This window comes from Ensifer adhaerens, assembly GCF_020035535.1.
GTDB lineage: Bacteria > Pseudomonadota > Alphaproteobacteria > Rhizobiales > Rhizobiaceae > Ensifer.
Map to the genome: position 1 here is coordinate 843,723 of NZ_CP083349.1, position 111,351 is coordinate 955,073.

Below are 111,351 nucleotides of genomic sequence, written 5' to 3' on the forward strand. Positions count from 1 at the left end.
GCGTTATGCCGACCGCATGCTGGCGCTGCCAGATTTCCTTTCGGCCGAAGCGCGAAGGGCTGCAGATCACGACAGTCTTGCCGCCGCCTTCCGCCTGACCGCCTTCTTCCTCAATCGCCATGTCTACGAGCCGCGCGGCCTCGATGTTTCCTCGGCGCGCGACGGCTTCGTCCATGCGGCGCTCAAGGCGCTGAAAACGCAGTCCTCCGCCGCCTGATTCCAATCCCCAGGAGTATCGAATGGTTCAAGAACTGTATCCCGGCATGTCCGTATCCGGTATCGGCGTCCTGTCGCTCGACCGCGTCGCCCGTGATGGCGGCCTCAAGGCGATGCAGGACCTGTTGAGCGGCGACCTGCCGGCCCCACCGATGTCGAAGACATTGAAGTTCGGGCTAAGCGAAGTGGAGGAGGGCCGGGTTGTCTTCAAGGGATTGCCGACCGAGGAGCATCTCAATCCGCTCGGCACGGTGCATGGTGGATGGACGGCGACGATCATGGATTCTGCCCTCGGCTGCGCGGTTTTCACCACGGTGAAACCGGGCGAAGCCTATACGACCGTCGAGTTCAAGGTGAACCTCGTGCGGCCGTTGCTTCCGGGCACGGGCGAAGTCTTCTGCGAGGGGCGTATCGTCCATCGCGGTCGCACGATCGCGACGTCCGAAGCCTGGCTGCGCGACGTCAACGGCAAACTGCTGGCCCATGGCACCGAGACTTGCGCGATCTTTCCGATCGACAATCTGCGGCGCTAAAACCAGAAAAGAAGACGCCGCGCGATGCGATGCGCGCGGCGCTGCTCTCATTGATCGCGGCTCTTGTCAGCCGATCCGTCCGCCGCCCTTTTTGGTGACGGCGACGACCGCCGGGCGAACCGGCATGTCGTCCCTAAAGTCCGGCCAGCGTGTGGCCGGCGTCTCGTAAGTTGCAAGGCCAGCGTCGCCCGGGTGCTGGACGGCGAGGAAGAAGGTGTCCGAGGTCGGGTTGAAGCAGGGGCCGCACATTTCGGCGCCAACAGGAACGCGGAAAAAGAGCTTCGACGTGCCGCGGGCGGCGCCATCCGTGTCGATCGCCCAGATGCCGTCGGCGCGGCCGGTGTCCTTCTCATTGTTGCCATCGGTCGAAACCCAGAGGCGGCCGTCGGTGTCGATCGCGCAGTTGTCGGGCATGCCGAACCAGCCGTTCTTGGTGGTCGCGGTCGAGAACGAGGCGCCGACCTCGGCAACAGCAGGGTCGCCGCACTTCAGGAGCACGTCCCAGCGGCTCTTCAGCGAGGCAAAGTCGCCATCGGTTTCGGTGATCTCGACGATGTGGCCGAAGGCGTTCTTGGCGCGCGGGTTGGCGGCGTCGACTTCTTCTGCCTTGCGCTTCGTGTTGTTGGTCAGCATCACGTAGACCTTGCCCGTCTTGGGGTTCGGCTGGACGTCTTCCGGACGGTCCATCTTGGTGGCACCAAGCGCGTCGGAGACAAGGCGGGTGTTGATCAGCACGTCGGCCTGCGAGGCAAATCCGTTGGCTTCGGTCAGCGGGCCCTCGCCGTGCGTCAGCGGCATCCAGGTGACGGTACCGTCTTCGTCGAACTTGGCGACATAGAGCGTGCCCTCGTCGAAGAGGTCCATGTTGGCGGCGCGGTCGTCAGGGTTGAAGGTGCCCTTGGTTACGAACTTGTAGACATAGTCGTAGCGCTCGTCGTCACCGGAATAGAGCACGACGCGACCGTCCTTGTTGACGATTGATTCGCAGCCTTCGTGCTTGAAGCGGCCTAGGGCGGTGCGCTTCTTTGGCACGGACGTCGGATCCAGCGCGTCGACTTCGACGATCCAGCCGAAACGATTGGCTTCGTTCGGCTCCTTGGAAACGTCGAACCGGTCGTAGAAGGACGCCCATTCGTACTGGCCGCCCGGTGCGCCCAGGCGCTTCAGCTGCTTGTATTCCGGATGGTCCTCGGCGATCTCGCCGCCGAAATAGCCGTTGAAGTTTTCTTCGGCCATCATGTAGGTGCCCCAGGCGGTGACGCCGCCGGCGCAGTTGTTGAGCGTGCCGAACACCTTCTTTCCGGTCGGGTCGGACGGCGTCTTCAGGCGGTCGTGACCGGCGGCCGGGCCGGTGATCTGCATCGCGGTGTTGACGGTGATGCGACGGTTGTTCTTGCCGTCGAGTACCGGCTGCCACTTACCGTCGACCTTGCGGATCTCGATGATCGTGCCTCCGTGTGCCGCCATCTCGATGTCGACCAGTTCCTTGGTATACTCGCCGAGAACGACCTTCTCTTCTTCGACCTCCTTGCCGTCCTTGGTTACCTTTTCCTTCACCACGCTGGCGAAGGCCGGGAACATCAGCTCGGCATTGGTATATTCGTGGTTGACGACCAGGAGGCCGTGGTCGGCGCTACCCTCGAGCGGGATGAAGCCGACATAGTCGTTGTTGTAGCCGAAGAGTTTTTCCTGGGCGGCGGCCGTCTGGTTCTTCGGGTCGAACTCCGGGCTGTCGGCGAAGATCTTGTCGCCCCAGCGCAAAAGGATATCCGCGTCATACCCTTCGGCGACATGGTGCTTCTCGTCGACGCCGGCTTCGATCTCGGTGAAGTCGAAGCGCGAGCCTTCCTCGGCGCGTGCTTCGTCAGCAGTCAGGAGAGCGAGCGGGCTGACCGTCGTCGAGATCGCGGCGACTGCGAGCGAGCCGCCGATGAAGGAGCGGCGCGAGAAGCGGCGATGGATGATGTCGCCCATCGTCGGGTTGGTGGAACAGTTGTGGCCGATGTCTTCCAGCTCTTCCCTGCGTTCCGTCAGCGTCTTGAATTCGGTCTCTTCCGTCTGGGCGAGATGCTTGTCCATGATCGGGTCTCCTGTTGAACGATGGAAACCACCGCGCGAGACAGCGGTGTTCATCCGCCTGTACCAGCTGCCCGGTGACAGTTCTGCGACATTTCCGTGAAGAGATTACAGCGCTCGGACGTCTATGGATTTGGTGACCGCGCAAAAGTTTGTATGGTTGCGCCGAGCACGCCAGTGCGACCGTCAGGGGAATACATGTTCGAACTCTTTGCCTTTGTTGCCTTTATCCTCGCTCTTTCCGCCTTCGCCGGCGGTCGCAAGACGGCCGAGCGACTGGGGGCCGAAATCGCCGCGCTGAAGGCGGAGGTCGCAAGGCTGAAGGCCTCTTCGGGCGAAGGCATTCATGGCGAATCAACGAGCGAAGAGCTGGCAGCCGCGCCCGAATTGCCGGTGGAACCGGAGACGGTCGAGGATACCGGCGGCGACCTAGCGGCCAGCGCGGCCGAGGGCGCCCGCATCTTCGGTGGCGAGGAGAAGGCGGCGGATATCGAAGTCGAAGAGACGATTGTTGCCAGCACGGAAGCGCCACAGCCGGTTCCGGCGGCGCCCCGTCAGACCGAAAGCCTGGAAAGCCGTCTCGGCGCGCGTTGGGCCGTCTGGGTCGGTGGCATCGCGCTCGCGCTCGGCGGCGTCTTCATGGTCAAATATTCGATCGATGCCGGTCTCTTGAGCCCCGCGGTTCGCCTGACGCTCGCTGCCCTTTTCGGCCTCTTGCTGATGGCGGCAGGCGAGGTCATCCGCAGGCGCGCGGTGCCCGTGATCGCCAATGAATTCCAGAATGCGATGATCCCCGGCATCCTGACTGCCGCCGGTGCCGTCACTCTCTTCGGGGTCGCCTATGCGGCCTACGGCATCTACGGCTATATCGGCACAGGTACGGCATTCGTGCTGCTGGCCGCGATTTCGCTGGCGACCGTTGGCCTGTCGCTGCTGCACGGGCAGGCGCTCGCCGGCCTCGGCCTGCTTGCCTCGCTCGCAACGCCGGCGCTGGTCTCGAGCGGCGAGCCGCGCCCCTGGGTGCTTTTCGGCTTTCTCTCGGTCGTCTGGCTGGCGACGCTTTCTGCCTCGCGGCTGCGCAGCTGGACCGTGGTTCCGACTTTGGCCAATATCGGCATCGGGCTGTGGGGGCTGGCTTACATCGCCGCGACCTCGCCATTCGAGCCGTTGCCGGTCGCGTTCGCACTGCTGGTGATGATCGTTGGTACCGGCCTCATCTGGCCCGGTGCCACGGCGCCGGCGCCGGCGCCCGAAGTGCCCGAAGGAGCGGAGCGACGCGGTGCCGTTGCCGGACCATGGGAGCGGCTCTTTATCCCGGCGCATGCGGCGATCTCCATTTCCGCGGCGATCACCGCAACGGTGCTTGCGCTCCTCCTCATCAGCCCGGCGGTGGCCGCGGTCAAATATCCGGTGGCGGAATTTGCCGTCGTCATTGCGGCGCTGGCAGCCCTTGGGGCATGGCGGCCGACGGCGGTCTACCCCGCCGCGCTTTCGGCGGTCGGCGCTGTCGCCGGCGTCTGGAGCCTGACGGCGCTGAGCGGCGTGCTCGCCTATCTCGATCCCTCACTGGCCGACGCCCTGCCGACGATCGTGCTGCCCGGGCGGACGGCCATGATCACGGCAATGCTGCTTGCGGCGCTGTTCGTCGTGCTCGGCGGCTTCGTGCTGTCGCGCCGTCTCGTCACTCATCCGCAATATTCGACGCTCTGGGCAGGAATTGCCGCGATCGTCCCGATCGCGCTTACCGCCATGTCGTTCGTGATGACCGGCAATTATGCCTTCGACCTGCCGCACGGCCTGTTCTCGCTCGTCGCCGGGGCCGCGCTGCTTGGGCTGGCGGATTGGCTCTACCGCCGCGACGGCGAGGTGGAGGCGCGCGAAACGGCGGCCGGACTGCTGGTGGCCGGCTCGTTCGCGTTCTTCGTCCTCACGCTTCATGCTTGGACGGACGGGCTCGTGACGACGCTTGCGATTGCGGTGCTCGGAACGGCCTATGCGCTCGCGACCCGCATCCGCACCTGGCCGATCCTGCCTTGGATGACCGGTGCGGCGGCCGTTGTCGTTCTCGGGCGCATCGCTTGGGAACCGACGATCGTTGGCGCAGGCAATCTCGGCACCACGCCCGTCTTCAACGCACTCTTGCCGGGCTACGGCATACCTGCGGTGCTGCTTGCGGGCTCCGCCTACTTCCTGAGATCCTGGCCTGGCACGCGGGTGCGCAACCTTTTACAGGCGCTTGCCAGCCTCTTCGTGCTGTTGACGCTCGCGATCCTGGTGCGTCATGCGATGAACGGCGGCGTGCTCGACAGCGCGGTGCCGACACTCGGCGAGCAGTCGATCTACACGCTGCTGGCAATCGGTGCCTCGGCCATTTTCATGAGCCTCGATTTGAAGTCGCCGAGCCCGGTTTTCCGCTATGGCGGCATGGGCCTCGGCGTGCTCTCGATGCTGTCGGTGCTTTCTGCGCATCTTCTTGGCCTCAACCCCTATTTCAGCGGGGAACTTCTCGGCCATATCCCATTCTTCGATCTGCTCTTGATCGGCTATTTGCTGCCAGGGCTCGGCTATGCGGGGCTCGCCTGGTATGCGCGCGACAAGCGGCCCTTGCCCTATGTCATGGCGCTTGCGGTCAGCGGCGCGGTTCTCGCCTTCGCCTGGGCAAGTCTCACGGTCCGCCGTGTCTGGCAGGGGGAAAACATCGCGGACTGGAAGGGCTTCCTGCAGGGCGAGACCTACACCTATTCGGTCGTCTGGCTGCTGCTCGGCGTGCTGTTGCTCGTGCTCGGCTCGCGCTTCCACGCCAAGAGCATCCGCATTGCCTCGGCCGTTCTCGTCTTCGTCGCCGTGCTGAAGGTGTTCCTGATCGACATGTCCAACCTCGAAGGTTTCCTGCGGGCCCTGTCCTTCATCGGACTTGGCGGGGTATTGATCGGGATAGGACTCTTCTATCAGAAGATTCTTTCCGGTGTCGGCGTCGCATCAACGGTGCCGACAAGTTCTGCCGAGCAGCAATAGGACACCATGACTCGCATTTCGAAACTGGCGGCCGCCTTCGCGCCGCATGAGGATCTCGCCGCGGTGCTGTTGCCGCATGCCTTTGCCGCCGATGACGGATCGCACGATGCCGCGCATCTGATCCGCGTCTGGAAGAATGCTGCGCGCATCCAGGCGGAAGAGGGCGGCGATCCGCGTTCGCTCGCCGCTGCGGTGCTGCTGCATGATTGCGTCTCGGTGGAAAAGAATTCTCCATTGCGCACTGAGGCGTCGCGGTTGGCGGCGGAAAAGGCGACCGGCATTCTGCGGGAGCTTGGCTGGGATGCGGAAGAAACAGCCGCGGTGGCGCATGCCATCCTGACGCACAGTTTCTCGGCAAATATCGAGCCGGAGACGTTGGAGGCGCGGATCCTTCAGGATGCCGATCGGCTGGATGCGATCGGCATGGTCGGCGCCGCCCGCTGCTTCTATATCGCCGGGCGCATGGGGAGCGGCCTCTATGACCCGCTCGATCCGTTGGCGGAAGCGCGGGCGCTCGATGACAAGGCTTTTGCCATCGATCATTTCGAGACCAAGCTCTTCCGGCTGGCCGATGGCTTCAAGACCGAGGCTGGCCGCCGGCTGGCGACGGAGCGCGAGCAGCGGTTGCGCGATGTGCTTGCCATGATGCTCGACGAAATCTAATCCTTTCAACGGATTATGGCGGCGCTGTGAATCGGACCGTCAGGCGCTTGAATCAATTTTTGAAGATGAAGGAATTGCCATGAAGGTGACTGGCCTCAACATTCATCCGCTGAAGAGCGGCCGTGCCATCGCCCGGGACGCGATCTCCGTCAATTTCGATGGTGTCGAGGGTGACCGGCGCTTCATGCTGATCGAACCGGACGGGCGCTTCATCACGCAACGCGAATTGCAGGCACTGGCGCAGGTCGAGGCGAGCCACATCGATGGCGGTGTGCATCTGAGGATGGGCGAGAAGGAGATCTCTGTCCGCTTCGATCCCGACCGCCGGCTGAACGTGGTCGTTTGGGGCAGCGAGGTAGACGCCGCCGTTTCGGACGACGCATCAGACGGGGTTCTGTCCGCATGGTTTGGCCGCCCGGTCAGGCTCGCCCACATGGATGCTTCGGCCGAACGGCTCGTCGGCGCCGAATGGGCGGGCACTGCGGCGCCCGTCGGCTTTGCGGATGGCTTCCCGATCCTGATCACCACGACCGGATCGCTTGCCGACCTCAACCGGACGCTGGCCGAAAAGGGTCAGCAACCGGTCGGCATGGATCGCTTCCGGACGAATATCCTCGTCGATTGCGACGATGCCTGGGAAGAAGATTTCTGGGAGAACGTTGAGATCGGCGGCATCCGCTTCGATCTCGTGAAGCCCTGCGCCCGCTGCATCATGACCACGCAGGATCAGATCACCGGCGAGCGCATCGGCGGCAACCCGATCCAGGGGCTCGCGGAAAAGCGCATGTCCTCTGACCGGCGTGTGCCCGGCGTGCTCTTCGGTTGGAATGCGGTGCCGCGCAGCGAAGGCACCGTGAAGCTCGGTGACGAGGTCAAGGTCACCGGCCGACGCGGCGAGCGCTGGCCGATGAAGGTGCGGGCTTCGGCTTAGTTCAGAAGCAACTCCGGACGGAAAACCGTTTCGCACTTTTCCTGGATTTGCTTGGCTCTCACGCCCAGGGTGTGATGCCGAGAAGCTTGGCGCCGAGATCTGAGAGGCTGGCGGCGGAAGCGTTGTGCTTCTCCCATTCGCGCGGATCGCCGGGGAAGGCGTCGCGCTTCGGGTGATCGAGTTCGCGCCACAGCCGCACCCGCTCTTCGCGCTCGGCGACATTCTCCCATTCCGCCGGATGCATCGAGATGTATTGCGCCATGCGCACGCGGCCATCGGAGTGATTGGGCCGAACGCCGTGGGCAAGCAGGCTGTTGAAGATCATCAGGTCGCCGGCTTCCATCTCGATGTTGACGGTTGAGAGACCGGTCATGTCTGGGTGCATCGGGTCGCGATCGGCAGCTTGAGTCTTCTCCCAGCTTTCAAAGTTCTCGAACAGTTCCGGCACGCACTGGAAGCCGCCGACGTCGCCGTCCTGCTTTTTCAGGCTCAGTACCCCCTGGACGCCGATCGGCAGCGGCCGAATCGAGGTGTCGACGTCCCAATGAATGAAGCCGTTGGGATTGCCCTTGATCTTCTTCGGCGGATTGAGGTTGGCGCGGTCGATCGTCACCCAGAGGTCTTCGCGGTCCCAGATATCGACGAAGGCGCCGTAGATGCGCGGCTCCTGGCGATTGTCCCAGAGATACTGGTGATTGTAGATCTCCAGCATGCCGGTGTTGTTGAGTTCCTTCATCTTGTGTTCGCGCCGCTGCGGTGCATACCAGGTCGAAGGATCGCTCGGATCCTTCTCGTCGAAGTGCCAGAGCAGCTCGACGAGCCGCTCGACACTGGCCGCCGGCACCGCCTGGCGGACGATGACGTAGCCCTTGGTGACCCAGTGCTGCCAGTCCGCTTCCGAAAGCACGCGCAACGGCAGACGCTTCCGGATGTCCTTCAGTTGAATGTCGAGATGGGTCGCAGTCGGGTGGCTGTCTCTGAGTGGCTGCATGGGTATCTCCTCGCCTCAAGACGTTTGATTGGTGATGGAGAAAACTAACCCTTTCGCCGGTGCTACTGTTGCACGCAGCCTGCTAGAATTGATACTATTCTGGCCTCGAAGGGGAGAGCGGTGCAACATGAAGGCTGTTTTGCAGAAGATCTCGAGGCCGACCAATGCCTCATCGATCCTGCTCGACCGTCGGCTCGACGATGCCATCCCGTTCCAATGGCACCATCATCCCGAGTTCGAACTGACGCTGACGCTCAACTCGCGCGGCCAGCGCTTCATCGGCGACCATATCGGCGCCTATGACGACGGCGACCTCGTGCTGGTTGGTTCCAATCTCCCACACACCTGGCACTCCGCCGGCAAAGTCGACGAGGCCGAACCGCACGTGGCGCTGGTGCTCTGGTTCCATCCGGAATGGGTGGAGCGCCTGGAGGAGGGCTTCGTCGAACTCGCCGGCGTCAAGGCGATGTTCGAGCGTTCGGCCCCGGGGTTGCAGTTCACGCCGGACGTGGCAGTGCGCGTGCGCCCGCTGTTCGAAGGGTTGCGCCAGTTGGCGCCGGAGGAGCGCCTGCCGGACGTCCTGTCGATGCTGACGATCCTGGCGCGCGAGCAGGCGGTCACACCGCTGTCGACCCGGGTCGTCACACCGTCGGGCCGATCGGTCGACCGCGGCCGCCTCGACCGGGTGCTCGACCATATCCACCTGCACTACGCCGAAAACCCGTCGATGGACGAACTCGCTGATCTGGCCGCGCTCAGCCTTTCCGGCCTGCATCGCCTGTTCCTGCGCCACCTCAACATGCCCGTTTCGGAGTATCTGATGCGGCTGCGGATCGGCGAGGCTTGCGCGCTGCTCAGTGGTTCGGCGCGCTCCATCGCCCATATCGCCGATGCCGTCGGCTATCGTTCGCTTGCCAACTTCAATCGCCAGTTCAAGGCGGCCAAGGGCATGACGCCCCGAGCGTTTCGCGACCGGTTCCGCAGCGCCGCTTGATCAAGAGATCAATTCCGGTGATTGCGGCGTCAATTTAATTGGCTTTTATCTGTTTTAGCAGCCGCCTAGGATCGCGCTCCATCAATCGGAGAGATTCCATGTCCGCTGTTTCCGGAGCATCCGCGCCGTCCAGTGCCCGTCAGGAGATGCCCTGGCTGATCATTGCGGCCGGCTCGGTCGTCGCGATGCTCACCTTCGGCCCGCGCTCGGCGATGGGCTTTTTCCAGCTGCCGATGCTTGCCGACACGGGCTGGGACCGGACGACCTTCGGCCTTGCCATGGCGCTGCAGAACCTCTGCTGGGGCCTGAGCCAGCCCTTCTTCGGCGCGATCGCGGACAAGTTCGGTACCTGGCGGGTGTTGGCCATGTCGGGCCTTCTCTATGCTGCGGGCCTGTTCATCATGGCCTTTGCCAATGCGCCGATCTGGCTGCACATCGGCGGCGGCGTGCTCGTCGGCATGGCTGTTGGCTCCGGCTCCTTCGGCATCCTGCTCTCCGCCTTTGCCCGCAATGTCACGCCGCATCAGCGATCGCTCGCCTTCGGCATCTGCACGGCGGCGGGCTCGGCCGGCATGTTCCTGTTCGCGCCCCTGAGCCAGGGGCTCATCTCCGCCTATGGCTGGTCGGATAGCCTGGTCTATCTCGGCATCCTCATGCTGCTCGTACCGTTCTTTGCGATCCCGCTGCGCGGCAACGCTTCCTCCGGCCGCCAGAGTGAGGCGCAGTACAAGCAGTCGATCGGCGAGGCGCTGAAGGAGGCGCTTGGTCACAAGAGCTACCTGCTGCTCGTTTCCGGATTCTTCGTCTGTGGCTACCAGGTTGCCTTCATCACCGCGCACTTCCCGGCCTATATTGGAGATATCGGCATCGATGCGCGTTATGCGGTGATTGCGTTGGCGCTGATCGGTTTCTTCAACATCATCGGTTCTCTGTCGGCAGGCTTCATCGCCCAGCGCTACTCGAAGCCCTATTTCCTGGCGCTGATCTATATCGCGCGCTCGGTGGCGGTCACGGCCTTCCTGTTGCTGCCGCAGACTCCCACCTCGGTTGTCGTCTTTGCCATCGTCATGGGCCTGCTCTGGCTTTCTACGGTGCCGCCAACCAATGCGCTGGTCGCCATCATGTTCGGCACGCGGCACCTCGGTCTGCTCGGCGGTATCGTTTTCCTCTCGCACCAGGTCGGTTCGTTCCTGGGCGTCTGGATGGGTGGCTACCTCTACGACCACTTCGGTTCCTACGATCCGGTATGGTGGCTCGGCGTGGCGCTTGGCATCTTTGCGGCGATCGTCCACTGGCCGATCGCGGAGAAGGGCGTAGTGCGCCCGGCGATGGCCTGATCGCATGTGCAAACTGGGGCGCTGCGAAAAACAGCGCTCCATTCTTGAATTCTGTCACAAAACTTTCTAAATCAACCCATGCGGCTTTGCCGCTTTTGTTTTGGTTCAATTATGCTCAGATTGAGCATAATTGAAAAACCGCCCAGGAAGAGGGGCGGAGAGGAGATGTCGATGACGCGCCTTGATTCCCGCACTGCGGCCGTGGCCAACCCGGTTTTTGTCAGCGCCGCTGAGCGCTTCGGTATCATCGATAGACCCGAGCTTGCCTTCACGCCGGCGGTGGCACGCGAAACCGAGCATCTCTACGAGAGGGTCAAGGATTTCATCCCGGCGATCGAATGGCCGGTCTATGCGCCCTATGTTCACGCCATCAACCGGTTGAAGAAAGAGCGCAACGCGGTCATCCTCGCGCATAACTATCAGACGCCGGACATCTTCCACTGCGTCGCCGACATCGTCGGCGATTCGCTGCAGCTCGCGCGCGACGCCGCTAAGGTCGATGCCGAGATCATCATCCAGTGCGGCGTGCACTTCATGGCCGAAACCTCCAAGCTGTTGAGCCCGGAGAAGACCGTACTCATCCCCGACGCCAAGGCCGGCTGCTCGCTGTCGGAATCGATCACCGGCGCCGATGTGCGTCTGTTGAAGCAGCGCTACCCCGGCGTTCCCGTCGTCACCTACGTCAACACGTCCGCCGACGTGAAGGCCGAGACCGATATCTGCTGCACCTCGTCGAACGTGCTCGATGTCGTCGAGAGCCTGGAATCCGACACGGTGCTCTGCATTCCCGACGAATATCTGGCGATGAACGTGGCGCGGCAAACCAACAAGAAGATCCTGACCTGGAAGGGCCACTGCGAGGTGCACGAGCGCTTCACCGCTGCCGAGTTGCTGGCCTACAAGGAAGCCAATCCGGGCATCGAGATCATCGGTCATCCCGAATGCCACCCGGACGTGATCGCAGTCTGCGACTTCGCCGGCTCGACCTCCGGCATGATCAACTACGTCAAGGACAATCGTCCGTCGAAGGTGCTGCTCGTCACCGAATGCTCGATGGCGTCGAACATTCAGGCGGAGATCGAAGGTGTCGAGTTCGTCAAGCCTTGCAACCTCTGTCCGCACATGAAGCGCATCACGCTGCCGAAGATCCTCGACAGCCTGCTGACCATGACGGAGGAGGTTCGTGTCGACCCCGCGATTGCCGATCGCGCCCGCCTTGCGGTCGAACGCATGGTGAACCTCAAGCAGTAACAATTTCAGCCGGTCATACCGGATGCAGGCATGCGCATTGGAGGAGAATGAAACATGCTGACCGACCACTTTCGCCCGCAATCCTTCAACGGGATTGACGATATCGTCATCGTCGGTGGCGGCCTGGCCGGGCTCTTCTGTGCGTTGAAGCTGAGCCCAAGGCCGGTGACGATCCTTGCCGCCGCGCCAATCGGCCATGGTGCGTCCTCGGCATGGGCGCAAGGGGGCATCGCCGCCGCCATGAGCCCCGGTGACACCTTCGAAAAACATGTCGCCGACACGCTCGCTGCCGGTGCTGGCATCGTCGACGAGAAGATGACACGCATGATGGTGGCCGAAGGCCCGGCGCGTATCCACGATCTGCTCGAATACGGCGTGCCTTTCGATCGCGACCTCGAAGGCAAGCTGCTGCTATCGCGCGAAGCCGCGCATTCCGAGCGCCGCATCGTCCGCGTCAAGGGCGACATGGCCGGCAAGGCGATCATGGAAGCCCTGATTGCCGCCGTCCGCCGGACGCCGTCGATCCGCGTGATTGAAGGCTATGTGGTCGAGGAACTGGTTCGCGAAGGCCGATTCATCTCCGGCGTCATCGCACGTCCGGATGCCGGCCAATCGAAGAAGCGCGTGGCTTTCCCGGCCCGCGCGGTCGTGCTCTGCTCCGGCGGCGTCGGCCATCTCTATGCCGTCACCACCAATCCGTGGGAAGCCTGCGGTCAAGGCGTCGGCATGGCCGCCCGCGCTGGTGCGATCATCGCCGATCCGGAATTCGTTCAGTTCCACCCGACGGCGATCAACATCGGCAAGGACCCGGCGCCGCTCGCGACAGAGGCGCTCCGTGGCGACGGCGCTCATCTCCTTAACGCCGCCGGTCATCGCTTCATGCTCGACATTCACCCGGACGGTGAACTCGCACCCCGCGACATCGTTTCGCGTGGGGTTTTTGCCGAGGTGCAGGCGGGACGCGGCGCCTTCCTCGATTGCACCAAGGCGGTGGGCAAGCATTTCCCCGAAATGTTCCCGACGGTCTATGCCTCCTGCATCGCGGCCGGCATCGATCCGGTAACCCAGCTGATCCCGGTGGTGCCGGCGGTTCACTATCACATGGGTGGCGTGCTCACCGATGCCGAAGGCCGTACCTCGATCGATGGCCTCTGGGCGGCCGGCGAGGTGACCTCGACGGGCGTGCATGGCGCCAACCGGCTTGCCTCCAACTCGCTGCTCGAAGCAGTTGTCTTTGCCGCCCGCATTGCCGAAAACATCAAGGGCACGCTGCCGACGCCGCAGCTCACCGCATGGGGCGACAATGCCGGCGAGAACGACGACCCGGTGACGGTCGAAGACAGCCCGCAGCTCAAGGTTCTGCGTCAGGTCATGAGCGATTGCGTCGGCGTGATCCGTACGCGCGAGAGCCTGCTGAAGGCGATCCGCGAAATCGCGGTGCTCGAGCGCGAAAATGGCCGCATGCGCTTCACCAACATCATCACGACCGCCAAGCTGATAACCGTGGGCGCGCTGCGCCGCACGGAAAGCCGTGGCGGTCACTTCCGCGCCGATTGCCCGCAGGAGCGGCCGGAATGGCGCCGCCGCACCTATCTGACGCTCGCAGACGCCAACCGACTGGCACAGGAACTCGCAGAAACGGAAGCGGCGTGAGAATGGTCTATGACGGCCGTTTCGAATTGAACCTTTGAAATGAGTGATATGATGACTGTAGCCCTCCGCCCCGAATTGCCGGCACTGATGATCGAGGACCAGGTGCGCGCCGCACTCACCGAGGATCTCGGCCGCGCCGGCGACATCACGACGCTGTCGACGATCGGGCCGGAACTGACGGCAACGGCCGCGATGAATGCGCGCGACGCCGGCGTCGTTGCCGGGCTGGACCTGGCCCGGGAGGCTTTTCGCCTGGTCGATCCGTCGATCCATTTCGAAGCACTGGTAGCGGATGGGGATCGTGTGGCGCCGGGCGCGGCGATCGCTCGCATTTCCGGTCGCGCTCGCGGGGTGCTGTCGGCCGAACGCGTCGGCTTGAACTTCCTCATGCATCTCTCGGGCATCGCCACTTACACGGCGAAGTTCGCCGACGAGATCGCCCACACGCGCGCGAAAGTCTGCTGCACGCGCAAGACCATCCCGGGCCTGCGAGCGCTCGAAAAATATGCCGTTCGCCTCGGTGGCGGTTCCAACCACCGATACGGGCTCGATGATGCGGTGCTGATCAAGGATAACCACATCGCCGTGTCAGGAGGTATCGCGAGCGCGATCCACGCGGCGCGGGCCTATTGCGGTCATCTCGTCAAGATCGAGATCGAGGTAGACGGTCTCGATCAGATGCGCGAGGCGTTGACCGCTGCCCCTGATGTGATCCTGCTCGACAATATGGGACCGGACCTTCTGCGTGAAGCCGTCGCGGTCAATCGGGTTCATTGGCAACTCTCCGACGATGCCTATGCGCTCGATCCTCGCCGCACCCGCCTCGAGGCCTCGGGCAATGTCAAGATCGATACGGTGCGGGCGATTGCCGAGAGCGGCGTCGACTACATCTCGACCTCAAAGATCACCATGGCCGCGCCGACTCTGGATATTGGCCTCGATGTGGTGATTGAGCGGTAGCGAACCGAAGCAATTCCAGGAAAAGTGTGAAATGGTTTTCCGTCCGGAATTGCGTAAGACCGAAAGGCAATTCCAGGAAAAGTGTGAAATGGTTTTCCGTCCGGAATTGCGCAGCCTCAAGACTCATCGCTGCATAATGAACGGGCAGGCGAAGCGCTCGCCGACGGTGATCTGGGTGCCGCAATCATAGCGGCAGGTCTTGAACTGCCCGTTCGAATCCTGGCCATTGAGATTGCAAATGGTTGTCTGCGGCTGCGAGCCGCCAAGCTGGTTCTTGAAGTAGTCGGGCATCTTCGGCTTCTCGTCGATCCCCGATTGCGGGCTGCCGAGCAGCGACGTCAGGAGGGTCAGTGCGAGCAGCATGGGCTTACCTCGATCTTGAACGTCACGCCATTCTGGCGTGGGCATACGGGCGGCGTGTCTCCGCCCGCTGCATCAAACATATCACGATCCGGCAATGTGGGGCGCACCTCCGGACGTTTTTAGCCGCCGACCTGCTTTCAGGGCTTGGTGATGACCACTATCTCCCGCCAACCTTGAGGCCAGGGGCAGGGCGTTCGTCCAGAATCTGGCGACGGAAGCGGAAGAGGGCTGCCGGGCGGCCGCCGGTAGACGAAAGCGTCATGCCCGTTGGTTCAACCAGTTCTGCGCCTTCGACGAGGCGGCGAAAATTCTGCTTGTGCAGGTGGCGCCCGGAGATCGCCTCGACGGTCGCCTGCAGATCCGTCAGCGTGAATTCCGGCGGCATCAGCTCGAAGACAACAGGTCGATACTTGATCTTGCCACGCAGCCGCGCAATTGCGGTGGCCACGATCCGGCGGTGGTCATGGCGCATCGCCTGTCCGACGGTCAAGACATCGTGGCCATTGCCGTGGCCATCAAGCACGGCCTCCGGCACGAGCCCGGCCTCATAGAGCAGTTCGTAACGCTCAAGCACCCGCTCTTCGTCCCAGGGAAAATCGTCGAGGCCGAAGGCGAGGCGGATGCGGGCGCGACGTTGCGCGATCGGTGCCGCTCGCTCATCGCCGGTGGCGCCGGTTTCCCAGCGGGCAAGCCCCGGCAGGATTGCTTGATCGAGCATCGGCGGGCGACCCTGCCGCCAATCTTCCCAGGGAAGGAAGCCGTACCAGTCGCGCCAGTGCGCGCCGGCTTCGGCGAGCCTTTCGGTGTTTTCGGCATCCGTCCTTGTCAGCGCCAGATAGCCCACCGAGACCATGTGCTTGCCTTCTTCGCCCGGAAGCCGCTGGCGGCCGCGATCGCCGAAGGTGTAGAGCTGCTCGATATAGCCGAGCTTCAGTGCCGTGCGCTTTTCGACGCGATCGCGCAGGCTCGTCTCGAACGTCCGGTGGCGCGCCGGATCGAAGGGGCCGAACGGCAGGCTGTCGCGTGTATCGCCATCGGTTTCGCTGACGGCAAGGATGCGAGGACTGCGCTGGACAACGGCGACGATCGCCGCATTGAGACCGATTTCGACGGTCGTCGGTTGCTGCGTCTCAGTCGGCAACGGCTGCTCCCTCGGCGAGGAGCGGCAGGACGAAGGGTGCGTTGCCGTCGGCATCCGCTCCGCGACCGATCGCGCGCACGGCCGCAATGAGCCGCCCTTCGCGCTGAAGGACGGCATCGCCGATTTCGACCAGCCGGGTGTTCGGGGTAGCAAATGGCGAGGCGCGCCGCAGGCGCTGCACCAGCTCTGCGTCGTCCTGATCGGGTTCTGCCGCAAGGGCCGCGATCAACGCTGCTGCCGGCGAACGCGAAACGCCCATCCAGCAATGGACGAGCAGCGGCCGTGCGCGGTCCCATTCGCGCGCGAAGGCGACGATCTGCCGGACATGGTCTTCCTGCGGTGCGATCAGGTCGCCGGTGCCGGCAAAGGTGATGTCATTCATCCCAAGCGTCAGGTGTCGCGCCTTGGTGATGACCCCGGGACGGTGAAAGTCCTGGCCCTTGGCGACGAGGCTGATCATCTCGGTGCAGCGGTGGCGGACGGCCATTTCGGCAATGCGGGCGAGCGGCGATACGACGATTTCCGGCATGTCAGATTTCCGCGCGCGCTGGCAGTCGCTCGGCTTCCAGCGCGAGGAATCGATCGGTAAACAGCCGTTGCGCCTCGACCGCCGGTACCGGATCGATCAGTAGCATTTCACGGGTGATGCCGCGCGGCTGGCCGAAGAACTTGCGTGCCTCCTCGACCGAGAATCCGGCAAGCACCGTCGCTTCGAAATAGGCGGCGACGTGATCGGCCTTCTTGATGCGATCCTTCAATTCCTTGGAGCATTGCGCCGGCAGGCCGAAACGAAGATGGATGGCGCTTTCCAGCCGCTTTTCCACCGCCTTGTAGCCGCCGCCGACCACCGCCTTGAACGGCGAGATCATGTCGCCGATTACATATTCCGGCGCGTCATGCAACAGGGCGAGCAGGCAGTCGTCGGTGCTGCATTTGTTGCTGCGGCGAAAGATGTCCTCGACCATCAGGCTGTGCTGCGCCACCGAGAAGGCGTGATCGCCGGCGGTCTGACCGTTCCAGCGCGCAACACGCGCAAGCCCATGCGCAATGTCGCCGATTTCGACATCGAGCGGCGACGGGTCGAGAAGATCCAGCCGACGGCCGGAGAGCATGCGTTGCCAGGCACGGGTCGTCGTCACGCGCTTGCCTCGTCGGCGCTGGTCGGAAAGGTGAGCCCGGTCCATGCGGGCAGGACCATGGACACCGCCACGTCACCGGCAAGCAACGGAACGCCGTTCGCCATGGCTTCGCCGGCCTTGTCGATGCGCACGATCGCGAGCGCCGACTTACCTTGAACCGTGCCCAGCGTGCCGATGGCCTTGTCGTTCGCCGTGATCGTCGCTCCCGTCGGGGGAAGGGCGGTTTCGGCAGAAACGATCACGATCCGGCGGCGCGGCGTGCTGCGGTGCTGCATGCGCGACACTACTTCCTGCCCGACGTAGCAGCCCTTCTTGAACGAAAGGCCACCGTTCTTGTCCAGCAGAACATCATGCGGAAAAGCATCTTGCGCCGCATAGTCGGGGCCGGCATTCGCTACGCCCGCTGCGATGCGAAGCCGCTCCAGGTCTTCGATGCCAGCCGCGTCGCCGGCACCATCACCGTAGGCGCGGAAGAGTGCGATGCCGGCCTTCTCGAAGCGGTGATCCCGGTAGGCACCCTCAGGCGCAGCTACGTCGAATATCACGGTGACGGCGGACGCATCGATCGAAAGATCGACCGCCGAGCGTAGCTTGTACATCGTCAACCGCTTCAGCAGCGCTTCCGCCTGGTCGCGCGCCGTCTCAAGCCGGAGGCCGGCGTCGTCACGGGAAATGATGAAGTCGAACAGGATCTTGCCCTGCGGCGTCAAAAGCGCGCCCGGACGCGCTTCGTCGGGCGCCAGCGCGTCGAGGTCGGTGGTGATCAATCCCTGGAGAAGATCTTCCGCATCCTTGCCGGAGACGGCGACAATCGCGCGGTCGTCGAGGCGAACCCTGGGCATCGTTCGAATCCTGCTCCGCGGGGTAGAAGCCCCCGCTCTAACCTGGAGCATTTCCAGCACAAAGTGCCTAGCGGTTTTGCGGTCGGAAATGCCTAACAACAATCACCGATCACGCCGGCGATCCCGGTCGACTCGACCTAGTACCATCGTGATCTCATGGCGAAGAGGTAGGATGTTCGGAGAGGATCGGCAAGCTCGGTCGCCGGCGCTCAGTCGCCGGCGATGAAGAATTTCCACTTTCCGTCCGACATGATGCCGACGCGGTAGAAGTTGTAGCTGCCGAATTCTTCCATATCGGCAAAGTCGCCGGCCGTAACCAGGCGGAACAGGTCGACCTTTTCCGGCGCCGTCAGTGTGGAAAGCTTCTTTTCGGCGAAGTATGGCCAGACATAAGCTTCCTGCGGCGTGCCCTTATCCACCAGCACGAAGCCGGTCGAAAGCACGTCGAGCAGGATCGCGAGGATCTCGACGCCTTCCTGGTCTCCCGAAAGTCCCTTCAGGATTGCAACGGGGTCCTCGTCACCGGTGACGCCTGTGACCTGAGTTTGTGTCGGCCCCTTGCCGAGCAGCGAGCGCAGGCGTTCGATATCGCCGGAAGCGGCGGCTTCGATGATGAGTTCACGCATCCGGGCAACCGGGGCCGGTATCTTGGAAACGTCGGTCAGGACCTCGACGGGCCCGGTCGTCTCCGGCTCTTCGGCCGCAGGGGCATCGTCCTTGGTGGCCGTCGCTGACTTGTTGATCAGCGGATCGGGCATCGGGATTTCGAGCGGAAGCTTTTCTTCCTCGTCCGGTTCCTCCGCGACAGGCTCGGCCACGGGCGTCGTCGCCTTCTGCCCTTCGGCTGCCGGCTGTTGCGCAGGAGCAGGTTGCTGCTCTCCCTGCAGTTCACTAAGTGCAAAAGCGGGGGAGAACGTTGCTGGGGTGCTGAAGGCGGCACCGGCCAAAAGCAGCGTAACGAGGCGAACCGGAAGGGTCCGGTTTGCAAAATTCCGACTCATCGGCCAGTCCTGATATTACTGAAGCTTGCGCTGGGGCGAGAATTCGCCGGCAAGCACGCGCTCGCGAAGCGAGTTGAGCATTGCTTCGGCACCGTCTTCGCCGTGAAGCCGAACGGTCTCCCGCATGGCGAGGGCGATGGCCGCATCGGCGATGATTTCCGGCTCGATGCCATCAGCCATGCCGTCCGCCCAGGCTTCGCTCTGGTGTTCCAGCGCAGCCTGCATTTTCTCGTGGACGATCATGTCATCGATGTCGGTCAGGCTTGGTTCCATCATTCGTTCCATGCGACTTCCATTGTGCAAGCGGTTCATTCTATGGCCGTCCGGCTGAATTCCAACTGAACGACCGTGACGGACTCGCCACTTCTTACCACTCTCTTAACGAACTTAGCAGCCTTTTCCCGAAACGACACGGGGTCGTGAGAAAAGAGGTTAATTTATTGCTAATTTCCAAAGCGGGCGACGATTTCTGACGCAAGTGTTGCGCCTTCGGCACGATATCTCTGCTCCGCGACGATCGCCGGTCCGGTGCAGGTCGTGTAAACAGATGCAAATGTGCGATACCCACGGTTGAAAGCGGCGGTCATGCGCTCGCGGCGTTTGACCTCGTCTGCCGTCTCTTTGTCGATCAATTCCTGCATCGAACGGCGCCAGATATCCTCAGGTTCCTTGACGCAAAGGTTCCGGAGGTAATGCACAGAGCCCAAGATTTCGGAGAGTCTAATCAACCTCTGGTCGTAAGGCGTGGGCTTCTCCTCGACGACCGCAGGGGCAGGGGCTGCAGCCTCGGTCGTCGCCGGTTCTTTCGTTGGCGTTTTTTGCGCCGCCGCGCCAGTAGCGACTGTCAGCGCCAAGCCGGCCAGGGCGAGCCGCGCGAAGATCGGGGCAGTGATCATGGTTTCACCAAACCGGAATTGACGGCGGTTTCAAGGCCGGGGCCACATTCTGTTGTGACGTTGGTGAGCCTTTCCACGCATTCGCGCACGCTATCGGGGATCGGCAGCGCAAAGATTTCGACCGGCGTAAACCATCCAAGGCCGGCGGCGTCGTCGCTTGCGACCGCAACCGCGTCGGCACTCGCCTCGGCCCTGAAGACAGAAAGCAGGAAGTGGCGTCCTTCCGATTCCTTGCCGGGCAGGTCGTAGGTTTCGAACAGCACGGGATTGCGGGCTGCGATGCCCGTCTCTTCCAAAAGCTCCCGAAGCGCAGTTTCGGCCGGGGTCTCCCCAGGCTCCGCCCGTCCACCGGGAAAGGCATACATGTCGGCGGAAGGCGGGTTGGCCCGCCTTACAAGCAGGTAGCGGCCGTCGCGTTCGAGAATGACGGAGGAGGCGAGTTCAGGCTTGGTCGACATAGGGGAATCAAATTGCCTCAGTAGCGTTGACCCATCCTACGTGAAGTGCCACATCCGTGTCATGTGCGGACGTTTTGCGCTCACGGCGACGCCGGAAGAATTGATAGAGTTGTTCGGCCTGCTGGAAAGCGAAGACTTTCCGGCGCGCTTCAACATCGCACCGACACAGCCGATCATGGTCGTCGTCGCGGGCGACGGCGGGGCCCGGCAGCAACCTGCCGGAGCGCAAGGCCGTGCTCGTGCGGTGGGGGTTCATGCCCGGCTGGGTCAAGGACCCGCGCGATTTTCCACTGCTGATCAATGCCCGTGCCGAATCGGCGATCGAGAAGGCGTCGTTTCGCGCCGCCATGCGGCATCGCCGCGTGCTGGTGCCGGCCTCCGGCTTCTATGAATGGCGCAGACCGCCGAAGGGCAGCCGCGAGCCATCGCAGGCCTATTGGGTGCGGCCGCGAAAGGGCGGCATCGTCGCGTTCGCGGGTCTGATGGAAACGTGGTCGTCAGCCGACGGTTCCGAGGTCGATACGGCAGCGATCCTCACGACGGCCGCCAACGCGTCGATAAGGCAGATCCACGACCGCATGCCCGTCGTCATAGAGCCAGAGGACTTTACCCGCTGGATGGATTGCAAGACGCAAGAGCCGCGCGAAGTCGCGGATCTCTTCGCCCCCGTGGCGGAGGGCTATTTCGAGGCGATCCCTGTTGCCGACAAGGTCAACAAGGTTGCCAACACCGGCCCGGACATCCAGGATGCGGTGGCACCGAGGATTGTGCCGGATGCCCAGCCCAAGGGTAAAAGCAAACCCGATGGGCCCGATAGCGGTCAGATGTCGCTGTTCTGAAGGAACGATCCAGGGGGCAAGGCAGGCCGCTTGGTCATTTTGGTCGCGGGCTTTCCCTTTGCTTGCAGCGCAGCGGCGAGCACGGCCTTCAAGCCGAGCGGACGGTACTGTTCGACGAGATTGGTAGGCTTGGCGATTTCTTTGGTCTTTGCGGCTTTCACTTGCACTCACTCCTTGATGCTTTCCTGAACCGGATACATTCCGTTTTCGTCTTTTGGCGCGAAAACGATGCTCCTCCCTGTTCTCCGGAGACAGGAATCGTGATGCAGAACCGTCTACACCGCGAATCTGTTTTCCGCGTGGCGCTCCCAGATAAGCCTAATCATGACAAATCCATGGCCGCCGATTCTGTTTCGCTAACCGACTGTGCTTGCATGCGCCTGACCTCTTGACCGAAATTCGGTGACGCGCGATAAGTGGGCGCATGAAAACGGTTATCTGCATTATCTGCCGGAAGATTATTCGCTAGCGTCCCGCTGGCCTGGCCGTTTTCGTCTCCCGAAATCCAAGATGACAAACGCGCGGGCCTCCCGGGCGCCGTATTTTCGACGGTTGTATGCGTATTGGAGAATGGGAATGGGCGGAGCGCCGACACTGAAGCTGTACAACACGCTGACGCGGGAGAAGGTCGAGTTTCGGCCGATCGATCCCGACAATGTCCGCATGTATGTCTGCGGCCCGACGGTCTATGACTATGCCCATATCGGCAATGCCCGGCCCGTGATCGTCTTCGACGTGCTGTTCAGGCTTTTGCGCCATGTCTATGGCGCGCAACGCGTCACCTATGCCCGCAACATCACCGACGTCGACGACAAGATCAACGCGCGGGCGCTGCGCGATTATCCGACCCTGCCGCTCAACGACGCGATCCGGCGGGTAACGGAGAAGACCGAAACGCAGTTTCTCGACGATGCCAAGGCGCTCGGCTGCCTCGACCCCGATGTCCAGCCGCGTGCGACCGAGAACATCGCCGAGATGATCGAGATCATCGAAAAACTGCTCGCCAAGGGGCACGCCTATCAGGCGAGCGGAGAGGTGTTGTTCGACACCAAGTCGATGGCCGACTACGGTCAGCTTTCGAAGCGCAACCTCGATGAACAGCAGGCCGGTGCACGTGTCGCCGTGGAAGTGCACAAGAAGAACCCCGGCGACTTCGTGCTGTGGAAGCTTTCGGCCGACAACGAGCCGGGCTGGGATAGCCCGTGGGGCAGGGGCCGTCCGGGCTGGCATATCGAGTGCTCGGCCATGAGCAGCCGTTATCTCGGCGAGGTCTTCGACATTCACGGCGGCGGGCTCGATCTCATCTTCCCGCACCATGAGAACGAGATCGCCCAGTCGCGCTGCGCCCACGGCACGCAGGTGATGGCGAATGTCTGGATGCACAACGGCTTCCTGCAGGTCGAAGGCCGCAAGATGTCGAAGTCGGAAGGCAACTTCGTCACCATTTACGAATTGCTGCACACCGAGAAGTTCGCCGGCCGCCAGTGGCCGGGCGATGTGTTGAGGCTCGCCATGTTGATGACGCATTATCGCGAGCCGATCGATTTCTCGGTCAAGCGGCTGGAGGAAGCGGAACACCTGCTTTCCAAGTGGCCGGTACCGGGCGACGCGAAGGGTGAGGCCGATCCGACCGTGGTTGCCGCGCTTGCGGACGATCTCAACACCGTCGCGGCCATTCAGGCCCTCCATGCTCTGGCCCAGAAGGCGGCAGCCGATCCGAAGTTGCTCGGCACTTTCGCCGCCAGCGCTGCCCTGATCGGCGTGGTGCCCGAGGCTGTCGAACTCGACGAAGCCGTGGTGCACGACATCGACAGCCGCGTCCGTGCCCGCCTGGAACTGCTGAAGGCGAAAAACTTCGCCGAGGCCGACAAGATCCGCGACGATCTTCTCGCCCAGGGCGTCCAGCTCAAGGACGGCAAGGACCCGGAAACCGGCGAACGTGTGACGACCTGGGACATCAAACGGTGATCGCGAGCCCGGCGGCGCGTTTTGTCCGATCCCTTTGATCGGGATCGGACGGAGCCATCCGGAGCAGCGGTAACGCGAAGCGCATGCATGAGAGAGGAGTTCGTGCGATGATCGACCATACGGGCATTCCGGTCGCGGATTTCGACCGGGCACGGTCGTTCTACGACCGGGCCTTCGCTCCGCTCGGCGCCTCGCTGCTGATGATGGTGCCGGTGGAACATACCGGCGGCGTCAAGGTCGGTGGATATGGTCGCGAACGACCGGTCTTCTGGTTGCACGAGGTGTCGGCAACAGGCCCCGGTCGGCACTACGCGTTTTCGGCGCGCAGCCGTGCCGAGGTCGACGCCTTCTATGAAGCGGCGATGGCCGCCGGCGGGCGCGACAATGGCAAGCCGGGATTGAGGCCGCACTACCACCCCGACTATTACGGGGCCTTCGTGATCGATCCCGACGGCAACAACATCGAAGCCGTCTGCCACGCGCCCGGCTAAGGAGGAGTTGCGATGAGTCTCGACAACAGGCCCTACTATGCCGGCGGCTGCCAGTGCGGCGCGGTCCGTTTCCGCGTCGAAGGCAAGCTCGGTGATGCATCCGTCTGTCATTGCCGCATGTGCCAGAAGGCGAGCGGCAATTTCTATATGCCCTTGGTTTCGGTTCGCGGCGCGCATGTGACATGGACCCGCGGGGAGCCCAAGCGCTTCCAGTCGTCAAACGTTGCGCGCCGCGGCTTCTGCGCCGATTGTGGCACGCCGCTGACCTATGAGGCACCGGACGGCATGGCGCTGGCGATCGCTGCCTTCGACGAACCGCAAGGCATCGTGCCGACCATCCAATGGGGCGTCGAGGGCAAGCTGCCCTATGTCGATCACGTCGCCGATCTGCCTGGCGTTCATACGCTGGAAGATCCGGACGCGATTGAGTTCCTGACCAATCTCGTTTCCTACCAGCATCCCGACCACGACACCGAAACCTGGCCCCCGGAGGAAAGACGATGAGCAAAAATGTTCGAACAGGCGGATGCCAGTGCGGGGCGGTCCGTTTCCGCATCCGGGGGCAGCTCGGCCGCCCGTCGATCTGCCACTGCCGCATGTGCCAGAAGCAATTCGGCTCGTTCTTCTCCGCGCTGGTGACGGCGCCGAAGGACGGGGTCGAATGGGTGCGGGACGAACCGAGCTATTTCCAGTCCTCGGTCAACATCGACCGCGGCTTCTGCCCGAAATGCGGCACGCCGATGACCTATCGGCACCCGGGCGGCCTCGAGATCGCCATCGGCACCTTTGACGATCGCACCGATCTCGCGCCGAAGATCCAGGTCAACTACGCCGCGCGTCTGCCCTGGGTCGACACGATCTTCGAGCAGCCGGTGCTGGAGGATCCGGATTTCTACGCGCGGCAGGAGAGCATCATCTCCTTCCAGCATCCGGATCATGAAACCGAGCAATGGCATCCTTCGGGAGCATTCCGGTGACCATCGCCCGCATCTATACCGGTGGATGCCAGTGTGGTGCCGTCCGCTATCGTGCCGAGGGTACGCTTGCGGATCCACATATCTGTCATTGCCGGATGTGCCAGAAGGCGGCCGGAAACTACTTCATGCCGCTGGCGAACGTCGCGCGTGACAGTTTCGACATTACCCGCGGCCAGCCGTCGTGGTTCCGCTCGTCGCATCTGGTCCGCCGCGGCTTCTGCAGCCACTGCGGCACACCGCTCTTTTACGACATGCCGGATGCGGGTTTCATCAACATCACGCTCGGCTCGCTCGACGACCCGGATGATGTCTTGCCGGTCTACCAGGCCGGCGTCGAGTCCCGCGTCATCTGGTTCTCGCGGCTTGCCGGGCTGCCGGAAAAAGAGACGGATGATGGTAGCGAGGTGTCCGCCACCCGCCACCTGATCATACTTGAAACAAACCGCCAGCACCCGGACTACGACACCGTGCATTGGCCGCTGACGAAAGACTGAAAATGATGACTGTACTGCGTACGCTCTATCCGGAGATCGAACCCTATGCATCGGGCCACCTCGATGTCGGCGACGGCCACGTGATCTATTGGGAAAAGGTCGGCACGCCAGGCGCCAAGCCAGCCGTTTTCCTGCATGGCGGACCGGGTGGCACGATTTCCGCCAATCATCGCCGCCTGTTCGATCCGGCGCTCTATGACGTGACGCTCTTCGACCAGCGCGGATGCGGCAAGTCGACACCGCATGCAAAGATCGAAGCCAACACGACATGGCATCTCGTCGCCGATATCGAGCGGCTCCGTGAGCAGGCTGGAGTCGACAAGTGGCTGGTCTTCGGCGGCTCCTGGGGATCGACGCTGGCGCTTGCCTATGCTGAGAAACACCCGAGCCGGGTTTCGGAGCTCGTGCTGCGCGGCATCTACACGCTGACGAAGGCCGAGCTCGATTGGTACTATCAGTTCGGCGTCTCGGAAATGTTCCCGGACAAGTGGGAGCGGTTCATCGCGCCCATTCCGGAAGAAGAACGGCACGAGATGATGCACGCCTATCACCGCCGCCTGATGAGCGACGACAAGGCGACGCGCCTTGCCGCCGCGAAGGCCTGGAGCATATGGGAAGGCGAGACGATCACGCTGCTGCCGGAACTTGCGACGAGCGCGCCTTTCGCCGACGATGAATATGCCGACGCCTTTGCGCGCATCGAGAACCACTTCTTCGTCAATGCCGGCTGGATGGACGATGGCCAGTTGTTGCGGGATGCTCACCGGCTTCACGGCATCCCAGGTGTCATCATCCAGGGACGCTACGACATGCCGTGCCCGGCGAAGTACGCCTGGCAATTGCACAAGGCCTGGCCCGGATCCGACCTCCATCTGGTCGAAGGGGCGGGGCACGCCTATTCCGAACCGGGCATTCTCGACCGACTGATCCGTGCCACGGATCAATTCGCAGGCAAGACCGAGTAAGACGAGCAAGAACAGAGCATTTTGGACGATTAGCCATGACCAGCGAACGCATCTATCTCTTCGACACGACGCTACGGGACGGGCAGCAGACGCCCGGCATCGACTTTTCGGTCGAGGACAAGATTGCGATTGCGAGCCTGCTCGATGCGTTTGGCATGGACTACATCGAGGGCGGCTATCCCGGCGCAAACCCGACCGACACCGAGTTCTTCACGCGCAAGCGCACACAGAAGGCGTCCTTCGTCGCCTTCGGCATGACCAAGCGCGCCGGCGTTTCGGCATCCAACGATCCCGGACTCGCGGCATTGCTTGCGGCCAAAAGCGACGCCATCTGTCTGGTCGCCAAGAGCTGGGACTATCATGTCGAGGTGGCACTCGGCTGCACGAATGAGGAAAATCTCGACAACATCAGCGCCTCGGTCGACGCCGTTGTCGCCTCCGGTCGCGAGGCGATGGTCGATTGCGAGCACTTCTTCGACGGCTACAAGGCCAACCCGGCCTATGCGCTCGCCTGCGCCAAGGCCGCCTTCGATGCCGGCGCGCGCTGGGTGGTGCTCTGCGATACGAATGGCGGCACGCAGCCGCCGGAGGTGCGCGAAATCGTTGCCGCTGTGATTGCCGCCGGCGTGCCCGGCGCCAATCTCGGCATCCATGCCCATAACGACACAGGCCAGGCCGTCGCCAATTCGCTGGCGGCCGTCGAAGCCGGTGTACGCCAGATCCAGGGAACGCTGAACGGGATCGGCGAACGCTGCGGCAATGCCAATCTTGTCACGCTGATCCCGACGCTCGCGCTGAAGGAGACCTACTCCAGCCGTTTCGAGACGGCGATCGACGCCGATCGCCTGCAGGAACTGACGAAGCTCGCCCACTCCTTCGACGAACTTCTGAACCGCTCGCCCGACCAGCAGGCCCCTTACGTCGGCGCATCCGCCTTCGCCACCAAGGCCGGCATTCACGCTTCGGCGCTGCTCAAGGATCCGCGCACCTACGAGCATGTCGCGCCGGAAAGCATCGGCAACCTGCGCAAGGTCATGGTCTCCGATCAGGGCGGCAAGGCCAATTTCATCAACGCGCTGAAGCGCCGCGGCATCGTCGTCAGCAAAGACGACCCGAAGCTCGACAAGCTGATCGCGATCGTCAAGGAACGGGAAGCGACCGGGTATGCCTATGAGGGGGCGGATGCGAGCTTCGCGCTGCTCGCGAGCCGCATCCTCGGCACGGTGCCGGATTTCTTTCACGTCGAAAGCTTCCGCGTCATGGTCGAACGGCGTTTCGACGCCAACGGCCAGCTGAAGACGGTGTCGGAAGCGGTGGTGAAGGTGGTCGTCGACGGCGAGACGATGATGTCGGTCGCCGAGGGGCACGGACCGGTCAATGCCCTCGATCTCGCGCTGCGCAAGGATCTCGGCAAATACCAGTCGGAAATCGCCGACCTCGAACTGGCGGACTACAAGGTCCGTATCCTCAATGGCGGCACCGAGGCGATCACCCGCGTGCTGATCGAATCGACCGACGGCACCGGCGCGCGCTGGTGGACGGTGGGCGTGTCCGACAACATCATCGACGCATCGTTCCAGGCGCTGATGGACAGCATCATCTTCAAGCTGCTGAAGAACCGTGACCACCTGGGCCTGATCGCCGCCGAGTGACCTTGGCGATCCGCCAGCCCTAGCCTTCTATGAAGGGATGATGAGCAAAAGTCACCATCCCTTCACGGAAATGAATTGGTGCATAACCGGGCATTGGGGTAGGACCCGTTTATGGGAATTTGTGCCGGCCGGTAAGCCGTGCCTTCCCGTCCGACCGAAGAGCGGCCGTTGCCGCCAGGGCTCTCCGGAAAAAAGCACCAGGAAAAGATGATATGGCCGAGCCGAAAGCACCCGCCGAAAATACCGATTCCGCGAAAGGCTTTGCCTTCGCGCTTACCGCCTATCTGCTTTGGGGCTTCCTGCCCTTCTTCATGAAGGCGGTTGCCCACATCCCGGCGCCGGAAGTGGTGGCGCACCGGATCGTGTGGTCGGTGCCGCTCGCGGGTCTCGTGCTGCTCTGGCTCGGACGCACCGATGACATCAAGACGGCGTTGCGCTCGCCGCGCATGCTGTGCATGGCGGCGTTGACCGCCGTGCTCATCACCATCAACTGGGGCATCTATGTCTGGGCAATCGGTGCGGGGCGCGCCATCGAAACCGCGCTCGGCTACTACATCAATCCGCTCTTCTCGATCTTCCTCGGCGCGGTGCTTTTGAAGGAGAGGCCGAACCCGGCGCAGATGGTTGCAATCGCGCTCGCTGCCTCCGCCGTCGCCGTGCTCGCCTTCGATGCCGGCGGTCTGCCGTGGGTGTCGATCGGTCTCTGCCTGTCTTGGGGTTTCTACGCCTTCTTCCGCAAAACCTTGCCGGTTGGGCCCAATCAGGGCTTCTTCCTCGAAGTCCTGCTGCTGAGCGTGCCTGCCATCGGTTACATCATCTGGCTGGAGACAACGGGGCAGGGACATTTCGGTGACACCGGCATGGCCGACGTCCTGTGGCTGCTGTCCTGCGGCATCGTCACGGCCGTGCCGCTGATGATCTATGCCAACGGCGCCAAGCTCCTGCGCCTGTCGACCATCGGCATCATGCAGTACATCGCGCCGACGATGATCTTCGTGATCGCCGTCTTCGTCTTCCACGAGCCCTTCGGCACGGCAAAGCTCATCGCCTTCGGTCTGATCTGGGCGGCGCTGGTGATCTATACCGGCGCGATGCTGGCCGAAAGCAGGGCGCGCCGCGCCCTGCTTTCAAGCCCCGCCGAATAAGGTCGGTGGCGATAGAAACAAAAAGGCGCGCCGGGAGGCGCGCCTTTTTTTGTTAGCTGAACAGGTTCTTAAAGCTTGGAGATGATCTCGGCTTCGCCGTCACGGCCCTTGCCGCCATTGGCTGCCGCAAGGATGGCCGGAACGATGCCTTCGGCATCATCGACGACCAACGGCTGCACGAGATGCGCCGTATGGACGAAACCCTCGTCACGCATGTGCTGCAGCAGGTCCAGCATCGGTCGCCAGAATTTGTTGATGTTGCCGAAAACCATCGGTTTGCGGTGACGGCCAAGCTGCGCCCAGGTCATGATCTCGACGATCTCTTCCAGAGTGCCGATGCCGCCCGGCAGAGCGACGAAGGCGTCGGCCCGTTCGAACATCGTATGCTTGCGCTCGTGCATGTCGGCGGTGACGATCAACTCGTTCAGCTGACCGAGCGAATGACGGGTGGCTTCCTTGTCCATCAGGAATTCGGGGATGATGCCGGTAACTTCGCCGCCGTTCGAAAGGACGCCGCTGGCCACTGCTCCCATGATGCCGCGCGTGCCGCCGCCATAGACGAGGCGAAGGCCGTGATCGGCAATCGAACGGCCAAATGCGCGGCCGGATTCCATGTAGGCGTTGTCGCGTCCGGGCTGTGAACCACAATAGACGCAGATGGATCGAATCGTGCTGTTCTGGGTGCTCATGCCCCCAAAAAACATTGCAGCGCAGCATGGGTCAAGAAAAATGAGGGGAAACCGGGCTTTCTGCGGGTTGCCGCGCCTTCGGCAGCTTGTGCGCCGAATCGCGAATCGCTAGCAATTTCAGGGATTGATTGAACAAATCGGACGAGTTGCTTGCTGTTGCGCTATAATATCCGGCGCAAGCCCGCACCGCAGGCCGATGCGAGGGCATGCGCGGAGCGTTGCTCCGCTCCGTGTGGAGAGTGGCATGATCAAAAATAAGGCCGGCTGGGTGGCCATTACTGTGCTCGTGGCAGCGACAGCGTTGATGGTATTCGTGGTGCAACCGAATCTGCGTGGCGACGGCAAGAAGCCGGCGGACGAGCCGGTTGCAGGCGGCGCGACCCAATCGAACGACACCGCTTCGGCCTCCGGTGGCCCGCAGGCGACCGATGCGACGGCAAAGCCACAGGATGCAAAGGCTGCCGAAGCCGCGAAGTCCGGCGAGGCCGCCGGCACCGCGGCCGAACAGACAGCCAATGCTGCGCCGACGAACGCGCCCGCCGAAAATCCGGCCGTTCCCGGTTTCGACGTGCTGCGCGTCGAGCCTGATGGTTCGACCGTGATCGCCGGGCATGCGGAGCCGGGTTCGAAGCTCGAGATTTTGAGCGGTGACACCGTTGTCGGCACCGCCGATGTCGGTGCGACGGGCGACTTCGCCGCAGTCTTCGACAAGCCTCTGCCGGCTGGCGATTATCAGTTGACGCTGCGCAGCACCGGCGAGGACGGCACAGTGAAGAGTTCCGAAGAGGTTGCGACCGTTTCGGTTCCGAAGGATCCGTCCGGCCAACTTCTCGCCATGGTATCGAAGCCGGGTGAGGCAAGCCGGCTGATGACGACACCGGAGGCCGGCAAGACGGAAGCCGGGCAACCGGCTGAGGTCGCGTCGACTGCGACGCAGTCGCCGCTAGCGACCGGCGATGCATCCTCCGCCCCGGCAAAGGCAGTCGGCGTTCCCGGCTTGCAGGTGAGTGCCGTCGAGATCGAGGGCAGCAAGATGTTCGTCGCCGGCAGCGCCAAGCCGCGTGCGCTGGTGCGGGTCTATGCGGATGACAAGCTGCTCGGCGAAATGAAGGCCGACGATAAAGGCAATTTCGTCGTCGATGGCGAGATCGAGTTGACCGTGGGCAGCCACATCATCCGAGCCGACATGCTGAACGAGGATGGCAGCAAGGTTGCCATGCGTGCATCCGTTCCCTTTGATCGTCCCGCCGGTTCGCAGGTTGCCGCAGTGGCACCGTCAAGCACGCCTTCGGCGACCGCCGGTCTTGATGGCGTACGCGCTGAGGCTGGCAAGGCCCTGGCTCTGTTGAAGGGGCTCTACGCCAACGGCAAGGTGCCGACAGGCGAGCAACTCGCCGCTGCGCGTTCCGCCACGGAAATTGCTCTGAAGTCGCTGGCCGATTTCCGGCTCGCCGATAATTCCGATCAGGTACTGGCGGCAACAGCGGCGCGGGCGTCGAAGGCGGCAGCCGACGCCCTGGCAGCCTTGAAGGCCGCGCCGCAAGATGCGCCGAGCGTTGCTTCGGCGCTTGCCAAGGTCGACGCGTCCGTCGGCCCGGTTCTGGCCGAACGCGGCAGCGCGACGCCGGCGTCGGACGAACAGGCCCTGCCGAAGGGTAATGCTCCGGCACAGGGCGAACTGGCGAAGGCCATGGGCGCAGGCAGTGCAGTGGTCAGCGATGCGGTAACGACGCCGGCACCGAGCACGGAGACCGCAGCGGCTTCCCCCACGCAGGAAGAGCCGCAGACGGTCCAGCAGGAACCGCTCAAGGAAAGCAAGTCTTCCGTGATCATCCGTCGCGGCGACACCTTGTGGCAGATTTCGCGGCGCGTCTATGGTGCAGGCCTGCGCTACACCACCATCTATCTCGCCAATCAGGATCAGATCGAAGACCCGGATCGCATTCGCCCGGGACAGGTCTTCGGAGTGCCCGACAAGGCGCTGCCGGACGATGAATCGCGCGAGATTCACAGAAAGCACATGAAACACGAGCAATAGGCTGTCGATCGCCCGCCAACGACATTGCGGCGGCGGCGATGGATGCTTATCTCTCGATCAAGGGCGGCGCCTTCAATGAGGCGCCGCTTTTCATTGAACGGTGATGACGGCGTTGCTTGTCTTCGGATAGAGGGAAAACGCGGTGTGGCAATGCTCGCGGGGCTGCCGCGGCCGCCGGCAGCGCGAAACGTAAGAGCGGATCAGAACGTGGCACCCCAGAAGAAAACCGTTTCGGCCGATACGAGCAATCCGTTGCAGACGATTGCCAATCTCTGGCCTTACATGTGGCCGACGGACAGGGCTGATCTCAAGCTCCGGGTCATCTGGGCGACCGTCATCCTGATCATCGCCAAGGTCGTCCTGATCCTCGTTCCCTATTCCTTCAAATGGGCGACGGACGCGCTGAACGGCAAGCCCGACGTCCTGGGATTCTTGCCCACGTTCATGACCGGTGCGGTCATGCTGGTGCTGGCCTACAACCTCGCGCGTCTGCTTCAGGCCGGCCTGAACCAGCTTCGCGATGCGCTGTTTGCAAGCGTCGGCCAGCACGCGGTCAGGCAGCTCGCCTACAAGACCTTCGTTCACATGCACCAGCTTTCGCTGCGCTTCCATCTGGAACGGCGTACCGGCGGGCTTTCGCGCGTCATCGAGCGCGGCACCAAGGGCATCGAGACGATCGTCCGCTTCACCATCCTGAACAGCGTGCCGACCCTGATCGAATTCCTGCTGACGGCTGTGATCTTCTGGTGGGGCTACGGCTTCAGCTATCTGCTGGTGACGGCCGTCACCGTCTGGCTGTACATCTGGTTCACGGTCAAGGCGAGCGACTGGCGCATCGCCATCCGCCGCTCGATGAACGACAGTGACACCGACGCCAACACAAAGGCGATCGACTCGCTCCTGAACTTCGAAACGGTCAAGTATTTCGGCAACGAAGAGATGGAAGCCCGTCGCTTCGACAAGTCGATGGAGCGCTATGAGGCGGCGGCCACCCAGGTCTGGACCTCGCTTGGGTGGCTCAATTTCGGCCAGGCACTGATCTTCGGCGCCGGTACGGCGGTGATGATGGTCATGTCGGCACTCGCCGTTCAGCGCGGCGAACAGACGCTCGGCGATTTCGTCTTCATCAATGCGATGCTGATCCAGCTGGCGATTCCGCTCAATTTCATCGGCTTCGTCTACCGCGAAATCCGCCAGGGCCTGACCGATATCGAGCATATGTTCGATCTTCTCGACGTTCGCGCCGAAGTGGTGGACCGCCCGGGCGCGACCGAACTTGCCATTGGCAAGGGCGCCATCGCCTTCAAGGACGTGCATTTCGCCTATGATCCGGCACGACCGATCCTCAAGGGCATCACCTTCGAAGTGCCCGCCGGCAAGACGGTCGCAGTCGTCGGCCCGTCGGGCGCTGGCAAGTCGACACTCTCCCGGCTGCTCTATCGCTTCTACGATGTGCAGGCGGGAGCGATCACCGTCGATGGCCAGGATGTGCGCACGGTCACGCAGAAGAGCCTGCGCTCGGTCATCGGCATGGTGCCGCAGGATACGGTGCTCTTCAACGACACGATTGCCTACAACATCCGCTACGGCCGGGTCTCGGCCAGCGAGGCCGAGGTCGAGGCAGCGGCCGAGGCCGCACAGATCGCCGGCTTCATCCGCACCCTGCCGGAAGGCTTCCAGGCCATGGTCGGCGAGCGCGGCCTGAAACTCTCCGGCGGCGAGAAGCAGCGCGTTGCAATCGCCCGCACGATTCTGAAAGCCCCACCGATCCTGATCCTCGACGAGGCGACTTCGGCGCTGGACACGCGCACCGAGCAGGAAATCCAGTCGGCGCTTGACGTGGTATCGCGCAATCGCACGACGCTCGTCATTGCGCACCGGCTCTCGACCGTCATCAACGCCGACGAGATCATCGTGCTCAAGGATGGTGTCATCGCGGAGCGAGGCACCCATGGCGAGTTGATCGATCGCGACGGCCTCTATGCTTCGATGTGGAGCCGCCAGCGCGAAGCAACGCAGGCGGAAGAGCAGTTGAAGCGGGTGCGCGAGAGCGACGATCTCGGTATTGTCACGCGCGGCGAACCGGCGGTCTAGGGATGATTTCTTTCTTTGCTGAGCGCGACGCGTTTTGTCGCTGTCTGGCGGGTGACGTTGCCCGCCAGGGCATTTCGCGCTAGTTCACGTTCCACGGAAAATCTGGAGTAGAGTTCATGAGCCTGGTCAATACGATCCGCAACACGCTCGTACCGGTCCACAAGGAAGGCTATCGCTTCGTCGCGATCTTCTTCGTCGTGTCGCTGGTGCTTGGCTTCCTGTGGGAGCCGTTGATGTGGATCGGCTTCGTGCTGACCGCCTGGTGCGCCTATTTCTTCCGTGACCCGGAGCGCATGACCCCGCTCGATGACGATCTGGTGATCAGCCCAGCCGACGGCCGCGTTTCGTCGATCGCAACGGTCATGCCGCCGGAAGAGCTGAACCTCGGTTCGGAACCGATGCTTCGCATCTCGGTTTTCATGAACGTGTTCAATTGCCATGTGAACCGTGCGCCGATGGCTGGTACAATCACCCGCGTCGCCTATCGCGCCGGCAAGTTCGTCAATGCCGAGCTGGACAAGGCGAGCCACGAGAACGAACGTAACGGGCTGGTGATCGAGACCAAGCACGGCCAGATTGGCGTCGTCCAGATTGCCGGCCTCGTCGCACGTCGTATTCTCTGCTGGAAGTATGAAAACGGCTCGCTGGACGCAGGTGAACGCTTCGGCCTGATCCGCTTCGGCTCGCGCCTCGACGTCTTCCTGCCTGCAGGAGCCGAGCCGCGCGTCAGCGTCGGCCAGACCGCGGTTGCCGGCGAGACCGTGCTTGCCGAATTCGGCTCGGCCAAGGGCCCGGTCATCAGCCGCCGCGCGTAAGGAGTGTACATGGAAGGCTCTGAACAGGAAAAAGCGGCCGAACCGCCGAAAGTGGCCGGCGACGCGAACGGTTCCAACGACACCGGTCGCGGTCCTCGCCTGCGCGAGATACCGCTGCGCTTGATGATCCCGAACCTGATTACGGTTCTGGCGATCTGTGCAGGCCTCTCCGGCATTCGGCTGGCCTTCGAAAACCGCATCGAGCTCGCCGTCGCCATGGTTTTGCTCGCGGCTTTCCTTGATGGCATCGACGGTCGTGTAGCACGCGCCCTGAAGGCGACGTCGAATTTCGGTGGCCAGATGGACTCGCTCGCCGACATCATCAACTTCGGCGTTGCGCCGGCGCTTGTGCTCTACGTTTTCATCCTGGATCAGGCCCGCTCGATCGGCTGGATCGCCGCACTGATCTATGCGATCGCCTGTGGTTTGCGGTTGGCGCGCTTTAACGTCATGGCGGAGCGCCAGTCCAAGGCGCCGTGGCAGTCGGAGTATTTTGTCGGTGTGCCGGCGCCCGCGGGCGCCATGCTGGTGCTGCTGCCGGTCTATCTCGGCCTCCTGGGTCTTGCGCCGGAACGCACTTTCGCCCTGATTGCTTCCGCCTATACGGTGCTGATCGCCTTCCTGCTCGTCAGCCGTCTGCCGGTGTGGTCCGGAAAGTCGGAAAACAGCCGCGTGCGCCGCGATCTCGTCCTGCCGGCCATTCTCGGTGTCGTCTTCTACGTGGCGACTCTGATGACCTATACCTGGGAAACGATGGCATTGACGGCACTTGGCTACCTGATCACCCTGCCGTTTGGCGCACGCTCGTGGCAGCGCAAATATGGCGGCGACTGGCCGGCCCATCCGTCGACCGGCGGTGACGGTCTGCCTGGCGACAAGGACTGAAGCGTTCCTCCGAAAGCTGCGAAACGACAATCCCTTCAGAAATTACGGACAAAAGAAAAGGCCACCGTGGGGACACGGTGGCCTTTTTCCATGAGCGATGCGTCAAAGACTATTCCGGCATCCGGTAGTCGACGATCTTGTCCTCGCGAACGATATAGAGCTTGCCGGTCTCGGTCTGGTCGGGGCCTACGAGCGGAAGCAGCTTGGCGGCAACCTCTGAAGGATGCGGCACGGTCTCCGGATCCTCGCCGGGCATCGCCTGGGCGCGCATGGCAGTGCGAGTTGCGCCCGGATCGACGGAGAGGATGCGCAGCGGCAGGCGCTGCGTTTCGCCGGCCCAGGTGCGGGCCAGCGCCTCGACGGCAGCCTTGGAGGCGGAGTAGGGACCCCAGAAAGGCTTGCACTTGTGTGCAGCGCTCGAAGACAGGATCAGTGCGCGGCCGGCATCCGACTTAATCAGCAGCGGCTCCAGCGAACGGATCAGCCTCCAGGTCGCGTTGACGTTGATGTTCATCACCTTTTCGAACACCTTCGCCTCGACATGGCCGATCGGTGAGATCGTGCCGAGCACGCCGGCATTGGCGACCAGGATATCGAGTTTGCCCCAGCGCTCGTTGATGGCGCCACCGAGCTTGTCGATCGCCGCCATGTCGGCGAGGTCGAACGGCACCAGCGTGGCCGAACCGCCCGCCGCCTTGATTGCGTCGTCGAGTTCCTCGAGGCCGCCGACGGTGCGCGCGCAGGCGACGACATGGGCACCGGCCTTGGCCAGTTCGAGAGCGGTGAAATAGCCGATACCGCGCGACGCGCCGGTGACCACGGCCACCCGGCCTTTGAGATCGATCGTCATTTTGTTTTCTGATTATCCGTTGCTGGCGAGAACCGAAAGTTTGCGGACATTGCTGGCGCCTTCCTGGTCGAGAAGGCGGGTCGGATAGTCCCCGGTGAAATAGTGGTCGGTGAATTGCGGTGCCTTGGGATCGCGCTTTTCGCCGCCGACTGCCTCATAGAGGCCATCGATCGACAGGAACTCGAGCGAGTCGGCGCCGATATAGCGGCACATGGACGCGAGGTCGGCATGCTGGTTGGCGAGCAGCTTGTCGCGATCCGGGGTGTCGATACCGTAGAAATCGGGATGGAAGATCATCGGGCTGGCGACGCGGACATGTACTTCACGCGCGCCGGCATCCCGCATCATCTGCACGATCTTCACAGACGTCGTGCCGCGCACGATCGAATCGTCGACGAGGATGACGCGCTTACCCTCAATCATCGCACGGTTGGCCGAATGCTTGAGCTTGACGCCGAAGGCGCGGATCTGCTGCGTCGGCTCGATGAAGGTACGGCCGACATAGTGGTTGCGGATGATGCCGTATTCGAACGGGATGCCGCTCTGCTGCGCATAGCCCAGAGCCGCCGGCGTGCCGCCATCCGGGACCGGAACCACCACGTCCGCGTCGATGGGCGCTTCCTTGGCGAGGTTGATGCCCATGTTCTTGCGCGAAACGTAGATACTGCGGCCACCCACGACCGAATCCGGCCGGGCGAAATAGACGTATTCGAACAGGCAGAGCCGCTCCGGCTGCGATAGCTCGGGCTTGCGTGCATCGATCGAGATCGAACCGTCGGGCTGGATTTCGCAGATGATCACTTCGCCGTTCTCGACGTCGCGAACATAGGTCGCGCCGATGATGTCGAGTGCGCAGGTCTCGGAGCAGAAGATCGGCTTGCCGTCGAGTTCGCCCATGACGAGCGGGCGGATGCCGATCGGATCGCGCGCAGCGATCAGTTTGGTGCGAGTCATCGCCAGCATCGAATAGCCGCCTTCCATCTGGCGGATGGCGTCGATGAAGCGGTCGGACGAGGAGGTCTGCTTGGACCGCGCAATCAAGTGCAGGACGACTTCAGTGTCGGAGGTCGACTGACAGATTGCGCCGTCGGCAATCAGTTGCCGGCGAAGGGTGAGGCCGTTGGTAAAGTTGCCGTTATGGGCGACCGCGATGCCACCGACTTCGAGTTCGGCAAAGAGCGGCTGCACGTTGCGCAGCGCCACTTCGCCTGTCGTCGAGTAGCGGGTATGGCCGATCGACATGAAGCCCGGCAGCTTCGCCAGCGTCGCGGGATCCGTGTAATGATCGCCAACGAGGCCCATGCGTTTCTCGGTGCAGAACTGCTTGCCGTCGAAGGTGACGATGCCGGCTGCTTCCTGGCCGCGATGCTGGAGCGCATGCAGGCCGAGCGCCGTCAGCGCCGCCGCGTCCGAGTGCCCCAATATGCCGAAGACGCCGCACTCTTCGTGCAGCTCATCGCCTTCGAGTTCATCGTGGATTTCCATGGATCTCAGATCGGTCATCACAGTCGCCTTTGCTCCGTACCGGTGCGCATATCGTGATCAGGCCCGCCGTCTTCAAGCGATCTTAGCTGAAAACGGCTGCAAGCGTTATTCCCCAAAAGGACAAAGCCCGCGGGGCGGGCTTTGTCGGCAAATCGTTCCTGTCTCAGCCGTTGGTGGCCGGAGCGTCGTCGGCGGGCGCCTGTTCCGGCGTCGTCGTCGGTGCCTGGCCGGGTGCCGTTGCCGGTGCTTCGCCTTCACCTTCGCCGGTCGTATCCTTGCCGCGCAGGCGGTCGAGAATCGTGGCGTCGGCTTCTTCCGGCAGCAGCGCGATCAGCTTGTTGCCGAGATTGTCAAGCAGCGGTTTCGACTTCGCGTGGGTGACCCAGCCCGGCTGCTGCTGCGGTGCGACGAGCCAGTTGAAGAACAGCATTGCGACGACGACAAGCAGAATGCCGCGAGCGGCTCCAAACAGGAAGCCGAGCGTGCGGTCGAGCGCACCGATGCGGCTGTCGATGATGAAATCGGCAATCCGCATGGTGATGAAGGAAATGATGATCAGCGCAACCAGGAAGATCACCGCCGCCGATCCGATCAGCGCGACGGTATCGCTATTGGTGTACTGCTTGGCATAGGGCAGAAGCTGCGGGTAGAGGAAATAGGCCGCCGCGGCCGCACCTACCCAGCTCGCGACCGAGAGCACCTCGCGCGAGAAGCCTCGAACCATGGCCAGGATTGCGGAAAACAGGGCGACGCCGAGAACGATACCGTCGAGAATTGTAATGGGCATTTTGTCCTTACTCCGGACCCGGTTCGTCCGGGTCTCCTCAAGCCTATCCGCCATCGGCCCTGCCTGATGTCCAGGGCATTTGCAGCCTGCTCGCGGCCCTCACAGCGCTGCGCGTCTTTTCGGACGTGCAAAAGGTCGCTGCAACGCTCAGATCTGCTGCATAATTTTGTCCCTAGATCGATCCGGATCTAAGGGCTTATGCAGTAGAGGACGGTCTGCGGCATCCGCGTCTTCAGTCCTCGTTCTCCGCCGGTCTCAGCGCGTTTCGCGAACCCGCGATGCGCGCCACCAGATCCGGCAGGCTTTCCATTTCGCTCCATCGGCCATTGCCGTTTTTCGGCAATTCGGTGGACGCGGACGGCAGGACCGCCTGTGAGAACCCGAGTTTCTCGGCTTCTTTAAGGCGTTGTGCGGTATGCGCAACCGGCCGGATGGCGCCCGACAAGCTGACTTCGCCGAAATAGACGCAATCCGCAGGAAGGGCAAGCCCGGCAAGCGATGAAACCAGTGCGGAAGCCACAGCTAGATCGGCAGCGGGCTCGGAAATGCGGTAACCGCCGGCAATGTTGAGATAGACGTCGTGCTGGCCGAGCCTTACCCCGCAATGGGCTTCGAGCACGGCGAGGATCATCGACAGACGGGCTGAATCCCAGCCGACGATGGCGCGCCGCGGCGTGCCGAGCGATGTCGGGGCAACGAGCGCCTGCACTTCGACGAGCACTGGGCGGGTGCCTTCCATGCCGGCAAAGACAGCCGCGCCCGGGGATTTCTCGTTGCGCTCACCGAGAAAGAGTTCCGATGGGTTGGCGACTTCGCGCAACCCCTTGTCGGACATCTCGAACACGCCGATCTCGTCGGTTGGCCCGAAGCGATTCTTGACGGTGCGCAGAATGCGGTAATGGTGGCCACGGTCGCCTTCGAAGTAAAGCACGGCATCGACCATGTGCTCGACGACGCGCGGTCCGGCGATCTGGCCTTCCTTGGTGACGTGGCCGACCAGAACGACGGCGGTTCCCGTCTGCTTGGCAAAGCGGATCATCGCCTGGACGCCGGTGCGGACCTGGGTGACGGTGCCGGGCGCCGAATCGACGATGTCGCTCCAGAGCGTCTGGATCGAGTCGATGATCACCAAATCCGGCCGTTTACCTTCGGAAAGCGTTGCCAGGATGTCCTCGACATTGGTCTCGGCGGCGAGCAGCACGTCGCTGTCGGCGGCACCCAGACGCTGCGCGCGCAGCCGCACCTGTGCCACAGCCTCTTCACCCGAGACATAGATGACGCGGTGCTTGCGGCGCGAGAGGGCGGCGGCCGCCTGCATCAACACCGTCGATTTTCCGATCCCGGGATCGCCGCCGACGAGCAGCGCCGAGCCGCGAACGAAGCCCCCGCCGGTCACCCGGTCGAGTTCGGAAATGCCTGTCTGGATCCGTGGCGCATCTTCGATCTCGCCGGAAAGTGTGGTGAGCGCAACCGGGCGTCCCTTCTTTGGCGCGCGCGAGGGTCCACCGCCGATGCCGGCTGTCGGATCGTCCTCGATGATCGTGTTCCATTCGCCGCAGCCTTCGCATTTACCCACCCAGCGGGTGTGGATGGTGCCGCAGTTCTGGCAGATGAATTGTGTGCGGGCTTTCGCCATCAGGGTCGACTTTCGAAATCTGGAAAGGTCACCGACGCTCGCGCGCGGCGATACTGCAGTGACGGGAGAATCACTTGTGTCGTCACATAATGCCGCGAAACGCGGAACAAAAGGTGAATTTTAATGAAGCCTGCGGGAAAACGCAGGAAAACCGCGTCAGACGGCGCCGACATAGTTCCTGATGTACCGACGCCCGAGGCTGGTCAGCAACTCATAGCCGATCGTCCCGCCGGCGCGCGCCACGTCGTCGATGGCGATGTTGCGGCCGAAGAGCTCGATGTAATCGCCCGGCCGCGCCGCATCTGTCGGTAGGTCGGTGACGTCGAAGAGGCTGAGGTCCATGGTGACGCGACCCACATGCGGCACGCGCTTGCCGTGCAGGAAACCGAATGCCCCCGATGGCGTTGCCTGCCGCAGAGTCACGCCGCCGCCGGAGACCGAGCGATGGTAGCCATCGGCGTAACCGACCGCCACGGTGGCGATGCGACTGTCCCTGTCGAAGCGGGCGGAAGCGCCGTAGCTCGCCGTGCCGCCAGCCGCGACCTCGCGGATCTGAATGATCCGTGCCTCGGCGGTCACGACCGGGGTCATCGGGTTGGCGATGTCGTTGACCGCTTCGCCGCCATAGACGGCGATGCCCGGTCGGGTGAGATCGAAGTGATAGTCGGGCCCGAGGAACACACCGCCGGAATTGGCAAGGCTGGCATCGACGCCTTCATAGGCGGCCGTCGCTTCGCGGAATCGCCCGAGCTGGTAGGCGTTCAGCGGATGCTGCGGTTCGTCGGCACAGGCGAGGTGGCTCATGATCAGCACGGGAGAGAAGCTTGCGGGTCGCGCCGGGTCGTTGGCAAGCGCCACCGCTGCCTCGACCGTCAGGCCCAACCGGTTCATACCGGTATCGATATGCAGGACGCAGGGGTAGTCGCCGCGCTCGGAAAGTGCTGCCATGAACACGGCAAGCTGCTCATCGGAATTGATGACGGGCACCAGGTCGTTGTCGAAGAAGAACTCTTCGTTTCCCGGCCACATGCCCGCGAGAATGTAGATGCGCCCCTCCGGAACGAGCGGCCGCAGTTCCTCGCCTTCCTCGGCATTGGCCACGAAGAAGTCGCGCGCACCGGCAGCATAGAGGGCAGGGGCTGCTTGATCGATGCCGAGGCCATAGGCGTCCGCTTTGAGGACCGCCGACGCCCGTGCCTTGCCCGAGCGCGCATTCATCGCCCGCCAGTTATCGGCAAGCGCGCGCAGATCGATCGTGAGGCGGTTGGAAGCGGAGAGGAATTCTGGGGGGAGCATGCCGGACACCTTCGTGGACGATCCGAAGAGCAATACAGCCAACGGCGCATGGTCGCAAATGTTCGCCTACCGCACTTTCACGCGAGCTGTGTCTGGAACCGAGCACTTTTGTGCAAGACGGAGCCGCCTCGGCGCATTATGTTTCCCGCATGCAGACGATTTCGCAGGAACAGGCCATCGATGACACGCCGATTGAGGGCGGCGAGCGTACACGCTTCTGGCGGGACGCTCGTTTCATGGGGATGGAATGCCTGACGGCGACCTTCATCACCCATGAATTCGCGCCGCATGCACACGAGACCTTCAGCATTGGCGCCATTGAGGCGGGTTCACAGATCAGCAAGATCAAGGGCGAGCGCTCGGAAGCTGGTCCCGGGGACTTTTACCTGATCAATCCCGACGAAATCCACGACGGTCACCCCGGCGGCAGCGGCTACCGTTACCGCATGGTCTATCCGAGCGCCGATCTGCTGGTGAATATCATAGAGGATGTGACCGGTCGCGCCTTCAGGGGAACGCCGTCGTTCTCGAAGCGTGTTCTGCAGGACCCGGACCTCGCCTTGTCCTTTCATCAGGCGCACCGAACGCTTGAGCTGGCCGGCGGCACGCTCGAGGCCGAAGAAAGAATGTTCGGTGTGCTTGCGGCGATGTTCGAAAGGCACGGCAGTACGATCATCACTCCGATCGAGACGCGCGAGCAGTCCGCCGTGCATCGGGCCCGGGATTTCCTCACCGAGAACTACGCCGACGATGTCGGGCTCGAGGAACTCGCCAAGGTCGCAGGGCTCAGTCGCGCACATCTGATCCGCGCCTTCCGCAAGGAATTCCATATCACGCCGCATGCCTTCCTCACCGACAAGCGCGTTCGTGCTGCCAAGACCTTGCTCAGGCATGGCTGGTCGGCGGTGGATGCCGCCTATCAGTGCGGTTTCGCCGACCAGGCGCATTTCAGCCGCCATTTCAAAGCCCGCACCGGCGTGACACCCGGGGCCTTCCGCGCCGGCTGATCACTTTCGTTCAATACGGGACCTGATGTGCGGTCTAGACGTTCTCCGTTTTCGCATGGGAATGGAGACCGGGACGTTGCAGGAGAGAAGTACATTTCAGGAATTTCGGGCCGCGGCGATGGCGATGACGCCGCTGATCGTCGCCGTCATGCCGATCGGCCTGGTGTTTGGCGCGGTGGCGGCGGGCAAGGGGCTGACACCGGCGGAGGTGACGCTGATGAGTGCGCTGGTCTTTGCCGGTGGGTCGCAGTTCGTCGCCATGGATATCTGGACGCATCCGGCGTCCTGGGCGGCCCTCGGTTTCTCGGCTCTGCTCGTCAACATCCGTCACGTGCTGATGAGCGCCTCGATCGGCGGCAAGCTTCACAGCTTCTCCGGGCCGGCGCGCTATGCGTCGATGCTGCTTCTCGCCGATGAAATCTGGGCGATGGCCGAGATGCGCGCGGGTAACGCCAAGCTGACGCCGGCCTGGTATGCCGGCCTCGCCATTCCCTTCTACTGCGCCTGGGTGCTGACGAGCCTGACGGGGGCAATGCTTGGCGCCTTGCTGGGCGATCCGAAGGTCATCGGTCTCGACTTCGCCTTCCCGGCCGTTTTCATCATTCTGGTCATGGGGTTCTGGAAGGGCCGAGAAACCGGCGCCGTCCTGGCCGCAAGCGCTTGTGCGGCCGTGGTCACGCATCAATTGCTGCCGGGCGTCTGGTATATCGCTGCCGGGGCTGCCGCAGGCGTCGTCGTGGCCATGCTTTCAGGCGGACGCAAGGAGGCCCACGCGTGATCGTCGATCTCAACACATTGCTTGCGATTTTCGCCATGGCGGCCGCGACAATCGCGACCCGTATCGGCGGGCTCGTGCTCATCCGCTACGTGACGATCGGAGAGGGGCAGAAACGCGCCCTTGAGGCCATTCCGCCGGCGGTTCTGATGGCGGTCATCGCTCCGACGGCACTGGTTACCGGTCCGGCCGAAACGATTGCGGCTGCGGCGACGGCCGTTGCTGCAACCAGGCTGCCGCTCCTGGCATCCGTTGCCGTCGGGGTAATTTCGGTAGCGCTATTGCGTCAGGTTTTGGGCGGCGCCTGGTAGATGACGGTGGCGGTTGGCCCCAAGGTTAGGCGGCTTTTCGTGAAGTAGAGCGGGATGGGAAACCGCAAACATTTTCCCATCCCGCTCCGGCCGCCCCCACGGAACGTCAGTGTTCTTCGTATTGGGTGAAGGAGGGATCGGCGAGGTCGGTGAATCGCGTGAATTCCGACTGGAAGGCGAGCTTCACGGTACCGGTCGGTCCGTGACGCTGCTTGGCGATGATCACGTCTGCCGTACCCTTCACCTGCTCCATCTTCATCTTCCACTCTTCGTATTTCGGATCGAACTCGTCGCGCGGCTCCAGGTTCTTCACGTAGTATTCTTCGCGGAACACGAAGAGCACGACGTCGGCGTCCTGCTCGATCGAACCCGATTCACGAAGGTCGGAAAGCTGCGGGCGCTTGTCTTCGCGGCTTTCCACCTGACGGGAGAGCTGTGATAGCGCGATGATCGGAACGTTCAGTTCCTTGCCGAGCGCCTTCAGGCCCGTGGTGATCTGGGTGATTTCCTGTACGCGGTTGTCGCTCGACTTGCCCGAGCCGGTCATGAGCTGGATATAGTCCACCACCAGGCAGTCCAGGCCGCGCTGGCGCTTCAGACGACGGGCGCGGGCGGAAAGCTGGGCGATCGAGATACCACCGGTCTGGTCGATATAGAGCGGCACCTTCTGCATCATCTGCGAGCAGGCCACGAGCTTTTCGAAATCGGCCTCGGAAATATCACCGCGACGGATCTTCGACGAGGACACTTCGGTCTGCTCGGAGATGATACGGGTTGCCAGCTGTTCGGACGACATTTCGAGCGAGTAGAAGCCGACGACACCGCCGTTTCTGGCCTTGAAAGAACCGTCGGCCTGGACTTCGGGTTCGTAGGCGGCTGCGATGTTGTAGGCGATGTTGGTGGCAAGCGAGGTCTTGCCCATGCCGGGGCGCCCTGCAAGCACGATCAAGTCCGAGCGCTGCAGGCCGCCCATGCGGGCGTCCAGCGACAGGATGCCGGTGGAAATGCCGGAGAGGCTGCCGTCGCGCTCGAAGGCAGCGCCCGCCATGTCGATTGCAAGCGCCACCGCGTCGTTGAACGACTGGAAACCGCCATCGTAGCGGCCGGTTTCAGCGAGTTCGAACAGGCGGCGTTCGGCGTCTTCGATCTGGCCCTGCGGCGGCATGTCGAGCGGCGCGTCGTAGGCGATGTTGACCATGTCCTCGCCGATCGTGATCAGCGAGCGGCGAAGCGCCAGATCGTAGATCGCACGGCCATAGTCTTCGGCGTTGATGATCGAAACTGCTTCGGCGGCAAGGCGCGCGAGGTATTGCGCGACGGTCAGGTCGCCGACCTTTTCGTCAGCCTTGAGGAAGGTCTTGATGGTGACCGGGTTCGCTGTCTTTCCCATACGGATGATATCGCCGGCTACCTCATAGATCTTGCGGTGCAGCGGCTCATGCAGATGGACGGGCTTCAGGAAGTCCGAGACGCGATAGAAGGCGTCGTTGTTGACGAGGATCGCGCCGAGCAGAGCCTGTTCGGCTTCAAGGTTGTTCGGCGCCTCGCGATAGTGCTGGTCCACCTGATCCTTGCTGATAGGGGATAGCTTTCGCGCCGCGTCATTCATGTCGTTTTATCTCTGCCTCTATGTGGTGTGGCACCGGTTTGCGATCTACCGCGAGCCGGGTCAAGTGCAGGGGGGACACACTCACAAAGCGTCTCATCAGAGCCTCGCGCTTTTCCCGTTGTTCGACTGATCCACAGGCCAAGTTCACAAAAGCGTAGATTCTCGCCTTCCCACAAAGTTGGACGTTGACGAGCGAATCACCCAACCGGGCTAGGCAAGTGTAGCCCTCTCCCCATTCCGCTCAAATCTCCATCTTGAAAATCGGCAGCGATTGGATTAGATAGAGGCAAAATAATTAGCATGCTAGTAATATGGAAAAGGTATCAATGTATCAGCCGACCGTGAACCGCGAATTGTTCGATGCCCTGTCGCTGCTCAATCGCAAGCTGCGGGCCGTGTTCGATGCTCGGGTGAAGGAGAGGGGGCTGACGCTGTCGCGGGCCCGCGCGCTTTTCGCCTTGACCAAGAAGGATGGCTTGAACCAGCGCGAGCTTGCCGATGAGCTCGATATTGAAACCCCGACTTTGGTGCGCCTGCTCGATGGCATGGAGAAGCAGGGTTTCATCGAGCGGAGGGTCGAGGCCACCGACCGGCGCGCCAAGCAGATCCACATGACCGACTTCGGTCGCTCGGTCGCTGACGAAATCCTCAAACTTGCCGACGAAATCCGAGCCGAAGTGCTGCATGGTATCGATGCGACCGAACTTGCCGTGACCAAGCGTGTGGTGCGGGCGATCGCCGACAACGTTCAGTCCCTGGCGCGGGAGTGACAGCGATGAGCGCAGTCGCGACCGCTGCTGCAAACGACAATCGCGGTGTCGCACCGCTGGAAACAGACGAGGCGAGCGACCTGGAGGAGATTGCTCCCGTCGCACCCGCCCCAGTCCCGGCGCCGGTGCCAGCCCCAGCCGACAAGAGCCTGGCGCTGTCGGCGGTCTATGTCGTCGGTTCCGTTCTTCTGTTCCTGACGCAGGGCCTGGGCATGAACCTGGCGCTGGCCAATCTCACGCAGGTCCAGGGTTCGCTCTCGGCAACCTCCGTGGAGGCTGGCTGGCTTTCGGCGGCGTACATGGCGCCTAATGTCAGCCTGTCGATCGCACTGGTGAAGATTCGCGCCCAATACGGGCTGCGTCGGTTTGCCGAAATCAGCATCGTCGGCTTCGTCATCGTATCGCTGATGAACGTTTTCGTTTCCGATCTGCATTCCGCCGTCGTCGTCCGCTTCATCAGCGGCATCGCGGCTGCGCCGATGTCGACACTCGGCTTCCTCTACATGCTCGAAGCCTTTCCGCCGGCGCGCAAATTGACGGCCGGCCTCGCACTGGCGCTCACCTGCACGACGATCTCCGCGCCGATCACACGACTCATCTCGCCGACCCTGATTGAATACGGCCAATGGCATGCGCTCTACACGCTCGAGATGGCGTTGGCGCTGATCGCGCTGCCGATCATTTATCTTCTGCCGCTGACGCCGGTGCCGCACGCCAAGGTCATTCAGCGCATGGACATTCTGAGCTACCTGCTGGTCGCCATCGCCTTCGGCTGCCTCGCCATCGTGCTGACCATGGGCCGTCTCTACTGGTGGCTCGAAGCACCCTGGCTCGGCGTTCTCCTGGTCGTATCGATCGCGACACTGACGACCGTGGTGCTGATCGAGCTTCATCGCCAGGTGCCGCTGATCGATGTGCGCTGGATCGCCTCGAAGGAGATCATCCACTTCACCGCAGTGTTGTTGATCTTCCGCCTGGTCGCTTCCGAGCAATCGACGATCGCCACGAACTTCTACCAGCAGATCGGCCTCCAGTTCGAACAGGTCGCGACGCTCTATTGGATCATCCTCGCAGCGGCGATTGCTGGCGGTCTGCTCTGTGCCGTGCTGATGAACCCGCAGCATGCGGAGCGCGTGCATATCCTGGCGCTCGGGCTGCTGGCGACCGGCGCTTACCTGGACAGCCAGGCGACAAGCCTGACGCGGCCCGAGCAAATGTATATGAGCCAGGCGATGATTGCGTCCGGCACCGCGCTCTTCCTGCCGCCGGCGATGGCGCGCGGCTTCAAGGCCGCGCTGATGAAGGGGCCGAGCTACATCCTCAGCTTCATCGTGATCTTCCTCTTCACCCAGAGCATCGGCAGCCTGATCGGCTCTGCGGCCTTCGGGACCTTCGTCACGATACGCGAGAAATTCCATTCCAACATTCTGGCCGAGCAGATCGTCCTGTCCAACCCGCTGGTTGCCCAGCGCGTCAACCAGCTCTCCGCCGCCTACAGCAAGGTAATGGGCGACAAGACCTTGCTGAATGGCGAGGGCACCCTGCTGTTGTCGCAGCAGGTGACACGGGAAGCCTACATCCTCGCCTACAACGACGCCTTCCTGCTGGCATCGGCGATCGCGCTTTTCGCGCTCGCGGGCCTGCTCCTGCACATGTCCTGCAACTGGCTCACGCAGAGGCTGACTGGCCCTGCGCCGATACTGGCTGCCTGATCAATCGAGTTGATGACCATGCTGAAGTTCCTTCGCTCCCCAACGACCATCATCGTGCTGCTTGCCGGCATCGCCGGCATGACCCTCGTGCTCTATGCCTGGCGGCTGCCACCGTTCCACAGCTCGGTGGAGATGACGGAGAATGCCTATGTGCGTGGCTATGTCACGATCATGAGTCCGCAGCTCTCGGGTTACGTTGCCGACGTTCCGGTACACGACTACGAGACGGTCAAGGCCGGGCAGCTGCTGGTGAAGATCGACGACCGCATTTATGCGCAGAAGCTGGCCCAGGCCGAAGCGACGCTTGCCGGACAGAAGGCGGCGCTTGCCAATTCCTATCAGCAGGAACTGTCCGCCACGGCCGGCATCGCCGCCAGCGAAGCTCAGCTCGACAGCGCCAAGGCGGCTTTCAATCGGGCGCGCGCCACTTGGGACCGCATTCGCCCGCTTGCCGACAAGGGCGTGTCGACGCGCAGCGACGCCGACCAGGCCCGCGCCGGCTTCGAGCAGGCGAATGCTGCCGTCAACCAGGCCGAGGCAGGCTTGCAGGTGTCGAAGCAGGCTCTGGCAACCACACTTGGTGCCCGCGCCGGATTGCAGGCGGCCGTGACCGGTGCAGAGGCAGCCGTCGAACTGGCGCGCATCGATCTCGAAAACACCCGTATCGTCGCGCCACGTGATGGCAGGCTGGGTGAGATCGGCGCCCGGATCGGGCAATATGTGACGGCCGGATCGCAGCTTCTCGCTCTGGTGCCAAACGACGTGTGGGTGGTCGCAAATTTCAAGGAGACGCAGCTCGATGGCATGAAGGCCGGACAACCTGTCACGATTGAGGTCGACGCTTTGCAGAAGAGCGAGCTGATGGGGCATATCGAGCGTTTCTCGCCCGCAGCCGGTTCGGAGTTCAGCGTGATCCGTGCAGACAACGCCACCGGCAACTTCACAAAGGTGGCCCAGCGTGTCGGCGTTCGGATTGTGGTCGATCCCGGTCAGCCACTGGCCGAAATGCTCACGCCCGGCCTCTCAGTCGTCGTGAGCGTCGACAAGAATGCTCCGGTGCGGACGATGCCGGCTCAGGCGACCAACCGCGCCGTGCCGGTTGCCGCGCGCGGATAGTAAGGCCATCGCAACGTCTTGCGACTTTGACGGCATCGCCTGTCGCGCCGCCTGTGATCGAAGCCGCACCAGGTCGCCGTAGCGCGGCCAAGAAAAAAGCCCGGATCGATGATCCGGGCTTTCGCGATTGGAATGGCCGCTAAGGCTTATTCTTCTTCGCCTTCGAATTCGGCTTCCGGGTTGAAGAAGTCTTCCGGCTTCAGCGCGTCTTCGTCGACGCCGTAGATAGCGTCGGCCGAGGTCAGGCTTTCGCCCTTGGCCTGGCGGCCGGCTTCTTCAGCCGAACGTGCAACGTTGACTTCGACCGAGATTTCGACTTCCGAGTGCAGGTGCAGGGTTACCTGGTGCAGGCCGATCGACTTGATCGGGTGGTTGAGGTCAACCTGGTTGCGGCCGACGTTGAAGCCTTCGGCAGCGAGCGTCTCGATGATGTCGCGGGCAGCAACCGAACCGTAGAGCTGGCCGGTTTCGCCAGCGGAGCGGACGATGATGAAGGACTTGCCGTCGAGCTTTTCGGCAACCTGCTGGGCTTCCGACTTGCGCTCGAGGTTACGAGCTTCGAGCGTTGAACGCTCAGCTTCGAAACGGGCCTTGTTGGCGGCGTTGGCGCGCAGCGCCTTGCCGAGCGGCAGGAGGTAGTTGCGGGCAAAGCCGTCGCGAACCTTTACGGTTTCGCCCATCTGGCCGAGCTTGGCGATACGTTCGAGAAGAATGACTTCCATGTTGGTTTCCTTTCAGTGTTCCAGTTCGTTGGTCAGTTTTTTCCAACCGGCGTGACCGCGATGGTGCGTCGCGTATCGATCAGGCCGGACAGGAGGAAGAAGAATGCCGGGATCGTGAACACGAACACCGACAGGTATGCGATCCACAGCACGGGAAGCCGCCAGGACTTGCCGCGCGTGCGGAAATGGAAGGAGGCGAAACCGGCAAGCAGGAAGCCCGCGCCGAAAGTTCCGCAGATCAGCGCGCCGATCGTTGCGGGTGCGCCGCCGAGGAAGGTGAGGACGAGGCCGCCGAGAAAAATGAAGATCGCGTTGCGGTGCATGCGCAGCGTGGAGGGGATGTCCTCGCGCGGGCGCAGCGATCGGCCCGACATCTGCACGATGCGGGTCGCGACGTAATAGGCGGTAAACAGCATCAGCACCCAGATCGCGCCCTGGACGAGTGGCAAGGCGAGTGTGAAGAGCGACTTGATCTGGGCAATAGCTGTCACGTCCGGATTGTAGCCCGGGTCCTGTGCCTTCACCGCCTGGATGACTATATCGACCATGCGGTCGGAAATGTCGGCGCCATAGCCGACGATGAAGCCGACGATGATCATGCCGACGGTCACGAGACCGGCGAGGTGGCTAAGGATGTCGGAGAGCGGATACCAGGCGAGCGCTTCGTCCGGACCGCCGAGTTCGGAGGCCGGGCGGGCGAGATTGGCGAGGTGGCTAAGCCAGCCGGCCGGAATCAGCGTGACGACGAGAATGAGCAGCGCGAAATAGGGAGAGACGAGCGCGGCAGCGGTGGCGCCCGCGCTGACGATCGCGGTGATGGCCGCAGCATTGCCCCAGCCAAGACCGGCAATCAGGATCGGTAGTGCGGAAGCAGCATAGAGAACGATGGCAAGAGACGACTGCGTATTCGCGCCCATCGACAAGAGGGCGGCGGTAAAGCCGGCGAGAACGCCGGTCAGCAGCGATGTCCTGTTCACATTCGTCACGTTCGCTGTCCTGCTTCGTGCAGTTAGGGGATGGCAAAGCCCGGCCCCAGCATGGGATTTTGGCGCTTTCGCACCGATTCCGATCCGCGCCCACCGCGGAAGGGAGAGAAAGAGGCGCTCACCGAACGGGAGCGCCTCTCCCTTCAAGTCGGTTTCCGCCGAGTCAGTTGACTGACGGAAATCAGCCGTTCTTAGGAAACGACGTAGGGCAGCAGGCCGAGGAAGCGTGCACGCTTGATCGCCTGGGCGAGTTCGCGCTGCTTCTTCTGGGAAACGGCCGTGATGCGGGAAGGAACGATCTTGCCACGCTCGGAAATGTAGCGCTGCAGCAGACGGATGTCCTTGTAGTCGATCCGCGGAGCGTTTGCACCCGAGAAGGGGCAGGTCTTGCGGCGACGGTGGAACGGGCGACGAACCGGAGCGGAAGAAACTTCAGCCATTGTCTTTATCTCCTAAAGCTTCTTGATTACGCGCGGTCTTCGCGCGGACGACGCGGGCGGTCTTCGCGGTCGCCACGGTCCGGACGCGGACCACGGTCGCCGAAGCCACGCTCCGGACGGTCGCCATCGCGGCGCGGACGGTCGTCGCGGTCGCGCTTCTGCATCATGGCAGACGCGCCTTCCTCGTGCTTCTCGACGGCGATCGTCATGTAGCGCAGGATGTCTTCGTTGATGCGCATCTGACGCTCTACTTCGTGAACGGCCGGTGCCGGAGCATCGATGTCCATCAGAACGTAGTGAGCCTTGCGGTTCTTCTTGATGCGGTAGGTGAGGGACTTCAGGCCCCAGTTCTCAACGCGACCGACCTTACCGCCGTTCGCTTCGAGCACGCCCTTGTACTGCTCGACGAGAGCGTCGACCTGCTGCGGCGTGATGTCCTGGCGGGCCAGGAATACGTGTTCATAAAGAGCCATTGTGGCTTGCCTTTCTTGCGTTAATCAGCCCGGACCTCGGCGGCTAAGCCTCAACGACTGTTCTTATGGGCTGCAATGAGCCGGCAAGAAAGTGTTGTATCGAGACGGTCGAGAGCGGAGACACGGGAGGCCGGAATGTCTTTCCATTCCTGACGGCACCCTCGCGGGAAACCGGCCCTCCGTTCAGCCACCAGCCAGAAGACCGGGCATTTCGAACAGCGCGCTTATACGCATTTTTCCGCGGAAGGCAAGGCTTGGTCTGCCTTTTAGATATTTAACCGAGCCCTTGGGCCTTCTTCCATTTGCGCAAACGGCCTGAGGCGTTGGCGTAGGGTGAGGACGTGTTGAACTGAATCATACGGCCAAGGGTCCATTTGCCGTACCACGGCTGGCCGTAGAGCGCATGGTCGTCCCGCGACTCGATCATCGCTTCCAGCGTTTTCTTGCTGCGCCTCAGGCGAGTGAGGAGTTCCGATGCCGAAAGAGCCTGCGAGTCACCGTAGAACTTCTGCGCAAGCTTGCCGAGTTCGTTCCATTTGTATCCGGTTTCGGGAAAGTCGACCGGTTCGCCGCGCTGATCGCGGTCGATCCATTTGACCACGAGTTCACCCCAGCCGATGAGGTAGGCGACGAGGTCGCCGACACTCATCGTGGTGCCCTTGGTATGCGCGTCGAGTGTCGGCTCACGGTACTTGTCGTCAGGAACCTTTTCCAGTTCGCGCATCAGCTTGGCGAACTGGACCTCGATCGCCTTGAGCAGTTCCGCTTTCGTCTGGGGCACGGCCATCGGCGATCGTTTCTCGCCCTCAGATCGGCATGGGGTAGAGACGGTGCAGCCGCCGAATGCCGTTCACGACGTCTTGCGACAACGTGAGGTCAGCGGCGCCGAGATTGGTCTTCAACTGTTCCATCGAGGTCGCACCGATGATGACGGAAGCCATGAACGGCCGCGTCAGGCAGAAGGCGATCGCCATCTGCGCGGGGTTGAGGCCGTGTTCACGTGCGAGCTGGACATAGCCCGCAACCGCCGGCTCCTGGTGTGGCGTGAAGCGGCCGCCGAGATCGCCGTTGATCGATAGGCGGGAGCCCGTCGGCCTCGCGCCGTCCAGATACTTGCCGCTGAGCAGTCCGGCTGCGAGCGGCGAATAGGCGAGCAGGCCTACGTCCTCGTGATGCGACAGTTCGGAAAGGTCGAGGTCATAGGCGCGATAGAGCAGATTGTATTCGTTCTGGATCGATGCCACGCGCGGCAGGCCGTGGCGCTCTGCCATGTCGATCATCTTCATCGTGCCCCAGGCCGTATCGTTGGAAAGGCCGATGGCGCGGACCTTGCCGGCCTTCACGAGATCGCCGAGCTTGTCGAGGATCGCCCGGAGATCGGCGGCGACCTGCGCCTTGTCCTGTTTGGTCGGATCATAGGACCAGGCATTACGAAAATGATAGTGACCGCGGTTCGGCCAATGGATCTGGTAGAGATCCACATAGTCGGTGCGCAGTCGCTCGAGGCTGGCGTCGATCGCCTGGTCGATGCCTTCAGGCGTGGTTGGGCTGCCATTGCGGATATAGGGCCGGCCAGGGCCCGCGACCTTGGTCGCCAGCACCACGTCTTCACGCTTGCCGCGCTTCGTCAGCCATTCGCCGATGATGCGCTCGGTATTGCCATAGGTTTCGGGCGAGAGTGGCGTCGTTGGATAGAGTTCCGCCGTATCGATGAAGTTCACGCCCTTTTCGAAGGCGTGGTCCAGCTGTTCATGCGCTTCGGCGACAGAATTCTGCGAGCCCCAGGTCATGGTGCCCAGGCAGATTTCGGAGACCTTGATGCCGGTGCGGCCAAGCGTGTTGTAACGCATTGAATAAGGATCCTTGTGAAAGACGTGCGTCGACCCTGTGGGAGGAGGATGCGCGCGCCCGGAATGGAGTGATGGCCTCCGCCCCGGAGATCGTCGAAGGGCAGGTCGGCTTGGGCGGCAAACTTACGCCTTGATTGTTGAAGATCAAGGGCAAAAGGCGGTTCCGGCCCGGTTCGGCAGGCCTTGCGCGCTTGACTCGCCGTTCAGGAATGTGAATGGAGAGGAAACCGGAGCGGGGTAATGAAAAGCATGTGCGGTTATCCGCCAGCGTCCCGCTCTAACTCATAAGAACCGATCACTATGATTTTGTGTCGATTCGACCCAAAATCATAGTGATCTAGGGAAGGGACTATCCCATGAGCATTGCATTCACGTTTCCAGGCCAGGGCAGCCAGGCTGTCGGCATGGGCAAGGATCTGGCGGACGCTTTTCCGGAAGCCGCTGCTGTCTTTGCCGAGGTTGACGAGGCGCTCGGCGAGGAGCTATCCGAGATCATGTGGAGCGGCCCCGAAGAAACGCTGACGCTGACTGCGAACGCGCAGCCGGCGCTGATGGCCGTATCGATGGCCGTGATCCGGGTGCTCGAAGCCAAGGGTCTCGATCTCAAGTCCAAGGTTTCTTTCGTCGCCGGCCATTCGCTCGGCGAATATTCGGCACTCTGCGCTGCCGGCACCTTCTCTATCGCCGACACAGCGCGCCTCCTGCGCATTCGCGGCAACGCGATGCAGGCGGCGGTACCGGTAGGCAAGGGCGCGATGGCCGCGATCATTGGCCTTGAACATGCCGATGTCGAAGCCGTCTGCCGCGAAGCCTCGGCCCTCGGTTCCTGTCAGACCGCCAATGACAATGGCGGCGGTCAGCTGGTCATTTCCGGCGAGAAGGCGGCGGTCGAAAAGGCTGCCGCACTCGCCTCCGAAAAAGGCGCCAAGCGTGCGCTGATGCTGCCGGTCTCGGCTCCCTTCCATTCAAGCCTGATGGCGCCGGCCGCCGACGCCATGCGCGAAGCGCTGGCCAAGGTGGAAAAGCGCAACCCCGTCGTGCCCGTGATCGCCAACGTGCTCGCAGCACCCGTTAGTGATGCCGACGAGATCGCCCGACTGCTCGTCGAACAGGTCACTGGTCAGGTCCGTTGGCGCGAGACGGTCGAATGGTTCGCCGCCAACAATGCCACGACGCTTTATGAACTCGGTTCCGGCAAGGTCCTGACCGGGCTTGCCCGCCGGATCGACAAGACTGTCAACGGTATCGCCGTCAACACGCCTGCCGATATCGACACGGCTCTTGCGGCACTGCTCGCGTAAGCCGTCGAAAACGCGCACCAGTTACAAGGAATCAAAGAGATGTTCGATCTTTCCGGCCGCAAGGCTCTCGTCACCGGCGCATCCGGTGGTATCGGCGAGGAAATCGCCCGCATGCTGCACGCCCAAGGTGCGACCGTCGGCCTGCACGGCACGCGCGTCGAAAAGCTGGAAGCGCTCGCCAATGAACTTGGCGATCGCGTACAGCTCTTCCCGGCGAACCTTTCCGACCGTGCCGAAGTCAAGGCGCTCGGCGAAAAGGCCGAGGCTGAACTCGGCGGCGTCGATATCCTCGTCAACAATGCCGGCATCACCAAGGACGGGCTCTTCGTGCGCATGAGCGACGAGGACTGGGACAGCGTTCTCGAGGTCAACCTGACCGCAGTCTTCCGCCTGACGCGCGAACTCACCCATCCGATGATGCGCCGCCGTTTCGGCCGCATCGTCAACATCACCTCGATCGTCGGCGTCACCGGCAACCCGGGCCAGGCGAACTACTGCGCCTCCAAGGCCGGTATGATCGGCTTCTCCAAGTCGCTGGCCCAGGAGATCGCGACGCGCAACGTCACCGTCAACTGCGTCGCTCCGGGCTTCATCGAAAGCGCGATGACCGGCAAGCTCAACGACAAGCAGAAAGACGCGATCATGGGCGCGATCCCGATGAAGCGCATGGGCACCGGCGCGGAGATTGCGTCCGCCGTCGCCTATCTCGCGTCGAACGAGGCCGGCTACGTCACCGGCCAGACGATTCACGTCAATGGCGGCATGGCCATGATCTGATCCGGTTCCCGGGATATGTCGCCCGTCGAGATTGTGCGGCGGGTGATATTCACCGTCCCGGGATACCGCCTGCCAAATGCCTGAAATTCAATGTTGAGCAAGCGAATGTCAGGCATTTTCGGACTTTGCGGCAGACTTAAACCGTGTTAATCGGGCCATGACTGTTAGCAGTCGACCGGTCCCGCCAGGTGTCCGGCAGCCTTGGCTGCCCTGGGTTTGCCGCAGTTCCGGTTGGATGGATTGCCGGGTAGGCCGTCTTGGTCTATCAGGCTTACATAAGAGTACCGGTGCCGGAATAGGCGCCCACAGAAACGAAGGTCGAGGAACTCCGACATGAGCGATATCGCAGAACGCGTAAAGAAAATTGTTATTGATCATCTTGGCGTCGACGCCGAAAAGGTCAGCGAAGGCGCAAGCTTCATCGATGACCTCGGCGCGGACTCGCTCGACACCGTCGAACTGGTCATGGCTTTCGAAGAAGAGTTCGGCGTTGAAATTCCGGACGACGCTGCTGACTCGATCCTGACTGTCGGCGACGCCGTCAAGTTCATCGAAAAGGCTCAGGCCTAATATCTGAGCGGCTAAGGCCGTAGACGGGCCGCCTAAAGCGGCCCGTTTCAGCCCAGGGAAGTGGGCTGTCCCGCATTTGCGGGTTTCGATCAGCAAGCGTTTCCCGCTTTTCCCCCTGGTCGTGAATAAGAACCTTAAAATAGATGCCCGGATCGGGTTCGTCACACGTGGTCCGATCCGGCTCTGAAGTTGAAAAGTCAGGGTGGGTCGCGGACTATGAGACGTGTCGTTATCACCGGTACCGGCATGGTATCTCCCTTGGGTTGCGGAACTGAGGCGACGTGGGCGCGCCTGCTTGCAGGGCACAATGCTGCGCGCAAGGTAACCGAATTCGAGGTCGAGGACCTTCCTGCCAAGATCGCCTGTCGCATTCCCTTCGGTGACGGCACCGACGCAACCTTCAATGCCGACGACTGGATGGAGCCGAAGGAACAGCGCAAGGTCGATCCGTTCATCGTCTACGCGATGGCCGCTGCCGACATGGCGCTGGCCGACGCCGGCTGGAAGCCGGAGAACGACGAGGACCAGATCGCCACCGGCGTCCTGATCGGCTCGGGCATTGGCGGTCTCGAAGGCATCGTCGAAGGCGGCTACACGCTGCGCGACAAGGGTCCTCGCCGTATCTCGCCGTTCTTCATTCCCGGTCGCCTCATCAACCTCGCCTCGGGCCAGGTGTCGATCCGCCATAAGCTTCGCGGCCCGAACCACTCGGTCGTCACCGCCTGCTCGACCGGCGCGCATGCGATCGGTGACGCCAGCCGCCTGATTGCGCTCGGCGACGCCGACGTCATGGTTGCCGGTGGTGCGGAATCGCCGATTTGCCGTATCTCGCTCGCGGGCTTTGCCGCCTGCAAGGCGCTGTCCACCCAGCACAACGACAACCCGGAAAAAGCCTCGCGCCCCTATGACGTCGACCGTGACGGCTTCGTCATGGGCGAGGGCGCCGGCGTCGTCATTCTCGAAGAGCTCGAGCACGCAAAGGCGCGCGGCGCGAAGATCTATGCGGAAGTCGTCGGTTACGGCCTGTCGGGAGATGCCTTCCACATCACCGCTCCGTCGGAAGACGGTGACGGCGCCTATCGCTGCATGCAGATGGCGCTGAAGCGTGCGGGTCTGACGGCTGCCGATATCGACTACATCAACGCCCACGGCACCTCCACCATGGCCGACACGATCGAGCTTGGAGCCGTCGAGCGCCTGGTCGGCGAGCACGCGTCGAAGATCTCGATGTCTTCGACCAAGTCGGCAATCGGTCACCTGCTCGGCGCTGCCGGTGCTGTCGAAGCGATCTTCTCGGCGCTGGCGATTCGCGACAACATCGCGCCGCCTACGCTCAACCTCGACAATCCGTCCGTCGAAACGAAGATCGACCTTGTGCCGCACGTCGCGCGCAAGCGCGAGATCAACGTCGCGCTGTCGAACTCCTTCGGCTTCGGCGGCACGAACGCTTCGCTGGTCCTGCGCCGCTACACCGGCGCCTGATCGTCGGCGATCTCTCATCGCGGACAATCATCGGATCGACAAACAGTCGGTCCGATGATCCTGCTTTTGCCGCATTGCTCGTTACAAGCATGTTTTGGGAGGATGCGTCGTCAATCGCGGCGCTTGCCGACCGCTATGTTCGCGCAAGGCCTATCTGTCAGATTGCCATTTAGCTATTGCCGGGAACATGTTCGCCCAGGGATTGCCGAGGGTGCGCGTTCCGAACAGCTGCATGTCTCCTATCCGATTCAAGGATAAAACAGGCAGTCATTTAGAGTGTTACAGAGGCCTAGGCCCGTCCTATAAGACGTGTGGTTCTGTAAAGTGTCGGGCGCCCGCCGCGTTCTCTTGAATGGACGGTGAACCGACACATTTCTGTGGTTCTTGGGTGCCAATGCGCCGTGCCGCAGGTCTATTGTAGTGAAGACTGCGGAACGCCGCCCGCCAGGTCGGCGCCGTTTGTGAAATTGACATAAGCCTGCCGCGGTCCAGTCCGAAATTCGCACCGGGGCAGGAAGAGAATGAGGCTGCGAATTTCGGGTTCGGGATAATCGTGAGCGACTCAAACGACAACGGCGCGGCGCAATTCGGCCGCAATGAAAACGCGAGCAACGGACCGATCATTCCGAAATCGGCGAACGAGGCGCTACGCCCGGAGAAAGTGCCCCAGCCCCCGAAGCGGTCGCGCAAGGCACGCAGCCAGGTGGTGATTTTCCTCAACTTCGTGATGACCATCATCGTCTTTGCGGCACTGGCTGCGGCCGGCACGGTCTATTATGCGATGCATCAGTATGAGAAGCCGGGTCCGCTACAGGCAAATCAGAACTTCATCGTCAGAGGCGGTGCCGGCATGAGCGAGATCGCCAGCGGTCTCGAGCGCAGCAACATCATTACCGATGCGCGCGTTTTCCGTTTCGTTTCGGAGGCCTATCTCGACAACGAGACGCTGAAGGCTGGCGAATACGAGATCAAGGCCGGCTCGTCGATGCAGGACGTGATGCAGCTTCTGAAGTCGGGCAAGTCGATCCTCTATTCCGTTTCTCTGCCCGAGGGGCTCACCGTCAAGCAGATGTTCCACAGGCTGGCCGACGATCCGGTCCTGGTTGGCGATCTGCCGAGCGAGCTTCCGGCGGAAGGTTCGTTGATGCCCGATACCTACAAGTTCACGCGCGGCACCAAGCGCGGTGAGATCGTCCAGCAGATGGCTTCGGCCCAGAAGGTCCTCGTCGATCAGATCTGGGAGAAACGTGATCCGAACCTGCCGGTCTCGACGGTCGAGGAACTCGTGACGCTGGCGTCGATCGTGGAGAAGGAAACCGGCCGCGCCGACGAGCGGCCGCGGGTCGCTTCCGTCTTTATCAACCGGCTCGACAAGGGCATGCGGCTGCAGTCCGACCCGACGATCATCTACGGCATTTTCGGCGGCGACGGAAAGCCGGCCGACCGGCCGATCCTGAAGTCCGATATCGACAAGCAGACTCCCTACAACACTTACATCATCAAGGGCCTGCCGCCGACGCCGATCGCCAACCCGGGCCGTGCGGCGCTGGAAGCGGTCGCCAACCCTTCGCGCACGCCGGAACTCTACTTCGTCGCAGATGGTACGGGCGGCCATGTCTTCGCCGAGACCCTGGACGAGCACAACGCAAACGTAAGGCGCTGGCGCAAGGTGGAAGCCGAGAAGGCGGCAGAGGCGGCGAAGGCCGCTGCGGATGCGGCAACCGCCGAACCGGCAGCAGCACAGCCGCAATAAACGCCTGCATTGTGGACGGTTAGATCACGGCGCGGATATCCCTTGCGGGATGCCGCGCCGTCGCCTTATTGCTTCTGCTGAAACACTACGGAGGTGACTATGCCGCTCCAATCGATGACCGGCTTTGCCCGGAGGGAAGGCAGCAGTGGCCGCCGCCGTTGGGCCTGGGAATTGCGCTCCGTCAATGGCAAGGGCCTTGATCTCAGATTGCGCCTGCCGCAGGGCCTGGAACGCTTCGAGCCTGAAGTGCGCAAACTCGCCGCCGACTTTTTTTCGCGCGGCAATCTCCAGGTCGGACTTTCCGTCAGCGGCGCGGAAGCGACCGTCGAGGCGGTAGTCAACCAGGGCGCGCTGACGGCCGTCCTGAACTTGCGCGAACAGCTCGGTGATCTCGTCGATCCGGCACCGCTTAAGTTCGACACGCTGCTCTCGATCCGCGGCATCGTTGATTTTCGCGAACCGGAAGAAAGCGAAGAGGAGCGCGCTGCCCTTGATGCGGATATCCTCGAAGGGCTGAGGCTGGCACTTTCCGACCTGCGTACGATGCGTGAAGACGAGGGTGCCGCGCTCTGTCAGATCCTGCTGGCGCAGGTGGACGGCATAGAGACGCTGACGGGGACCGTAGAGGCCGATCCGTCACGTAGCGCCGCCGCGATCGCCGACCGGCTCGCGCAGCAGGTGGCACTGGTCATGGACAATGGTTCCTCGCTCGATCGGGAGCGCCTTTATGCCGAAGTGGCGCTGCTTGCCACGAAGGCAGACCTCCGGGAAGAAATCGACCGCCTCGGCTCACACATCGTTGCGGCGCGGGAACTGCTGTCGAAGGGTGGCCCCGTTGGCCGCAAGCTCGATTTCCTGGCACAGGAATTTAACCGAGAATCGAATACCATCTGTTCCAAGTCGAACGCGGCCGCCGTTTCGGCCGCCGGCATTGAGCTCAAGGTCGTCATCGACCAGTTCCGCGAACAGGTTCAGAATCTGGAGTAAAGCATGACCCCGGCGACCCCTTCGCCCATCAAGATTGCCCGTCGTGGGCTGATGCTCGTCATTTCCTCGCCCTCGGGCGCCGGAAAGTCGACGATCGCGCGCAACCTCCTGGAAGCCGATCCGGAGATGAGCATCTCCGTCAGCGTGACGACGCGCCAGCGCCGCCCGAGCGAAATCGACGGCCGACATTATCATTTCAAAACGATCCGTGAATTTGAGGCGCTCAGAGCAACAGACTCGCTGCTGGAATGGGCGGAGGTGCACGGCAATTTCTACGGTACGCCGCGCGACGCCGTCGAAGCGGCGATGGCTGCCGGCCGTGACATGCTCTTCGATATCGATTGGCAGGGTGCTCAGCAGCTTCAGGAAAAGATGGCCGGCGACGTCGTGTCGATCTTCATCCTGCCGCCGTCGATGGCCGAGCTGCAGTCACGCTTGCACCGCCGGGCCGAAGACAGCGAAGAGGTGATCGCCACGCGGCTCGCCAACTCGCGCGCCGAGATCGAGCATTGGCGGGAATACGATTACATCGTGCTCAACGACGATCTCGACCGCGCCTTCTCGGCGGTCCGCTCGATCGTCGAGGCCGAGCGGCTTCGCCGTGACCGGCGCCCGGGCCTGTTCGATTTCGTCAATGGGCTTCTGACGGAAAATCCGTTCTAGCTCGCATTGCGAGCAGGGCAGGAGGCCGGAGGGCTCCGGCCTCCTGCGGCTCGGCGGTTGCCAAGGCGGCTAGAGGCAGTTTGCCAGCCGGCAGAATTCTTCCACCGAAAGCGTCTCGGCCCGCCGTTGCGGGTCGATATCGGCCTTCGCCAGCAGAGCCTCGCCGCCAAGCGGCTTCAGACTTTGGCGCAACATCTTTCGCCGCTGGCCAAAGGCGGCGTGCGTTACCTTCTCAAGTGCCGACACGGAGCAGGGGATCGGGTTTTCCACCGGCTCCAGATGAACCACAGACGACGTTACCTTCGGCGGCGGCGTAAATGCCTGCGGCGGTACGTCGAAGGCCATCCGCGCGTTCGTACGCCAGCCGCAGAGTACACCGAGACGCCCGTAGTGGTCGTCATCCGCGTCCGCCACGATCCTGAGGCCCACTTCGCGCTGGAACATCAGCGTCAGCGATTGCCAGAAGGGCGGCCAACGATCCGGCAGCAGCCAGTTGACCAACAATTGCGTTCCGACATTGTAGGGCAGATTGGCGATGACTTTGACCGGTCCATCGTCGGCAAGCGTCTCGAACGACGTCTTCAGGGCGTCACCTTCGATCACCTGCAGCCGGCCCGGATAGTGAGCGCTGATTTCAGCCAGAGCCGGCAGGCAGCGGGAGTCCCGTTCGATCGCGATGACCTTCCTGGCGCCAAGGGCCAGGATGGCACGTGTGAGACCGCCGGGACCAGGGCCGACTTCGATGACAGTCACGCCTTCGAGTGAACCGGCGGTCCGCGCGATCTTCTGTGTCAGATTGAGGTCGAGCAGGAAGTTCTGTCCGAGCGCCTTCTTGGCGTCCAGGCCGTGACGCTGAATCACGTCGCGTAAGGGGGGGAGACCGTCGAGCGCGGCCATCAGCGGGTATCTCCTGGCGTATTAGCCGCAAGGGTAGCGGCAAGGTCGAGCGCTGCTCTCAAGCTGTCGTCGCGGGCAATGCCCTTGCCGGCCAGGCTGAAGGCCGTGCCGTGGTCGGGCGACGTGCGGATGAAGGGAAGGCCGAGCGTGACGTTGACACTGTCGTCGAAGCCAAGCGCTTTCGCCGGGATCAGAGCCTGATCGTGATACATGCAGATCGCAACGTCGTAGCTCGCGCGCGCCCGGTCGTGGAACATCGTGTCAGCCGGCAGCGGCCCTACGGCATCGATGCCTTCCGCGCGCAGCCGGTCGATGACGGGGCGGATGATCGCATCATCCTCAAGACCGAGCGCACCGTTCTCGCCGGCGTGCGGATTGAGCCCGGCGATTGCGAGCCGTGGGCGCTCAAGCCCGAAGCGCGTGTGCAGATCAGCCGCCGTTATCACGCAGGTGCGATAGATGAGGTCTGGCGTCAACTGATCCGGCACGTCCTTCAGCGGGATGTGGATCGTGACGGGGACGGCGCGCAGCTTCGGCCCGGCAAGCAGCATGACCGGCAGGACGGGTTGCCCCGTCGCCTTCTCGGCAAGGTCCGCCAGGTATTCCGTATGGCCGGGAAAGCGGAAGCCGGCATCGTAAAGAACCGCCTTGGCGATCGGGTTGGTTACGACTGCGGAGGCTTCGCCGGCGGTCACAAGGCGCACTGCGGTGTCGATCGCGCCGATGACGGCGCTGGCATTGGCGGTGTCGGGATCGCCCGCTGTGACCAGGGCAGGGCAGGCAAGCGGTAGCACAGGCAGCGCCGCATCAAACGCGGACATCGCGCCGCCGCAATCCGTTTCTCGAATGGGAACCGAATAGCCAAGCAGCGCCGCACGCGCGGCAAGCACTGAAGCATCGCCTATGAACAGAAAGGGCGCCGTCGCGTGCCCGCGGCGGCCAAGCCAGGCCGAAAGGCTGATGTCCGGACCGATACCGGCCGGGTCGCCCATGGTTAGGGCGAGTGGTCCGCCGGTTGGTTTGCGCATGTTGCCGGGTGCTTACTTGTTGACGATCTGCGCTTTCTTGCGCAGTTCCTCGAGGTACTTTTCGCTGTTGGGGTCTTCGCCGCCTTCTTTCTTCTTGCCGATGTCTTCGGCACGGAAGACGATTTCCGCGGCCGTGTCGTCGTTGACTTCACGCTTCTTGCAGATCGCCAGGTACTCGACGCCCTTTTCGGTCACGCGGGTCCCGGTCGTGCCGTTCTCGCCGGCCTTCTCGATGAGCGGCTTCCACTCCTCCGGCAACTGCTGGGCCAGCATCCGTCCTAGGCTGCGGATCGAAACGTCGCGATAGTTGGCGGCAAACGCCTTCGAGGTCTCGCAACCCGGGAACTGCGAACGGGAGGCATTCGCCTCGGCCTGCCGCTTTGCCGTGATGGCGCCGCGCTTCTTCTCGGGGATGACGAAGATCACCTGCTGCAGGAAATACTCGGTCGTCACCGGCTTGTTGCCGCCGCCTTCCATCATTCGCTTGACAAGATCGGCGCCCTGCAGTCGGCTCGAGCTGCCAAAGCGGAAGTTCACCGCGCGCGGCCAGCTCATCTGGACGGCGATAAATTGCTTGAAGTGATCGGCGCCGACACCGGCCTGGTCGAGGATCTTGCCGAGCTGTTCCGGTGAAAGCTTGTTGCCAGCCGCGAAACGGGCATAGGCGGCATCCACGTCCTGCGTGCTGACCGATTGACCGATGCGAACGATCTCGGCGCGCTTCAGGACCTCGTCCACCAGTTGCTTCTTCGCTTCTTCCGCACCACCCTTCTGGCGCTGGAGGCGTATGAACGCAACTCGCTTGGCAATATCGCCCGAGGTGATCACGGTGTTGTTGACCGTTACCTTGACCTGGCTTGCAGCCTGCGCACCGGCACATGCCGCGATGCTCAGGGCTCCGGCCACAGCCAATACCGAAAGCGTCCTCGAGATCGACATTTTCCCGCCCATTACCTTTTCCTGTTCGCCGGACGATCTCCGTCGTCGGGCCTTGTCCGCCTACCGGCGTTGCGCCGTTGCCTTATCTTGTCGGAGGAAATGCATAATACATGCGGCCAAACGATGACAAGACCGTTTGAGCAGCCCAAAATTGCGCGAAGGGGCGAACTTCGCGTTTCGCCCCTTCGTTTCAATGATCTTAATAGTAATCCAGCTCTTCGAACTTGGTGTCGCCGACATTCACGTCGCCGAGCGTGCGGAAGCTGATTCTGGCGCCGATCGACCAATCGTTCGCCAGCGTGCTGCCGGTGTCGCGTTCCTGCTTGTAGACGATCGAGAACAGGGTGTCCTGATCGTCGTAGGTCACGCCGAAGCCGTTGCGCGAAATGACGTCCCGGTTGATGTCGTAGGTGATGGCACCAAACACCGACCAATAGTCATGGAACTTGTAGGCGGCGGCCGTCTGGATTTCGTCCTGGTCCACCTGTGAGCCATAAAGCGGCTGGGCTTCGATGCGCGTGTAGGTCATCGCCGCCTGCCAGGTCGTGCCGAGATACCCGACGCTCGCGTCTGCGCGGCGGAGTCCTAGATCCCTTTCGTCGAGACGGCCCGAGAGGCTGGCCATCAGGCCGGACGGTGCATCGATGCCGAACATCGCGACATAGTCTGAGCTCTTCGTTTCCAGACCGGAGTTCGCGCCGGCCTTCACCAGGTCGTCGGTTGCAAACGAATTCAGACCACCGAGATGGAAGGACTGACCGACGACACCGCGCAGGCCATAGCCGCTGTCGAACGTGCCGGTATAGCGGAAACCGACGTTGGCGCGCGTGCCACCTTCGACCCGGTCGAAGCCCGAGAACTTGTCGCGGTCGAAAAGGTTGGTCGCGTCGAACACGAAGCTCTGGGCGTCTTCGTTCGGCAGGCCGCCGGCATCCTGTTCGTCCGGGCGTGCATAGAGCTGAGCGATCGGCTCGAGCACGTGGCTGCTGCCTTCGCCGACGAACAGGATCGGGTAACGGGCCTCGAGACCGGCGGTCAACATGCGCCGCGTCGTCGCGTCGCTGGTGTTGTAGTCGCCGGTATAGAGCGGTCCTGGAGCGTCCATGTTGAGCCCGAGGGCATCACCACGCGCCGCCAGAAGCGGTGTGACGACGAGGCCGCCGGGGGCGATGAAAGTGCGCTTCCATTCAAGCTCGCCCGTCAGGCGGTGGGTTGTGCCCTCCAGACCGCGGAAGCGATCGACGACGCCTGGAACATTCTCTAAGTCCAGCCGGTTGCGCTTGATGTTCGTCAGGTTGACGGTTGCCGAAAGCTCGCCGCCCAAAATGGGCTGAGGCGCCTTGTAGGAGTAATCGAGAACCTGCACCGTAGGTTGCTGATTTTCCTTGATGCTGTTCGGGTCCGCGTCCTGAATGTCGAAGTAGAAGGCGCGCAGATCGAAGAAGTTTCGCTTGCCGAGCCCGGTCAGGTAGGCCTGGTTGACATAGGTCGTACCGTCGAAGTTCGACAGTTCGTAGGTCTTGGCGAAGTTTGCGTCCGACTGGACGAGAACGTTCCAGCCGAATGTCCAGCGCGGATTGATCTCGAACTCGGCCTTCGACCCGATCATGCCGCGATTGGTCTTCTCCGCGTCGACCGTGCCAGGCGTGAACTTGCTCTTGTCGAGTTGGCTGATGCCGGCGACGTTCAGCGTATGGAAGCCGTTGTGGAACCGCTGGCGGAATTCGCCCTCCAGCAGGAAGCCCTGCCGGGTCAGGCCCGTCACGGTTGCCGTCGCATCCATATAGGGCGAGATCGCCCAATAGTAGGGAACGCCGACGCCGACGCCGAGCTTCTGTGCCGAGCGGAATGTCGGGAAAAGGAAGCCGCTCTTACGCTTGACCGTATGGTCGGGCAGTTCCATCACCGGAATATAGGCGATCGGCTTGCCGAAGAGTTCGAAGCGGGCGTTCTCGAGGCGAATCGTCCGCGTACGACCGTTCTGAATGACGCGCTGCGCCTTGATGTGCCAAAGCGAGCGATGCTCCGGCTTGGTAGCGCAGGGCGTGCAGGCCGTGTAGACGGCCTCGTTCAGGATGAATTCCTCACCGTTCCGGCGCTCGCCGCTGGTCGCGGCAAGCCGGGTCAGATCGGTGGTTTCGATGCGCATCTGCTCAAGGAAACCGTTCCCGAAATCATCGGTGACGTCCATCTTGTCGGCGTAGACGACATTGCCGCCCGGCTCGATGAACTGGATTTCCCCGGATGCCAAGATGCGGCCATTCTTCTGGTCGTACTCGACCTGACGGGCCACCATCTTGTAGCCGCCGTAGTCGATCTGCACGTTGCCGCGCACGATCACCTTCTCGGCGTCCTTGTTGTAGACGAGCTCATTGGCGGACAGAAGCAGCTTGGCGTCTTCCGGCATGTTCGGGCGCAACGAATCGAGGCGGTCCGAACCCTGCTGCGCCATTGCTGGCGCATTCATTCCCATGGCAAGTGTCTGCAGCGCCACGCCTGCAAGCAGGGTAGCGTTGATCAGCGTCATACGTTTGCGGTTCACTACCGCCACTAGCCATCCTCCTGATTTAAAAGAATCGTCGAGCCCAGCGCCATCGCTACAACAACTGGCAACCAGGCTGCAACGAAAGGAGGCACAATGCCGCTGCTCCCGAATGCTTTGACAAGCACGGTGACGACATAAAGCACGAAGCCTGAGACGATGCCACCCAGAATTACGGAGCGAGATTGGTTGAACCGGCTAAATTTGAGCGACACGCAGGCGGCTATCAACGTCATGGCGACGAGAAGCAGCGGCAGCGAGAGCATCGAGTGGAATTGAGTTTCCATGCCGTTTGTCGAGAAGCCGAAGGAGCGAGCCACCTCGATCTTGCTCGGAAGGTCGAAAAACTGAATGGAATCAGCCTTTGCAAGACGTTCCTGAACAAACTCGGCCTTTAGATTGGTGCTGAGCTGTGCTGTTTTCAAACGACGCGGCAGCTGCCCGTTGCGCGTTTCCGTTACGTCGTTAAGAAGCCAGTAACCATCTTCGAGTTTCGCCGACGCCGCATCCTGTCTCAGAATGATCGTGCCCTGTGGATCGAAGTGGATGACCGTGACGTTGAGGAGCGTCGTTCCGTTGTCCTGGACCGAGCGCGCGCCGATGATTGTATCCGTACCGTTGTAGATTTGCCGCAACCACGGAATGGATCCGGCATCGGAGGATCGCGAGGCGCCCCATTCCGCCAGAAGCGCCTCTCCACGTTTCGTTCCCCAGGCAGCAAGCGGGTTCAGCACCACCACTGCAAGCACGCCGAAAAGGAAGGCACCCAGAACGAACGGACGCAGGAACTGCCAGACGGAAATGCCCGCGGCGCGGGTCACGACCAGTTCGTAGCGCCGGTTGAGGGAAATCAGCGCCGCCATTGCCGAAAACAGCGCCACAAACGGGATCGTCTGCTGCAGGATCAGCGGGATGCGGAAGGCGGTCATCAGCAGAGCGCCGGTGATCGAATAGTGCGGCAGGTTTGCGAGGCGGCTCGCCTGTTCGCTGAAGTCGATGATGAAGATCAGCGAGAAGATACCGACAAGGAACCAGAACGTGGTGATCACGTAACGGATGAAGAAGTAGCGGCCGAGCGTACCCATCATGACGGCTGTCCTCCTTCGGCATCACGCCGTACGAGGCGGAGACGAACCAGGAGGTCCTGCAGCTTTTCCTGCCAGGTCATCGGGATGTCGAGGCGCTTGTTGCTGACGAGCTGGTGAATGCAGAGGGCACCGGCCGCAAGCGGCACGATGTACATCAGGGGCACGAACCAGATGGAATCCTCGGCGCTGTTGCCGGCATAGAAGGTCATCCAGCGAATGAGCAGCGCCGTTCCAAGCGCGCTTACCATCGGATGGACGCGTGCTTCGCGGTGGGACCTTGCGTCACTGCTGAAAACCAGCGCGATCAGTCCGAACAGAAGCGGAAAGGTCCACTCCGTCAGGCGGCGATTGAGCTCGGCGGTAAAGGCGAGCGGCTTGTTCTTGTAGACCTGATCGTTCAGATCCGGATTGAGAAGGCCGGCAAGGTCGCGGTCCTTCGCCCGAATCGTCGCCTCGCGGGTCGTCTTGGTCATGTCGGCAAGGTCGAAGGCATAGGAATCGAACTTGATGATCGAGACGCTGCCGTCGGGCAGTTTGCGTTGCACCTCGCCGTCCTTCATCACCAGGGCGGAGCTCTTTTCATCGACCGCGCCTTCGCGGGCGTAATAGACGAGCTCAAAGGCCGGATTGCGCGAATCGGCAACGAAGATGCCTTGCAATACGCCGCCGCTGCGGCGCGCGCCGACCTGAACATAGAGGCCGTCGGCAACCTTGCGGAACGAATTCTCCTGAACGACCGACGACAGTAAGTCGGCGTTGGCGGTTGCCAGCATCTTGCGTACCGAAACGCGCGAGTAGGGCTCGACAAAATTATCGACCGCAAAGGACAGGACGCTCAGGCCCGCCGCCAGAAATATGATCGGCCGGATGATGGCCATCCGCGAGCTGCCGGCAGCGTTGAGCACCGTCAATTCCGAATCGGTGTTCATCGTGGTGAGCGTCTGGGTGACGCCGATGACCAGAGCGAAGGGCAGGATGATCGGGATGACCGAAGGCAGGATGAGGGTTGCGAGCTTGGCGAAAGCCAAGACTGACTGGCCGCTGTCGGTGACCAGGTTGACGTTGGCGAGCGCCTGGGTCGTCCACACAATCCCAAGCAATGGCAGGAGAGTCGCGAGGAACATGACCAAGGCACGCCGGAATATGTAGCGTTCGATCAGCTTCATGCCCGTGTCCGGTCCAAAATCCTGCTCATGTTTCTGTTCCGGCGGCGGTATCGGACCAGGCCTTGCCTGTGTCCAAACCGAAGCCTGGTTCTCGCCCGCTATTTCGTGTCGCTCAAATTGTGAAGCAACAGGGATAATTTAAGGCGAAGAACCTCGGTTAACCGCATGTAAACATCTGGGGGCATCTTGCCAAGCGGTTGAAAAGCGAGAAGGGTGCCGGCCACAGCTTTGACGGTGGCGAATGTTGCGAATATTTTCCACTGTAACCGCCCGGTAACAGGGCGGATCGCCGCAGGCCTCGCCGTGTCGTCCGGATGCGTCGTGGCCCGATCACCTTGCCCTGGCGCCCGGCTCTCGGAGGCTTCTTTCGAATCTCCGGCTGCGCACAGAATCATGAAAATACCCCGGAGTTTTCCAATGCCGATGAAGTTCGAGTTCACCTTTGCCAAGTCCCACCGGCCGAGCGGCGGTGTCGCGGTACTCCTCAAGACGTCGGGCGCTGGAGCCGCTGCTGGCGCCGACGTCGCCGATCCGGAAGATGTTGTGGCAAAGGCGGCCAAGGTGAAGAAGTTCACCGGAAAGGCATTCTCCAGCCTCGATATCATAGCGCCGCATGGCTCTCCCGCAGACCGAGTCATCGTGTTCGGAATTGGAGAGGCGGATGCACTCTCGGATCACGATTGGCTGAAGGCCGGCGGCGCGGTTGCGGCGAAACTCGGCTCGGCTGACAAGGTGACCGTCTTCATCGATGCTCCCGAGGTCGAAGTGACCGGCAAGGCGGCCGCCGACTTCGCGCTCGGTATGGAGATGAACGCCTATAGCTTCGACGGCTATAAGACCAAAAAGGCCGACGACGACGCCAAGACCTCCGGCAAGCCGACCAAGGTCACGATCGTGACCGGTACCGTCATTGCTGCGAAGAAGGCTTTCGCGGCGGCAGAGGCGGTGGCCGAAGGCGTGTTCCTGGCGCGCGATCTGGTGAACGAGCCGGCGAACGTACTGGGCCCGGTCGAATTTGCGGCGAAAGCGAAGGAACTGGAGAAACTCGGCGTTGAGGTGGAAATCCTCACCGAAAAGGATATGAAAAAGCTCGGCATGGGTGCGCTTCTCGGCGTGGCGCAGGGCTCTACCCGTCCGCCGCGCCTTGTCATCATGCAGTGGAAGGGTGGCAAGGCCAAGGAGCGGCCGCTCGCCTTCATCGGCAAGGGCGTCGTCTTCGACAGCGGCGGCATCTCGATCAAGCCGGCCGCCGGCATGGAGGAAATGAAGGGCGACATGGGCGGTGCGGCTGCCGTCACCGGCCTGATGCACGTGCTGGCCGCGCGTGAGGCGAAGGTCAACGTCATCGGGATCATCGGCCTTGTGGAAAATATGCCCGATGGCAGCGCTCAGCGCCCCGGTGACATCGTCACCTCGATGTCCGGCCAGACGATCGAGGTGATCAACACGGATGCAGAAGGTCGTCTCGTGCTTTGCGATGCGCTCTGGTACTGCAACGATCGCTTCAAGCCGCAGGCAATGATCGACCTTGCGACACTGACCGGCGCGATCATGGTGGCGCTGGCGACCCATCACGCCGGCCTGTTCTCGAACGACGACCGTCTCGCCGGACAATTGCTCGCCGCTGGCGTCGCGACGCATGAACGCCTGTGGCGCATGCCGCTCGGCAAGGAATACGACAAGATGATCGACAGCAAGTTTGCCGACATGAAAAACACCGGCGGCCGCTACGGCGGCGCGGTGACGGCGGCGCAGTTCCTGAAGCGTTTCGTCAAGGACACGCCCTGGGCGCACCTCGATATCGCCGGCACTGCCATGGGTGCGCCGACCGATGAGGTCAACCAGTCCTGGGGCTCGGGCTTCGGGGTACGACTGCTCGATGAGCTGGTGCGGGCGAGCTACGAGGCCTGACCGGCGATGCCGGACGTGACGAAAGGCGGGAAGTAATCGGCATGACCGAAATCCTGTTCTATCATCTGACGGAATCGAAGCTCGAAGACGCACTGCCGCCGTTGCTCGACAAGAGTGTCGAGCGCGGCTGGCGGGTGGCCGTGCAGACGATCGACGTCGAGCGGCGTGACGCGCTGGATACGCACCTCTGGGTCTATCGTGACGAGAGCTTCCTGCCACATGGCACCGATGCCGGCGAATTCGCCGCCGATCAGCCGGTGTTGTTGGTGGCCGACGAAGGCAATGCGAATGCGGCGACGGTTCGTTTCGTCATCGATGGCGCCAGCCCGCCTGACGTTTCGGCCTATGAGCGCATCGTGTTCATGTTCGACGGTTACGACCAGGAGCAGCTTGAAGGCGCGCGCGCCCATTGGAAACGGCTGAAGGCGGAGGGGCACACCTTGACCTACTGGCAGCAGAACCGCGACGGCCGTTGGGAAAAAAAGGCCTGAACTTACAATATGTTGCGACGAAAAAGCCCGCGGCCGAAGCCGCGGGCCTTCTTGTTTCTGCCGTGTCCGGAAGATCAGTCGTGGAAGGCCTCGACGAACTTGCGCTTTCCGAGCATGAAAGCATCGGCAACGTGGCGCAGCGGCGCCAGATCGACGTCCGACTTTCGGGCTTTGACGATCTCGGCGAAGCGCCGATAGAGCATCGGGTATTCCTGTTCCGGTTCCTGATGCACGAGCTTGCCATCGACGGCGAGCTTCGCGCCGCCTTCGGACAGTACCATCTCGCCCGCCGCGGTCCGGGCAACGATGTCCCAGCTCTGCTTGCCGGTCTGGCGCCAGTCGAACTCGGCGGAAACCGGCAGTTTCTGCGCATCTGTGAAGGTGATGTTGGCAGCGATCGGCGCGTCGCGGTTCTCGGGGAATTCAAGCACGGCCGCGGTCACGAACAGCGGGTTCGGGAGGATGTGCGTGACGATCGAAAGTGCGTTGATGCCGGGATCGAAGACGCCGAGGCCTCCCGCCGCCCAGATCCATTCCTGGTTCGGGTGCCAGTGGCGCACGTCTTCTTTCCAGATGACCTGGACATCATTGATCGTCGTTGCCGCCAGGAAGGATTTTGCCGCTTCGACGGCAGGCGCGTAACGGGAGTGCCAGCTTGCGAACAGCGACAACCCCTTCGATGCCGCCAGTGCCTCGAGGTCGGCGACTTCGCTGAGGGTGGCGCCCGGGGGCTTTTCCAGGAACACATGCTTGCCCGCGTCGAGCGCGGCGCGGGCAGCCTCGTAGCGATACTGCGGCGGCATGCACAGTGACACGGCCTCGATCGAAGGTACGGCTTCGAGCATAGCTTCGATCGATTTGAAGTTGTCGATGCCGTCGACCGTGCCATGCCGGCTTGCGGCGGCGATCAGGTGATAGTCGCTGTTCTTGGCGATCGCCGGCAGGTGCTGGTCACGAACGATCTTGCCGATACCGACAAGGGCAATATTGATGGGGGCCATGGTGTTCCGCTCGATTTGTATGACTTATTGTCGGCTCTTGTAGCAGATTGCGCAGAGGGGACAAGCGCCGCCGGTCCGCCGGCAGCTTATGCCATCAATGTCGGCGAAATCGACAGAGTATCATTCCCTCTGAACGCCACCGCGCTAGCTCTACCACCGGACGTGCCGTTTTGTCTCGTCAACCGGGCGGACGTTAGGGCGATCTGACCGCCCCTGAGGAGTGAACCATGCAGCAGAAAATTCGTCGAGCAAGCCGCGGGGAACTCGACGTCATGATCGAGTGGGCGGCCGAGGAGGGATGGAATCCGGGGCTCGGCGATGCGGGCCCTTTCTGGGCGACCGATCCGGACGGTTATTGGGTGGCCGACGGAGAGGACGGCCCCGTCGGAGCGATCTCGCTGGTGCGATACAATGAAAGCTACGGCTTTCTTGGTTTCTACATCACCCGACCGGACCATCGCGGTCAGGGCATCGGCCGGCAACTGTGGCAGCAGGCGATGTCGGCCGCCGAAGGACGCATAATCGGCCTCGATGGCGTGGTCGCCCAGCAGGAGATTTATCGCCGCTCCGGTTTCACCTACGCCCATGCGAATATCCGCTACGGCGGCAGCATCGACGTCGTCGAGCCGCCGGGCGCCGATCTTCTGGAGGTGGCGCCGGTCCATATGCCGCTCCTCACTGACTTTGACCGCCGCTTCGTCCCCGCCCGTCGCGAGGCATTTCTTCGCGAATGGCTGAAGCCGAGCGATGGACGGCGTAGCGTCTTGCTGCTGCGCGACGGCGCGGTCGCGGCCTATGGCACGATCAGGGCCTGCCGCAACGGCTTCAAGATCGGGCCGCTGTTTTCCGACACCGAGACGGGGGCCGATCTGGTCTTTCGCAAGCTTGCAGCCGCTGTCAACGGCAGTGAGGTCTTTCTCGACATTCCCGAACCGAACGCCTCGGCCAAGGCGCTTTGCGATCGCTACAATCTGCGGCCCGTATTCGAAACGGCGCGCATGTATCGCGGGCCGGACCCCGGGTTGCCCCTTGCGCGGATCCACGGCATCACCACGTTCGAATTGGGCTGAACTGCCGGGCCGGCTGTTATCAACCGGCCATCGCCTCTTCGTACTCGGCGGAAAGCTCGAGCCATTGCTCTTCGGCGTGAGAGAGTTTCGCCGCCGCGTCGGAACGTTCCTTGGCCTTTTGTGCAGCCTTCGCCGGGGATTTTTCGTAGAGCGCCGGATCGGCAAGTTCCACATCAAGTGCCTGAATCAGTTTTTCCAGCTTTCCGGTCAAGGATTCGATTTCATTGATCTTCTTGCGAAGCGGCGCCAGCGAGGCGCGCTTGTCGGCGTTGGCCTTACGCTGGTCCGCCTTCGAAAGGCTGTCATCGACGCCGGTCGGCCTCGGCTTCTCGTCCTTCGCCTTCGGTCCCCCGACGATCAGGCTGCGGTAGTCTTCAAGGTCGCCATCGTAGCTGGTCACCGTTCCATCACGCACCAGCCACAGCCGGTCGGCCGTCGCCTCGATCAGGTGCCGGTCGTGCGAGATCAGGATCACGGCACCGGAATAGTCGTTGAGCGCCGTGATCAGCGCGTTGCGGCTGTCGATGTCGAGGTGGTTGGTCGGCTCGTCGAGGATCAGGAGGTTCGGCGCGTCGAAGGCGGCAAGGCCCATGAGCAGCCGCGCCTTTTCACCGCCGGAAAGATCCTTGGCGGGCGTTTCCATCTTTTCCGTCGCAAGCCCCATCTGCGCCACGCGCGAGCGCACCTTTGCTTCGGGTGCTTCGGGCATGCGTCGCCGTACATGTTCGACGGCGCTCTGGGTGGGGATCAGGTCGTCGAGCTGGTGCTGGGCGAAGAAGCCGACCTTGAGGTTCGGCGCAATCTTCAGTTCGCCCGCCTCTGGTGCAAGGCGACCCGAGATGAACTTGGCGAAAGTGGACTTGCCGTTGCCGTTCGAACCGAGCAGGGCGATACGGTCGTCCGTGTCGATCCTGAGGTTCAAACGCTTTAGGATGGGCTTACCGGGCTCGTAGCCGACGGTACCGCCGGTGACGGCGATGATCGGCGAGGCGGCTTCCTTCTCCGGGTCCGGGAAGGAGAAGCCCTGGACATGATCTTCGATCACCGCCGCAATCGTACCCATGCGCTCCAGCGCCTTGACGCGGCTTTGCGCCTGGCGGGCCTTGGTGGCCTTGGCCTTGAAGCGGTCGATGAAGCTCTGGAGGTGCTTCCGTGCCGCGTCGTTCTTGGCTTTCGCCTTCATCTGCAGCTCGTCGGCTTCCGCCTTCTGCCGCTCGAACTGGTCGTAGGGCCCACGATAGAAGGTGAGCTTCTTCTGATCGAGATGCACGATGGCGTTGACCGCGGTGTTCAAGAGGTCGCGGTCGTGGCTGATGATGATGACGGTGTGCGGATAGCGGCGGATGTAATCTTCGAGCCAGAGCGTGCCTTCAAGGTCGAGATAGTTGGTCGGCTCGTCGAGCAGCAGCAAATCCGGCTCGGAAAAGAGCACGCCCGCGAGCGCCACCCGCATCCGCCAGCCGCCCGAAAATGAGGAGGCGGGACGCAGCTGTGCTTCGTGGTCGAAGCCGAGGCCGGCGAGAATGCTTGCAGCACGCGCTTCTGCGGAGTGGGCACCGATGTCGGCGAGCCGTGTCTGGATTTCGGCAATCCGGTGCGGATCGGTCGCTGTTTCCGCTTCGGCGACCAGCGCAGTGCGCTCCTTGTCCGCCTTGAGCACGATCTCGATCAGCGGTTCCTCTGTGCCGGGCGCCTCCTGCGCCACCTGACCGATGCGCGCGTTCTTCGGCAGCGCGATCGAGCCGGCTTCCGACGCGAATTCGCCGGTGATGATGCGAAACAGCGTGGACTTGCCAGCGCCGTTTCGGCCCACGAGCCCCGCCTTCGTGCCCGCCGGAAGCGTCACGGATGCATTTTCGATGAGGAGACGTCCCGCGATGCGGGCGGAAAGGCCGGAAATCTGGATCATTGCGGCCTTTTGCCCGGACTTGGCCGGGAAGGCAAGAGGCGCGGGCACGCTGCGTTTCCTCCGGCGTCGGTCTGTGATTTCAAGAGGCCATTGTTATCAATTTTTGAACAACGCGTTCCGACAATCGATACTACACATCCTCATCGTGAGGGACCATCTCAATAACGGAAGGGCGGGGAACGCTCTTCTGACCGCCTCGATCGACTGAACGCCATCGGCAAAGGGCCCCGCGTTCCGAGGGACGACCGATCCGGCCACGGACAATTTAGATGAAACCTCGTTCAACCGAACGAGCCTCCCAGGAGTGAAGACCATGAAAACTGTAATCCAGACCGCTCTTTCCGCCGCTCTCGTTGCAACCGCTATCCTCGGTGGGGCCTCTGCTGCCTTTGCCGGAGGCAGCTACTACGAAGGCATCAGCCCGACGCCGCTGTTCACCGAGCGCACGCCTGCCGTCACCGGCAAGACCTCCTTCACCATCGGCAATTCGGAAGCTGGCTATGTGGACAGCACCCGGACCGGCTCGGTGGTAAACTACGGCGTTGCGCCGAAGAGCGTGATCGGCGGCGAAGGCGAATACTATCAGGGCATTTCGCGCTAACCGCGACGATATAAGGGTGCGGGCTTCTGCCCGCACCCACTTTCAAGGGATTTGATTGATCATCGCCATGATCCTATGAGGCGACCTCCCAAGCGCCAAGCGGGCTTAGCCCTACCGTCTATCTCCACCAAGGAACCGATCCATGAAGAAGTCCATTGCCGCGATCCTCGCTGCGGCCGCCATGCTCGGCGGCGCGTCGGCCGCTATCGCCGGCGGCAGCTACTACGAGGGCGTGAGCGCCACGCCGCTCTTTACCGGCCGCGCTGAGGCCTCCGCCGGCACCGGCGTCTCCGCGAGCACGACCAGCCGCGGCGATTACTACGCAGGTATCGAAGACAGAGCCGTCGATGCGACGGCAACCGGCGCGATCGCCAACAGCCGCGCCAAGGCTTTCGGCCAGGCCGACGAAAACAAACAGTAAGTCACGCCAAACGGTTGACCGAACAGCCCGGTCCCGCCACGCGGGGCCGGGTTGTTTCGTTTTGGCGTTGCCAGATGAGGTACATTGCCATGACAGAAAAAGTCGAAGTCGCCGAGCGGCTCTTCGATCTCTATCACTGCGTTCATCGCCTGGTGAACGCGTCTATGTCGGAGGAAGGCGTTTCGCTCGCGCGCAGCAAATTCCTGTTCTATCTGAACACGCTGGGGCCTTGCCGCTGCGCGGATATCGCCTCGGCGCTCAACTTTGCGGCCAGAACCGTCACCGAAGCGATCGACGGGTTGGAGCGGGACGGCATGGTCGTCCGTGAAGCAGATCCGGAAGATCGTCGCGCGAAGATCATCTCGATCACCGATCGCGGGAGGCTCGCACTGGAAGCGGCCTTGCAGCCGCGCCATCGCACGATCGATGAACTGTTTTCCGCGCTTGACGATTGCGAGCGCACCGAGCTCTTCCGCTTGCTTGGCTGCCTCCGGGAAAAGGCGTCGGAGATCGATGAGAACCGCCAGCCGGTCGCCGCCTGATGCGCGACGGTCAAGCGGCGCTCTGACCGTAGGTCCTGCCGTGGCCGCGGCCGAGCGCCGCCGAATAGCCAAGGATACCGGCGCCATCGCGTGCGCCGGCCAGCGCCAGTTCCGCCTGGTTGATGAGGTCGGCGCTCGTCGATGCCGGTTGCGCGATGGTGATGCCGGCTGCAAGCGAGAGCGTCTCGGCGGTGTGTGCCCGCCCGGGAAGGGCGACTTTCAGTTCTTCCACGGATTGCCGGAGGCGGCGCGCTATGGTCTCGGCATTTTCGAGGCTGACATCCCGGCAGACGAAGGCGAAGTCCTGCTGGCCCGCGCGAGCGACGAAATCGTTCTTCTTGATCGACTTGCGAAACAGCGCCGACACCTTGGCAAGCGCCTTCGCCGCAACCGCGCCACCGTGGCGCTCGGCCATCTCGTGAAGCCCTTGAACGGAGACGAGAAGCAGGGCAATCGGCTGGTCTGCCCGCTCCGTTTCGAGAATGGAGTCGAGCTTCGCTGTCAGCGCCAGACGGTTCGGCAAGCCCGTCGCGGCGTCGCGGGTAAGCGACCGGCTGCTTTCGGCGAGATCCCCCTCGAATTCGGCCATGCGCTGCGCACTGGTTTCCAGTGCGTGCTGCAGGGCATTCTCTTCGTTCATCAAACGCCCTGCCGTTTCTCGGAGCCGTGCGGCGTCGTCGGCGAAGTCCGACAGGCCGGCAACGGGATCTGCCGCCAGCCGACCGGCGAAACGATCGAGTTCGATCTTGAACGTTTGCTTCTGCGTCAGCGCAAGCTTGAGCTTGCCGGCCATGTCGGCGAGGATTTCCTGGGCTGCAGCTCTCGTCCGGTCCGCTGCGAGGGCTGCGTGGGAGACAAGGTGATGCTTGAGGCCCAAGGCGTCCAGCGAGTCCTGTTGCGGGTTGTGCCCGAGTGCCGCAAGGTCCCGGGAAAGCTGGGGCAAGCGACCGGACAGCGCCTCGTAGAAAAGTTCGTAATTGCGGGGCAGGGCAGCGATCCCGTGCGCGGACATGGCATGCGCCACTTTCAGAATGATCGCTGCCTGCCGCGCCTGCGATCGGCCGGCGTCCGCTGGAACTTGCCTGGTCATTCCGTCGTGGTCCCCACATGTCTATCGGACGATGATGTCCGGATCGATGAGCACTATGGAAGGCCGCTTTTAAGGGAGTCTGAAGATTTCAGGCGGTTGCCCATTCCCGCCCGGTATGGTTGCTGAATTCCATCTGAGGGAGGCAGTACGCAACTGACAATCGCAACCGAGCTGACAGCCGTCAGCTCGTCGATCTTTATACTTGACGGCTTTAGTCACCAATTATATTCGGCGCTGCTAAATCGGGCATCGGAGCTCGGGCAAACAGCGACGGTCAAGGATGTCCATCTCGTTCATTGCGAATCTGGCGAAATGGGGCGACCGGCCGGCGCTGGTCTTTTCCGGGCAGCGGACCGTCACCTATCGGGAGCTCGGTGAGCGGATCATCCGCCAGGCGCTGGCCTTCCGAGGTCCGCGTGGGTTGGTGGCGATCGAGGCGGAGCTTTCCGAACATGCGATCGTTGCCTATCTGGCAGCACTGGCTGCGGGGCATGCCGTAGCGATGCAGGCCCCGAAAAACGGCGCGACTGCATCTTGGGTCGATGCCTTCGAGCCAGACTTCTGCTTCCGCCGGATTGATGGCCGCTGGCGCACGGAGCATCTGCGACAAGACGGCGGGGCGCCCCATGACCAACTCGCCGTCATGCTCTCGACCTCCGGCAGCACCGGTTGCGGCAAGGCCGTGCGCCTGTCCCGGGAAAACATCACGGCAAACGCCGCGTCCATCGCGGACTATCTCGGTCTGACGGCCGCGGATCGCGGCTGCCTCATCCTGCCGCTTCATTACTCCTACGGCCTGTCGGTGCTGAATTCCCACCTGGCAGCCGGCGCCAGCCTCTATATCCCCGGCGGATCGGTCCTCGATGCCGGTTTCCTCGATGGTCTTGCCGAAAGCGGCAGCACGAACCTTGCGGGTGTGCCCTATTCCTACGAATTGCTGGAGAAGGTGGGCTTCCGCGATCGGCGGTTCCCGCACCTGCGTTTCATGACCGTCGCTGGCGGTCGGTTGGGCCCGGACGTCATCCGTCTCTACAACGACCACCTGGGCGCTCAAGGCGCGGCCTTCTTCGCCATGTACGGCCAGACCGAAGCCACCGCGCGCATCGCCTATATGCCGCCCGCTTTGCTTGCCGGCAACGAGGACAGGATCGGCGTTGCGATCCCAGGTGGGCGCCTCCTGATCGAGAATGAGAACGGTGCGCCGATCGAAAGCGACGGCCTGGCCGGTGAACTCGTCTATCGCGGCCCGAACGTGATGATGGGTTATGCCACGTCGCGTGACGATCTCTGCCGCGGTGCCGAACTCACCGAGCTGCGCACTGGCGATCTTGCGATGCGACATGCCGATGGGCTGTTCCAGATCGTCGGCCGCATGAAGCGGATCTCCAAGATTGCCGGGCTCAGGATCGCGCACGACGTGCTGGAAGCAGCGCTCGAAAGGCGCGGCATCGCAGCTGCCGTCGTCGGTGACGATGCCGGCCTTCACGCCTTTTATACCGGCAACCGCGATGCCGAAGAGGTCAAGCGGTTCCTGGCGCAGGCAAGCGGGTTGACGCTCGCCCATCTGAAGGCCACCGCGCTTGCCGAGATGCCACGGCTTGCCAGCGGCAAGGTCGATTACAACGCGCTCAACATGGCAGCTCGCCAGGCAGCAGCCAACGGCGACGACGACAGTGGCGGCATCGAAGAACTCTTTGCGCAGGTCTTCTATCCGAAGCGGGTTAAGCGCTCGGACAGTTTTGTATCGCTGGGCGGCGACTCCCTTCGCTTCGTTCAGCTTTCCATGGGTTTGGAAAAGGCGTTGGGGCAAGTTCCGGACGCCTGGGAGACCTTGTCGATTGCCGACCTGTCGGTCCAGGAACGCTGCGAGACCGCCACGCGGCGGATCGGGACGGACCTGCTGGTACGTGCGCTGGCCATTCTGCTGGTCGTGGTGCACCATGAAACCGTGTGGCCGATCCCCGGTGGATCGGCGGCCATGGTCGTTCTCGCAGGCTTCAGCCTCGCCAGGTTCCAGATAGGGCCGCTTCTCGCCGGAGATGGCTGGGCGATCCTGCGGCCGCTCGCTCAGGTGCTGGTTCCCTATTATCTGATCGTCGCGACCTATGCGGTTGCCTGGGGTGAGGTGCCCTGGGCCTCGGTTCTGCTCGTCGGCAATTTCGGCCTGACGCTTCCGGAGACGCATGGCATGGTGCCGTATCTCTACTGGTTCATCGAAGCCTATTTCCAGATGATGCTGGTCTTCGTCGGGCTTTTCGCCATTCCGCGGTTCCGCCGTTTCGTATCGGCAAGACCCTTCGCCGCAGGGATGTCTCTGCTTTTGGCGGCACTTGTCGCCCGGCTTGCCCTGCCGTTGCTCTGGCCGATCGGCAATCGGCAGATCTTTACCCTGCCCTGGATCTTTTATCTCGCCGTTATCGGCTGGTGCGCCGCCGTCGCCGAAACGGCCAAACAGCGGCTGCTGCTGATGGTGGCCGGCACAGGAGCCTTCCTGTTCTTCGGCCTGTACGAGGGAGTCTGGATCGGGACGCAGATCAAGTACATCTTGCAGATCGCCGTCCTGGCCGCGCTCATCTATCTCCCGCGCATCAACGTGCCGCGTTGGGCGGCGCAGCTTATCCTGCCTCTGTCGGCAGCGGGTTTCCACATCTACATCCTGCACCGCTTCGTGCCGGAGTTGCTGATGCTGCCGCTGCAGCCGGCATTGCCAACCCCGGCGTTTTCGTTCCTGTCGATCTTCGGCGGTGTGGCGCTCGGTCTCGTCGCCTGGCTCGGCCAGCGGCAACTCTTGAAAACGCTTGCCGCGTGGCGGGAGCGTGAGATCCGGCCACTTCGGGTGCTCAACTTCGCAGTGCTGCGATCTCCGCTACGCCCACTGTAATCCTTCGGTCCTGAGGAAATAGGCGAGATCGAGCGCCAGGGATGGGCCACCGAGCGCGGTGAGCGTTGCATGCGCCTGCCCGCGGTGATGGGTCTGGTGGTTGAAGAAATGCGCGAGCGTCGGTGCCAGCTTCTGCGTGATGACCGTAGGGTTGACGACCGGCGAATAGGTGAGGGCTGCGGCAAGGCGTTCGTCGCTGAGGCCATCGATCCAGGCGATGATGCGCGCGTCTTCGGCAATCCGAGCGGCGGTGAGTGCCGACAGATCGTCATGGAGGATCGTGTCGAGCGAGGCTGGGGCGTCGCCCTCGCGCGTAAAGCGCTTCATCCAGATACGGTCTGCAACGAGGATGTGGTTGAGGGTCGAAAGCAGTGAGCCGAAGAAGGCGCCTCGGTTTTGCCGCAACTCGGCATCGGTCAGTTCAGCGGCGGCGGTGTAGACCAGGCGGTTCGCCCAGCGGTTATAGTCGGCGAACATGCGAAAGTGATCGAGCATCGGATATCTCCTGAGGGGGCTTCGGCTTGGGGCGACGACGCTAACTCGAAACCGCATTTCTGTGGCTGATATCACTCATGAAATTTACTGATTTGATGGCGCGGCCGATTTGTCGTTCAACGGGACGCCAACCGACCGGGAGTTCACATGACGAGAAAACTCTATTCGCTTTGTGGTGCTGACAGGGCGCGTCCGTTCTCGCCACATGTGTGGAAGACGAAGATGTCACTGGCGCACAAGGGGCTCGATTTCGACGTTGTGCCGATCGGTTTCACCGAAATCCCGGTGGTCGAGGATGGGGCGACAAGCCTGGTGCCGCTGCTGCGGGACGGCGAACGGCTGGTGAAGGACAGCTTCGAGATCGCGCTTTATCTCGAACAGAACTATCCGGACCGACCGTCGCTCTTCGCCGGGGAGGGAGCCATGGCCATCGCTCGCTTCGTCGAAGGCTGGTCGCAGACGACGCTGCATCCAGCGATTACCCGCATCATCATCCGCGACATTCACGATCGCCTTGATCCGGTCGACCAGGCCTACTTCCGTGAGAGCCGTGAAAAGCGTTTCGGCACATCGCTCGAAGCGGTCGCCGAAAGCGGGGGAGCATCTCTTGCGACCTTCTCGGAAAAGCTCGAGCCGCTGCGCCATATGCTGAAGTTTCAGGATTTCCTCGGCGGCGCGTCACCGCTTTTCGCCGACTATATCGTCTTCGGCGCGTTTCAGTGGGCGCGCATTGTCTCGCCGCAGCGTCTCCTACAGCCGGGCGATCCCGTCACCGACTGGTTCGAACGCTGTCTCGATCTGCACCACGGGCTCGGACGCAGTGTGACGGCTGCGTGAAACCCGCTTGGCCCAAGCCGAATCATCGGCGAACCCCCTTGTTTTGCGCGGGATTGGCGGCTAATGAACCGCCACTTCTCAAGAAACAAGGGATTTGAGCCAATGGCTATTGAACGTACCTTCTCGATGATCAAGCCGGACGCGACCAAGCGCAACCTGACCGGCGCAATCACCAAGATGCTCGAAGATGCCGGCCTGCGCGTCGTCGCCTCGAAGCGCGTCTGGATGAGCCGTCGCGAAGCCGAAGGCTTCTACGCCGTTCACAAGGAACGTCCGTTCTTCGGCGAACTGGTTGAGTTCATGTCCTCCGGCCCGACCATCGTTCAGGTTCTCGAAGGCGAAAACGCAATCGCCAAGAACCGCGAAGTCATGGGCGCCACCAACCCGGCAAACGCTGACGAAGGCACCATCCGCAAGGTTCACGCTCTCTCGATCGGCGAGAACTCGGTTCACGGTTCGGATGCTCCGGAAACCGCTGCTGAAGAAATCGCCTACTGGTTCTCGGGCACCGAGATCGTCGGCTGATTCAAAATCTTCGGTTCGGGCTACAACGGCCTGAATTGATTCAGGATTTGAACCGGAGCGGAAACGCTCCGGTTTTTTATTGCCGGTCTCAAACCGGGCACTTGGCGGTTTCGAAATGCTCCGGCGCCTTGCCGCCGCGGAAGACCTCCGGGTTCTTGTCATAGGCAGGGCCTTCGACCAACGCTTTCGCCGGCATGATGTCCTGGTCGATGTCGGAGATGACTGTGGTCTCGAGTTTCTGCAGCGACTGGCCCTCAGGGCCTTTGACCTCGATCGTCACCGCATAGGGGCGGTCTTTCTTCACGCAGGTAATATCTGGGCTTTCCAGCACCACCTTCTCCAGCTTCGGGAAGAGTTTGCGCTCCAGCGTGAGCGCGTCGCCGCCTGCCGGATTTTCGAAGCGTGCAAGGACAACGCTCCCATCTGGCACCGCCTCCGCCTTCATCAGTGTGATCATGTAGGTCGCGTAGGCGAGGCGGTAGTTGAAGACGAACATCTTGCCCGTCAGCTTCAACGGATCGGGTCCGCTCTCGCGCTGACAGGCGGTAGCGACGAGCGCGATGGCAATTGCCGCCAAGATCCCGAATGTCCTTGTCATGGGCCTGTCTCTTCCCTGTTGCGATGGTAGTGGCGCCTGGCCTTGTTGCGATTGCCGCAGACGGCCATGTCGCACCAGGTGCGGCTGCGATTGCGGCTGCGGTCGAGAAACAGCCAGCCGCAATTCGGGCAGATCTTCAGCCGGTCGGGTTCGGGGTTCGCCGCGAGGCTCAGCGCCGATTGCGCGGTCGCCGTGTCGAGCGGAAGCAGACCGCCAGAGTGGGAGGAGCCGCGCAAGACGCCGGCGATCGCCTCGAGCAGATCCGCCAGCAGTTCCGGTCGTCCATTGGCCGATATCTCGGCGCGAAAGTGCCGATCGGTCGCTTCGCGCAGCCACAGCAGCTTGGCGCGGTTTTCCGCGGCGACGGGGGCCAGTGGGCCGAAGCGGGTGTTCTCTGCTGCGAAGTGGTTGGCCGCTTCCGCAAAGGAATCGATTGCCGCGGCATCGGCGAAGCGATCGATCCGGCGTTCCGGATCGAAACGCAGGACGATGGAATTGGCCACATCCAGCGCCAAGGCGCCGCCGGCAAATCGATGGGCTGTCCAGGTGAAGGTCATGTGAAAATCCTAACTGGCAAAAATGATTTTACCAGTTATATTGATCTTGTCACGCTCCGGATGCGCCATGCTCTATTTTATGCAGCAGCTCGCCAACGCCGTTCCCGTCGCTGCCCTCTATGCGGCGCTCGCTTTCGGCTATGCGATCGCCTTCGCGGTGACGCGCCGGGCTGATCTCACCTATGGCGCGCTCTTTGCGTTCTCCGGCCAGATGTTTGTGCTGTTTGCGGATTTCGGCTGGAACCGGCTGTGGCTGGTGCTGCCAGCTGCTCTTGGCCTTGGGGCTGCTGCGGCCCTGACCTTCAGCCTCGGCGCCGGGCTCGTGGCCGGGCGGTATGTCATGCGGCCGCTTGCCTTCTCCTCCGCCAATACCGTCGTTGTCGCTTCGCTCGGTTGCCTGCTGGTCCTGATGGAAATGGCGCGGCTCGCCTCGCAGTCACGCAGCCTGTGGCTGCCCCCGTTCCTGAACGGCAACATCGTCTTCTGGAACGATCCGCGTTTTCCCGTAACCCTGACGATCATACAGATTGGCAACACGGTGCTGATGGCGGCGCTCGTGGCAGCCGGGCACTGGTTCCTCACGCATTCGCGGGCAGGGCGGTTTTGGCGTGCAGTGTCCGAGGATCGGGGGGCTGCAGCGCTCTGCGGCGTCGATGCCGCGACTGTCTACATCGTCGCCTATGGCGTGGCATCGTTGATCGCCGCCGTCTGCGGCGTTCTCGCTGCGTCGTACTACGGCAACATGGACTTCGGCACGGGATTGACCTTCGGCGTCAAGGTGCTGTTCATCGCTGCGATCGGCGGCCAGGCTTCACCACTCTACGCGGCGCTCGGTGCGGCCGGAATCGGATTGCTTGAGACGCTCTGGACCGCCTATGGCCCCATTCTCTGGCGTGACTTCGCGATCTTCGGCTTTCTGGTGGTCGTGTTGGCGGTGACGCGCAAGGAGAAGGTCATCCCCTGATCGCAAGAGGCGGGCGCTACTTCATCGACCAGCGGTCCCGTGCGGTATCGTCCGCATCCTTGGCGCTGACCCAGCCGCCGGTGGTGCCGTCGCCGAGGTGTTCTTTTTTCCAGAAAGGCGCCGACGTCTTCAGGAAATCCATGATGAAGTTGGCGCCATCGAAGGCGGCCTGCCGATGCCGCGAGGCGGCAACGACCAGCACGATGTTTTCGCCGGGAAGGATTTTTCCGTAACGGTGAATGGCTGTGGCGGCCTGGAGCGAGAAGCGCTCGACCGCCTCGTTGGAGATGCGCGCGATCTCCGCTTCCGCCATGCCGGGGTAGTGTTCGAGCTCAAGGGCGGCAAGCGTTCCGGCTTCGTCGCGGCAAAGCCCAGAAAAGGTAACGACCGCGCCGATGTCGCGACGTCCAGCCGAAAGCTTCTCAACCTCGGCATTGAGGTCGAAATCCTCGCGCTGAACGCGCACGGTGACCGGCGCGCTCATGGGCTCAGCCACCCGTCATCGGCGGAAACAGGGCAATCTCCCGGGCGCCGGCAATCGGCTCCCCGTGGTCGACATGCTCCTGGTTGATGGCCGCACGGATGACGTTTTCGTGTTCGAGCGCCGCTTCGTATTCCTCGCCGAGCGTCTTCAGGTACGCGAGCAGGTCGGCGACGGAGACAACGCTGGCCGGAACGTCCAGCGTCTCTTCGCCCTTGCCGATGCGCTCGCGCACCCAGGAGAAATAGACGAGATTGACCGTGCTCATTCGTTGACCACGTGCTTGAGGCCGGCGCGGAAATAGTCGTAGCCCGTATAGAGCGTGATGGCGGCGGCGATCCAAAGGAGCACGATACCAGCCTCGGTCGTGTAGGGCAAAACCTTGTCGCCGGCGGGGCCTGCCAGCAGGAAGGCAATCGCCACCATCTGGATCGTGGTCTTCCACTTGGCGATGCGGGTGACGGGCACGCTGACCTTCAGCGCCGCCAGATATTCACGGAGGCCCGATACCAGGATTTCGCGGCAGAGGATGATGATCGCAGCCCAGATCGACCAGCCGGCGATCGTGCCGTCGGCTGCGACGAGCAGCAGGATCGAGGCGACAAGCAGCTTGTCGGCGATCGGATCCAGCATCTTGCCAATATTCGACGTCTGCTTCCAGATGCGGGCAAGGTAGCCGTCGAAGAAGTCCGTGATCGACGCAATCGCGAAGAGCGTGACCGCGGTCCAGCGCGCAAAATCCGAACTGTGCAGCCGCCCTTCGATGAAGAAGCAAAGGACGATCAGCGGCACGATCAGGATTCGGAAATAGGTGAGCAGGTTCGGGATGCTGTAGGCGACGGGCGTGGGCATGGATTCGTGTTCTCTGGTTCGTCTGGTACAGAATGACTTTGCTGGCCGGAGGTCAACAGGTCATCGTCGGCAACTGTCATATTTGCCCTATTGCATGTGAACGCCGGGTGAATTGTGACACCCGGTTTTCATTTCGCGGCGTCGTCGTGGAAATGTTCGTAAACCAGCCGGGCCACCGTTTCGGAAATGCCGCTGACGGCCATGAGGTCGTTGATGCCGGCGCGGGAGACGGCCTTTGCGGTGCCGAAATGCGTGAGCAGCGCGCGCTTGCGCGTCGGGCCGATGCCGGCGATCTCGTCGAGCGGGTTCTTGACCATCTCCTTCTTGCGCCGCGCCCGATGCGAGCCGATCGCAAACCGGTGCGCCTCGTCGCGCAGTCGCTGGATGAAGTAGAGCACCGGGTCGCGCGGCGGCAGCGTGAAGCTGTCTCGTCCAAGCGCGAAGAAGCGTTCGCGTCCAGCATCGCGGTCGACACCCTTGGCAACGCCGATTGCGGTCACGCAGTCTTCGACGTCGAGCTCTTTAAGAATGGCCCGCACGGCGGTCATCTGGCCCTGGCCACCGTCGATGAGGATGACATCGGGCCAGGCGGGGAAGGCGCCGTCATCGGTCGGCTCGGCGCTCCTGTCCGGCTTGCCTTCTTCCTTGAGCAGTCGCGAAAACCGCCGCGTCATCACCTCGCGCATCATGCCGAAGTCGTCGCCTGGCGTGATGTCGGTCGATTTGATGTTGAACTTCCGATACTGGCCTTTGACGAAACCTTCCGGCCCCGCCACCACCATGCCGCCAACGGCGTTGGTGCCCATGATGTGGGAGTTGTCGTAGATCTCGATGCGGCGCGGTGTGCGTTCGAGCTTGAAGGTTTCCGAAAAGCCTTCAAGCAGCCTCGACTGGGAGGCGGTTTCCGCCAGCTTGCGGCCATGGGCTTCACGCGCATTGGCAAGCGCGTGGTCGACGAGATCCTTCTTCTCGCCGCGCTGCGGCACCTGGATCGCGACTTTGTATCCGGATTTCTCGCTGAGCGCCTGGCCGAGCAGTTCCTGTTCTTCCACGGCTTCGCAAAGCAGGATCTGCCGTGGACAGGGCTTGTCATCGTAAAACTGCGCAAGGAACTGCGAGAGCACCTCAGCTGTCGGCAGCGAGGGGTCGGCCTTCGGGAAGTAGGCGCGGTTGCCCCAGTTCTGGCCGGTGCGGAAGAAGAAGACCTGGATGCAGGAAATGCCGCCTTCGTGGTGGATCGCAAAGACATCCGCTTCCTCGACGCCGGCGGGATTGATGCCCTGATGGCTCTGGACGTGGCTGAGTGCCGCCAGACGGTCGCGGTAAAGGGCCGCCCGTTCGAAGTCGAGGTTCTCGGCGGCCTCGCCCATGGCGGCGGCAATCGTCGCCTTCACCGCCTGGCTCTTGCCCGAGAGAAAGTCCTTGGCCTCCTGCACCAGCTCCGCATAGCCCTGATCGCTGATTTCGCCGGTGCACGGCGCCGAACAGCGCTTGATCTGGTAGAGCAGACAGGGCCGCGTGCGCGTCTCGAAAACGCTGTCGGTGCAGGTCCGAAGCAAAAAGGCGCGCTGCAGCGAATTGATGGTGCGGCCGACGGCGCCGGCCGACGCGAACGGACCGAAGAAATCGCCTTTGCGACTGCGCGCGCCGCGATGCTTGTAGAGCGCCGGCGCCCGGCTGTCGCCGGTGACCAGGATATAGGGAAACGACTTGTCGTCGCGCAAAAGCACGTTGAAGCGTGGGCGCAAGCGCTTGATCAGGTTTGCTTCGAGCAGCAGCGCCTCGATCTCGGTGCGCGTGGTCACGAACTCCATGTTCGCCGTTTCGCGGACCATGCGCGCGATACGGTTGGAGTGGCCGCGCCCCTGGGCATAGTTGCTCACACGCTTCTTCAGGCTGCGCGCCTTGCCGACGTAAAGTACGTCGCCGGTCTCGTTGAACATGCGGTAGACGCCGGGACCGTTTGGCAACAGTTTGACGAAGGCCTGGATCAGCTCCGCGCCTTTCAAGCCGTCCATTTCGGCGTGATTCTCGTTCCACTCGACCGGCGGCGCAGCGTTTGTGCTTTCTGCCGCTTCGACCAGATCGTCGTCGTCTTCCGTCTCGGTACCGTCGTAGAGGATGCCGCCGTCGGCCGGCACGCGTCCATTCATTCCACTATCTCCCTGATGTCGGGCGTTTCCCAGGCGAGGTGTTGGCCCCCGTCGAGCGCGATCATCTGTCCGGTGATCGACGGTGTGTCGAACAGGAACCGGATCGTCCGTCCGAATTCGTCGAGCGTCGGCCCGCGTTTGAGAATCAGCGCATCGACCTGCGCCTCAAAATCCCCAGGGTCCTGCCGTTCGTTCGGCAGCGTCGGCCCGGGGCCGATGCCGTTGACGCGGATGCGCGGGGCAAGCGCCTGCGCCATGGTCCGGGTTGCCGTCCACAGCGCCGACTTGGACAACATATAGGAATAAAAGCGCGGATTGGGAGCCCAGACGCGTTGGTCGATGACATTGATAATGAGACCATTGGCGCCGGCCGGAAGCTGCCCGGCGAAATCGCGCGCCAATAGGGAAGGAGCCTTCACATGCAGGGCGAAGTGCTGATCCCAGATTGATTCGTCGAAAACGTCGAGGCTGTCCTTCTTGAAAACCGAGGCATTGTTGACCAGCAGATCGAGAGAACCGAGCGCCTCGGCGGCGCGAGCAATGAGCGTCGAGGTCTCCGCCGTATCGGTGAGGTCAGCGCGAAGCGCGACCGCCTTCGTTCCAGCTCCGGTGAGAGCCGTGGCCAGCGCTTCCGCTTCGTCAAATGAGGCGTCGGCATGGACAGCGACCGCAAAACCATGTGCCGCAAGATCCTCAACTATAGCTTTGCCGATCCGCTTGGCGCCCCCGGTCACGAGGGCCGCCTTCAGTGCTTTCTTCAACGTTTCATCCCGCTTTTTCGAATCTTCGCGTCAGCGGACGAAGATATAGGCAAGAAACGTGAGGCTGAAACACTCCCTGACAGTTCCTTGCGGAAAAATTAATGGAATTGGCGTAAATTGTATTATTTTGAAGTCTTATAGTATAACTTTCGTTAATCTTGAAATATGGTTAACAAATCCCCTGTGGCTCCAAAGCAACATCAAATTTTGGGCGTGATTGTGCCACCAAAATTTCACATTTTGGCTCTTGTGAATCCTCATTTGCTGGCCAATTTCAGCTCAACCGGGCGGGTTAATTGAAAGTTGTCCGATGTTTCACTGTGGGACCCCAAGCCCGCGGCGCATCGGTACGAAAAGGAGAATATTTATGCGTACGCTCACCACCACCCTCATGGCTTCCGCCATGACCCTCATCGCCTTCCAGGCCGCCCAGGCTGCAGATGCGATCGACGAAGTTCCGGCAGCTCCGCAGGCCGAATACACCGAGCCGGCAGTGAAGAACTGGTCGGGCGCCTATGTCGGTGGTACCGCCGATTGGCACCATGGTCAGCATGACGCGACCGGCAGCAACACGGCAGCTGGTTTCGGCGGCGGTCTCTACGGCGGCTACAACGTACAGAGCGGCCAGCTGGTATACGGCGGTGAAGCCGATATCGGTTACTCCGGCCAGGATTCGACCAAGGGCAACCTGCGCATGAAGCAGGGCGTCAACGGCTCGCTGCGCGCTCGCGTCGGTGTCGATCTGAACCCGGTACTGCTGTACGGCACCGCCGGTCTCGCTGTCGGCCAGGCCAAGGGCAGCGTTGGTGGCGCTTCCGACACGAACACCATGGTCGGCTGGACCGCCGGTGCTGGCGCGGAAACCTTCGTCACCGACAACATCACCGCACGCGTCGAGTACCGCTACACGGACTACGGCTCGAAGGACTTCAAGATGGGCGGCACCAACGTGTCCTCCGGTTACGACGAGCACAGCGTTCGCGTCGGTATGGGCGTGAAGTTCTGATCGGCTTTTGCCGGATCAAAAAGAAGGCCGGGGTGACCCGGCCTTTTTTATGTCCTAACGTTTGTCAGGCTGATTTTTTAGGCCTTGAACTTGGAATAGTCGGGGAAGTGCTTTTCGAACTTCGCCGGCCAGTTCTTGAGCTTGGCACGGCCGCGCTGCCACTCGCCGCTGAAGCGCAACTCGATGTAACGCAGCATCGCCGCAAGGGCGAAATGCCCGGCATGAAGCTTGGCTCCGGTCTTCGGCAGATTGGCGTTCAGGTGGTCGAGACTGCGTTCCACCTTTTCCCATTGCCGGTCGATCCAGGGCTGATGCACCTTTTCCGGCGGGTGCGAGCGCTTCTCGTAGACGATCGCGAGTAGGCTGTCGCAGACGCCGTCGCACAAGGCTTCGAGGATCTCGACGTCGGTCCGCTTACCCGCGTTCTTGGGGTAGAGCATGCCCTTGGTGTCCCGATCGATGAAATGCATGATCGCACGGCTGTCGTAGACCGAACGGCCATCGTCGAGGATGAGCGTCGGTATTTTGCCGAGCGGATTATTGGCGATCAGTTCCGGGGGATTGGCACCGGTGTCGGTTAGCGCGCTGTCCGCCGAAAACCCGGCATAATGCGCGGCCATCCGAACCTTGTTCGAATAGGGCGAAGCGGGCGAGTACAGTATCTTCATCGAACGTCTTTCTTTCCAGGAATTGCGGTTTTCAAGGCGAGCATCGTTTGCGTTCCGATCCCCCGCCAGCTACGGCGCCGGGGGCAGGGACACATTGTCTTTCCGGCAGGCCTGGCGATCGACAGCCGGGCAGGATCGGAAGTTCAGCGATTTGTCGAAGCAGATCCGGATTTCTTCGAGCCTGTTGCCTTCACAGGTAACGGCGACGGCATCCTTCGTCATGCCGGGATTTTTGGCGACGAGCGCGCCTTCGATCGCGTTGACGGACAAATTGGTCTGCTGCCGGGGTGGTGAGAGTTCCGGCGGCAGCGCAAGCCGGTTCCACGCGGCGCGGGTGACGGCGAAATAGTCCTCCTGGCTGAGGCCCGAGCAAGTGCCGTGCTTGCGCCATTGATGGCCGATCAGACCCATGGACGGGATGAGATCGAGATACTGCTTGCCGAGCGACGACGGCACACGATCGGATTGCCGCGTCGGGCAGAAGTCCGGATATCCTCTTTCGTTCTGGGGCCAGAGGCCGTGCACGATCAGGCCGCGATTGGATCCCGCCTCGCATTGGCTGGATTTTCCGTTGGGATCATTGTCGCCACACCAGGTCGGCGACCAGGACAGTGACAGCACGTAAAAATCGAAGCCGCTGCCGATCGGTACCGCGGCGGCTACATTCGCGCTGTCGCCTTTGGTTGTTGTCGGCGCTTTCTCGGTGTTCTGGTCACTGCAGCCGATCAAGCTTGCCGCAACGAAAAGCGCCGGCAAAAGCCGGCGCATAGTCCGGAGTAGTGGCGCCATGCTTATTGAAGCGATGCGCAGTGGGCGCCGTAGACGTACCAGGGATCAAGCCCGCCGACGCAGAATTCGATGCTGCGGCCGACGCCGGCAAAGCCCCAGGGACGTTCGATGACATAGTACAGCGAGCGCTGATACCCGTCCGTCATCACGGCGGTGGCGCGGCAATATTCGCGTTCGACCAGGTGCGTCTCGTCGCGGAGCTCCTGCCTGCTTTGGCCCGTGTTGCGGATCTCGGCGATCGACAGATTGGCGTGGAGATAGTTCGCATCCCGGTATTCGAAGCGGGAGGTGATGAAGCCGAGCACCGACGCTTCGCTGCAAACACCGGTATCGTAGAAGGACTGGGCTGGAGCCCCGCCGATGTAGTCGGCGGCCATAGCGCTCGGCGCTGCGGCGCCGGCGAGCGAAAGCGAAATGAGAAGCTTGGCGGCGAGCGTGCGAGTCATGGGCGTCTCCCTCAATCGTCACTCAAGATTGCGGCGTGTGGCCGCCGCCCGTCAAGCCCCTCCGGTTGCCTGTTCTTCACCGCGCAGCCAGAAGCAGCGCGAAGAGGCGAAGCGATCCTGCGCTAGCCGGGTTTTCAGGAACGGCAGCAGCAGATCGAGTTCGCCCTTCAGCGTGAACGGCGGGTTGACGATGATGAGGCCGGAGCCGGAAAGCCCGGTGGTTTCCCGGTCGCTTCTGACGGACAGTTCGGCGCAGAGCATCTTCGGAATGTCCAGCGCCTTCAGCGCCTCATGGAATGCCTTGATCGGCGCACCCTGCTTCAAGGGATACCAAAGGCAATAGACGCCGCCGGCAAAGCGGCGGTAGCCGCGCGCAAGGCCATCGGCGAGCCGTTCGTATTCGCCCTCCTTTTCAAAGGGCGGATCGACGAGGATCAGTCCACGCTTTTCCTTCGGCGGCAGATGTGCGCCGAGCGCCAGCCAGCCGTCGAGCTCGGTAACCCGGCTTTGGAAATCACCGTCGAAAAGCCGATGCAGCGTTTCGTAGTCGTCCGGATGCAACTCCATCGCCGAAAGCCTGTCCTGCGGACGGAAGAGCATGCGGGCAAGCTTCGGCGAGCCAGGATAGAGTGTCAGCTCGGGCCCGGGATTGAGCGTGCGGATCGACTGTAGGTAGGGAGCGAGGATGGCAGCGATCTCGGCGGGCAACTCACCCTCGAGAAGTCGGCCGATGCCGTCGCGCCATTCCCCGGTCTTCTGCGCTTCCTCGCTGGAGAGGTCATAGAGGCCGATGCCGGCATGGGTATCGAGCACCCGGAATGCCTTCTCCTTCTGCTGGAGATAGGTGACGAGCCGCGCCAGCACCGCGTGCTTCAGGACGTCTGCAAAATTGCCCGCGTGGTAGATGTGCCGATAGTTCATGAGCGCCGCCGATGGCCCCGATCAATTGTTTCGATGGGTGGACGATTGGCTCTTTGAGCCCGTTTGTCGATGCCATATAGAAAAGCCATGAACGTTGCGACCCCCATCAAAGCAGAAAAATCGATAGGTCATTCGGTCTGTCCGCACGACTGTCCCTCCGCTTGCGCGCTGGAGGTGGACCTGACCGCCGAGGGGCGGATCGGTCGCGTGCGTGGCGCTTCCGCCAACACCTACACCGCCGGTGTGATCTGCGCCAAGGTGGCGCGCTACTCCGAGCGCATCTACCATCCGGGCCGTCTCATGGTGCCGCAGCGCCGTAAGGGCTCCAAGGGCGAGGGCAGCTGGCAGGAGGTGAGCTGGGAAGCGGCACTCGACGAGATTGCCGATCAGTTCATGCGCGCCGAGCAGAAGCATGGCGCAGAAGCCGTCTGGCCCTACTTCTATGCAGGAACCATGGGCCAGGTGCAGCGCGACTCGATCGATCGGCTGCGTCACGCCAAGCGCTATTCCGGCTTCTTCGGCTCGATCTGCACCAACATGGCCTGGACTGGCTTGACCATGGCGACCGGCGCCTTGCGTGGTCCCGATCCGCGCGAGATGGCCAAGGCCGATTGTGTGGTCATCTGGGGCACGAACGCGGTCGCGACCCAGGTCAATGTGATGACCCATGCGGTGAAAGCCCGTAAGGATCGCGGCGCGAAGATCGTCGTCATCGACATCTACGACAATCCGACCGTCAAGCAGGCGGACATGGGGCTGGTGCTGAAGCCCGGCACCGATGCAGCACTTGCCTGCGCCGTCATGCACATCGCCTTCCGTGACGGCTATGCCGACCGGGCCTATATGGCGAAGTTCGCGGACGACCCGGCCGGGCTTGAGGCGCATCTTCAGTCGCGCGGGCCGGAATGGGCCTCCGCCATCACCGGGCTTTCGGTCGAGGAGATCGAGGCCTTCGCCAAACTCGTCGGCACGACGCCACGCACCTACTTCCGCCTCGGCTACGGCTTCACCCGCCAGCGCAACGGTGCCGTCGCCATCCATGCGGCGACCTCCGTGGCGACGGTGCTCGGCTCCTGGAAGCACGAAGGCGGCGGTGCCTTCCACTCCAACAACGATATCTTCAAGCTCGACAAGCGCGAGCTGATCGGCTCGGCCTTCCACGATCCGGATGTGCGCATGCTCGACCAGTCGCAGATCGGCCGCGTGTTGACCGGGGACGCCGAAGCATTGCGCCATCGCGGACCGGTGACGGCGATGCTGATCCAGAACACCAATCCGGTGAACGTCGCCCCGGAGCAGCGGCTGGTGAAACGCGGCTTCCTGCGCGACGATCTCTTCGTCGCCGTGCACGAGCAGTTCATGACGGATACGGCTGCGGTCGCGGATATCGTGCTGCCGGCCACCATGTTCCTCGAACATGACGACCTCTATCGCGGTGGCGGCCACCAGCATATCCTGATCGGCCCCAAGGTAGTGGAGCCGCCCTCGAGCGTGCGCACCAACCTCTTCGTCATCGAGGAACTGGCCAAGCGCCTGGGCGTTGCCGACCATGCCGGCTTCGGCCTGACCGAGCGCCAGCATATCGATCGGCTGCTTGCCAATTACGGCATCGGTTACGAGGAGATGAGGCAAGAGAAGTGGCTGGACTGTCAGCCAGCCTTCGAAGACGCGCATTATCTCAACGGCTTCGGCCATCCCGATGGCAAGTTCCGCTTCAAGGCGGACTGGACGGGAACGCCTGCGCCGAACCGACCGCCGAAGTCCATGGGCATTCAGGGGCCGCACGCGGAACTGCCGGAGTTCCCTGACCACGTCGATCTGATCGAGGTGGCCGACGCCGAGTATCCATTCCGTCTCGCGACCTCGCCGGCCCGCTCGTTCCTCAACTCGACCTTTGCCGAGACGCCGTCCTCCATCCAGAAGGAAGTGCGCCCGGAAGTGATGCTCCATGCGGACGACGCAGAGGCGCTTGGCATCGCCGATGGCGATGTCGTCCAGCTCGGCAACCAACGCGGCGAGATCCGCCTGCATGCAAAGATCGGCGGGGGTACACGCCGCGGCGTCGTGATCGCCGAGGGGCTGTGGCCGAACGGCGCCCATCTCGACGGGGAGGGGATCAACGTGCTTACCGGTGCCGATGCCGTGGCGCCCTATGGCGGTGCCGCTTTCCACGACAACAGGGTCTGGCTCAGGTTGGCGCGCTAAAAACAGGTTGTTCAACGACGGACGGAACCCTCCATGAGCGGCGACCACCACCATGCAGATGTCAACAGCACGCCCGTCTCCCGGCTTTGGGCTTCGCTTGGCCTGACCGGCGGCTTCATGCTGGCCGAAGTCGTGGGTGGGGTGCTGACCGGCAGTCTGGCGCTGATCTCCGACGCCATGCACATGTTGACCGACACGGCCGCCCTGGCGATCGCGCTCGTCGCCATCCATGTGGGCCGCCGCCCGTCCGACCTGTTGCGTACCTATGGCTATGCGCGTTTCGAAATCCTGGCCGCCGCCTTCAACGCGCTGCTCCTGCTCGCCGTTGCCTTCTACATTCTCTACGAAGCCTGGAAGCGCCTGTCGGAACCGCAGGAAATCCAGTCGGGCGGCATGCTGGTGATCGCGATCATCGGCCTGCTCGTCAATCTCGCTTCGATGCGGCTGCTGACGAGCCACAAGGACGAGAGCCTCAACGTCAAGGGCGCCTATCTTGAGGTCTGGTCCGATATGCTCGGGTCGCTTGCCGTCATTGTCGGCGCGGCGGTCATCTGGTTCACCGGCTGGCAATGGGTGGACTCCCTGCTTGCGGTCGGTATCGGCTTCATGGTCTTCCCGCGCACCTGGGTGCTCCTCAAGGAGTGCGTCAACATTCTGCTCGAAGGCGTTCCGCCGGGCATGCGGCTCGCCGATGTCCACGCGACGATCGCGGCCGTGCCCGGTGTCACCTCGGTGCATGACCTACACCTCTGGGCAATCACCCAGAGCCAACCGTCGCTGACCGCCCATGTGGTGCTCGCCGAGGGCGTCGATGGCGAAACGGTGCGCCGGGCGATCGAGAGCCGTTTGCGCCAGGAGTTCGACCTGCACCACACGACCTTGCAGATGGAGCGCGAAGATCGCGCCGCAAAGGAACAAGTTCATTAAAGGCTGAGGCGGCTGGATTGGCCCGGCCGCAGAAGGATTTTGCATGAGCACACATCACGATCCGCGCGTCAGGATCATTGGCCGCCGCACGCTCTGGGACGGGTTCATCCATCTCGAGGAGGTGACGCTCGAACAGGACATGTCGAACGGCGTGACCGCGACACTGAAGCGCGAGGTTCACGATCATGGCAGTGCCGCGACCATCCTGCTCGTTGATGCCAGGCGGCAAAGCGTAGTGCTGGTGCGGCAGCTGCGCGTTCCTGTGCTTCTGCAGGGGCACCCTGCTTACATGATCGAAGCGGTGGCCGGGTTGCTGGATGACGACACCCCGGAAGTCGCGATCGCCCGCGAGGCACTGGAAGAGACCGGCTACCACGTCGAGGGCGCCACCCACCTTTTCGATGCCTATATGAGCCCGGGCGCGATCACCGAACGCACGAGCTTCTTCGTCGGCTATATCGACGTCACGGAAAAACGCGGGGATGGCGGCGGGCTCGCGCATGAGGGTGAGGATATCGAAGTTCTCGAAATACCGCTCGATCAGGCCTTCGCGATGATCGCCACCGGCGAGATCTGCGACGCCAAGACGATCATGCTGTTGCAATGGGCTAAGCTAAACCGCAACGAACTCATCGACTAAGGCATTGTTTTATAAGAATATAATTTATTACGGATATTTCACTTTTTGATCCGTATCGGGTAGGCTAAAGCGCTGATGTTCTCATCATTTGACATGGGCGCCCATGACATCCTCCATCTCGGAAAGCGCAACCGACGACGAGCAGCAGGCGGAGGGAGGTTGGATCTCCTTCCTGCGCCGCAACCGTCGCTATCTTTCGGCCGCCGGTACGCTTTTTGTGATCGCTCTCTTCGGCTTTGCGATCTTTCATCTGACATCGGAAGTTCAGTACGACGAAGTCGTGCAGGCACTGGCGGACACGCCCTGGACGGCGGTTGCGGCAGCGATTTTCTTCACGGCATTGAGCTTCCTGGCGCTGACCTTCTATGACGTCAGCGCGCTCGACTACGTCCGGCGCAAACTGCCCTATGCCGATGTGGCGCTGACGGCCGCGTGCGCCTATGCCGTCGGCAACACCGCGGGCTTCGGTGCGCTGAGCGGTGGCGCGATCCGCTATCGGTCCTACTCCCGCCTCGGCATAGAGCCGGAAAACATCGCCCGGATCATCGCCTTCGTGACGCTCGCCTTCGGGCTTGGCCTTCTGACGGTGACCTGTCTCAGTCTGCTCGCCGTGGGCGAATATGTGGCGCCGATGACAGGGCTCGATCCCCTGTTCCTGCGCCTGATTGCGGTCATCATCCTCGGCGGGTTGTTCTCTGTGTTCTTCCTGGCGCGCGACGGCCGCGAGGTGAGCCTGGGACGCCTGACCCTGCGGTTGCCCGATTCGCGAACGGTCTCGCGCCAGTTCCTGGTGACGGCGCTCGATCTGGCCGCTTCGGCGACCGTGCTCTACGTGCTCCTGCCGGCCGGCACCATCGGCTGGCCGGCTTTCCTTGCCGTCTACTCGCTGGCCGTCGGCGTCGGTGTCCTCAGCCACGTTCCGGCTGGTCTCGGGGTGTTCGAGACGATCATCATCGCGACGCTCGGCCACAACACCGATGTCGACACCATTCTCGGCGCGCTGGTGCTTTATCGCGTGATCTATCACGTGCTGCCGCTGGTGATCGCGATCGCCGTCGTCATTGGTATCGAGCTTCGCCAGCTTGCCGGCCATCCCGTCGCCTCCAGCGTCCGGCGTATCGGCGGGCGGATGACGCCGCTGCTGTTGGCCACGCTCGGCATCGTGCTCGCGATCATGCTCGTGCTGTCGAGCGTGACGCCGACCCCGGACGAAAACCTGGCATTTCTCGAAAGTCTGCTGCCCCTGCCGATCGTCGAGGGCGCACATTTCCTCGCGAGCCTGCTCGGGCTGGCGCTCGTCGTCGTCTCGCGCGGACTTGCTCTGCGGCTTGATGGGGCCTGGTGGGCATCAATCGTGATCGCAATCGCCGCCCTGCTGCTGTCGCTGATCAAGGCGATCGCGGTGGTGGAGGCAGGCATGCTCGCCTTCTTCCTGCTGGGGCTGCTCGTCAGCCGGCGCTTGTTCGTTCGGCCGGCTTCGCTCTTTGGTCAGGCGCTCACCATACCGTGGCTCACGGCGCTCGGGGTCATCTGCCTGGGCGGACTGGTCGTCCTGCTCTTCGTCTACCGCGATGTCGAATACAGCCACGAACTCTGGTGGCAGTTCGAATTCTCGGCCGAGGCGCCGCGTGGGCTGCGGGCGCTCTTGGGCGTGACCATCGGCGCCAGCATGCTTGCGATCTGGAGCCTGATGCGGCCTGCTGCAGGGTCGGCCGAACCCGCCTCCAACGACGCGATGGAACGGGCTTTGGCGATCGTCGAGGCACAGAACATGTCCGACGCCAATCTGGTGCGCATGGGCGACAAGAGCATCCTGTTCTCGGCCGATCGGCGGGCCTTCATCATGTACGGTCAGCGGGCCCGTTCGTGGATCGCACTCTTTGATCCGGTCGGCCCGATCGACGCCTGGCCGGAATTGATCTGGCATTTCATCGAGAAGGCGCGTGCCGCCGGTTGCCGGGCGGTCTTCTACCAGGTCTCGCCCGAAGGGCTCGCCTACTACGCCGATGCGGGGCTGCGCGCTTTCCGGCTCGGCGAACTGGCGCGCGTCGATCTCGCTCGCTTCGAGATGAAGGGCGGCAAATGGGCGAACCTGCGGCAACAGGTCAGCCGCGCTCAACGTGACGGTCTTGAGTTTCGTGTCGTTTCGCCGGCGGATGTTCCGGGGATCATGGCGGACCTGACGGAAGTGTCCGATGCCTGGCTTGCGCACCACAATGCCAAGGAAAAAGGTTTCTCGCTCGGCGCCTTCGATCCCGACTATCTGACCGAGCAGCCGGTAGCCATCCTGACCAGCGGCGGTCGCATCGTCGCCTTCGCCAACATTCTGGTGACTGCGACGAAGGAAGAAGGCACCGTCGATCTGATGCGGTTCTCCCCGGATGCGCCGAAAGGGGCGATGGACTTTCTTTTCGCCCAAGTTATGGAATACCTGAAGGCGGAAGGCTTTCGTGCCTTCAATCTCGGCATGGCGCCACTTTCAGGCATGTCGACGCGCCAGATTGCGCCGGTATGGGACCGGGCCGGCCGTACCTTCTTCGAACACGGCGAGCGCTTCTACAACTTCAAGGGTTTGCGTGCCTTCAAATCGAAGTTTCATCCGCAGTGGCAACCGCGGTATCTTGTCGCCAGTGGCGGCATCAATCCGATCCTCGCCTTGATGGATGCGACATTCCTGATCGGCGGTGGTCTCAAAGGAGTGGTGAAGAAATGATCCGTGTCGCGAACGCCTGGAAATGTCTCATCTCGGCGGCGCTGCTGCTTTCGGCTTCCATTCTTCCCGCTCTCGCGGAAGACGCGCCGAAGAGCTACGATGCCGGGATGATCCCGTCGCCGCGCATCATGCTCCCCAAGGAAAAGGCGGCCGCACTCGTCGTGCTGCTTTCGGATGCTGGTGGCTGGACGGACAAGGAGCAGGCGGTTGCCGATACGCTCACCGGTGACAAGACCGTCGTCATCGGTGTCGATCTCAAGGCTTACCTCGCGTCGCTCGCCAAGGATGACGGCGACTGCATCTACATGGTCTCCGACATCGAGTCGCTGAGCCAGCAGATACAGCGCGCCATCGGCAGCGATTCATATCAACTGCCCATCGTCGCCGGCGTGGGTGCCGGTGGTGCCATGGCGCTCGCGATTGCCGCCCAGACACCGCCGGCCACGATCGGCCAGACGCTGGCGGTCGACCCGGAGGAGGGGATAGCGCTCAAGAAGCAGCTCTGCACGCCGGCCGAGAAGGTGAAGAAAGGCGACCGCATGGTCTACGGCTTGACCGACGGCCCCTTACCGGACCCGGTCTCCGTCGTCTTCTCGCCGGAAGCCTCCGCGGATGGGCGTTCGCATGTGGCTGCGCTCATCGCGAAACATTCGGATGTCGATCAGGAGGACAGCGACGACGACGCCTTCACGACCTTGTCCGACCACCTCTCGGACATCATCGACAGCGAGAGCGACGCCGGCAATCCGTTCGGCCTGCCGCTGACCATTCTCGATGCCAAGCCTACGCGCGACACGATGGCGGTGATCTATTCGGGTGACGGCGGCTGGCGTGACATCGACAAGGAGGTCGGCGACGTCCTCCAGCAGCAGGGTGTTCCCGTCGTCGGTTTCGATTCCCTGCATTACTTCTGGTCGGAGCGCGATCCCCAGGTGACGGCGGATGATCTCGCCAAGGTGATGAGCTACTACCGCAAGCACTGGAACGTCCGCAACGTTCTGCTGATCGGTTATTCCTTCGGTGCCGATGTCCTGCCTCGAACCTTCAACCTGCTGCCGTCGGGCGAAAAGGCGCATGTGCGCCAGGTGACGCTGATGGCGCTGTCGCACATGGTCGACTACAAGGTCTCGGTGCTGGGCTGGCTGGGCGCGGAAGGCGATGGCAAGGGCGGCGATCCGCTCGACGACATCAAGCGCATCGATCCGGCGCTCGTGCAGTGCATCTACGGAATGGACGAAGAGGATGATGCCTGCCCCGAATTGAAGGGCACAGGCGTCGACGTCATCGGCATCGACGGCGGTCACCACTTTGACGAGGACTATCCGGCACTGACACGGCGCGTGCTTGATGCCCTCGATCGCCGGCTGGCGTCGGCGAAGTGACGATTTGATTTAGTCAGGCCGCCGGTGAGATCAGCGTGGCGTTCGCTTCGGCGGCGCTCTGGCTCACCGCGCGGCCGCCTTCCATGCGCACCTTGCCCTCGGCCATCAGCCGAAGCGCCATCGGATAGGTGCGGTGCTCGACGGTCAGCACCCGCGTTGCGAGGCTTTCCGATGTGTCGCCGGGTAAAACCGGAACCACCGCCTGCGCCAGGATCGGGCCTTCGTCCATCCCTTCGGTGACGAAATGCACCGTGCAGCCGGCAACTTTCATGCCGGCGTCGATGGCGCGCTGATGGGTGTGCAGGCCGGGGAAAAGCGGCAGCAGCGAGGGATGGATGTTGAGGATCCGTCCTTCATGGCGCTGGATAAAGGTTGCCGACAGTAGCCGCATGTATCCGGCCAGGCAGATGATGTCGGGCGACAGGCGGTCGAGCTCGGCAAGGATTGCTGCCTCGTGGGCGTCCTTGCTGTCGAAATCCTTGCGCAGGAAGCTGCGTGTCGGAATGCCCAGTGCCGCCGCCTTGTCGAGGCCGCCGGCATCTGCCTTGTCGGCGATAACCGCGACGATTTCGGCCGGGAAGCCCGGCTCGGCTGCCGCTTTCGCCAGCGCCAGCATGTTGGAGCCGCCGCCCGAAATGAAGACGACGACCCGCTTCTTGCCCGTCGAGACCTCAGTCGTCATAGAGCGAGGTTGCCCTTGTAGATCGTGCCGGCGGCACCTTCGTCGCGAGCGACCATGCGGCCGAGCGTAAAGACGGTTTCGCCCTCGCCGGTCAGCACAGAAGCGACCTCTGCAGCCTTGTCGGCCGGAACGACGGCGATCATGCCGACGCCGCAATTGAAGGTGCGCAGCATTTCATTGGCGGCAACGCCACCGGTCTGGGCGAGCCAGGAGAAGACCTTCGGCGCCTTGATCGCGTCGAGGTCGATCTCGGCAGCGAGATGCTTCGGCAGCACGCGCGGAATGTTTTCGGGGAAGCCGCCGCCGGTGATGTGGGCGAGCGCCTTGATCGCGCCGGTTTCGCGGATCGCCTTCAGGAGCGGCTTCACATAGATGCGCGTCGGCGTCATCAGGAGATCGGCAAGCGTGCCTTCTCCGAACGGGGCAGGGGCATCCCAGGCAAGGCCCGAGAGCGCGACGATCTTGCGCACCAGCGAATAGCCGTTGGAGTGGACGCCCGACGAGGCGAGGCCGAGGATGGCGTCGCCTTCGGAGATGTCGCCGGCCGGCAGCAACTGGCCGCGTTCGGCAGCGCCGACAGCAAAGCCCGCGAGGTCATAATCGCCGCCCGAATACATGCCCGGCATTTCGGCGGTCTCGCCGCCGATCAGTGCACAGCCCGCCTCGCGGCAGCCGCTGGCAATGCCGGCGACGATGGCCGCACCCTGGTCCGGATCGAGCTTGCCGGTTGCGAAGTAGTCGAGGAAGAACAGCGGCTCGGCGCCCTGGACCACCAGGTCGTTGACGCACATGGCGACGAGGTCGATGCCGACGGTGTCATGCTTGTTGGCGTCGATCGCGATCTTGAGCTTGGTTCCGACGCCGTCATTGGCAGCAACCAGAACCGGGTCGGTGAAGCCTGCCGCCTTCAGGTCGAACAGGCCGCCGAAGCCGCCGATTTCGCCATCGGCGCCGGGGCGCCGCGTCGAGCGCACATGCGGCTTGATCTTCTCGACCATCAGGTTACCGGCGTCGATATCCACGCCCGCGTCGCTATAGGTGAGGCCGTTCTTTCCCGACTGGCTCATGCTCGTTCTCCAAGGCTCGTCGTGCGACAGGTATTTTGCGGATGCGATTGGCACGGCAGGCAAGGGAGTGCAAGCCGAGAGCATGCATTGGCGGCGTTTTTTCAACATTTTGCCCATATCCCACGGTAGAAACGAACAGCATGGCTCCAAACCGCGCGGTGCCGCCCGGTTGGACTTGACCGGCGCCCGCGCCGCCCCCTATCTCCTCTAAAGGGTTGTGATACGCGTTCGGCGCGTGCAGCGCGCGAGAGCGAGATGAGGAAGAGTGTGCGGTTCCCCGCCCGCATCCCGCTTTCGCTGATGAGAAACGACCGCGTTTATGATTTTGGGTCGATCCGACCCCAGATGATCGTGGTCTAAGGGAGTGTCATGGATATCAAGGTCAGTGGTTCCGGATTGCAGCGCCAGGTCATCTTCTGGATGCTGGTGCTTGGCGCCTTCATTGCCTTCCTCATGGTCTTCAGCTCTATCCTGCTGCCGTTCCTTGCCGGCATGGCGCTTGCCTATTTCCTCGATCCGGTGGCCGACCGTCTCGAGCGCCTCGGCCTCAGTCGCCTGATGGCGACGGTCGTCATCCTGATCGGTTTCGTCGTCGTCTTCGTGCTGGCGCTGATGATCATCATTCCCGTGGTCGTCAGCCAGGCTTCGGACTTCATTGCGAACATCCCCGGCTATGCGTCCAAGTTGCAGGTGCTCGTCAATGAAGCACAGACGCGGCTCATTCCCGATTGGCTGGCGAGCCAGATGCCGTCGATCAAGCAGAGTTCAGGCAAGCTGTTGGAGCAGGGGGCGGCCTTCGTCGGCACGCTCTTCCAGCAGATCTGGAACTCCGGCGTGGCACTGCTCGACGTCATTTCGCTGCTCGTCGTGACCCCCGTCGTCGCCTTCTACATCCTGCTCGACTGGGACCGGATGGTGGAGAAGGTCGACAGTTGGGTGCCGCGCGACTACGTCTCGGATGTGCGCCAGATCGCCCGCGACATGAACGCGACGATCGCCGGTTTCGTGCGCGGTCAGGGCTCGCTCTGCGTCATTCTCGGCCTCTATTACGGTATCGGCCTGTCTTTGGTCGGCCTCAATTTCGGCCTGCTGATCGGCCTCTTCGCCGGCATGATCAGCTTCATCCCCTATGTCGGCTCGATGGTCGGCCTCGTGCTTGCCGTTGGCGTCGCCCTGGTGCAGTTCTGGCCGGACTATCTCTGGATCGGCCTTGTGCTTGCCGTCTTCTTCAGCGGCCAGTTCATGGAGGGCAACATCCTCCAGCCGAAGCTGGTGGGCAAGAGCGTCGGCCTGCATCCGGTCTGGCTGATGTTTGCCCTGCTCGCCTTCGGCGCGCTCTTCGGCTTCGTTGGCCTGCTGGTGGCGGTGCCGGCGGCAGCGGCCATCGGCGTGCTTGTCCGCTTCGGCATCCAGCGGTACCTTGATAGCGATCTCTATCACGGGCACGGCAAGGCAGTGGAAAAGAAGGCGAAGAGCGACAAGGCCGCCTGATTTCCGACGATTGTCCCGAGTACAGCATGACAAAACGCCCATTTGAACAAATCCCCCTGGCCTTTGGCCACGACCCGGCGACGGGCCGTGAAGACCTGCTCGTCTCCGACAGACTGAGCGCGGCGATCGCGATCGTCGACCATTGGCCGGACTGGCCCTCGCCGGTGGTCATCATCGCCGGGCCGGTCGGCTCGGGCAAATCGCACCTTGCCAGTATCTGGAAGGAGCGGGCAGGAGCTGAGGTCATCCACCCGCTCGCCGGTTCCGATGCTGCCGTCATCGCGGCTGAACGGCCCGTTCTCTTCGAGGACGCCGACCGCAGCGGCTTTGACGACACGACGCTGTTCCACGTCATCAACAATGTGCGCCAGCATGGCACCGGTCTGCTGATGACGACCCGGCTCTGGCCGATGTCCTGGCCGGTGACCCTGCCGGATCTGCGTTCTCGCCTCAAGGCTGCGACCGTCGTCGAGATCGGCGAGCCGGATGACGAGTTGCTGACGCAAGTTCTGATCAAGCTCTTCGCCGACCGTCAGCTCTTCGTCGACGAGCGGCTCGTGGGTTACATCGTTCAGCGCATGGAACGGTCGCTCGAGGCAGCGCAGACGATCGTCGAACGCATCGACCATCTGGCGCTTTCCCGTGGCACCAAGCTCAGCCGGGTGCTCGCTTCGGAAGTTCTCGAAGAACTGGGGAATCAGCGGCGTTCCGATTGACTGTCACAGAACCGTCGTCAAACTGAGATAGCCGGTGCAACCGGAGCAATGGGATCGGATGAGCATGGACAACGCGGTAACGGCGGTGAACGAAAACCAGGCAGCGGTGGAGGATGTCGATCTGCTGGCCAGCCCGCAGCGCTTCATCAACCGCGAGTTTTCCTGGCTGCAGTTCAATCGTCGGGTGCTTGAAGAGACGCTGAACACCGCACATCCGCTGTTGGAGCGCATCCGCTTTCTGTCGATCTCCGCCGCCAATCTCGACGAGTTCTTCATGGTGCGCGTCGCAGGTCTGGAAGGCCAGGTGCGCCAGGGACTTTCCATGCGTTCGCCCGACGGCAAGACTCCGGTCGAGCAGCTCGAAGACATCCTCAAGGAAATCGACAATCTGCAGATGGAGCAGCAGGCCTCGCTCGCCGTCCTGCAGCAGTATCTCGCCAAGGAAGATATCCTGATCGTGCGCCCGGCATCACTGTCGGCGCAGGACAGGAGCTGGCTTGCCAACGAGTTCGACCAGTCGATCTTCCCGGTGCTGACGCCGCTCTCGATCGACCCGGCCCATCCGTTCCCGTTCATTCCGAACCTCGGCTTCTCGATGGGCCTGCAGCTCGTCAGCAAGACCGGCCGCGAGCCGATGACCGCGCTCTTGCGCCTGCCGGTCGCACTCGATCGCTTCATCCGGCTGCCCGACGTCAAGAACGTCATCCGCTACATCACGCTTGAAGACGTCGTCAGCCAATTCATCGACAGGCTGTTTCCCGGCTACGAGGTCAAGGGTTCCGGTACGTTCCGCATCATCCGCGACAGCGATATCGAGGTAGAGGAAGAAGCCGAAGACCTGGTGCGCTTCTTCGAAACGGCGCTGAAGCGCCGTCGCCGCGGCTCGGTGATCCGCATCGAGACGGATTCGGAGATGCCGGCGTCACTGCGCCAGTTCGTCGTGCAGGAACTTGGCGTTCCGGAAAACCGCATTGCCGTTCTGCCGGGGCTCCTAGCGCTCAACACGCTCTCGGAGATCACCAAGGCACCGCGCGACGACCTGCGCTTCGAACCCTACAATCCGCGTTTTCCCGAGCGCGTGCGCGAACATGCCGGCGATTGCCTGGCGGCGATCCGCGAAAAGGACATGGTGGTCCATCACCCCTATGAATCTTTCGACGTCGTCGTTCAGTTCCTGCTGCAGGCGGCGCGCGACCCGGACGTCGTCGCCATCAAGCAGACGCTCTACCGCACTTCCAACGACAGCCCGATCGTGCGTGCGCTGATCGACGCGGCCGAGGCCGGCAAGTCGGTGACGGCCCTGGTCGAACTCAAGGCCCGTTTCGACGAAGAAGCCAACATCCGCTGGGCGCGCGACCTCGAACGCGCCGGCGTGCAGGTCGTCTTCGGCTTCATCGAACTGAAGACCCATGCCAAGATGTCGATGGTGGTCCGGCGCGAAGAGGGCAAGCTCAGAACCTACTGCCACCTCGGCACCGGCAACTACCATCCGGTAACGGCGAAGATCTACACCGACCTGTCGTTCTTCACCTGCAACCCGGTGATCGCCCACGACATGGCGAACATCTTCAATTTCATCACGGGCTATGGCGAGCCGGAAGCGGGCATGAAGCTCGCCGTCTCGCCGCACACCCTGCGCCCGCGTATCCTCAGGCACGTCGACGAAGAGATCCAGCATGCCAAGGCCGGCCGCCCGGCAGCGATCTGGATGAAGATGAATTCGCTCGTTGATCCGGAAATCATCGACGCGCTCTACAAGGCGAGCCGCGCCGGCGTCGAGATCGATCTCGTGGTGCGCGGCATCTGCTGCCTGCGTCCGCAAGTCCCGGGTCTGTCCGACAATATTCGAGTCAAGTCCATTGTCGGCCGTTTCCTCGAACATTCCCGCATATTCTGCTTCGGCAACGGCCATGGGCTTCCATCGGAAAATGCCCTTGTCTATATCGGCTCGGCGGATATGATGCCGCGCAATCTGGACCGGCGGGTCGAGACGCTCGTGCCTCTCATCAACCGGACTGTGCACGAACAGGTTCTGTCGCAGATCATGCTGGGCAATCTCATCGACAACCAGCAGAGCTACGAAATTCTTCCTGATGGCACGTCTCGCCGGATGGAAGTCGGCAAGGACGCCGAGCCTTTCAACGCACAGCACTATTTCATGACCAATCCCAGCCTCTCCGGCCGGGGTGAGGCCCTGAAGTCCAGCGCACCGAAGCTCATAGCCGGCTGGAAGAGCGGCTGGCACAAATAAACTGGAATTGCATGGTCGAGTCTGAAGCGCAGGGGCGTCTGCCCGGCATCCGCCCGGTTTCTGTTATCGATATCGGTTCGAACTCCATCCGCCTTGTCGTCTATGAAGGCCTGAGCCGCTCGCCGGCCATGCTGTTCAACGAAAAGGTGATGTGCGGTCTCGGCAAAGGCATCGATGCCACCGGACGAATGGACGAAGAAAGCGTCGAGCGCGCGCTGAAGGCGCTGCATCGCTTCCACGCGCTCTCCAAGCAGGCGCGTGCGACGTCGATGTATGTGCTGGCGACGGCCGCCGCACGTGAGGCGAGCAACGGCCCGGCCTTCATCGAGAAGGCGGAGGCGATCCTCGGTCACAAGGTCCGCATCCTCACCGGCGAGGAGGAGGCCTATTACTCCGCGATGGGCATCGTCAGCGGCTATCACGATCCAGATGGCGTCGTTGGCGACCTTGGCGGCGGCTCCCTGGAACTCGTCGACGTCTCCGGCACGAAGATCGGCAAGGGCATCACCCTGCCGCTTGGCGGCATTCGTCTGTTCGAACACAGCAACGGCTCGTTGACGAAAGCGCGTACCTGGGTGCGCAAGTTCATGAAGAATTCGGCGGTGCTGAAGACTGGCGCCGGGCGTACCTTCTATGCCGTCGGTGGCACCTGGCGCTCGATCGCCAAGCTGCACATGGAGATCCGCGATTATCCGCTGCACATGATGCAGGGCTACGAGATTTCCTATGACGAGGCGATGGCGCTGCTGCCGGAAGTGATCGAGCCGAAGAACATCAAACCCTCGGCCTATTCGACGATCTCGAAGAGCCGCCGCAGCCTTCTGCCCTTTGGCGCGATCGCCATGCAGGAAGCGCTCTCGATCATGAAGCCAGAGCGGATTTCCTTCTCGGCGCTCGGCGTGCGCGAAGGCTACCTGTTCTCGTTGCTGAAGGACGAGGAACGCGCCCAGGATCCGTTGCTGACGGCGGCGAACGAGATTGCCATCCTGCGCGCCCGCTCGCCCGAGCACGCCCGTGAGCTGGCCGACTGGACCGGCCGCATGGTGCCGTTCTTCGGGATCGAGGAGACGGAAGAGGAAAGCCGGTATCGCCAGGCCGCCTGCCTGCTCGCCGATATCAGCTGGCGCGCGCATCCGGATTATCGCGGCCTGCAGGCCCTGAACATCATCGCCCACTCGACCTTCTCAGGAATCACCCACGCCGGCCGCGCCTATATCGCGCTTTCCAACTACTACCGCTTCGAAGGGCTGAACGATGACGGCACCACGAACGCGCTTGCCGGGATCACCACGCCGCGCCTGCTGGAGCTGGCGAAGCTGCTCGGCGGCCTCTTGCGTGTCGCCTATCTCTTCTCGGCATCGATGCCCGGCGTTGCGCGGAACCTGACGTTCCGAAAATCGTCTCTGCCGGACGTGGATCTGGAAATCGTGGTTCCGGCCGCCTACTCAGAGTTCTCCGGCGAACGACTGGATGGGCGCCTGCAACAGCTTGGCAAGCTCACCGGCAAGCGGCTCGCTTTCCACTTCGAAAGCTGAGCTGAAGAAAATCCCGGATCAAGCGGGCAGGGCGCGTGAACTTCGGCTCGCGCGCCCTTTTTTGATTATTCGGCCTTCAGGAAATCGCCGACTTCGAGCAGTACGAACTCGTTGTCGTCGGCCTTGTCGAGCGAGCGACCGGCCGAGAACGGCAGGTTGTTGTCGTTGCCGACGATGATGTGGGTCTCATCGACGCGGTCGACGTTCTCGATCGTGACGAAGGGCATGTCGTAGAAGCCGTCGCCGCCGCCCTGGCGCTTCCTGTTGTCCGGGTCGGCGATCTTCAAGAGGTCGATGTAGCCGATCTTGCGTACGGCCTTGCCGACATTGCTGTCGTCGAAGGCGATCTTGTAGATGCGCTTGACCTTGGAGCCCGTTGCGAAGCAGTCCGGCTTCGGGTCCTTCGGATCGGCGCAGGCCTTGTCGACCGTCCCGGCACCATTGTCGCGCTCGATCACCAGCGCGGTCTTGTCGTCGAGCATGTTGAAGTCGCCGATGGCCTCACCACCTTCCGCCAGGGGATAGAGCCAGCTGCGGCCGGTCCAGGCCTTGGTTGCGACATCGAGTTCGATGATGCGCAGCGCCGGGCGGCCATCGGCCTGCTCGACCGTTTCACTGTCCGTCCAGATCGGGCCTTCGAGCAGGCCGTAGAGCTTGCTGCCGTCGTTGGAAAGCGCCATGCCTTCATAGCCGCCGGAACGCTTCAGGTTGAAAGCGGGCGTCTTCTTCGATGGATCGCCCTGCAGCGTCAGCGTCGGATTATCGGGCGAAAGCACCGGCTTGCCGTCGACCGTGGTCGCGATCACGTCCGTCAGCTTACCGTCGAGGTCGAACTTGAGGACGTAGGGGCCGAATTCTTCGCCAACCCAGAAGCCGTCGGCGACCGGCTGGATCGATTCGACGTCGAAGTCAGCACCAGTGAGATAACGCTTGTCGGAACCTTCCATGACGATCGGGAAGGGCGCCTTCTTGTCCGGGTCGGTCAGGAAGAGCGTCTTCAGTGCTTCGACCTTGCCGCCATCCCAGTCCATCTTCACGTGATGCAGCATCAGCATGGCGTCGCTGGAGTTCAGCTTGCTGCCGAAGCCGTTGTCGGAGAGGCTCCAGAACGTACCGTCTTCCATCGCCTTGATGCCGGAGAAGCCCTGCATCGGCTGGCCGTCGAAGGGAAGCGACAGGCCGGTAGGGCGAACGCCATCCTTACCGGGAACGGTACCGAGCGCTTCGGCGCGCTTGCGGTCCGCGTTGGTGAATTTGCCGGAGGTCTTGAGATACTCGGGCGCGTCCGCAGGGGCGGCGATGATCGTGTTCGCCGGCAGGATTGCGTGACCCTTGAGGGTCGCGGTGAACGACTTTTCTTCGGCCGAGGCGGCCATCGTCATCAAAAGAGTAAGAGCCGCGGTGGCGAGAAGCGTTTTCGTCATGAAAGTCACCATGGGTTGGAGCCTTCTGCATGTCTTTCTCCTTGGATCGCTCTCGATCCAAGGAGAAAGACATGCAGCAAATTCGAAGTGCTACAGCGACCTTTGCGCGTCTTGAGACGCGCGGCGCTGCAGTCCCGCAACCCGATAGGCGGCTATGATGACGGTTGGGTGATGCTTGCTTTACAACCCGATGAAGCTTTGGTGACAGGCTCAGCCTGCAATGGTGAGGCTAGCCCAGCGTCCGGGCGTGATGCCGTAGGCGCGCTTGAAATGGCGGGTGAAATGCGCCTGATCGGCAAAGCCGGTTTCGAGCGCAGCACCTGCAAGACTTTCTCCGCGGGCGATCATCTGGCGGGCACGCTCCAGTCGGCGCATCAGGAGGTAGCGATGCGGGCTGGTGCCGAGAACACGGCGGAATTGCCGGGCCAGCGTAAAGCGATCGAGCCCGCTGACCGTCTCGAGTTCCTGAGAGCCGACCGGACGTTCGAGGTTGGCGCGAAGGAATTCGGTTGCCTCGAGAACGGCCTGCTTGTCGGCCTTTCCAGGCTTGATGTCCCTGGCGCCGGCGTGGCGGTAAAGGCCCTCTGCGATCCGCACGAGTATGTCGTAGAGCGCCAGTTCGTCGATACCGTTGTCGAGATCCATCACGGCTTCTCCGACCGCCTGCCGCAGGGCCTCGTCACCCACGACCGGTGCTGCGACGAAGGGCAGGGTACGGTCCGTTTCGCCGAGTGCTGCGAGCAGCCGTTCCGGTTGCAGATACATCATCCGGTAGCGCAACCCGATCTCCGTTCCGGCGCCGCCATCATGGACCTCGTCCGGATGGAGGATGATGATGCTCCCGGGATTGCTGAAGCGGCTTTCGCCGCGGTACTGGAACGTCTGAACACCGCCCAGCGTCACGCCGATCGCATAGGTGTCGTGGCGGTGCGGCTCGAAGAATTTTCCGTGCAGGCGCGCCTCGATGCGTTCGATGCCATCGACGGCAGGTGCGACCCGGATGCCGTCGCCAGGCGCACCGCACAATCGTTCAAGATTGATCGCGGCATCACCCGATAATGCGTCTTCCGGCACACCCTGTCGGGCTGAAAAGGAGATGACCGTCATGTTCGATACCAAATTTGCAATCGTCTTGCGCGAGGACCTGGCAACCTGGCAGAAGCTGAACGTCACCGCCTTCCTCGCCACCGGGATTGCCGGGCAGAAGCCCGATATCATCGGTGAAGATTATCGCGACGGCGCCGGCAACGTCTACAATGCCTTGAGCATTCAGCCGATCATTGTACTGGCTGCAGATGGGAAGACGCTCGGCAACATTCAACGGCGCGCGATCGAGCGAGACGTGCGCGCATCGATCTATGTCGATGGCATGTTCGCCACCGGGCACGACAACGCCAATCGAGCGATCTTCGCCGCGACCCGCCCGGATGATGCCGCGGTCGCCGGCATCGCCATCCATGCGGACAAGAAGCTGGTCGACAAGATTACCAAGGGCGCAAAACTGCACGGCTGAAGGGCTGCAGGTCGACGACGGTTATTCCGCCGCGCTGGGCGCAAGAGCAGGCGCCGCGCTACCGACACGCAGCGCAAGCACCCCGAGCTTCTGGCCGCGCCCCTTGACCGCGTGCTCGCCGAGATCCTCGACCCTGACATAGTGCGGCAAGCGCATTTTGCGGGCCAGGTCGGTAGAGATCAGCACCTGATGACCGAGCGTCTTGCAGAAGCCTTCCAGCCGGGCGGTGGTGTTCACCGTGTCGCCGAAATAGGTAATCTTGTGCCTGTCGAGGCCGATTTCGGCAGCGACGATGGTGCCGCCGT

The 111,351-nt window shown here is 62.4% G+C and carries 107 protein-coding genes and 1 pseudogene (2 of these 108 running past the window's edge); 57 read left to right on the plus strand and 51 right to left on the minus strand.

Features of this window, described 5'->3' with window-relative positions; all coding sequences use genetic code 11:
* Together recO and LAC81_RS04110 are read left to right on the plus strand one after the other, a co-directional pair.
* Nucleotides 1–217, plus strand: the final stretch of a protein-coding gene (gene recO / locus LAC81_RS04105) for a DNA repair protein RecO (RefSeq protein ID WP_223726826.1). Its footprint begins 530 nt before the window's first position; 217 of the gene's 747 nt are visible here — the last part of the coding sequence; the start codon falls outside the window, past its left edge; its stop codon occupies nt 215–217.
* A gap of 22 nt (nt 218–239) precedes the next feature.
* Nucleotides 240–749 (plus strand): PaaI family thioesterase, encoded by a 510-nt coding sequence (locus LAC81_RS04110; protein ID WP_223726827.1) that lies wholly within the window; start codon nt 240–242, stop codon nt 747–749.
* 66 nt (nt 750–815) lie between these two features.
* Here LAC81_RS04110 and LAC81_RS04115 read toward each other — a convergent pair whose 3' ends face one another.
* The gene (locus LAC81_RS04115) at nt 816–2,828 is read right to left on the minus strand and encodes a PhoX family protein (RefSeq protein ID WP_223726828.1); all 2,013 of its coding nucleotides are present in this window, start codon (nt 2,826–2,828) and stop codon (nt 816–818) included.
* Between the two features lie 195 nt (nt 2,829–3,023).
* Between LAC81_RS04115 and LAC81_RS04120 the strand changes: the two genes are divergently transcribed.
* The 3 genes from LAC81_RS04120 (at nt 3,024) to LAC81_RS04130 (ending at nt 7,434) form a co-directional block, all read left to right on the plus strand.
* Nucleotides 3,024–5,840 carry a DUF2339 domain-containing protein gene (locus LAC81_RS04120; protein ID WP_223726829.1) on the plus strand — a complete coding sequence of 939 codons (2,817 nt, stop codon included), beginning with the start codon at nt 3,024–3,026 and terminating at the stop codon, nt 5,838–5,840.
* A gap of 6 nt (nt 5,841–5,846) precedes the next feature.
* Nucleotides 5,847–6,503: an HD domain-containing protein gene (locus tag LAC81_RS04125; RefSeq protein WP_223726830.1), complete on the plus strand. Its 657-nt coding sequence runs from the start codon at nt 5,847–5,849 to the stop codon at nt 6,501–6,503.
* A 79-nt stretch (nt 6,504–6,582) separates the two neighbouring features.
* Complete coding sequence (locus LAC81_RS04130) at nt 6,583–7,434, plus strand: MOSC domain-containing protein (RefSeq protein WP_223726831.1); 852 nt, start codon at nt 6,583–6,585, stop codon at nt 7,432–7,434.
* Between the two features lie 58 nt (nt 7,435–7,492).
* Here LAC81_RS04130 and LAC81_RS04135 read toward each other — a convergent pair whose 3' ends face one another.
* Nucleotides 7,493–8,425 carry a phytanoyl-CoA dioxygenase family protein gene (locus LAC81_RS04135; protein ID WP_223726832.1) on the minus strand — a complete coding sequence of 311 codons (933 nt, stop codon included), beginning with the start codon at nt 8,423–8,425 and terminating at the stop codon, nt 7,493–7,495.
* 127 nt (nt 8,426–8,552) lie between these two features.
* Between LAC81_RS04135 and LAC81_RS04140 the strand changes: the two genes are divergently transcribed.
* From LAC81_RS04140 to nadC, 5 genes are all read left to right on the plus strand, one after another.
* On the plus strand, nt 8,553–9,419 hold the full coding sequence (locus LAC81_RS04140) for a helix-turn-helix domain-containing protein (protein WP_223726833.1): 867 nt from the start codon (nt 8,553–8,555) through the stop codon (nt 9,417–9,419).
* 98 nt (nt 9,420–9,517) lie between these two features.
* The gene (locus LAC81_RS04145) at nt 9,518–10,756 is read left to right on the plus strand and encodes an MFS transporter (protein WP_223726834.1); all 1,239 of its coding nucleotides are present in this window, start codon (nt 9,518–9,520) and stop codon (nt 10,754–10,756) included.
* 171 nt (nt 10,757–10,927) lie between these two features.
* The gene (nadA, locus tag LAC81_RS04150) at nt 10,928–12,007 is read left to right on the plus strand and encodes a quinolinate synthase NadA (RefSeq protein WP_223726835.1); all 1,080 of its coding nucleotides are present in this window, start codon (nt 10,928–10,930) and stop codon (nt 12,005–12,007) included.
* A gap of 54 nt (nt 12,008–12,061) precedes the next feature.
* Nucleotides 12,062–13,660 (plus strand): L-aspartate oxidase, encoded by a 1,599-nt coding sequence (locus LAC81_RS04155; protein ID WP_223726836.1) that lies wholly within the window; start codon nt 12,062–12,064, stop codon nt 13,658–13,660.
* 51 nt (nt 13,661–13,711) lie between these two features.
* A complete protein-coding gene (gene nadC / locus LAC81_RS04160) occupies nt 13,712–14,620 on the plus strand; it encodes a carboxylating nicotinate-nucleotide diphosphorylase (RefSeq protein WP_223726837.1) in 909 nt (302 codons plus the stop codon).
* Nucleotides 14,621–14,743: 123 nt separating this feature from the next.
* Here nadC and LAC81_RS04165 read toward each other — a convergent pair whose 3' ends face one another.
* The 9 genes from LAC81_RS04165 to LAC81_RS04205 all read right to left on the minus strand — a co-directional run bounded on the left by LAC81_RS04165 (nt 14,744) and on the right by LAC81_RS04205 (nt 20,460).
* Nucleotides 14,744–14,983: a hypothetical protein gene (locus tag LAC81_RS04165; protein WP_113536798.1), complete on the minus strand. Its 240-nt coding sequence runs from the start codon at nt 14,981–14,983 to the stop codon at nt 14,744–14,746.
* A 157-nt stretch (nt 14,984–15,140) separates the two neighbouring features.
* Nucleotides 15,141–16,124, minus strand: coding sequence for an NUDIX hydrolase (locus LAC81_RS04170; RefSeq protein WP_223726838.1), 984 nt, complete (start codon nt 16,122–16,124; stop codon nt 15,141–15,143).
* A complete protein-coding gene (locus LAC81_RS04175; RefSeq protein WP_113536800.1) occupies nt 16,114–16,653 on the minus strand; it encodes a tyrosine phosphatase family protein in 540 nt (179 codons plus the stop codon). Before LAC81_RS04175 ends, LAC81_RS04170 begins: the two co-directional genes overlap by 11 nt.
* Nucleotide 16,654: 1 nt before the next feature.
* Complete coding sequence (locus LAC81_RS04180) at nt 16,655–17,263, minus strand: YfbR-like 5'-deoxynucleotidase (RefSeq protein ID WP_223726839.1); 609 nt, start codon at nt 17,261–17,263, stop codon at nt 16,655–16,657.
* Nucleotides 17,260–18,105 carry a YgfZ/GcvT domain-containing protein gene (locus tag LAC81_RS04185; protein ID WP_223726840.1) on the minus strand — a complete coding sequence of 282 codons (846 nt, stop codon included), beginning with the start codon at nt 18,103–18,105 and terminating at the stop codon, nt 17,260–17,262. Before LAC81_RS04185 ends, LAC81_RS04180 begins: the two co-directional genes overlap by 4 nt.
* 209 nt (nt 18,106–18,314) lie before the next feature.
* Nucleotides 18,315–19,106, minus strand: coding sequence for a hypothetical protein (locus LAC81_RS04190; RefSeq protein ID WP_223726841.1), 792 nt, complete (start codon nt 19,104–19,106; stop codon nt 18,315–18,317).
* A 15-nt stretch (nt 19,107–19,121) separates the two neighbouring features.
* Nucleotides 19,122–19,391 carry a hypothetical protein gene (locus LAC81_RS04195; protein ID WP_113536804.1) on the minus strand — a complete coding sequence of 90 codons (270 nt, stop codon included), beginning with the start codon at nt 19,389–19,391 and terminating at the stop codon, nt 19,122–19,124.
* A gap of 158 nt (nt 19,392–19,549) precedes the next feature.
* Entirely contained in the window at nt 19,550–20,002 is a 453-nt protein-coding gene (locus LAC81_RS04200) for a TIGR02301 family protein (RefSeq protein ID WP_113536805.1), read from the minus strand.
* Complete coding sequence (locus LAC81_RS04205; protein WP_223726842.1) at nt 19,999–20,460, minus strand: NUDIX hydrolase; 462 nt, start codon at nt 20,458–20,460, stop codon at nt 19,999–20,001. The genes LAC81_RS04200 and LAC81_RS04205 overlap by 4 nt, the downstream gene beginning before the upstream one ends.
* Before the next feature lie 61 nt (nt 20,461–20,521).
* Here LAC81_RS04205 and LAC81_RS04210 point away from each other — a divergent pair.
* Nucleotides 20,522–21,299 (plus strand): annotated as a pseudogene (locus tag LAC81_RS04210) (SOS response-associated peptidase).
* Here the strand turns inward: LAC81_RS04210 and LAC81_RS04215 are convergent.
* Entirely contained in the window at nt 21,281–21,460 is a 180-nt protein-coding gene (locus tag LAC81_RS04215) for a hypothetical protein (protein ID WP_223726843.1), read from the minus strand. The pseudogene LAC81_RS04210 and the gene LAC81_RS04215 sit on opposite strands and share 19 nt — an antisense overlap.
* Before the next feature lie 415 nt (nt 21,461–21,875).
* On the opposite strand from LAC81_RS04215, the gene cysS reads away from it, so the two are divergent.
* The 8 genes from cysS (at nt 21,876) to rarD (ending at nt 28,991) form a co-directional block, all read left to right on the plus strand.
* Entirely contained in the window at nt 21,876–23,267 is a 1,392-nt protein-coding gene (cysS, locus tag LAC81_RS04220) for a cysteine--tRNA ligase (protein ID WP_223726844.1), read from the plus strand.
* A 107-nt stretch (nt 23,268–23,374) separates the two neighbouring features.
* Entirely contained in the window at nt 23,375–23,758 is a 384-nt protein-coding gene (locus LAC81_RS04225) for a VOC family protein (protein ID WP_223726845.1), read from the plus strand.
* 12 nt (nt 23,759–23,770) lie between these two features.
* The gene (locus tag LAC81_RS04230; RefSeq protein ID WP_223726846.1) at nt 23,771–24,262 is read left to right on the plus strand and encodes a GFA family protein; all 492 of its coding nucleotides are present in this window, start codon (nt 23,771–23,773) and stop codon (nt 24,260–24,262) included.
* On the plus strand, nt 24,259–24,735 hold the full coding sequence (locus tag LAC81_RS04235) for a GFA family protein (RefSeq protein WP_223726847.1): 477 nt from the start codon (nt 24,259–24,261) through the stop codon (nt 24,733–24,735). The genes LAC81_RS04230 and LAC81_RS04235 overlap by 4 nt, the downstream gene beginning before the upstream one ends.
* The gene (locus tag LAC81_RS04240) at nt 24,708–25,229 is read left to right on the plus strand and encodes a GFA family protein (protein WP_223726848.1); all 522 of its coding nucleotides are present in this window, start codon (nt 24,708–24,710) and stop codon (nt 25,227–25,229) included. Before LAC81_RS04235 ends, LAC81_RS04240 begins: the two co-directional genes overlap by 28 nt.
* A 2-nt stretch (nt 25,230–25,231) precedes the next feature.
* Nucleotides 25,232–26,194: a prolyl aminopeptidase gene (gene pip, locus LAC81_RS04245; protein WP_223726849.1), complete on the plus strand. Its 963-nt coding sequence runs from the start codon at nt 25,232–25,234 to the stop codon at nt 26,192–26,194.
* Nucleotides 26,195–26,229: 35 nt separating this feature from the next.
* Nucleotides 26,230–27,846: a citramalate synthase gene (cimA, locus tag LAC81_RS04250; protein WP_113536814.1), complete on the plus strand. Its 1,617-nt coding sequence runs from the start codon at nt 26,230–26,232 to the stop codon at nt 27,844–27,846.
* A 212-nt stretch (nt 27,847–28,058) separates the two neighbouring features.
* Nucleotides 28,059–28,991: an EamA family transporter RarD gene (gene rarD / locus LAC81_RS04255; RefSeq protein ID WP_223726850.1), complete on the plus strand. Its 933-nt coding sequence runs from the start codon at nt 28,059–28,061 to the stop codon at nt 28,989–28,991.
* 68 nt (nt 28,992–29,059) lie between these two features.
* On the opposite strand, the gene LAC81_RS04260 is transcribed toward rarD, so the two are convergent.
* Nucleotides 29,060–29,680, minus strand: coding sequence for a TIGR00730 family Rossman fold protein (locus tag LAC81_RS04260; protein WP_223726851.1), 621 nt, complete (start codon nt 29,678–29,680; stop codon nt 29,060–29,062).
* A 244-nt stretch (nt 29,681–29,924) separates the two neighbouring features.
* Here LAC81_RS04260 and LAC81_RS04265 point away from each other — a divergent pair, with 244 nt between their 5' ends.
* The 4 genes from LAC81_RS04265 (at nt 29,925) to pssA (ending at nt 35,512) form a co-directional block, all read left to right on the plus strand.
* Nucleotides 29,925–31,718 carry a LysM peptidoglycan-binding domain-containing protein gene (locus LAC81_RS04265; protein WP_223726852.1) on the plus strand — a complete coding sequence of 598 codons (1,794 nt, stop codon included), beginning with the start codon at nt 29,925–29,927 and terminating at the stop codon, nt 31,716–31,718.
* 150 nt (nt 31,719–31,868) lie between these two features.
* Nucleotides 31,869–33,812: an ABCB family ABC transporter ATP-binding protein/permease gene (locus LAC81_RS04270; protein WP_419195815.1), complete on the plus strand. Its 1,944-nt coding sequence runs from the start codon at nt 31,869–31,871 to the stop codon at nt 33,810–33,812.
* Nucleotides 33,813–33,928: 116 nt separating this feature from the next.
* The gene (locus LAC81_RS04275) at nt 33,929–34,627 is read left to right on the plus strand and encodes a phosphatidylserine decarboxylase (RefSeq protein WP_223726854.1); all 699 of its coding nucleotides are present in this window, start codon (nt 33,929–33,931) and stop codon (nt 34,625–34,627) included.
* A gap of 9 nt (nt 34,628–34,636) precedes the next feature.
* The gene (gene pssA, locus LAC81_RS04280) at nt 34,637–35,512 is read left to right on the plus strand and encodes a CDP-diacylglycerol--serine O-phosphatidyltransferase (RefSeq protein ID WP_223726855.1); all 876 of its coding nucleotides are present in this window, start codon (nt 34,637–34,639) and stop codon (nt 35,510–35,512) included.
* Between the two features lie 109 nt (nt 35,513–35,621).
* On the opposite strand, the gene LAC81_RS04285 is transcribed toward pssA, so the two are convergent.
* From LAC81_RS04285 to alr, 5 genes are all read right to left on the minus strand, one after another.
* Nucleotides 35,622–36,362, minus strand: coding sequence for an SDR family NAD(P)-dependent oxidoreductase (locus LAC81_RS04285; protein ID WP_113536821.1), 741 nt, complete (start codon nt 36,360–36,362; stop codon nt 35,622–35,624).
* 12 nt (nt 36,363–36,374) lie between these two features.
* Nucleotides 36,375–37,865 (minus strand): amidophosphoribosyltransferase, encoded by a 1,491-nt coding sequence (gene purF, locus LAC81_RS04290; protein WP_223726856.1) that lies wholly within the window; start codon nt 37,863–37,865, stop codon nt 36,375–36,377.
* A gap of 145 nt (nt 37,866–38,010) precedes the next feature.
* Complete coding sequence (locus tag LAC81_RS04295) at nt 38,011–38,634, minus strand: CvpA family protein (RefSeq protein WP_223726857.1); 624 nt, start codon at nt 38,632–38,634, stop codon at nt 38,011–38,013.
* Between the two features lie 232 nt (nt 38,635–38,866).
* Nucleotides 38,867–40,270: a DNA repair protein RadA gene (gene radA, locus LAC81_RS04300; RefSeq protein ID WP_113536824.1), complete on the minus strand. Its 1,404-nt coding sequence runs from the start codon at nt 40,268–40,270 to the stop codon at nt 38,867–38,869.
* Between the two features lie 156 nt (nt 40,271–40,426).
* Nucleotides 40,427–41,566: an alanine racemase gene (alr, locus tag LAC81_RS04305; RefSeq protein ID WP_223726858.1), complete on the minus strand. Its 1,140-nt coding sequence runs from the start codon at nt 41,564–41,566 to the stop codon at nt 40,427–40,429.
* Between the two features lie 149 nt (nt 41,567–41,715).
* On the opposite strand from alr, the gene LAC81_RS04310 reads away from it, so the two are divergent.
* The 3 genes from LAC81_RS04310 to LAC81_RS04320 all read left to right on the plus strand — a co-directional run bounded on the left by LAC81_RS04310 (nt 41,716) and on the right by LAC81_RS04320 (nt 43,659).
* On the plus strand, nt 41,716–42,573 hold the full coding sequence (locus tag LAC81_RS04310) for an AraC family transcriptional regulator (protein ID WP_223726859.1): 858 nt from the start codon (nt 41,716–41,718) through the stop codon (nt 42,571–42,573).
* 124 nt (nt 42,574–42,697) lie between these two features.
* Nucleotides 42,698–43,351, plus strand: a complete 654-nt coding sequence (locus LAC81_RS04315; protein ID WP_223727761.1) for an AzlC family ABC transporter permease — start codon at nt 42,698–42,700, stop codon at nt 43,349–43,351.
* Nucleotides 43,348–43,659 (plus strand): AzlD family protein, encoded by a 312-nt coding sequence (locus tag LAC81_RS04320; RefSeq protein WP_223726860.1) that lies wholly within the window; start codon nt 43,348–43,350, stop codon nt 43,657–43,659. Before LAC81_RS04315 ends, LAC81_RS04320 begins: the two co-directional genes overlap by 4 nt.
* Nucleotides 43,660–43,765: 106 nt before the next feature.
* Here the strand turns inward: LAC81_RS04320 and LAC81_RS04325 are convergent, their stop codons facing one another.
* Nucleotides 43,766–45,268 carry a replicative DNA helicase gene (locus tag LAC81_RS04325; protein WP_112995436.1) on the minus strand — a complete coding sequence of 501 codons (1,503 nt, stop codon included), beginning with the start codon at nt 45,266–45,268 and terminating at the stop codon, nt 43,766–43,768.
* A 326-nt stretch (nt 45,269–45,594) separates the two neighbouring features.
* On the opposite strand from LAC81_RS04325, the gene LAC81_RS04330 reads away from it, so the two are divergent.
* From LAC81_RS04330 to LAC81_RS04340, 3 genes are all read left to right on the plus strand, one after another.
* Nucleotides 45,595–46,038 (plus strand): MarR family winged helix-turn-helix transcriptional regulator, encoded by a 444-nt coding sequence (locus LAC81_RS04330; RefSeq protein WP_113536828.1) that lies wholly within the window; start codon nt 45,595–45,597, stop codon nt 46,036–46,038.
* A gap of 212 nt (nt 46,039–46,250) precedes the next feature.
* Complete coding sequence (locus tag LAC81_RS04335; RefSeq protein WP_235693171.1) at nt 46,251–47,750, plus strand: MFS transporter; 1,500 nt, start codon at nt 46,251–46,253, stop codon at nt 47,748–47,750.
* A gap of 18 nt (nt 47,751–47,768) precedes the next feature.
* Nucleotides 47,769–48,866, plus strand: a complete 1,098-nt coding sequence (locus tag LAC81_RS04340) for an HlyD family secretion protein (protein ID WP_223726862.1) — start codon at nt 47,769–47,771, stop codon at nt 48,864–48,866.
* 146 nt (nt 48,867–49,012) lie between these two features.
* Here LAC81_RS04340 and rplI read toward each other — a convergent pair whose 3' ends face one another.
* From rplI to LAC81_RS04370, 6 genes are all read right to left on the minus strand, one after another.
* A complete protein-coding gene (gene rplI / locus LAC81_RS04345; protein WP_113536830.1) occupies nt 49,013–49,588 on the minus strand; it encodes a 50S ribosomal protein L9 in 576 nt (191 codons plus the stop codon).
* 32 nt (nt 49,589–49,620) lie between these two features.
* On the minus strand, nt 49,621–50,574 hold the full coding sequence (locus LAC81_RS04350; protein WP_223726863.1) for a DUF2232 domain-containing protein: 954 nt from the start codon (nt 50,572–50,574) through the stop codon (nt 49,621–49,623).
* 191 nt (nt 50,575–50,765) lie between these two features.
* Complete coding sequence (gene rpsR, locus LAC81_RS04355; RefSeq protein ID WP_025426448.1) at nt 50,766–51,014, minus strand: 30S ribosomal protein S18; 249 nt, start codon at nt 51,012–51,014, stop codon at nt 50,766–50,768.
* Between the two features lie 26 nt (nt 51,015–51,040).
* Nucleotides 51,041–51,487: a 30S ribosomal protein S6 gene (gene rpsF / locus LAC81_RS04360; RefSeq protein ID WP_113536832.1), complete on the minus strand. Its 447-nt coding sequence runs from the start codon at nt 51,485–51,487 to the stop codon at nt 51,041–51,043.
* A gap of 274 nt (nt 51,488–51,761) precedes the next feature.
* Complete coding sequence (locus LAC81_RS04365) at nt 51,762–52,274, minus strand: ClbS/DfsB family four-helix bundle protein (RefSeq protein WP_223726864.1); 513 nt, start codon at nt 52,272–52,274, stop codon at nt 51,762–51,764.
* A 19-nt stretch (nt 52,275–52,293) separates the two neighbouring features.
* Nucleotides 52,294–53,337 carry an aldo/keto reductase gene (locus LAC81_RS04370; RefSeq protein ID WP_223726865.1) on the minus strand — a complete coding sequence of 348 codons (1,044 nt, stop codon included), beginning with the start codon at nt 53,335–53,337 and terminating at the stop codon, nt 52,294–52,296.
* Nucleotides 53,338–53,693: 356 nt separating this feature from the next.
* On the opposite strand from LAC81_RS04370, the gene fabD reads away from it, so the two are divergent.
* The 7 genes from fabD to gmk all read left to right on the plus strand — a co-directional run bounded on the left by fabD (nt 53,694) and on the right by gmk (nt 60,870).
* The gene (gene fabD / locus LAC81_RS04375) at nt 53,694–54,638 is read left to right on the plus strand and encodes an ACP S-malonyltransferase (protein WP_223726866.1); all 945 of its coding nucleotides are present in this window, start codon (nt 53,694–53,696) and stop codon (nt 54,636–54,638) included.
* 39 nt (nt 54,639–54,677) lie between these two features.
* Nucleotides 54,678–55,415, plus strand: coding sequence for a 3-oxoacyl-[acyl-carrier-protein] reductase (fabG, locus tag LAC81_RS04380; protein WP_223726867.1), 738 nt, complete (start codon nt 54,678–54,680; stop codon nt 55,413–55,415).
* A gap of 333 nt (nt 55,416–55,748) precedes the next feature.
* Nucleotides 55,749–55,985: an acyl carrier protein gene (locus LAC81_RS04385; protein WP_003531676.1), complete on the plus strand. Its 237-nt coding sequence runs from the start codon at nt 55,749–55,751 to the stop codon at nt 55,983–55,985.
* A 216-nt stretch (nt 55,986–56,201) separates the two neighbouring features.
* Nucleotides 56,202–57,467: a beta-ketoacyl-ACP synthase II gene (gene fabF, locus LAC81_RS04390; protein ID WP_223726868.1), complete on the plus strand. Its 1,266-nt coding sequence runs from the start codon at nt 56,202–56,204 to the stop codon at nt 57,465–57,467.
* A 553-nt stretch (nt 57,468–58,020) separates the two neighbouring features.
* Entirely contained in the window at nt 58,021–59,220 is a 1,200-nt protein-coding gene (gene mltG, locus LAC81_RS04395) for an endolytic transglycosylase MltG (RefSeq protein WP_223726869.1), read from the plus strand.
* A 99-nt stretch (nt 59,221–59,319) separates the two neighbouring features.
* Nucleotides 59,320–60,207: a YicC/YloC family endoribonuclease gene (locus LAC81_RS04400; RefSeq protein WP_223726870.1), complete on the plus strand. Its 888-nt coding sequence runs from the start codon at nt 59,320–59,322 to the stop codon at nt 60,205–60,207.
* Nucleotides 60,208–60,210: 3 nt separating this feature from the next.
* Nucleotides 60,211–60,870 (plus strand): guanylate kinase, encoded by a 660-nt coding sequence (gene gmk / locus LAC81_RS04405; protein WP_113536839.1) that lies wholly within the window; start codon nt 60,211–60,213, stop codon nt 60,868–60,870.
* Between the two features lie 69 nt (nt 60,871–60,939).
* Here gmk and rsmA read toward each other — a convergent pair whose 3' ends face one another.
* The 6 genes from rsmA to lptF form a co-directional block, all read right to left on the minus strand.
* Nucleotides 60,940–61,767 (minus strand): 16S rRNA (adenine(1518)-N(6)/adenine(1519)-N(6))-dimethyltransferase RsmA, encoded by an 828-nt coding sequence (rsmA, locus tag LAC81_RS04410; RefSeq protein ID WP_223726871.1) that lies wholly within the window; start codon nt 61,765–61,767, stop codon nt 60,940–60,942.
* Nucleotides 61,767–62,795: a 4-hydroxythreonine-4-phosphate dehydrogenase PdxA gene (pdxA, locus tag LAC81_RS04415; RefSeq protein ID WP_223726872.1), complete on the minus strand. Its 1,029-nt coding sequence runs from the start codon at nt 62,793–62,795 to the stop codon at nt 61,767–61,769. The genes rsmA and pdxA overlap by 1 nt, the downstream gene beginning before the upstream one ends.
* A gap of 12 nt (nt 62,796–62,807) precedes the next feature.
* A complete protein-coding gene (locus LAC81_RS04420; protein WP_113536842.1) occupies nt 62,808–63,746 on the minus strand; it encodes a peptidylprolyl isomerase in 939 nt (312 codons plus the stop codon).
* A 187-nt stretch (nt 63,747–63,933) separates the two neighbouring features.
* A complete protein-coding gene (locus LAC81_RS04425) occupies nt 63,934–66,285 on the minus strand; it encodes an LPS-assembly protein LptD (RefSeq protein ID WP_223726873.1) in 2,352 nt (783 codons plus the stop codon).
* On the minus strand, nt 66,285–67,364 hold the full coding sequence (lptG, locus tag LAC81_RS04430) for an LPS export ABC transporter permease LptG (RefSeq protein WP_223726874.1): 1,080 nt from the start codon (nt 67,362–67,364) through the stop codon (nt 66,285–66,287). The genes LAC81_RS04425 and lptG overlap by 1 nt, the downstream gene beginning before the upstream one ends.
* A complete protein-coding gene (lptF, locus tag LAC81_RS04435) occupies nt 67,361–68,530 on the minus strand; it encodes an LPS export ABC transporter permease LptF (protein WP_223726875.1) in 1,170 nt (389 codons plus the stop codon). The genes lptG and lptF overlap by 4 nt, the downstream gene beginning before the upstream one ends.
* Nucleotides 68,531–68,947: 417 nt before the next feature.
* Between lptF and LAC81_RS04440 the strand changes: the two genes are divergently transcribed.
* Both LAC81_RS04440 and LAC81_RS04445 read left to right on the plus strand, forming a co-directional pair.
* Complete coding sequence (locus LAC81_RS04440; RefSeq protein ID WP_223726876.1) at nt 68,948–70,441, plus strand: leucyl aminopeptidase; 1,494 nt, start codon at nt 68,948–68,950, stop codon at nt 70,439–70,441.
* A gap of 41 nt (nt 70,442–70,482) precedes the next feature.
* Entirely contained in the window at nt 70,483–70,932 is a 450-nt protein-coding gene (locus tag LAC81_RS04445) for a DNA polymerase III subunit chi (protein ID WP_223726877.1), read from the plus strand.
* A 74-nt stretch (nt 70,933–71,006) separates the two neighbouring features.
* On the opposite strand, the gene LAC81_RS04450 is transcribed toward LAC81_RS04445, so the two are convergent.
* Nucleotides 71,007–71,933 carry a Gfo/Idh/MocA family protein gene (locus LAC81_RS04450; protein WP_223726878.1) on the minus strand — a complete coding sequence of 309 codons (927 nt, stop codon included), beginning with the start codon at nt 71,931–71,933 and terminating at the stop codon, nt 71,007–71,009.
* 227 nt (nt 71,934–72,160) lie between these two features.
* On the opposite strand from LAC81_RS04450, the gene LAC81_RS04455 reads away from it, so the two are divergent.
* Nucleotides 72,161–73,003, plus strand: a complete 843-nt coding sequence (locus LAC81_RS04455; protein ID WP_223726879.1) for a GNAT family N-acetyltransferase — start codon at nt 72,161–72,163, stop codon at nt 73,001–73,003.
* 19 nt (nt 73,004–73,022) lie between these two features.
* On the opposite strand, the gene LAC81_RS04460 is transcribed toward LAC81_RS04455, so the two are convergent.
* The gene (locus tag LAC81_RS04460; RefSeq protein WP_223727762.1) at nt 73,023–74,912 is read right to left on the minus strand and encodes an ABC-F family ATP-binding cassette domain-containing protein; all 1,890 of its coding nucleotides are present in this window, start codon (nt 74,910–74,912) and stop codon (nt 73,023–73,025) included.
* A gap of 313 nt (nt 74,913–75,225) precedes the next feature.
* Between LAC81_RS04460 and LAC81_RS04465 the strand changes: the two genes are divergently transcribed.
* The 3 genes from LAC81_RS04465 to LAC81_RS04475 all read left to right on the plus strand — a co-directional run bounded on the left by LAC81_RS04465 (nt 75,226) and on the right by LAC81_RS04475 (nt 76,476).
* Entirely contained in the window at nt 75,226–75,513 is a 288-nt protein-coding gene (locus LAC81_RS04465; protein ID WP_223726880.1) for a hypothetical protein, read from the plus strand.
* Between the two features lie 142 nt (nt 75,514–75,655).
* Complete coding sequence (locus LAC81_RS04470) at nt 75,656–75,934, plus strand: hypothetical protein (protein ID WP_223726881.1); 279 nt, start codon at nt 75,656–75,658, stop codon at nt 75,932–75,934.
* Nucleotides 75,935–76,023: 89 nt separating this feature from the next.
* Complete coding sequence (locus LAC81_RS04475; protein ID WP_223726882.1) at nt 76,024–76,476, plus strand: MarR family winged helix-turn-helix transcriptional regulator; 453 nt, start codon at nt 76,024–76,026, stop codon at nt 76,474–76,476.
* Nucleotides 76,477–76,486: 10 nt separating this feature from the next.
* Here LAC81_RS04475 and LAC81_RS04480 read toward each other — a convergent pair whose 3' ends face one another.
* Nucleotides 76,487–77,566: a GGDEF domain-containing protein gene (locus LAC81_RS04480; protein ID WP_223726883.1), complete on the minus strand. Its 1,080-nt coding sequence runs from the start codon at nt 77,564–77,566 to the stop codon at nt 76,487–76,489.
* 280 nt (nt 77,567–77,846) lie between these two features.
* Here LAC81_RS04480 and LAC81_RS04485 point away from each other — a divergent pair, with 280 nt between their 5' ends.
* Nucleotides 77,847–80,447 carry an AMP-binding protein gene (locus tag LAC81_RS04485; RefSeq protein WP_223726884.1) on the plus strand — a complete coding sequence of 867 codons (2,601 nt, stop codon included), beginning with the start codon at nt 77,847–77,849 and terminating at the stop codon, nt 80,445–80,447.
* Here the strand turns inward: LAC81_RS04485 and LAC81_RS04490 are convergent.
* On the minus strand, nt 80,433–80,942 hold the full coding sequence (locus tag LAC81_RS04490) for a DinB family protein (RefSeq protein WP_223726885.1): 510 nt from the start codon (nt 80,940–80,942) through the stop codon (nt 80,433–80,435). The two genes, LAC81_RS04485 and LAC81_RS04490, sit on opposite strands and share 15 nt — an antisense overlap.
* Before the next feature lie 147 nt (nt 80,943–81,089).
* Between LAC81_RS04490 and LAC81_RS04495 the strand changes: the two genes are divergently transcribed.
* A complete protein-coding gene (locus tag LAC81_RS04495; RefSeq protein WP_223726886.1) occupies nt 81,090–81,779 on the plus strand; it encodes a glutathione S-transferase family protein in 690 nt (229 codons plus the stop codon).
* Between the two features lie 102 nt (nt 81,780–81,881).
* On the plus strand, nt 81,882–82,304 hold the full coding sequence (gene ndk / locus LAC81_RS04500) for a nucleoside-diphosphate kinase (protein ID WP_034803877.1): 423 nt from the start codon (nt 81,882–81,884) through the stop codon (nt 82,302–82,304).
* Nucleotides 82,305–82,392: 88 nt separating this feature from the next.
* Here the strand turns inward: ndk and LAC81_RS04505 are convergent, their stop codons facing one another.
* On the minus strand, nt 82,393–82,902 hold the full coding sequence (locus LAC81_RS04505; protein ID WP_223726887.1) for a hypothetical protein: 510 nt from the start codon (nt 82,900–82,902) through the stop codon (nt 82,393–82,395).
* On the minus strand, nt 82,899–83,459 hold the full coding sequence (locus LAC81_RS04510; protein WP_223726888.1) for a CGNR zinc finger domain-containing protein: 561 nt from the start codon (nt 83,457–83,459) through the stop codon (nt 82,899–82,901). The genes LAC81_RS04505 and LAC81_RS04510 overlap by 4 nt, the downstream gene beginning before the upstream one ends.
* A 67-nt stretch (nt 83,460–83,526) precedes the next feature.
* Between LAC81_RS04510 and LAC81_RS04515 the strand changes: the two genes are divergently transcribed.
* Nucleotides 83,527–84,423 carry a branched-chain amino acid ABC transporter permease gene (locus LAC81_RS04515; protein ID WP_223726889.1) on the plus strand — a complete coding sequence of 299 codons (897 nt, stop codon included), beginning with the start codon at nt 83,527–83,529 and terminating at the stop codon, nt 84,421–84,423.
* A gap of 16 nt (nt 84,424–84,439) precedes the next feature.
* Here LAC81_RS04515 and LAC81_RS04520 read toward each other — a convergent pair whose 3' ends face one another.
* The 5 genes from LAC81_RS04520 to LAC81_RS04540 all read right to left on the minus strand — a co-directional run bounded on the left by LAC81_RS04520 (nt 84,440) and on the right by LAC81_RS04540 (nt 88,670).
* Nucleotides 84,440–84,907, minus strand: a complete 468-nt coding sequence (locus tag LAC81_RS04520) for a molybdenum cofactor biosynthesis protein MoaE (protein WP_223726890.1) — start codon at nt 84,905–84,907, stop codon at nt 84,440–84,442.
* A 4-nt stretch (nt 84,908–84,911) separates the two neighbouring features.
* Complete coding sequence (gene moaD / locus LAC81_RS04525; RefSeq protein ID WP_223726891.1) at nt 84,912–85,172, minus strand: molybdopterin converting factor subunit 1; 261 nt, start codon at nt 85,170–85,172, stop codon at nt 84,912–84,914.
* Entirely contained in the window at nt 85,169–85,756 is a 588-nt protein-coding gene (pgsA, locus tag LAC81_RS04530; RefSeq protein WP_104665796.1) for a CDP-diacylglycerol--glycerol-3-phosphate 3-phosphatidyltransferase, read from the minus strand. The genes moaD and pgsA overlap by 4 nt, the downstream gene beginning before the upstream one ends.
* 128 nt (nt 85,757–85,884) lie before the next feature.
* Nucleotides 85,885–87,909, minus strand: coding sequence for an excinuclease ABC subunit UvrC (gene uvrC / locus LAC81_RS04535; RefSeq protein ID WP_223726892.1), 2,025 nt, complete (start codon nt 87,907–87,909; stop codon nt 85,885–85,887).
* Nucleotides 87,906–88,670, minus strand: coding sequence for an SDR family oxidoreductase (locus LAC81_RS04540; protein WP_223726893.1), 765 nt, complete (start codon nt 88,668–88,670; stop codon nt 87,906–87,908). The genes uvrC and LAC81_RS04540 overlap by 4 nt, the downstream gene beginning before the upstream one ends.
* 367 nt (nt 88,671–89,037) lie before the next feature.
* Between LAC81_RS04540 and LAC81_RS04545 the strand changes: the two genes are divergently transcribed.
* Nucleotides 89,038–89,676, plus strand: a complete 639-nt coding sequence (locus LAC81_RS04545; protein WP_113536866.1) for an outer membrane protein — start codon at nt 89,038–89,040, stop codon at nt 89,674–89,676.
* A 77-nt stretch (nt 89,677–89,753) separates the two neighbouring features.
* Here the strand turns inward: LAC81_RS04545 and LAC81_RS04550 are convergent, their stop codons facing one another.
* The 4 genes from LAC81_RS04550 to LAC81_RS04565 form a co-directional block, all read right to left on the minus strand.
* Complete coding sequence (locus LAC81_RS04550) at nt 89,754–90,344, minus strand: glutathione S-transferase (protein WP_223726894.1); 591 nt, start codon at nt 90,342–90,344, stop codon at nt 89,754–89,756.
* Between the two features lie 69 nt (nt 90,345–90,413).
* Nucleotides 90,414–91,133, minus strand: a complete 720-nt coding sequence (locus tag LAC81_RS04555) for a ribonuclease T2 family protein (RefSeq protein WP_223726895.1) — start codon at nt 91,131–91,133, stop codon at nt 90,414–90,416.
* A 2-nt stretch (nt 91,134–91,135) separates the two neighbouring features.
* The gene (locus LAC81_RS04560) at nt 91,136–91,579 is read right to left on the minus strand and encodes a hypothetical protein (protein WP_223726896.1); all 444 of its coding nucleotides are present in this window, start codon (nt 91,577–91,579) and stop codon (nt 91,136–91,138) included.
* Between the two features lie 51 nt (nt 91,580–91,630).
* Nucleotides 91,631–92,500 (minus strand): 23S rRNA (adenine(2030)-N(6))-methyltransferase RlmJ, encoded by an 870-nt coding sequence (locus tag LAC81_RS04565; RefSeq protein ID WP_223726897.1) that lies wholly within the window; start codon nt 92,498–92,500, stop codon nt 91,631–91,633.
* 69 nt (nt 92,501–92,569) lie between these two features.
* Between LAC81_RS04565 and LAC81_RS04570 the strand changes: the two genes are divergently transcribed.
* The 5 genes from LAC81_RS04570 to LAC81_RS04590 all read left to right on the plus strand — a co-directional run bounded on the left by LAC81_RS04570 (nt 92,570) and on the right by LAC81_RS04590 (nt 100,367).
* Nucleotides 92,570–94,705 carry a molybdopterin-containing oxidoreductase family protein gene (locus tag LAC81_RS04570; protein WP_223726898.1) on the plus strand — a complete coding sequence of 712 codons (2,136 nt, stop codon included), beginning with the start codon at nt 92,570–92,572 and terminating at the stop codon, nt 94,703–94,705.
* A 33-nt stretch (nt 94,706–94,738) separates the two neighbouring features.
* The gene (locus LAC81_RS04575; RefSeq protein WP_223726899.1) at nt 94,739–95,632 is read left to right on the plus strand and encodes a cation diffusion facilitator family transporter; all 894 of its coding nucleotides are present in this window, start codon (nt 94,739–94,741) and stop codon (nt 95,630–95,632) included.
* A gap of 43 nt (nt 95,633–95,675) precedes the next feature.
* Nucleotides 95,676–96,272: an NUDIX domain-containing protein gene (locus LAC81_RS04580; protein ID WP_223726900.1), complete on the plus strand. Its 597-nt coding sequence runs from the start codon at nt 95,676–95,678 to the stop codon at nt 96,270–96,272.
* Nucleotides 96,273–96,375: 103 nt separating this feature from the next.
* Entirely contained in the window at nt 96,376–98,985 is a 2,610-nt protein-coding gene (gene mprF / locus LAC81_RS04585) for a bifunctional lysylphosphatidylglycerol flippase/synthetase MprF (RefSeq protein ID WP_223726901.1), read from the plus strand.
* Complete coding sequence (locus LAC81_RS04590) at nt 98,982–100,367, plus strand: virulence factor family protein (protein WP_223726902.1); 1,386 nt, start codon at nt 98,982–98,984, stop codon at nt 100,365–100,367. Before mprF ends, LAC81_RS04590 begins: the two co-directional genes overlap by 4 nt.
* Nucleotides 100,368–100,380: 13 nt before the next feature.
* On the opposite strand, the gene purN is transcribed toward LAC81_RS04590, so the two are convergent.
* Together purN and purM are read right to left on the minus strand one after the other, a co-directional pair.
* On the minus strand, nt 100,381–101,049 hold the full coding sequence (purN, locus tag LAC81_RS04595; protein ID WP_223726903.1) for a phosphoribosylglycinamide formyltransferase: 669 nt from the start codon (nt 101,047–101,049) through the stop codon (nt 100,381–100,383).
* Nucleotides 101,046–102,116, minus strand: a complete 1,071-nt coding sequence (gene purM / locus LAC81_RS04600; protein ID WP_223726904.1) for a phosphoribosylformylglycinamidine cyclo-ligase — start codon at nt 102,114–102,116, stop codon at nt 101,046–101,048. The genes purN and purM overlap by 4 nt, the downstream gene beginning before the upstream one ends.
* A 369-nt stretch (nt 102,117–102,485) precedes the next feature.
* Between purM and LAC81_RS04605 the strand changes: the two genes are divergently transcribed.
* From LAC81_RS04605 to ppx, 4 genes are all read left to right on the plus strand, one after another.
* The gene (locus tag LAC81_RS04605; RefSeq protein WP_223726905.1) at nt 102,486–103,607 is read left to right on the plus strand and encodes an AI-2E family transporter; all 1,122 of its coding nucleotides are present in this window, start codon (nt 102,486–102,488) and stop codon (nt 103,605–103,607) included.
* A 26-nt stretch (nt 103,608–103,633) separates the two neighbouring features.
* The gene (gene hdaA, locus LAC81_RS04610) at nt 103,634–104,323 is read left to right on the plus strand and encodes a DnaA regulatory inactivator HdaA (protein ID WP_223726906.1); all 690 of its coding nucleotides are present in this window, start codon (nt 103,634–103,636) and stop codon (nt 104,321–104,323) included.
* 64 nt (nt 104,324–104,387) lie between these two features.
* Nucleotides 104,388–106,574 (plus strand): RNA degradosome polyphosphate kinase, encoded by a 2,187-nt coding sequence (locus LAC81_RS04615; protein WP_223727763.1) that lies wholly within the window; start codon nt 104,388–104,390, stop codon nt 106,572–106,574.
* An 11-nt stretch (nt 106,575–106,585) separates the two neighbouring features.
* Complete coding sequence (gene ppx / locus LAC81_RS04620; RefSeq protein WP_223726907.1) at nt 106,586–108,109, plus strand: exopolyphosphatase; 1,524 nt, start codon at nt 106,586–106,588, stop codon at nt 108,107–108,109.
* A 65-nt stretch (nt 108,110–108,174) separates the two neighbouring features.
* On the opposite strand, the gene LAC81_RS04625 is transcribed toward ppx, so the two are convergent.
* The gene (locus LAC81_RS04625; RefSeq protein WP_223726908.1) at nt 108,175–109,533 is read right to left on the minus strand and encodes an esterase-like activity of phytase family protein; all 1,359 of its coding nucleotides are present in this window, start codon (nt 109,531–109,533) and stop codon (nt 108,175–108,177) included.
* 210 nt (nt 109,534–109,743) lie between these two features.
* Nucleotides 109,744–110,640, minus strand: a complete 897-nt coding sequence (locus LAC81_RS04630; protein WP_223726909.1) for an AraC family transcriptional regulator — start codon at nt 110,638–110,640, stop codon at nt 109,744–109,746.
* On the opposite strand from LAC81_RS04630, the gene LAC81_RS04635 reads away from it, so the two are divergent.
* The gene (locus LAC81_RS04635) at nt 110,639–111,046 is read left to right on the plus strand and encodes a DUF2000 family protein (protein ID WP_223726910.1); all 408 of its coding nucleotides are present in this window, start codon (nt 110,639–110,641) and stop codon (nt 111,044–111,046) included. The two genes, LAC81_RS04630 and LAC81_RS04635, sit on opposite strands and share 2 nt — an antisense overlap.
* Nucleotides 111,047–111,067: 21 nt before the next feature.
* On the opposite strand, the gene LAC81_RS04640 is transcribed toward LAC81_RS04635, so the two are convergent.
* Nucleotides 111,068–111,351, minus strand: partial view of an adenylate/guanylate cyclase domain-containing protein gene (locus LAC81_RS04640; RefSeq protein ID WP_223727764.1) — the 3' portion only. Its footprint extends 766 nt past the window's final position; 284 of the gene's 1,050 nt are visible here — the last part of the coding sequence; its start codon lies off the right edge, out of view — the gene reads right to left on this strand; its stop codon occupies nt 111,068–111,070.

What these genes read in the sequence shown, in the direction of transcription:
- LAC81_RS04135 (WP_223726832.1), bottom strand. Translation starts at nt 8,425, where the DNA reads ATGCAGCCACTCAGAGACAGCCACCCGACTGCGACCCATCTCGACATT.
- LAC81_RS04315 (WP_223727761.1), top strand. Translation starts at nt 42,698, where the DNA reads ATGACGCCGCTGATCGTCGCCGTCATGCCGATCGGCCTGGTGTTTGGC.
- gmk (WP_113536839.1), top strand. Translation starts at nt 60,211, where the DNA reads ATGACCCCGGCGACCCCTTCGCCCATCAAGATTGCCCGTCGTGGGCTG.
- LAC81_RS04385 (WP_003531676.1), top strand. Translation starts at nt 55,749, where the DNA reads ATGAGCGATATCGCAGAACGCGTAAAGAAAATTGTTATTGATCATCTT.
- LAC81_RS04340 (WP_223726862.1), top strand. Translation starts at nt 47,769, where the DNA reads ATGCTGAAGTTCCTTCGCTCCCCAACGACCATCATCGTGCTGCTTGCC.
- purN (WP_223726903.1), bottom strand. Translation starts at nt 101,049, where the DNA reads ATGACGACTGAGGTCTCGACGGGCAAGAAGCGGGTCGTCGTCTTCATT.
- ndk (WP_034803877.1), top strand. Translation starts at nt 81,882, where the DNA reads ATGGCTATTGAACGTACCTTCTCGATGATCAAGCCGGACGCGACCAAG.
- nadA (WP_223726835.1), top strand. Translation starts at nt 10,928, where the DNA reads ATGACGCGCCTTGATTCCCGCACTGCGGCCGTGGCCAACCCGGTTTTT.
- LAC81_RS04555 (WP_223726895.1), bottom strand. Translation starts at nt 91,133, where the DNA reads ATGGCGCCACTACTCCGGACTATGCGCCGGCTTTTGCCGGCGCTTTTC.
- LAC81_RS04635 (WP_223726910.1), top strand. Translation starts at nt 110,639, where the DNA reads ATGTTCGATACCAAATTTGCAATCGTCTTGCGCGAGGACCTGGCAACC.
- LAC81_RS04175 (WP_113536800.1), bottom strand. Translation starts at nt 16,653, where the DNA reads ATGCCGGAAATCGTCGTATCGCCGCTCGCCCGCATTGCCGAAATGGCC.
- alr (WP_223726858.1), bottom strand. Translation starts at nt 41,566, where the DNA reads ATGCTCCCCCCAGAATTCCTCTCCGCTTCCAACCGCCTCACGATCGAT.
- LAC81_RS04460 (WP_223727762.1), bottom strand. Translation starts at nt 74,912, where the DNA reads ATGATCCAGATTTCCGGCCTTTCCGCCCGCATCGCGGGACGTCTCCTC.
- pip (WP_223726849.1), top strand. Translation starts at nt 25,232, where the DNA reads ATGATGACTGTACTGCGTACGCTCTATCCGGAGATCGAACCCTATGCA.
- LAC81_RS04605 (WP_223726905.1), top strand. Translation starts at nt 102,486, where the DNA reads ATGGATATCAAGGTCAGTGGTTCCGGATTGCAGCGCCAGGTCATCTTC.
- LAC81_RS04445 (WP_223726877.1), top strand. Translation starts at nt 70,483, where the DNA reads ATGACCGAAATCCTGTTCTATCATCTGACGGAATCGAAGCTCGAAGAC.
- rplI (WP_113536830.1), bottom strand. Translation starts at nt 49,588, where the DNA reads ATGGAAGTCATTCTTCTCGAACGTATCGCCAAGCTCGGCCAGATGGGC.
- LAC81_RS04570 (WP_223726898.1), top strand. Translation starts at nt 92,570, where the DNA reads ATGCCATATAGAAAAGCCATGAACGTTGCGACCCCCATCAAAGCAGAA.
- lptF (WP_223726875.1), bottom strand. Translation starts at nt 68,530, where the DNA reads ATGAAGCTGATCGAACGCTACATATTCCGGCGTGCCTTGGTCATGTTC.
- moaD (WP_223726891.1), bottom strand. Translation starts at nt 85,172, where the DNA reads ATGAGCACGGTCAATCTCGTCTATTTCTCCTGGGTGCGCGAGCGCATC.
- LAC81_RS04505 (WP_223726887.1), bottom strand. Translation starts at nt 82,902, where the DNA reads ATGACAAGGACATTCGGGATCTTGGCGGCAATTGCCATCGCGCTCGTC.
- LAC81_RS04110 (WP_223726827.1), top strand. Translation starts at nt 240, where the DNA reads ATGGTTCAAGAACTGTATCCCGGCATGTCCGTATCCGGTATCGGCGTC.
- LAC81_RS04335 (WP_235693171.1), top strand. Translation starts at nt 46,251, where the DNA reads ATGAACCTGGCGCTGGCCAATCTCACGCAGGTCCAGGGTTCGCTCTCG.
- LAC81_RS04510 (WP_223726888.1), bottom strand. Translation starts at nt 83,459, where the DNA reads ATGACCTTCACCTGGACAGCCCATCGATTTGCCGGCGGCGCCTTGGCG.
- LAC81_RS04400 (WP_223726870.1), top strand. Translation starts at nt 59,320, where the DNA reads ATGCCGCTCCAATCGATGACCGGCTTTGCCCGGAGGGAAGGCAGCAGT.
- lptG (WP_223726874.1), bottom strand. Translation starts at nt 67,364, where the DNA reads ATGATGGGTACGCTCGGCCGCTACTTCTTCATCCGTTACGTGATCACC.
- LAC81_RS04495 (WP_223726886.1), top strand. Translation starts at nt 81,090, where the DNA reads ATGACGAGAAAACTCTATTCGCTTTGTGGTGCTGACAGGGCGCGTCCG.
- pgsA (WP_104665796.1), bottom strand. Translation starts at nt 85,756, where the DNA reads ATGCCCACGCCCGTCGCCTACAGCATCCCGAACCTGCTCACCTATTTC.
- LAC81_RS04145 (WP_223726834.1), top strand. Translation starts at nt 9,518, where the DNA reads ATGTCCGCTGTTTCCGGAGCATCCGCGCCGTCCAGTGCCCGTCAGGAG.
- LAC81_RS04625 (WP_223726908.1), bottom strand. Translation starts at nt 109,533, where the DNA reads ATGACGAAAACGCTTCTCGCCACCGCGGCTCTTACTCTTTTGATGACG.
- LAC81_RS04120 (WP_223726829.1), top strand. Translation starts at nt 3,024, where the DNA reads ATGTTCGAACTCTTTGCCTTTGTTGCCTTTATCCTCGCTCTTTCCGCC.
- LAC81_RS04140 (WP_223726833.1), top strand. Translation starts at nt 8,553, where the DNA reads ATGAAGGCTGTTTTGCAGAAGATCTCGAGGCCGACCAATGCCTCATCG.
- LAC81_RS04515 (WP_223726889.1), top strand. Translation starts at nt 83,527, where the DNA reads ATGCTCTATTTTATGCAGCAGCTCGCCAACGCCGTTCCCGTCGCTGCC.
- LAC81_RS04310 (WP_223726859.1), top strand. Translation starts at nt 41,716, where the DNA reads ATGCAGACGATTTCGCAGGAACAGGCCATCGATGACACGCCGATTGAG.
- LAC81_RS04130 (WP_223726831.1), top strand. Translation starts at nt 6,583, where the DNA reads ATGAAGGTGACTGGCCTCAACATTCATCCGCTGAAGAGCGGCCGTGCC.
- LAC81_RS04475 (WP_223726882.1), top strand. Translation starts at nt 76,024, where the DNA reads ATGACAGAAAAAGTCGAAGTCGCCGAGCGGCTCTTCGATCTCTATCAC.
- fabF (WP_223726868.1), top strand. Translation starts at nt 56,202, where the DNA reads ATGAGACGTGTCGTTATCACCGGTACCGGCATGGTATCTCCCTTGGGT.
- LAC81_RS04155 (WP_223726836.1), top strand. Translation starts at nt 12,062, where the DNA reads ATGCTGACCGACCACTTTCGCCCGCAATCCTTCAACGGGATTGACGAT.
- cysS (WP_223726844.1), top strand. Translation starts at nt 21,876, where the DNA reads ATGGGCGGAGCGCCGACACTGAAGCTGTACAACACGCTGACGCGGGAG.
- LAC81_RS04545 (WP_113536866.1), top strand. Translation starts at nt 89,038, where the DNA reads ATGCGTACGCTCACCACCACCCTCATGGCTTCCGCCATGACCCTCATC.
- LAC81_RS04115 (WP_223726828.1), bottom strand. Translation starts at nt 2,828, where the DNA reads ATGGACAAGCATCTCGCCCAGACGGAAGAGACCGAATTCAAGACGCTG.
- LAC81_RS04165 (WP_113536798.1), bottom strand. Translation starts at nt 14,983, where the DNA reads ATGCTGCTCGCACTGACCCTCCTGACGTCGCTGCTCGGCAGCCCGCAA.
- nadC (WP_223726837.1), top strand. Translation starts at nt 13,712, where the DNA reads ATGACTGTAGCCCTCCGCCCCGAATTGCCGGCACTGATGATCGAGGAC.
- LAC81_RS04270 (WP_419195815.1), top strand. Translation starts at nt 31,869, where the DNA reads ATGCTCGCGGGGCTGCCGCGGCCGCCGGCAGCGCGAAACGTAAGAGCG.
- LAC81_RS04260 (WP_223726851.1), bottom strand. Translation starts at nt 29,680, where the DNA reads ATGAGCACCCAGAACAGCACGATTCGATCCATCTGCGTCTATTGTGGT.
- LAC81_RS04295 (WP_223726857.1), bottom strand. Translation starts at nt 38,634, where the DNA reads ATGCCCATTACAATTCTCGACGGTATCGTTCTCGGCGTCGCCCTGTTT.
- LAC81_RS04285 (WP_113536821.1), bottom strand. Translation starts at nt 36,362, where the DNA reads ATGACGATCGATCTCAAAGGCCGGGTGGCCGTGGTCACCGGCGCGTCG.
- LAC81_RS04615 (WP_223727763.1), top strand. Translation starts at nt 104,388, where the DNA reads ATGGACAACGCGGTAACGGCGGTGAACGAAAACCAGGCAGCGGTGGAG.
- uvrC (WP_223726892.1), bottom strand. Translation starts at nt 87,909, where the DNA reads ATGAATGGACGCGTGCCGGCCGACGGCGGCATCCTCTACGACGGTACC.
- LAC81_RS04195 (WP_113536804.1), bottom strand. Translation starts at nt 19,391, where the DNA reads ATGGAACGAATGATGGAACCAAGCCTGACCGACATCGATGACATGATC.
- LAC81_RS04240 (WP_223726848.1), top strand. Translation starts at nt 24,708, where the DNA reads ATGGCATCCTTCGGGAGCATTCCGGTGACCATCGCCCGCATCTATACC.
- LAC81_RS04370 (WP_223726865.1), bottom strand. Translation starts at nt 53,337, where the DNA reads ATGCGTTACAACACGCTTGGCCGCACCGGCATCAAGGTCTCCGAAATC.
- cimA (WP_113536814.1), top strand. Translation starts at nt 26,230, where the DNA reads ATGACCAGCGAACGCATCTATCTCTTCGACACGACGCTACGGGACGGG.
- rpsF (WP_113536832.1), bottom strand. Translation starts at nt 51,487, where the DNA reads ATGGCTCTTTATGAACACGTATTCCTGGCCCGCCAGGACATCACGCCG.
- LAC81_RS04125 (WP_223726830.1), top strand. Translation starts at nt 5,847, where the DNA reads ATGACTCGCATTTCGAAACTGGCGGCCGCCTTCGCGCCGCATGAGGAT.
- rsmA (WP_223726871.1), bottom strand. Translation starts at nt 61,767, where the DNA reads ATGGCCGCGCTCGACGGTCTCCCCCCCTTACGCGACGTGATTCAGCGT.
- rarD (WP_223726850.1), top strand. Translation starts at nt 28,059, where the DNA reads ATGGCCGAGCCGAAAGCACCCGCCGAAAATACCGATTCCGCGAAAGGC.
- radA (WP_113536824.1), bottom strand. Translation starts at nt 40,270, where the DNA reads ATGGCGAAAGCCCGCACACAATTCATCTGCCAGAACTGCGGCACCATC.
- ppx (WP_223726907.1), top strand. Translation starts at nt 106,586, where the DNA reads ATGGTCGAGTCTGAAGCGCAGGGGCGTCTGCCCGGCATCCGCCCGGTT.
- LAC81_RS04480 (WP_223726883.1), bottom strand. Translation starts at nt 77,566, where the DNA reads ATGACCAGGCAAGTTCCAGCGGACGCCGGCCGATCGCAGGCGCGGCAG.
- LAC81_RS04630 (WP_223726909.1), bottom strand. Translation starts at nt 110,640, where the DNA reads ATGACGGTCATCTCCTTTTCAGCCCGACAGGGTGTGCCGGAAGACGCA.
- LAC81_RS04485 (WP_223726884.1), top strand. Translation starts at nt 77,847, where the DNA reads ATGTCCATCTCGTTCATTGCGAATCTGGCGAAATGGGGCGACCGGCCG.
- LAC81_RS04575 (WP_223726899.1), top strand. Translation starts at nt 94,739, where the DNA reads ATGAGCGGCGACCACCACCATGCAGATGTCAACAGCACGCCCGTCTCC.
- LAC81_RS04590 (WP_223726902.1), top strand. Translation starts at nt 98,982, where the DNA reads ATGATCCGTGTCGCGAACGCCTGGAAATGTCTCATCTCGGCGGCGCTG.
- pdxA (WP_223726872.1), bottom strand. Translation starts at nt 62,795, where the DNA reads ATGCGCAAACCAACCGGCGGACCACTCGCCCTAACCATGGGCGACCCG.
- LAC81_RS04365 (WP_223726864.1), bottom strand. Translation starts at nt 52,274, where the DNA reads ATGGCCGTGCCCCAGACGAAAGCGGAACTGCTCAAGGCGATCGAGGTC.
- LAC81_RS04330 (WP_113536828.1), top strand. Translation starts at nt 45,595, where the DNA reads ATGTATCAGCCGACCGTGAACCGCGAATTGTTCGATGCCCTGTCGCTG.
- hdaA (WP_223726906.1), top strand. Translation starts at nt 103,634, where the DNA reads ATGACAAAACGCCCATTTGAACAAATCCCCCTGGCCTTTGGCCACGAC.
- LAC81_RS04230 (WP_223726846.1), top strand. Translation starts at nt 23,771, where the DNA reads ATGAGTCTCGACAACAGGCCCTACTATGCCGGCGGCTGCCAGTGCGGC.
- fabG (WP_223726867.1), top strand. Translation starts at nt 54,678, where the DNA reads ATGTTCGATCTTTCCGGCCGCAAGGCTCTCGTCACCGGCGCATCCGGT.
- LAC81_RS04265 (WP_223726852.1), top strand. Translation starts at nt 29,925, where the DNA reads ATGATCAAAAATAAGGCCGGCTGGGTGGCCATTACTGTGCTCGTGGCA.
- purM (WP_223726904.1), bottom strand. Translation starts at nt 102,116, where the DNA reads ATGAGCCAGTCGGGAAAGAACGGCCTCACCTATAGCGACGCGGGCGTG.
- purF (WP_223726856.1), bottom strand. Translation starts at nt 37,865, where the DNA reads ATGACCGATCTGAGATCCATGGAAATCCACGATGAACTCGAAGGCGAT.
- LAC81_RS04565 (WP_223726897.1), bottom strand. Translation starts at nt 92,500, where the DNA reads ATGAACTATCGGCACATCTACCACGCGGGCAATTTTGCAGACGTCCTG.
- LAC81_RS04490 (WP_223726885.1), bottom strand. Translation starts at nt 80,942, where the DNA reads ATGCTCGATCACTTTCGCATGTTCGCCGACTATAACCGCTGGGCGAAC.
- pssA (WP_223726855.1), top strand. Translation starts at nt 34,637, where the DNA reads ATGGAAGGCTCTGAACAGGAAAAAGCGGCCGAACCGCCGAAAGTGGCC.
- LAC81_RS04440 (WP_223726876.1), top strand. Translation starts at nt 68,948, where the DNA reads ATGCCGATGAAGTTCGAGTTCACCTTTGCCAAGTCCCACCGGCCGAGC.
- LAC81_RS04205 (WP_223726842.1), bottom strand. Translation starts at nt 20,460, where the DNA reads ATGTCGACCAAGCCTGAACTCGCCTCCTCCGTCATTCTCGAACGCGAC.
- LAC81_RS04200 (WP_113536805.1), bottom strand. Translation starts at nt 20,002, where the DNA reads ATGATCACTGCCCCGATCTTCGCGCGGCTCGCCCTGGCCGGCTTGGCG.
- LAC81_RS04185 (WP_223726840.1), bottom strand. Translation starts at nt 18,105, where the DNA reads ATGCCCAGGGTTCGCCTCGACGACCGCGCGATTGTCGCCGTCTCCGGC.
- LAC81_RS04470 (WP_223726881.1), top strand. Translation starts at nt 75,656, where the DNA reads ATGAAGAAGTCCATTGCCGCGATCCTCGCTGCGGCCGCCATGCTCGGC.
- LAC81_RS04550 (WP_223726894.1), bottom strand. Translation starts at nt 90,344, where the DNA reads ATGAAGATACTGTACTCGCCCGCTTCGCCCTATTCGAACAAGGTTCGG.
- LAC81_RS04190 (WP_223726841.1), bottom strand. Translation starts at nt 19,106, where the DNA reads ATGAGTCGGAATTTTGCAAACCGGACCCTTCCGGTTCGCCTCGTTACG.
- rpsR (WP_025426448.1), bottom strand. Translation starts at nt 51,014, where the DNA reads ATGGCTGAAGTTTCTTCCGCTCCGGTTCGTCGCCCGTTCCACCGTCGC.
- LAC81_RS04235 (WP_223726847.1), top strand. Translation starts at nt 24,259, where the DNA reads ATGAGCAAAAATGTTCGAACAGGCGGATGCCAGTGCGGGGCGGTCCGT.
- LAC81_RS04560 (WP_223726896.1), bottom strand. Translation starts at nt 91,579, where the DNA reads ATGACTCGCACGCTCGCCGCCAAGCTTCTCATTTCGCTTTCGCTCGCC.
- LAC81_RS04450 (WP_223726878.1), bottom strand. Translation starts at nt 71,933, where the DNA reads ATGGCCCCCATCAATATTGCCCTTGTCGGTATCGGCAAGATCGTTCGT.
- LAC81_RS04465 (WP_223726880.1), top strand. Translation starts at nt 75,226, where the DNA reads ATGAAAACTGTAATCCAGACCGCTCTTTCCGCCGCTCTCGTTGCAACC.
- LAC81_RS04580 (WP_223726900.1), top strand. Translation starts at nt 95,676, where the DNA reads ATGAGCACACATCACGATCCGCGCGTCAGGATCATTGGCCGCCGCACG.
- LAC81_RS04325 (WP_112995436.1), bottom strand. Translation starts at nt 45,268, where the DNA reads ATGAATGACGCGGCGCGAAAGCTATCCCCTATCAGCAAGGATCAGGTG.
- mprF (WP_223726901.1), top strand. Translation starts at nt 96,376, where the DNA reads ATGACATCCTCCATCTCGGAAAGCGCAACCGACGACGAGCAGCAGGCG.
- LAC81_RS04275 (WP_223726854.1), top strand. Translation starts at nt 33,929, where the DNA reads ATGAGCCTGGTCAATACGATCCGCAACACGCTCGTACCGGTCCACAAG.
- LAC81_RS04225 (WP_223726845.1), top strand. Translation starts at nt 23,375, where the DNA reads ATGATCGACCATACGGGCATTCCGGTCGCGGATTTCGACCGGGCACGG.
- LAC81_RS04520 (WP_223726890.1), bottom strand. Translation starts at nt 84,907, where the DNA reads ATGAGCGCGCCGGTCACCGTGCGCGTTCAGCGCGAGGATTTCGACCTC.
- fabD (WP_223726866.1), top strand. Translation starts at nt 53,694, where the DNA reads ATGAGCATTGCATTCACGTTTCCAGGCCAGGGCAGCCAGGCTGTCGGC.
- LAC81_RS04420 (WP_113536842.1), bottom strand. Translation starts at nt 63,746, where the DNA reads ATGGGCGGGAAAATGTCGATCTCGAGGACGCTTTCGGTATTGGCTGTG.
- LAC81_RS04455 (WP_223726879.1), top strand. Translation starts at nt 72,161, where the DNA reads ATGCAGCAGAAAATTCGTCGAGCAAGCCGCGGGGAACTCGACGTCATG.